At 73.9% G+C, this 114,154-nt stretch carries 103 protein-coding genes (2 of these 103 running past the window's edge); 64 read left to right on the plus strand and 39 right to left on the minus strand.

Features of this window, described 5'->3' with window-relative positions:
- The 3 genes from SM611_RS22975 to SM611_RS22985 form a co-directional block, all read left to right on the plus strand.
- Window positions 1-428 carry the 3' portion of a universal stress protein gene (locus SM611_RS22975; RefSeq protein WP_371951949.1) on the plus strand. It extends 427 nt beyond the left edge of the window, so the window shows 428 of its 855 coding nt (coding positions 428-855); its start codon lies off the left edge, out of view; it ends in the stop codon at window positions 426-428.
- Window positions 429-519: 91 nt separating this feature from the next.
- Window positions 520-771 carry a DUF1876 domain-containing protein gene (locus tag SM611_RS22980; protein ID WP_371951950.1) on the plus strand — a complete coding sequence of 84 codons (252 nt, stop codon included), beginning with the start codon at window positions 520-522 and terminating at the stop codon, window positions 769-771.
- Entirely contained in the window at window positions 768-1,037 is a 270-nt protein-coding gene (locus SM611_RS22985; RefSeq protein WP_371951951.1) for a hypothetical protein, read from the plus strand. The genes SM611_RS22980 and SM611_RS22985 overlap by 4 nt, the downstream gene beginning before the upstream one ends.
- A 67-nt stretch (window positions 1,038-1,104) precedes the next feature.
- On the opposite strand, the gene SM611_RS22990 is transcribed toward SM611_RS22985, so the two are convergent.
- From SM611_RS22990 to SM611_RS23000, 3 genes are read right to left on the minus strand one after another with little or no spacing between them, the layout of a single operon-like run.
- Entirely contained in the window at window positions 1,105-1,926 is an 822-nt protein-coding gene (locus SM611_RS22990) for an FAD:protein FMN transferase (protein ID WP_371951952.1), read from the minus strand.
- Window positions 1,919-2,344: an FMN-binding protein gene (locus tag SM611_RS22995; protein ID WP_371951953.1), complete on the minus strand. Its 426-nt coding sequence runs from the start codon at window positions 2,342-2,344 to the stop codon at window positions 1,919-1,921. Before SM611_RS22995 ends, SM611_RS22990 begins: the two co-directional genes overlap by 8 nt.
- Window positions 2,345-2,354: 10 nt before the next feature.
- Complete coding sequence (locus SM611_RS23000) at window positions 2,355-3,713, minus strand: ferredoxin reductase family protein (protein ID WP_371951954.1); 1,359 nt, start codon at window positions 3,711-3,713, stop codon at window positions 2,355-2,357.
- Between the two features lie 114 nt (window positions 3,714-3,827).
- Between SM611_RS23000 and SM611_RS23005 the strand changes: the two genes are divergently transcribed.
- The 4 genes from SM611_RS23005 to SM611_RS23020 all read left to right on the plus strand — a co-directional run bounded on the left by SM611_RS23005 (window position 3,828) and on the right by SM611_RS23020 (window position 11,458).
- Window positions 3,828-4,568, plus strand: coding sequence for a response regulator transcription factor (locus tag SM611_RS23005; RefSeq protein WP_371951955.1), 741 nt, complete (start codon window positions 3,828-3,830; stop codon window positions 4,566-4,568).
- Window positions 4,565-5,989: a sensor histidine kinase gene (locus SM611_RS23010; RefSeq protein WP_371951956.1), complete on the plus strand. Its 1,425-nt coding sequence runs from the start codon at window positions 4,565-4,567 to the stop codon at window positions 5,987-5,989. The genes SM611_RS23005 and SM611_RS23010 overlap by 4 nt, the downstream gene beginning before the upstream one ends.
- A gap of 132 nt (window positions 5,990-6,121) precedes the next feature.
- Window positions 6,122-8,764, plus strand: a complete 2,643-nt coding sequence (locus tag SM611_RS23015) for a bifunctional acetate--CoA ligase family protein/GNAT family N-acetyltransferase (protein WP_371951957.1) — start codon at window positions 6,122-6,124, stop codon at window positions 8,762-8,764.
- 3 nt (window positions 8,765-8,767) lie between these two features.
- Window positions 8,768-11,458 carry a cation-translocating P-type ATPase gene (locus tag SM611_RS23020; protein ID WP_371951958.1) on the plus strand — a complete coding sequence of 897 codons (2,691 nt, stop codon included), beginning with the start codon at window positions 8,768-8,770 and terminating at the stop codon, window positions 11,456-11,458.
- Window positions 11,459-11,476: 18 nt separating this feature from the next.
- Here the strand turns inward: SM611_RS23020 and SM611_RS23025 are convergent, their stop codons facing one another.
- On the minus strand, window positions 11,477-11,992 hold the full coding sequence (locus SM611_RS23025) for a flavodoxin domain-containing protein (RefSeq protein ID WP_371951959.1): 516 nt from the start codon (window positions 11,990-11,992) through the stop codon (window positions 11,477-11,479).
- Window positions 11,993-12,262: 270 nt separating this feature from the next.
- Between SM611_RS23025 and SM611_RS23030 the strand changes: the two genes are divergently transcribed.
- Complete coding sequence (locus tag SM611_RS23030) at window positions 12,263-13,150, plus strand: ABC transporter ATP-binding protein (protein WP_371951960.1); 888 nt, start codon at window positions 12,263-12,265, stop codon at window positions 13,148-13,150.
- A complete protein-coding gene (locus tag SM611_RS23035) occupies window positions 13,147-14,793 on the plus strand; it encodes an ABC transporter permease (RefSeq protein ID WP_371951961.1) in 1,647 nt (548 codons plus the stop codon). Before SM611_RS23030 ends, SM611_RS23035 begins: the two co-directional genes overlap by 4 nt.
- Here the strand turns inward: SM611_RS23035 and SM611_RS23040 are convergent.
- The 3 genes from SM611_RS23040 to SM611_RS23050 all read right to left on the minus strand — a co-directional run bounded on the left by SM611_RS23040 (window position 14,780) and on the right by SM611_RS23050 (window position 23,550).
- The gene (locus SM611_RS23040; RefSeq protein ID WP_371951962.1) at window positions 14,780-19,540 is read right to left on the minus strand and encodes a lysylphosphatidylglycerol synthase domain-containing protein; all 4,761 of its coding nucleotides are present in this window, start codon (window positions 19,538-19,540) and stop codon (window positions 14,780-14,782) included. The genes SM611_RS23035 and SM611_RS23040 overlap by 14 nt on opposite strands.
- 3 nt (window positions 19,541-19,543) lie before the next feature.
- On the minus strand, window positions 19,544-21,139 hold the full coding sequence (locus tag SM611_RS23045; protein WP_371951963.1) for a polysaccharide deacetylase family protein: 1,596 nt from the start codon (window positions 21,137-21,139) through the stop codon (window positions 19,544-19,546).
- A 98-nt stretch (window positions 21,140-21,237) separates the two neighbouring features.
- Window positions 21,238-23,550: a heavy metal translocating P-type ATPase gene (locus SM611_RS23050; protein ID WP_371951964.1), complete on the minus strand. Its 2,313-nt coding sequence runs from the start codon at window positions 23,548-23,550 to the stop codon at window positions 21,238-21,240.
- 188 nt (window positions 23,551-23,738) lie between these two features.
- On the opposite strand from SM611_RS23050, the gene SM611_RS23055 reads away from it, so the two are divergent.
- Both SM611_RS23055 and SM611_RS23060 read left to right on the plus strand, forming a co-directional pair.
- Entirely contained in the window at window positions 23,739-24,587 is an 849-nt protein-coding gene (locus SM611_RS23055) for a universal stress protein (RefSeq protein WP_371951965.1), read from the plus strand.
- Window positions 24,588-24,953: 366 nt separating this feature from the next.
- Complete coding sequence (locus SM611_RS23060) at window positions 24,954-25,328, plus strand: CBS domain-containing protein (protein WP_371951966.1); 375 nt, start codon at window positions 24,954-24,956, stop codon at window positions 25,326-25,328.
- 103 nt (window positions 25,329-25,431) lie between these two features.
- Here the strand turns inward: SM611_RS23060 and SM611_RS23065 are convergent, their stop codons facing one another.
- From SM611_RS23065 to SM611_RS23075, 3 genes are all read right to left on the minus strand, one after another.
- Window positions 25,432-25,791 (minus strand): site-2 protease family protein, encoded by a 360-nt coding sequence (locus tag SM611_RS23065; protein ID WP_371951967.1) that lies wholly within the window; start codon window positions 25,789-25,791, stop codon window positions 25,432-25,434.
- Between the two features lie 138 nt (window positions 25,792-25,929).
- The gene (locus SM611_RS23070) at window positions 25,930-30,180 is read right to left on the minus strand and encodes an nSTAND1 domain-containing NTPase (RefSeq protein ID WP_371951968.1); all 4,251 of its coding nucleotides are present in this window, start codon (window positions 30,178-30,180) and stop codon (window positions 25,930-25,932) included.
- A gap of 179 nt (window positions 30,181-30,359) precedes the next feature.
- The gene (locus SM611_RS23075; protein WP_371951969.1) at window positions 30,360-31,085 is read right to left on the minus strand and encodes an NUDIX hydrolase; all 726 of its coding nucleotides are present in this window, start codon (window positions 31,083-31,085) and stop codon (window positions 30,360-30,362) included.
- A gap of 101 nt (window positions 31,086-31,186) precedes the next feature.
- On the opposite strand from SM611_RS23075, the gene SM611_RS23080 reads away from it, so the two are divergent.
- The 12 genes from SM611_RS23080 (at window position 31,187) to SM611_RS23135 (ending at window position 43,796) form a co-directional block, all read left to right on the plus strand.
- Window positions 31,187-33,982: a helix-turn-helix transcriptional regulator gene (locus tag SM611_RS23080; protein ID WP_371951970.1), complete on the plus strand. Its 2,796-nt coding sequence runs from the start codon at window positions 31,187-31,189 to the stop codon at window positions 33,980-33,982.
- Between the two features lie 297 nt (window positions 33,983-34,279).
- Entirely contained in the window at window positions 34,280-35,041 is a 762-nt protein-coding gene (locus tag SM611_RS23085) for a helix-turn-helix domain-containing protein (protein ID WP_371951971.1), read from the plus strand.
- Between the two features lie 147 nt (window positions 35,042-35,188).
- Complete coding sequence (locus tag SM611_RS23090) at window positions 35,189-35,872, plus strand: response regulator transcription factor (protein WP_371951972.1); 684 nt, start codon at window positions 35,189-35,191, stop codon at window positions 35,870-35,872.
- A gap of 119 nt (window positions 35,873-35,991) precedes the next feature.
- On the plus strand, window positions 35,992-36,384 hold the full coding sequence (locus SM611_RS23095; RefSeq protein ID WP_371951973.1) for a peptidase inhibitor family I36 protein: 393 nt from the start codon (window positions 35,992-35,994) through the stop codon (window positions 36,382-36,384).
- A gap of 55 nt (window positions 36,385-36,439) precedes the next feature.
- Entirely contained in the window at window positions 36,440-37,315 is an 876-nt protein-coding gene (locus tag SM611_RS23100; RefSeq protein ID WP_371951974.1) for a hypothetical protein, read from the plus strand.
- Complete coding sequence (locus SM611_RS23105) at window positions 37,312-38,556, plus strand: efflux RND transporter periplasmic adaptor subunit (RefSeq protein WP_371951975.1); 1,245 nt, start codon at window positions 37,312-37,314, stop codon at window positions 38,554-38,556. The genes SM611_RS23100 and SM611_RS23105 overlap by 4 nt, the downstream gene beginning before the upstream one ends.
- Window positions 38,553-39,305 (plus strand): ABC transporter ATP-binding protein, encoded by a 753-nt coding sequence (locus SM611_RS23110; RefSeq protein WP_371951976.1) that lies wholly within the window; start codon window positions 38,553-38,555, stop codon window positions 39,303-39,305. Before SM611_RS23105 ends, SM611_RS23110 begins: the two co-directional genes overlap by 4 nt.
- Window positions 39,302-40,561 carry an ABC transporter permease gene (locus SM611_RS23115; protein ID WP_371951977.1) on the plus strand — a complete coding sequence of 420 codons (1,260 nt, stop codon included), beginning with the start codon at window positions 39,302-39,304 and terminating at the stop codon, window positions 40,559-40,561. Before SM611_RS23110 ends, SM611_RS23115 begins: the two co-directional genes overlap by 4 nt.
- A 113-nt stretch (window positions 40,562-40,674) precedes the next feature.
- Window positions 40,675-42,192, plus strand: a complete 1,518-nt coding sequence (locus tag SM611_RS23120) for an AMP-binding protein (protein ID WP_371951978.1) — start codon at window positions 40,675-40,677, stop codon at window positions 42,190-42,192.
- Window positions 42,193-42,213: 21 nt separating this feature from the next.
- A complete protein-coding gene (locus SM611_RS23125; protein WP_371951979.1) occupies window positions 42,214-42,459 on the plus strand; it encodes an acyl carrier protein in 246 nt (81 codons plus the stop codon).
- Window positions 42,456-43,124, plus strand: coding sequence for a GNAT family N-acetyltransferase (locus SM611_RS23130; protein WP_371951980.1), 669 nt, complete (start codon window positions 42,456-42,458; stop codon window positions 43,122-43,124). The genes SM611_RS23125 and SM611_RS23130 overlap by 4 nt, the downstream gene beginning before the upstream one ends.
- Before the next feature lie 78 nt (window positions 43,125-43,202).
- Window positions 43,203-43,796, plus strand: coding sequence for a hypothetical protein (locus SM611_RS23135; protein ID WP_371951981.1), 594 nt, complete (start codon window positions 43,203-43,205; stop codon window positions 43,794-43,796).
- A 119-nt stretch (window positions 43,797-43,915) separates the two neighbouring features.
- Here SM611_RS23135 and SM611_RS23140 read toward each other — a convergent pair whose 3' ends face one another.
- A complete protein-coding gene (locus tag SM611_RS23140) occupies window positions 43,916-45,496 on the minus strand; it encodes a serine/threonine-protein kinase (protein ID WP_371951982.1) in 1,581 nt (526 codons plus the stop codon).
- Window positions 45,497-45,827: 331 nt separating this feature from the next.
- Here SM611_RS23140 and SM611_RS23145 point away from each other — a divergent pair, with 331 nt between their 5' ends.
- Window positions 45,828-46,412, plus strand: a complete 585-nt coding sequence (locus SM611_RS23145) for a TMEM165/GDT1 family protein (protein WP_371951983.1) — start codon at window positions 45,828-45,830, stop codon at window positions 46,410-46,412.
- A 102-nt stretch (window positions 46,413-46,514) separates the two neighbouring features.
- On the opposite strand, the gene SM611_RS23150 is transcribed toward SM611_RS23145, so the two are convergent.
- From SM611_RS23150 to SM611_RS23165, 4 genes are all read right to left on the minus strand, one after another.
- Window positions 46,515-47,108, minus strand: a complete 594-nt coding sequence (locus SM611_RS23150; RefSeq protein ID WP_371951984.1) for a TetR/AcrR family transcriptional regulator — start codon at window positions 47,106-47,108, stop codon at window positions 46,515-46,517.
- Window positions 47,109-47,158: 50 nt separating this feature from the next.
- Window positions 47,159-47,818, minus strand: a complete 660-nt coding sequence (locus SM611_RS23155; RefSeq protein ID WP_371952160.1) for an ABC transporter ATP-binding protein — start codon at window positions 47,816-47,818, stop codon at window positions 47,159-47,161.
- Window positions 47,819-47,889: 71 nt separating this feature from the next.
- Complete coding sequence (locus tag SM611_RS23160) at window positions 47,890-49,020, minus strand: ABC transporter permease (RefSeq protein ID WP_371951985.1); 1,131 nt, start codon at window positions 49,018-49,020, stop codon at window positions 47,890-47,892.
- Between the two features lie 235 nt (window positions 49,021-49,255).
- On the minus strand, window positions 49,256-50,680 hold the full coding sequence (locus SM611_RS23165) for an aldehyde dehydrogenase family protein (protein ID WP_371951986.1): 1,425 nt from the start codon (window positions 50,678-50,680) through the stop codon (window positions 49,256-49,258).
- A gap of 193 nt (window positions 50,681-50,873) precedes the next feature.
- Here SM611_RS23165 and SM611_RS23170 point away from each other — a divergent pair, with 193 nt between their 5' ends.
- On the plus strand, window positions 50,874-51,266 hold the full coding sequence (locus SM611_RS23170) for a YkvA family protein (protein ID WP_371951987.1): 393 nt from the start codon (window positions 50,874-50,876) through the stop codon (window positions 51,264-51,266).
- Window positions 51,267-51,356: 90 nt separating this feature from the next.
- Here SM611_RS23170 and SM611_RS23175 read toward each other — a convergent pair whose 3' ends face one another.
- Genes SM611_RS23175 through SM611_RS23190 form a run of 4 tightly spaced genes read right to left on the minus strand, consistent with a single transcriptional unit; the run spans window position 51,357 to window position 55,001 of the window.
- Window positions 51,357-51,971, minus strand: a complete 615-nt coding sequence (locus tag SM611_RS23175) for a GTP-binding protein (protein WP_371951988.1) — start codon at window positions 51,969-51,971, stop codon at window positions 51,357-51,359.
- A complete protein-coding gene (locus SM611_RS23180; RefSeq protein ID WP_371951989.1) occupies window positions 51,949-52,320 on the minus strand; it encodes a DUF742 domain-containing protein in 372 nt (123 codons plus the stop codon). Before SM611_RS23180 ends, SM611_RS23175 begins: the two co-directional genes overlap by 23 nt.
- A 6-nt stretch (window positions 52,321-52,326) precedes the next feature.
- Entirely contained in the window at window positions 52,327-52,776 is a 450-nt protein-coding gene (locus SM611_RS23185; protein WP_371951990.1) for a roadblock/LC7 domain-containing protein, read from the minus strand.
- Window positions 52,773-55,001, minus strand: coding sequence for a sensor histidine kinase (locus SM611_RS23190; RefSeq protein ID WP_371951991.1), 2,229 nt, complete (start codon window positions 54,999-55,001; stop codon window positions 52,773-52,775). Before SM611_RS23190 ends, SM611_RS23185 begins: the two co-directional genes overlap by 4 nt.
- A gap of 676 nt (window positions 55,002-55,677) precedes the next feature.
- Here SM611_RS23190 and SM611_RS23195 point away from each other — a divergent pair.
- Together SM611_RS23195 and SM611_RS23200 are read left to right on the plus strand one after the other, a co-directional pair.
- Window positions 55,678-57,300: a GMC family oxidoreductase gene (locus SM611_RS23195; protein ID WP_371951992.1), complete on the plus strand. Its 1,623-nt coding sequence runs from the start codon at window positions 55,678-55,680 to the stop codon at window positions 57,298-57,300.
- On the plus strand, window positions 57,297-58,097 hold the full coding sequence (locus SM611_RS23200) for an enoyl-CoA hydratase/isomerase family protein (RefSeq protein ID WP_371951993.1): 801 nt from the start codon (window positions 57,297-57,299) through the stop codon (window positions 58,095-58,097). Before SM611_RS23195 ends, SM611_RS23200 begins: the two co-directional genes overlap by 4 nt.
- Here SM611_RS23200 and SM611_RS23205 read toward each other — a convergent pair.
- Window positions 58,072-58,911: a VOC family protein gene (locus SM611_RS23205; RefSeq protein ID WP_371951994.1), complete on the minus strand. Its 840-nt coding sequence runs from the start codon at window positions 58,909-58,911 to the stop codon at window positions 58,072-58,074. The two genes, SM611_RS23200 and SM611_RS23205, sit on opposite strands and share 26 nt — an antisense overlap.
- A gap of 72 nt (window positions 58,912-58,983) precedes the next feature.
- Window positions 58,984-60,240: a cytochrome P450 gene (locus tag SM611_RS23210; protein WP_371951995.1), complete on the minus strand. Its 1,257-nt coding sequence runs from the start codon at window positions 60,238-60,240 to the stop codon at window positions 58,984-58,986.
- A 227-nt stretch (window positions 60,241-60,467) separates the two neighbouring features.
- Here SM611_RS23210 and SM611_RS23215 point away from each other — a divergent pair, with 227 nt between their 5' ends.
- Together SM611_RS23215 and SM611_RS23220 are read left to right on the plus strand one after the other, a co-directional pair.
- Window positions 60,468-61,289 carry a YwaF family protein gene (locus tag SM611_RS23215; protein ID WP_371951996.1) on the plus strand — a complete coding sequence of 274 codons (822 nt, stop codon included), beginning with the start codon at window positions 60,468-60,470 and terminating at the stop codon, window positions 61,287-61,289.
- Between the two features lie 143 nt (window positions 61,290-61,432).
- Entirely contained in the window at window positions 61,433-62,503 is a 1,071-nt protein-coding gene (locus SM611_RS23220) for an L-type lectin family protein (RefSeq protein WP_371951997.1), read from the plus strand.
- Here the strand turns inward: SM611_RS23220 and SM611_RS23225 are convergent.
- Entirely contained in the window at window positions 62,457-63,413 is a 957-nt protein-coding gene (locus tag SM611_RS23225; RefSeq protein WP_371951998.1) for a helix-turn-helix domain-containing protein, read from the minus strand. The two genes, SM611_RS23220 and SM611_RS23225, sit on opposite strands and share 47 nt — an antisense overlap.
- A gap of 130 nt (window positions 63,414-63,543) precedes the next feature.
- Here SM611_RS23225 and SM611_RS23230 point away from each other — a divergent pair, with 130 nt between their 5' ends.
- From SM611_RS23230 to SM611_RS23245, 4 genes are all read left to right on the plus strand, one after another.
- Window positions 63,544-64,290, plus strand: coding sequence for a class I SAM-dependent methyltransferase (locus tag SM611_RS23230; RefSeq protein ID WP_371951999.1), 747 nt, complete (start codon window positions 63,544-63,546; stop codon window positions 64,288-64,290).
- 68 nt (window positions 64,291-64,358) lie between these two features.
- Entirely contained in the window at window positions 64,359-64,730 is a 372-nt protein-coding gene (locus SM611_RS23235; RefSeq protein ID WP_371952000.1) for a hypothetical protein, read from the plus strand.
- Window positions 64,727-64,996, plus strand: a complete 270-nt coding sequence (locus tag SM611_RS23240) for a hypothetical protein (protein ID WP_371952001.1) — start codon at window positions 64,727-64,729, stop codon at window positions 64,994-64,996. The genes SM611_RS23235 and SM611_RS23240 overlap by 4 nt, the downstream gene beginning before the upstream one ends.
- Window positions 64,997-65,081: 85 nt before the next feature.
- Window positions 65,082-66,146, plus strand: coding sequence for an enoyl-CoA hydratase/isomerase family protein (locus SM611_RS23245; protein WP_371952002.1), 1,065 nt, complete (start codon window positions 65,082-65,084; stop codon window positions 66,144-66,146).
- Between the two features lie 236 nt (window positions 66,147-66,382).
- Here SM611_RS23245 and SM611_RS23250 read toward each other — a convergent pair whose 3' ends face one another.
- Window positions 66,383-67,027 carry a DNA alkylation repair protein gene (locus tag SM611_RS23250; RefSeq protein WP_371952161.1) on the minus strand — a complete coding sequence of 215 codons (645 nt, stop codon included), beginning with the start codon at window positions 67,025-67,027 and terminating at the stop codon, window positions 66,383-66,385.
- 179 nt (window positions 67,028-67,206) lie between these two features.
- Here SM611_RS23250 and SM611_RS23255 point away from each other — a divergent pair, with 179 nt between their 5' ends.
- The 3 genes from SM611_RS23255 to SM611_RS23265 are packed head-to-tail and all read left to right on the plus strand — an operon-like array spanning window position 67,207 to window position 70,503.
- Window positions 67,207-68,724, plus strand: coding sequence for an FAD-dependent oxidoreductase (locus SM611_RS23255; protein ID WP_371952003.1), 1,518 nt, complete (start codon window positions 67,207-67,209; stop codon window positions 68,722-68,724).
- A 17-nt stretch (window positions 68,725-68,741) separates the two neighbouring features.
- Window positions 68,742-69,875 carry a hypothetical protein gene (locus SM611_RS23260; protein WP_371952004.1) on the plus strand — a complete coding sequence of 378 codons (1,134 nt, stop codon included), beginning with the start codon at window positions 68,742-68,744 and terminating at the stop codon, window positions 69,873-69,875.
- 4 nt (window positions 69,876-69,879) lie between these two features.
- Complete coding sequence (locus SM611_RS23265; protein ID WP_371952005.1) at window positions 69,880-70,503, plus strand: TetR/AcrR family transcriptional regulator; 624 nt, start codon at window positions 69,880-69,882, stop codon at window positions 70,501-70,503.
- On the opposite strand, the gene SM611_RS23270 is transcribed toward SM611_RS23265, so the two are convergent.
- On the minus strand, window positions 70,490-71,782 hold the full coding sequence (locus tag SM611_RS23270) for a hypothetical protein (protein ID WP_371952006.1): 1,293 nt from the start codon (window positions 71,780-71,782) through the stop codon (window positions 70,490-70,492). The two genes, SM611_RS23265 and SM611_RS23270, sit on opposite strands and share 14 nt — an antisense overlap.
- Window positions 71,783-71,890: 108 nt before the next feature.
- On the opposite strand from SM611_RS23270, the gene SM611_RS23275 reads away from it, so the two are divergent.
- The gene (locus SM611_RS23275; RefSeq protein WP_371952007.1) at window positions 71,891-72,976 is read left to right on the plus strand and encodes an NAD(P)H-dependent amine dehydrogenase family protein; all 1,086 of its coding nucleotides are present in this window, start codon (window positions 71,891-71,893) and stop codon (window positions 72,974-72,976) included.
- Window positions 72,977-73,003: 27 nt separating this feature from the next.
- Window positions 73,004-73,741: a glucose 1-dehydrogenase gene (locus SM611_RS23280; protein ID WP_371952008.1), complete on the plus strand. Its 738-nt coding sequence runs from the start codon at window positions 73,004-73,006 to the stop codon at window positions 73,739-73,741.
- 38 nt (window positions 73,742-73,779) lie between these two features.
- On the opposite strand, the gene SM611_RS23285 is transcribed toward SM611_RS23280, so the two are convergent.
- From SM611_RS23285 to mftA, 7 genes are all read right to left on the minus strand, one after another.
- Window positions 73,780-74,925, minus strand: a complete 1,146-nt coding sequence (locus SM611_RS23285) for a PP2C family protein-serine/threonine phosphatase (RefSeq protein ID WP_371952009.1) — start codon at window positions 74,923-74,925, stop codon at window positions 73,780-73,782.
- A gap of 44 nt (window positions 74,926-74,969) precedes the next feature.
- Window positions 74,970-76,442, minus strand: coding sequence for a mycofactocin biosynthesis glycosyltransferase MftF (gene mftF, locus SM611_RS23290; protein ID WP_371952010.1), 1,473 nt, complete (start codon window positions 76,440-76,442; stop codon window positions 74,970-74,972).
- Window positions 76,439-77,203: a mycofactocin biosynthesis peptidyl-dipeptidase MftE gene (gene mftE / locus SM611_RS23295; RefSeq protein WP_371952011.1), complete on the minus strand. Its 765-nt coding sequence runs from the start codon at window positions 77,201-77,203 to the stop codon at window positions 76,439-76,441. The genes mftF and mftE overlap by 4 nt, the downstream gene beginning before the upstream one ends.
- A 1-nt stretch (window position 77,204) precedes the next feature.
- Window positions 77,205-78,407 (minus strand): pre-mycofactocin synthase MftD, encoded by a 1,203-nt coding sequence (gene mftD / locus SM611_RS23300; RefSeq protein WP_371952012.1) that lies wholly within the window; start codon window positions 78,405-78,407, stop codon window positions 77,205-77,207.
- Between the two features lie 66 nt (window positions 78,408-78,473).
- Window positions 78,474-79,721, minus strand: a complete 1,248-nt coding sequence (gene mftC / locus SM611_RS23305) for a mycofactocin radical SAM maturase (protein ID WP_371952013.1) — start codon at window positions 79,719-79,721, stop codon at window positions 78,474-78,476.
- On the minus strand, window positions 79,718-79,993 hold the full coding sequence (gene mftB / locus SM611_RS23310) for a mycofactocin biosynthesis chaperone MftB (protein WP_371952014.1): 276 nt from the start codon (window positions 79,991-79,993) through the stop codon (window positions 79,718-79,720). The genes mftC and mftB overlap by 4 nt, the downstream gene beginning before the upstream one ends.
- Before the next feature lie 16 nt (window positions 79,994-80,009).
- Window positions 80,010-80,129: a mycofactocin precursor MftA gene (mftA, locus tag SM611_RS23315; RefSeq protein ID WP_371952015.1), complete on the minus strand. Its 120-nt coding sequence runs from the start codon at window positions 80,127-80,129 to the stop codon at window positions 80,010-80,012.
- A gap of 103 nt (window positions 80,130-80,232) precedes the next feature.
- On the opposite strand from mftA, the gene mftG reads away from it, so the two are divergent.
- A complete protein-coding gene (gene mftG, locus SM611_RS23320; protein ID WP_371952016.1) occupies window positions 80,233-81,795 on the plus strand; it encodes a mycofactocin dehydrogenase MftG in 1,563 nt (520 codons plus the stop codon).
- Between the two features lie 19 nt (window positions 81,796-81,814).
- Here mftG and mftR read toward each other — a convergent pair whose 3' ends face one another.
- Complete coding sequence (gene mftR / locus SM611_RS23325; RefSeq protein WP_371952017.1) at window positions 81,815-82,450, minus strand: mycofactocin system transcriptional regulator MftR; 636 nt, start codon at window positions 82,448-82,450, stop codon at window positions 81,815-81,817.
- Between the two features lie 43 nt (window positions 82,451-82,493).
- Between mftR and SM611_RS23330 the strand changes: the two genes are divergently transcribed.
- Complete coding sequence (locus SM611_RS23330; RefSeq protein ID WP_371952018.1) at window positions 82,494-83,720, plus strand: CoA transferase; 1,227 nt, start codon at window positions 82,494-82,496, stop codon at window positions 83,718-83,720.
- A complete protein-coding gene (locus tag SM611_RS23335; RefSeq protein ID WP_371952019.1) occupies window positions 83,717-85,108 on the plus strand; it encodes an amidohydrolase family protein in 1,392 nt (463 codons plus the stop codon). Before SM611_RS23330 ends, SM611_RS23335 begins: the two co-directional genes overlap by 4 nt.
- Before the next feature lie 87 nt (window positions 85,109-85,195).
- Here the strand turns inward: SM611_RS23335 and SM611_RS23340 are convergent, their stop codons facing one another.
- Window positions 85,196-86,671: an MFS transporter gene (locus SM611_RS23340; protein WP_371952020.1), complete on the minus strand. Its 1,476-nt coding sequence runs from the start codon at window positions 86,669-86,671 to the stop codon at window positions 85,196-85,198.
- A gap of 166 nt (window positions 86,672-86,837) precedes the next feature.
- Between SM611_RS23340 and SM611_RS23345 the strand changes: the two genes are divergently transcribed.
- Both SM611_RS23345 and SM611_RS23350 read left to right on the plus strand, forming a co-directional pair.
- Entirely contained in the window at window positions 86,838-87,995 is a 1,158-nt protein-coding gene (locus SM611_RS23345; RefSeq protein ID WP_371952021.1) for a sensor histidine kinase, read from the plus strand.
- The gene (locus tag SM611_RS23350) at window positions 87,992-88,651 is read left to right on the plus strand and encodes a response regulator (RefSeq protein WP_371952022.1); all 660 of its coding nucleotides are present in this window, start codon (window positions 87,992-87,994) and stop codon (window positions 88,649-88,651) included. The genes SM611_RS23345 and SM611_RS23350 overlap by 4 nt, the downstream gene beginning before the upstream one ends.
- Window positions 88,652-88,668: 17 nt before the next feature.
- Here the strand turns inward: SM611_RS23350 and SM611_RS23355 are convergent, their stop codons facing one another.
- The 3 genes from SM611_RS23355 to SM611_RS23365 are packed head-to-tail and all read right to left on the minus strand — an operon-like array spanning window position 88,669 to window position 90,926.
- Complete coding sequence (locus SM611_RS23355; protein WP_371952023.1) at window positions 88,669-89,085, minus strand: hypothetical protein; 417 nt, start codon at window positions 89,083-89,085, stop codon at window positions 88,669-88,671.
- Between the two features lie 60 nt (window positions 89,086-89,145).
- A complete protein-coding gene (locus tag SM611_RS23360; protein ID WP_371952024.1) occupies window positions 89,146-89,793 on the minus strand; it encodes an enoyl-CoA hydratase/isomerase family protein in 648 nt (215 codons plus the stop codon).
- Window positions 89,793-90,926 (minus strand): acyl-CoA dehydrogenase family protein, encoded by a 1,134-nt coding sequence (locus tag SM611_RS23365; protein ID WP_371952025.1) that lies wholly within the window; start codon window positions 90,924-90,926, stop codon window positions 89,793-89,795. Before SM611_RS23365 ends, SM611_RS23360 begins: the two co-directional genes overlap by 1 nt.
- A gap of 237 nt (window positions 90,927-91,163) precedes the next feature.
- Between SM611_RS23365 and SM611_RS23370 the strand changes: the two genes are divergently transcribed.
- From SM611_RS23370 to SM611_RS23395, 6 genes are all read left to right on the plus strand, one after another.
- Window positions 91,164-92,327 (plus strand): ABC transporter substrate-binding protein, encoded by a 1,164-nt coding sequence (locus tag SM611_RS23370; RefSeq protein ID WP_371952026.1) that lies wholly within the window; start codon window positions 91,164-91,166, stop codon window positions 92,325-92,327.
- Between the two features lie 90 nt (window positions 92,328-92,417).
- Entirely contained in the window at window positions 92,418-93,287 is an 870-nt protein-coding gene (locus SM611_RS23375) for a branched-chain amino acid ABC transporter permease (protein WP_371952027.1), read from the plus strand.
- The gene (locus tag SM611_RS23380; protein WP_371952028.1) at window positions 93,280-94,335 is read left to right on the plus strand and encodes a branched-chain amino acid ABC transporter permease; all 1,056 of its coding nucleotides are present in this window, start codon (window positions 93,280-93,282) and stop codon (window positions 94,333-94,335) included. Before SM611_RS23375 ends, SM611_RS23380 begins: the two co-directional genes overlap by 8 nt.
- Window positions 94,332-95,135, plus strand: a complete 804-nt coding sequence (locus SM611_RS23385; protein WP_371952029.1) for an ABC transporter ATP-binding protein — start codon at window positions 94,332-94,334, stop codon at window positions 95,133-95,135. Before SM611_RS23380 ends, SM611_RS23385 begins: the two co-directional genes overlap by 4 nt.
- Complete coding sequence (locus SM611_RS23390) at window positions 95,135-95,875, plus strand: ABC transporter ATP-binding protein (protein ID WP_371952030.1); 741 nt, start codon at window positions 95,135-95,137, stop codon at window positions 95,873-95,875. Before SM611_RS23385 ends, SM611_RS23390 begins: the two co-directional genes overlap by 1 nt.
- Window positions 95,875-97,311 carry an amidase gene (locus SM611_RS23395; protein ID WP_371952031.1) on the plus strand — a complete coding sequence of 479 codons (1,437 nt, stop codon included), beginning with the start codon at window positions 95,875-95,877 and terminating at the stop codon, window positions 97,309-97,311. The genes SM611_RS23390 and SM611_RS23395 overlap by 1 nt, the downstream gene beginning before the upstream one ends.
- Before the next feature lie 7 nt (window positions 97,312-97,318).
- Here SM611_RS23395 and SM611_RS23400 read toward each other — a convergent pair whose 3' ends face one another.
- Window positions 97,319-98,230, minus strand: a complete 912-nt coding sequence (locus SM611_RS23400; protein WP_371952032.1) for a VOC family protein — start codon at window positions 98,228-98,230, stop codon at window positions 97,319-97,321.
- Window positions 98,231-98,575: 345 nt separating this feature from the next.
- Between SM611_RS23400 and SM611_RS23405 the strand changes: the two genes are divergently transcribed.
- Window positions 98,576-99,331, plus strand: a complete 756-nt coding sequence (locus SM611_RS23405; protein ID WP_371952033.1) for a FadR/GntR family transcriptional regulator — start codon at window positions 98,576-98,578, stop codon at window positions 99,329-99,331.
- A gap of 30 nt (window positions 99,332-99,361) precedes the next feature.
- Here the strand turns inward: SM611_RS23405 and SM611_RS23410 are convergent, their stop codons facing one another.
- Window positions 99,362-100,150 carry an enoyl-CoA hydratase/isomerase family protein gene (locus SM611_RS23410; RefSeq protein ID WP_371952034.1) on the minus strand — a complete coding sequence of 263 codons (789 nt, stop codon included), beginning with the start codon at window positions 100,148-100,150 and terminating at the stop codon, window positions 99,362-99,364.
- A 243-nt stretch (window positions 100,151-100,393) separates the two neighbouring features.
- On the opposite strand from SM611_RS23410, the gene SM611_RS23415 reads away from it, so the two are divergent.
- From SM611_RS23415 to SM611_RS23480, 14 genes are all read left to right on the plus strand, one after another.
- Complete coding sequence (locus SM611_RS23415) at window positions 100,394-100,930, plus strand: MaoC family dehydratase (RefSeq protein ID WP_371952035.1); 537 nt, start codon at window positions 100,394-100,396, stop codon at window positions 100,928-100,930.
- Window positions 100,927-101,961, plus strand: coding sequence for an LLM class flavin-dependent oxidoreductase (locus SM611_RS23420; RefSeq protein WP_371952036.1), 1,035 nt, complete (start codon window positions 100,927-100,929; stop codon window positions 101,959-101,961). Before SM611_RS23415 ends, SM611_RS23420 begins: the two co-directional genes overlap by 4 nt.
- Window positions 101,958-103,262 carry a CaiB/BaiF CoA transferase family protein gene (locus SM611_RS23425; protein WP_371952037.1) on the plus strand — a complete coding sequence of 435 codons (1,305 nt, stop codon included), beginning with the start codon at window positions 101,958-101,960 and terminating at the stop codon, window positions 103,260-103,262. Before SM611_RS23420 ends, SM611_RS23425 begins: the two co-directional genes overlap by 4 nt.
- Window positions 103,259-104,644, plus strand: coding sequence for an MmgE/PrpD family protein (locus SM611_RS23430; RefSeq protein WP_371952038.1), 1,386 nt, complete (start codon window positions 103,259-103,261; stop codon window positions 104,642-104,644). The genes SM611_RS23425 and SM611_RS23430 overlap by 4 nt, the downstream gene beginning before the upstream one ends.
- A complete protein-coding gene (locus tag SM611_RS23435) occupies window positions 104,641-105,888 on the plus strand; it encodes a RidA family protein (protein ID WP_371952039.1) in 1,248 nt (415 codons plus the stop codon). The genes SM611_RS23430 and SM611_RS23435 overlap by 4 nt, the downstream gene beginning before the upstream one ends.
- On the plus strand, window positions 105,885-106,385 hold the full coding sequence (locus SM611_RS23440; protein ID WP_371952040.1) for an FAS1-like dehydratase domain-containing protein: 501 nt from the start codon (window positions 105,885-105,887) through the stop codon (window positions 106,383-106,385). Before SM611_RS23435 ends, SM611_RS23440 begins: the two co-directional genes overlap by 4 nt.
- On the plus strand, window positions 106,382-106,849 hold the full coding sequence (locus SM611_RS23445; RefSeq protein ID WP_371952041.1) for a MaoC family dehydratase: 468 nt from the start codon (window positions 106,382-106,384) through the stop codon (window positions 106,847-106,849). The genes SM611_RS23440 and SM611_RS23445 overlap by 4 nt, the downstream gene beginning before the upstream one ends.
- Window positions 106,846-107,994 (plus strand): acetyl-CoA acetyltransferase, encoded by a 1,149-nt coding sequence (locus SM611_RS23450; protein ID WP_371952042.1) that lies wholly within the window; start codon window positions 106,846-106,848, stop codon window positions 107,992-107,994. The genes SM611_RS23445 and SM611_RS23450 overlap by 4 nt, the downstream gene beginning before the upstream one ends.
- Window positions 107,991-108,452, plus strand: coding sequence for a Zn-ribbon domain-containing OB-fold protein (locus SM611_RS23455; RefSeq protein ID WP_371952043.1), 462 nt, complete (start codon window positions 107,991-107,993; stop codon window positions 108,450-108,452). The genes SM611_RS23450 and SM611_RS23455 overlap by 4 nt, the downstream gene beginning before the upstream one ends.
- Window positions 108,453-109,613 carry an acyl-CoA dehydrogenase family protein gene (locus tag SM611_RS23460; protein WP_371952044.1) on the plus strand — a complete coding sequence of 387 codons (1,161 nt, stop codon included), beginning with the start codon at window positions 108,453-108,455 and terminating at the stop codon, window positions 109,611-109,613.
- Window positions 109,610-110,482 carry an HpcH/HpaI aldolase/citrate lyase family protein gene (locus SM611_RS23465; protein ID WP_371952045.1) on the plus strand — a complete coding sequence of 291 codons (873 nt, stop codon included), beginning with the start codon at window positions 109,610-109,612 and terminating at the stop codon, window positions 110,480-110,482. Before SM611_RS23460 ends, SM611_RS23465 begins: the two co-directional genes overlap by 4 nt.
- A gap of 114 nt (window positions 110,483-110,596) precedes the next feature.
- Entirely contained in the window at window positions 110,597-112,114 is a 1,518-nt protein-coding gene (locus SM611_RS23470; RefSeq protein WP_371952046.1) for a class I adenylate-forming enzyme family protein, read from the plus strand.
- A gap of 4 nt (window positions 112,115-112,118) precedes the next feature.
- Window positions 112,119-112,886: an enoyl-CoA hydratase/isomerase family protein gene (locus SM611_RS23475; protein ID WP_371952047.1), complete on the plus strand. Its 768-nt coding sequence runs from the start codon at window positions 112,119-112,121 to the stop codon at window positions 112,884-112,886.
- Complete coding sequence (locus SM611_RS23480) at window positions 112,883-113,776, plus strand: TIGR03564 family F420-dependent LLM class oxidoreductase (protein WP_371952048.1); 894 nt, start codon at window positions 112,883-112,885, stop codon at window positions 113,774-113,776. The genes SM611_RS23475 and SM611_RS23480 overlap by 4 nt, the downstream gene beginning before the upstream one ends.
- Before the next feature lie 24 nt (window positions 113,777-113,800).
- On the opposite strand, the gene SM611_RS23485 is transcribed toward SM611_RS23480, so the two are convergent.
- On the minus strand, window positions 113,801-114,154 hold the 3' portion of the coding sequence (locus tag SM611_RS23485) for a cysteine hydrolase family protein (protein ID WP_371952049.1). The gene runs 252 nt beyond the window's last position; only the last 354 of its 606 coding nucleotides appear in the window; its start codon lies beyond the right edge, outside the window; its stop codon occupies window positions 113,801-113,803.

The following is a 114,154-nucleotide window of genomic DNA, read 5'->3' on the forward strand; positions in this document are numbered from 1 at the left end:
GCACTTCCCGCGGGGAGGTCGCCATGGGGTACGCCATGGAGGGCGAGGAGGGCGATGTGCTGGAGTACGCATTCGACGCCGCCGCCGTCCGCGGGGCACGGCTGCGCGTCGTGCACGCCTGGCAGATCTCGGCGAGCCTCGCCGAATCCGGATATCCCCTCGACGAGGACCGGATGAGTGACGAGCGGCGTGCGAGGATCATCGCCGCCTACGCCCCGCTGTACGAGCGGTATCCGCTGGTCGAGGTGGTGAACGAGGTGCTCGTCGGGCACCCGGTCTCCGCCCTGTCCGCGGCGTCGCGGGCGGCCGATCTGCTCGTCGTCGGCGCGAGCGGTCACCGGTGGGGCGTGCCGGGCCTCGGCTCCGTCGGACACGGCGTGGTCCATCACGCGGAATGCCCGGTCGCGGTCGTCGGCCGGTCCCGGTAGGCGGGCAGGCCGCAGGGGACTTCCGGCCCTGCCTCGCCGGCCGCCGCTTCTGAAGGATGGAGAGGGAAGCGGCCAGGCGAAGGAGGTCGTCATGGAGGCCAAGCAGTGGAGCGTGGAGCTCTACATCAGCGAGGACGGCACGGACACTCTCGCGCGCGCGGTCCTGTTCACCGGTGGCGAGAAGAAGCCGGTCGGGTACGGCCGGGCGCGCCGTAACCCGGTCGACCGCGAGGTCCCGGAGATCGGCGAGGAACTGGCCGCCAGCCGGGCCTTGGCGGACCTCGCCGATCGGCTGCACGGAGTGGCCGGCGAGGACATCGCGCAGTTCGCCGGTCCGGCATGAGGACCGGGGGCGGCGCCACGGCCGGGCCTCCGGGTCCGGCCGTATCGGCCAGGCGGGCCGGGCGGCGCCGGTATCTCGTGCTGTCCGCCTTCGGCGCGGCGGCCATGTCGGGCGCCATCTCGCTGGGCGCGCCCGCCGAGGTCGTGCTGTGGACCGCTGCCGGCTTCACCGGCGTCCTGCTGGCGACGGGGGTCCTGATCGGCCTGGACGCCTTCCGCCCCACGAAGCAGGCCAATTCCACGTCTCACCGGACTCCTGCGAAATAGCCGATGCGGGTGACGGGAAACCGAGGGCCCGGAGACCGATGGAGGGAATTCGCGCTGCTCTGCGGAATCATGAGTTCCCTGGACTTCGGTCGCCTTGGCTTCGGCCCGGGAGGCTCATGCCCTCGCGTGGAAGGAAGAGGGCGATGTCGTCGAAACCGGTCGTGCACCACGCGGAGCCGTCCGAAGCCACCGCCAGTGCCTCGACGCCGGGATACGCCTCGGTCCAGGCGCGTGCGGCGCCGCCCATGGCTAAGCCGGCGGTGGCGAGCGCGTCCACGTCGGCGAGGTGCCGTCCGACCAGAGTGATCGCGGCGAGACCTGCCGCGGGACGTCCGGTGCGGGGGTCGACGATGTGGGTCCCGCGTTCGGCGGTGCCGGAGGTGGCGACCGCGAGGTCGTGTCCGGTCACGGCGGCGATGAGCCGGTCGCGGCGGTGGGGATCGGTGAGGCCGATCCGCCAGGGGCGTCCCGGGCGGGACTCCCCGCGCGCCTGGATGTCACCGCCGCCGTTCACGCAGTGGTCGAGGGCGCCGGCGTCGTGAAGGATCGTGGAGGCCCGCTCGACCGCCCATCCCTTGACCAGGCCGCTGGGGTCGAGCCGTCCACCGGGCCGGCCGGTGAACGCCCCGTCGGTGAGGTGCTCCAGTTCCGCGCAGCGGCGCAGGACGCCCGCGACGTCGGGATCGCATTCGCCGACCGTGAGGCGGCCCTCGGCGAGGCCGGTCAGCTGGCTGCCGGGCCGGTACGGGGAGAACACGCGGTCGACGTGGTGCAGCCAGGCGACGGCCTCTTCCAGCGCCTTGGCGACGGCGGGGGAGGGGCCCGTGCGGATGTCGAAGGTGACCACCGTCCCCATCACGTGCTCGACGTGGCGGATCGCCTCAGGCATGGGCGCGGTCCAAGGCGCTCTGCAGGGACGTGATGTACCCCTCGCTGGTGTAGGTCGCCCCTGAGACCGCGTCGATGCGGGCGCTGCCGGCCGCGACGGCCTCCCGGGTGAGCCGGGGGACGGCCATGGCCGCGATCTCCCGGTCACGGCCGTTCTCCGAAGGGGCGCGCAGTACCCGGACGGCGGTGAGGCGGCCCTTGGACATCGTGATCTCGACCTGGACCGGCCCGTACTCGGTGTCGACGCTCTGGCCCCGGTAGGTCCCGTTCGCGGCGGCGGCCTTCGCGCCTCCGCCGGACGGGGACGGTTCCGGGGCGGGCGGGCGCGTCACCGGGACCGCCTGGTGGTGCGGTTTCAGCGCCAGCAGCAGGACGACGCCCGCGATGGTCGTCCCGGTGGCGATCGTGGCTCGGTGCATGCTCGGCCTCTCAGAACTCGAACGACTCGGTGCGGATGTGGCGGCGCCGCACGCCTGCCTGGCGGAGGGCCCGCAGCGCGGCGGCGGTCATGCCGGGCGGCCCGCACAGGTAGACGTCCCGGTGCCGCACATCGGGCACGATCGATCGCAGTGCGCGTCCGGTCAGCGGGAGCGAGTACTCCGACGGCTCGTCCACGAAGTAGTGCACGCGGGCGCCGCGGGCGGCGGCGACGGCGTCCAGTTCGCGGCGCAGGGCCAGGTCCTCCGGGCGGCGGGCGAGGTAGACGAGGGTGACGTCGCCGGGGAGGGTCTCGAACAGGGTCCGCAGCGGGGTGACGCCGACGCCGCCGGCGAGCAGCAGCGCCCGGTCGTGGTGGGGCCGCGTGCCGGTGAAGCCGCCGTAGGGGCCTTCCGCCCACACCCGCGTGCCGGGGCGGAGCCCGGCGAGAGCGCGGCTGTGGTCCCCGGTCTCCTTGACGGTGATCCGGAGCCGGTGCCCGCGCGGCGGCTCCGAGAGCGAGTACGGGTTGGCGGCCCACCACAGGCCGGGCGCGAGGAACCGCCAGCGGAAGAACTGCCCCGGCTCGGCCCGCAGCCTGCCCAGGTCGCGTCCGGTCATGTAGACGGAGACGACCCCGGGCGCCTCGGCGTGGACGGCGGCGACCCGCAGTCCGTGCCGGAACCCGCCGATGACCGGTGTGAGGAAGCGGAACCACACGAGGAGCAGGGCGACCCCGATGTACAGCGTGTACCAGGCGGCCCGCGCCCAGGCGTTGCCGACGAACTGGGCGCCGTTGGCGAGCTGGTGGGAGAAGGCCAGGAAGATCGCCAGGTAGGTCGCGAAGTGCAGGTAGTGCCATGTCTCGTACCGCAGCCTGCGCCGCGCCGCCCGCGCCGAGGTGATCCCGACGCCCAGGAGCAGGGCGAACCCGGCGGTCCCCTTGAGCATCTCGGGATAGTCGAGGACCACGGACACGGTCTGGTGGACGACGTCCGTACGGGAGGTCACCGCGTATCCCCAGATGATCAGCAGGACGTGCGCCAGGGCGAGCCAGACGGTGTACCGGCCGCCCATCGCGTGCCAGCGCGCCAGCCGGTCGGTGCCGACGCCGCGTTCCAGTGCCGGCACCCGCGCCATCAGGGCGAGCAGGACGGCGCATCCGTAGCCCGCGAGGAGGCCGGTGACGCGCCCCGCCTCGGTCAGCCAGCCGTCCAGCCCGGCGACGGAGCCGGTGCTCCGCCACCACAGCGCCAGCACCAGCACGGCCCCGGCGTAGATGAGGACCTGCGGCCATGAGGACGGGACGCGCCGCGCGGGACGCGGCGGCCGGGTGATGGGCCGCGGGATGTCGGGTCTGGTCGTGGTCATGCCGGCCACCCTGCCAACGCAGTTTCTGAGTTCCTTCTGACACCATGGGGAAGACGCCCCTTCAGCGGCTTTTCAGAGGAAACTCAGAGGTCGGAGAGGGAAGCTGGCCGCACCATGACGAGTGACGAACCCGGGTCCGCGGGCCTTCGGCGAGCGGACGGCACACCCGTCCGGGTCCTGGTCGTCGACGACGAACCGGACCTGGCCGAGGTGCTGACGCGCGTGCTGGCCTCCGAAGGCTGGGCCGTCCGGGCCGCCGGCGACGGTGCCGGGGCGGTCGCCGCGGCCCGCGAATTCCGCCCCGACGCGGTCGTGCTGGACGTGATGCTTCCCGACATCGACGGCCTTCAGGTGCTGCGCCGCCTCCGCGCCGAGGCCCCGGACGTGTGCGTGCTCTTCCTGACCGCGCGCGACGCCGTCGAGGACCGCATCGCCGGGATCACCGCGGGCGGCGATGACTACGTGACCAAGCCGTTCAGCCTGGAGGAGGTCCTGGCGCGGCTGCGCGGGCTGCTGCGGCGGGCCGGCATGACCCGGCAGACGGAGGCCGCGCGGCTGCTCACCGTCGGCGGGCTGTCCATGGACGAGGACGCCCGCGAGGTGACCCGCGACGGGCGGATGATCGAGCTGACCCCGACCGAGTTCGAGCTGCTGCGGTTCCTGATGCGCAACCCGCGCCGGGTGCTGTCCAAGGCGCAGATTCTCGATCGCGTCTGGGACTACGACTTCGGCGGCCAGGCCCACGTCGTCGAGCTGTACATCAGCTATCTGCGCAAGAAGATCGACGCGGGCCGGGCGCCGATGATCCACACCGTGCGCGGTGTCGGGTACGTCCTGAAACCGGAGGCTCCGTGAGGGGCCCCCGGACGCTGCGGGCCCGGCTCACCGCCGGGCTGGTCGTCCTGCTCGCGCTGAGCTGCCTCGCCGTCGGCATCGCCACCACGGCGGCGCTCGACCGCTTCCTCGTCGGCCGGCTGGACGAGCAGCTGGCCGCGTCCGGGGGCCGGTTCCCGGCGAGCCTGGAGCACGAGCGGCGCCGCGACGCCGACAACGCCCCGGACACCCGCGGGCAGGCGTCGGGAACGTTCGGCGCCCGGCTGTTCGGCGGTTCGGTGACGGAGGCCGTGGTCGTCCGCGGCGGCGACGTCGAGCCCGTGGCGCTGACCGCCGCCGATCGGCGCGCCCTGGCCGCCGTGCCGCCCGGCCGCGGTGCCCGGTCGCTGTCGCTGTCGGCGCTCGACGACTACCGGATGGCGGCGGTGCGCGGCGACGACGGCGACGTGCTGATCACCGGGCTGCCGCTGCATCCCGCCGAGGAGACCGTGCACCGCCTGATCCTGGTGGAGGCGGTCGTCTTCGCCGCGGTGCTCGCCGCCGCCGGGATCGCGGCGGCGGCCTGGGTGCGGCTGACGCTGCGCCCGCTGCGCCGGGTCGCGGCCACGGCGTCCCGGGTGACGGAGCTGCCGCTGGCCAGCGGGGAGGTGGCGATGCCGGAGCGGGCCCCCGACACCGACCCGCACACCGAGGTCGGCCAGGTCGGCGCGGCCCTGAACCGGATGCTCGGCCACGTCGAGAACGCGCTCGCCCGCCGGCACGCCGGCGAGGAGCGGCTGCGCCGGTTCGCCGCCGACGCCAGCCACGAACTCCGCACTCCCGTCGCCGCCATCCGCGGGCACGCCGAACTCGCGCTGCGCACGTCCGAGCCCGTCCCGGCGGAGGTGCGGCACGCGCTCGGACGCATCGAGGCCGAGTCGGTCCGCATGTCCGAACTGGTCGACGACCTGCTCCTCCTCGCGCGCCTGGACGCCGGCCGCCCGCTCGACCACCGCCCGGTCGACCTCACCCGCCTCGTCCTGGACGCCACCGCCGACGCCCGCGCCGCCGGTCCGGGGCACCGCTGGGAGATGGTGCTCCCGGAGGAGCCCGTGACCGTCACCGGTGACGCCCGGCGCCTGCACCAGCTGATCGCGAACCTGCTCGCCAACGCCCGCACCCACACTCCGCCCGGCACCCACGTCACGGTCGAGCTCGCGGTGCGCGGCGGCACCGTCGTCCTCGACGTGGAGGATGACGGGCCCGGCATCCCGACCGGTCTGCGGGAGGAGATCTTCGACCGGTTCGTCCGTGCCGACCAGGGCCGCTCCCGCAACGCCGGAGGCACGGGACTCGGGCTGGCGATCGTCCGAGCGGTGGCCGCCGCGCACGGCGGACGCGCCGAACTCATCGCCGGCGACCGCACGACCTTCCGTGTCACGCTCCCGCTCTCAGGCTCATGAGCCGCGCCCTTCCGAACCCGCGACCTCGGTCCCTGCCGTCCTGGTGGCCGGACCAGGGGCGAGGACCATGGTCCCGGCCGCCGGTGACCTTGGGATGCTGATCGGCGCACTGTCCTGCCGGACGCTGGAGGCATGACGGAGCAGCTTTCCGGCGCGCGGGCGTTCGCGCTGTTGACCGATGGGGTGCAGGTCGAGATCGGCCGGCTCGGCGCGGCGGACGTGGACGCGGTGCGCGAGCTGCACGAGGGCCTGTGCGAGGAGAGCCTGTATCTGCGGTTCTTCGGGCTCAACCGTGCGATGGCGGGCGAGGTGGCCCGCCGGGTCTGCCGGGTCGACGGCGCCGATCACGCGGCGCTCGGCGCCTGGCTGCACGGAGATCTGATCGGCGTCGCCGAATACGAGCCGACCGGTGTGCCGGGGGAGGCCGAGGTCGCGATGGCGGTCGCGGACCGGATGCACCATCGGGGTGTGGGGACGCTGCTGCTGGAGCACCTGGGGTCGCTGGCGCGCGCCGGCGGGCTGGTGGCCTTCCGGGCCGACACGCTGCCGGAGAACAGTGCGATGCTGCGGGTGTTCGCGGACGCCGGGATGGCCGTCCGGCAGCGGACGTCCGGTGGCGTGGTCGAGCTGACGGTCCCGCTGGTCTGTGACGAGGGATATCTGGACGCGGTCGCCGAGCGGGAGCGGCAGGCGGACGTGGCGAGTCTGGAGCCGCTGCTGCGGCCCCGGTCCATCGTCGTCGTCGGGGCGTCCCGTGAACGCGGGACGGTCGGCGCCGAGCTGCTGTGCAACATCGTCTCCGGTGGTTACCGGGGTGCCGTGTACGCGGTGAACCCGCACCGTGCCGGGGCGGAACTGCACGGCGTTCCGTGCGTGGCGACGATCGCCGATCTGCCCGAGGCGCCTGATCTGGCGGTGATCGCGGTGCCGGCGCCGTCGGTGCCCGGTGTGGCGGCGGCGTGCGGGCGGTTCGGTGTCTGCGCGCTGGTGGTGATCAGCTCTGGGCTGTCGGCCGAGCAGGGGCGTGGTCTGCTGGCCGCCTGCCGGGAGTACGGCATGCGGCTGGTCGGCCCGAACTGCCTGGGCATCGCCAATACCGGGATCCGGCTCGACGCGACGTTCGGCGCCCGCCGGGCCGCGCCCGGGAGCGCGGGTGTGGCGGTCCAGTCCGGCGGTGTCGGCATCGCTTTGGTCGAGGAGCTGTCCCGGCTGGGTATCGGGGTCTCGACGTTGGTGTCGGTGGGCGACAAGTACGACGTCAGCGTCAACGACATGCTCATGTGGTGGGAGTCGGAGGAGACGACCCGGCTCGGCGTCCTGCACGTGGAGTCGTTCGGCAACCCCCGCAAGTTCGCCCGGACGGCCCGCCGCGTCGCCGCGAAGGTGCCGCTGCTGACCGTCCTGGCGGGACGGTCGGCGCCCGGCACCCGGGCGGCGGCCTCGCACACCGCGGCGGCGGCGACCCCGGAGCTGACCCGCCGGGCGCTGTTCGAGCAGGCCGGCATCGTGGCCACCGACGACCTCGGCGGACTGGTCGACGCCGCCGCGCTGCTGGCGACCCAGCCGCTGCCGGCCGGGCCGCGGGTGGCGGTGGTGTCCAACGCGGGCGGCGCCGGGGTGCTGGCCGCGGACGCCTGCGCCGACGCCGGGCTGACCGTCCCGGTGCTGGACGAGGCCACCCGCCGCGTCGTCGCCCGCGTCCTGCCGTCCTGCGCGGCGGCCGGCAACCCCGTCGACACCACGGCCGCCGTCTCCGCCGAAGCGTTCCGCGAGGCCATCGACCTGGTCGCCGCCGACGACGCCGTGGACGCCGTGCTGGCGCTGGTGGTCCCGACCGCGCTGGGCGACCTGCGGGGTGCGCTGCGCGAGTGCGGCAAGCCGATGGCGGCGGTGGTGCTGGGGCAGGCCGAGACGGTCACGATCAACGACGGCGCGGTCCCGTGCTACGCCTATCCGGAGAACGCCGCCCGAGCGCTCGCCCACGCCTGGAGGTACGCGCGCGGGCGAGACCTCCCGCATGAGCCGCCGCCCACGCTGCCCGGCCTGCGTCCGGACGAGGCGGCCGGCATCATCGGCGGCTTCCTGGCCGGCGAGCCGGACGGCGGCTGGCTGCCGCCCGCCCAGACGTACCGCCTGTTGGAGTCCTACGGGCTGCCGGTGGCCCCATGGCGCTGGGCCCCGACCGCGGACGAGGCGGTCGCCGCCGCCCGCGACCTGGGCGTCCCGGTGGCGCTGAAAGCGCACGTGCCGGGCGTGGTGCACAAGTCCGCGGCGGGCGCGCTGGAGCTGGGCCTGGACGGGGAAGAGGCCGTCCGTGCCGCGTCCCGCCGGCTGTCGGAGCGGTTCGGTGCGGGTCTGGAGGGCATGCTCGTCCAGGTCATGGCAGGTCAGGGCGTCGAGGTGCTGTGCGGCGCCGTCCAGGACGAGGTGTTCGCGGCAGTGGTGATCTTCGGGGCCGGGGGTGTCGACGCCGACGCCCTGGCCGACCGCGCCGCCCGGCTGGCGCCGCTGACGGCCCGCGACGCCGACGAGCTGATCCACGCTCCCCGGTCGTCGGCCCTGCTGCGGGGACACCCGGCCCGCCCGGCCGGTGACGTCGACCGGCTGCGCGAAGTGCTGCTGCGGCTGTCCAGGCTGGCGGCCGACCATCCGGAGATCACCGAACTCGACCTCAACCCCACGATCGTCCGCCCGGACGGGGTGGTGGTCGTGGACGCCCGCGTCCGGCTGGCGCCCCGCCGCGGCTGGGATCCCTACCTGCGCCGGTTGCGCTGAGCCATGCCCGCCAAACGGCATCACGCGGACACCGGGACCGGCCCGGCCGAGCCAGGCGCCGATCCGCGAGAACCGCTGCCGCTGCTCCGCAAAGAACTCGGCACCGACGACCGGGGCCTGTCCGCGCGGGAGGCGGCCCGGCGGCTGGCGGTGTACGGGCCCAACCAGGTGCGGCGGCGGGAGAAGCGGTCGCTGGTGCGGCTGCTGTCGGGCCAGCTGGCCCATCCGCTGGCGTTGCTGCTGTGGGGCGCGGGCGCGCTGGCGTTCATCGCCGGGATGGGGGTGCTGGGCTGGGCGATCCTCGCGGTGATCCTGATCAACGCCCTGTTCGCGCTGCTGCAGGAGCATCAGGCCGAACGGGCGGTGGAGGCGCTGGCCGCCTACCTGCCCGAGCAGGCCCACGTCGTCCGGGACGGGCAGAGGCAGGCGGTGGAGGCGGTCGGGCTGGTGCCGGGCGATCTGATCGTGCTGGCGGAGGGCGACAAGATCCCCGCCGACGCCCGGCTGACCGACGGGGCGCTGGAGGTCGACCTGTCGATGCTGACCGGCGAGTCGGCGCCGGTGGAACGGGTCGCGGCCCCCGCCCAGGAGGGCGTCCCGCTGCTGCGGGAGCCGAACCTGGTGTTCTCCGGGACGACCTGCACCGGCGGCGAGGCGCGGGCGATCGTGTACGCGACCGGCGGGCACACCGAACTGGGGCGCATCGCCGCGCTCAGCCAGCGCGCGCCGCGCCGCGACAGTCCGCTGGAGGTGCAGGTCAAGAAGGTCGCCTGGCTGATCGCGGCGGTCGCGGTCGGCATGGGCGCGGTGTTCCTGCTGATCGGCGCGCTCGTCGGGCTGCCGCTGCGGGACGCCCTGATGTTCGCGATCGGGCTGCTGGTCGCCAACGTCCCCGAGGGCCTCCTGCCGACCATCACCCTGGCCCTCGCGGTCGGCGTGCGCGTCCTCGCGAAACAGGGCGCGGTCGTCAAGCGGCTCAGCGCGGTCGAGACGCTCGGCTCCACCAACGTCATCTGCACCGACAAGACCGGCACCCTGACCCAGAACCGGATGCGCCTCCAGGCCCACTGGACCCCGGACACCGGAACCGTCACCGGCGAGGCGCCGCCCGCCGAACTCGCGCGGGCGATGACCGAATGCACGACCGTCTCCTACGGCGAGGACGGCGAACTCCAGGGCGACCCGACCGAGATCGCCCTGGTCGAGGGGGCGGGGCCGGACGCCGCCGCGCGGCTGGCCGCCCGCGACGAGCGGCGCCGCGCGATCTTCCGGTTCGACGCGCGGCTGCGGCTGATGTCCACGGCCGGGCAGCGCGGCGACCATCTCACCGTCTACGCCAAGGGCGCGCCCGAGGCCGTCCTGGCCCGCACCACCGGCGCTGACCGCGCCGCGGTGATGGAGGTCGTCGAGGACCTCGCGCGCCGAGGGCTGCGGGTGCTGGCGGTGGCCGCCCGGGACCTGCCGCCCGGTGCCGAGGCGCCCGAGCGCCGGGAGGACGCCGAGACCGGGCTCCGCCTCCTCGGCCTGGTCGGGCTCTACGACCCGCCGCGCCCGCAGGTCGCCGACGCGGTGCGCCGCTGCCATGACGCGGGGCTGCGCGTCCACATCGTGACCGGCGACAACGGCGCCACCGCGGCCGCCGTCGCGGCGGAGGTGGGCATCGGCGCCCCCCGCCTGCACGTGGTCGCCGAGTCCGAGCAGATCCACGACCACGAGCTGGACGAGCTGCTGACCGGCGACGCCGAGATCGTCTTCGCCCGCTCGTCCCCGGAGACCAAGCTGAAGGTCGCCGACGCGCTGCGCGCGCACGGGCAGATCGTGGCGATGACCGGGGACGGCGCCAACGACGCGCCCGCCCTGCACCAGGCCCACATCGGCGTGGCGATGGGACGCTCGGGCACCGACGTGGCCCGCGAGGCGTCCACCATGGTGCTGACCGACGACAACTTCGCCACCATCGTCACCGCGATCGAATCCGGGCGCCGCGTCTACGACAACGTCCGCAAGTTCATCCTGTACATCTTCGCGCACGCCGTCCCGGAGATCGTCCCGTTCCTGGTGTTCGCGCTCAGCGGCGGCCTGGTACCCCTCCCGCTGACCGTGCTGCAGATCCTCGCGATCGACCTGGGCACCGAGACCCTGCCCGCGCTCGCGCTCGGCCGCGAACCCGCCGAGCCGGGCATCATGAACCGCCCGCCGCGCCGGTCCTCCCAAGGCGTCATCTCCCGCGACATGCTGATACGCGCCTGGGGCTACCTGGGCCTGGTCTCCGCCGCCCTGGTCATGCTGGCCTTCTTCTACGTCCTGTGGCGCGCCGGCTGGCACCCCGGCGACCCCACCGGCGCGGGCACCGCCCTGCACCACGCCTACCTGACCGCCACCACCGCCACCTTCGCGGGCCTGGTCACCTGCCAGATCGGCACCGCCATGGCCGCCCGCACCGACCATGCCTCACTCCGCGAGGTGGGGCTGGCCACCAATCCGCTGCTGCTGGCCGGCATCGCCTTCGAGCTGCTGTTCGCCGCCGCCCTGATCTACCTTCCGCCGCTGCAGCACCTGTTCGGCACCGCCGCCCTGCCCTGGGACGTCCTGGCCATCATCGCCGCGTTCCCGCTCATCGTCTGGGGCGCCGACGAACTCCGCCGCTGGGGCCGCCGCCGCGCCCGCCCCCAGGGCTCTGTCGCCGGGGCGTGAGAGCGGCTCCGGCGCGGGTCACGGCTGGGGCGGCTTCAGTCCACCCGCGATCTCCGCCGCCCAGGCGTCGATCCCCGGCCAGTCGCGGTAGTCGCCGTACCGGATCCCGAGCAGCCCGCAGATCAGGCGTCCGGCGATGGGGATGTGCTCGCGCCGGAAGACGCCGGAGAAGAGCCGGTGCTCGCGGGCGTCGAGCATCCGCCGCAGGCCGTCCGCCAGCAGCGCCTCCTCCTTGGGGCCGAAGCCGCGCCAGCGGCCGCGCAGCGCGGCCGGCATCCCGACGCTGAACAGCCACACCGGCCGCCCGGCGAGGACGTCGTGTTCCCGCTCCAGGAAGCCGGTCGCCTCGGCCAGCCAGGCGCGGCTGTGGACTGCGCTGCCGAGCACGAAGGCGGTGTACGCGCCGGCGTCGCCCACGCCGGACATGGCGCGAACATCGACCTGCTCGCCGTGCTCGGCCAGTACCGCCCCGATCCGTTCGGCGATGCTCCGCGTGGACCCGTGCGCACTCGCATACGCCACAAGGACGGTCATGTCCTCACCTCCAGCCGCGTTGTGCGGACTCCGGAGACCGTCACCCCCGTCAGGCGAACCTGACTGCTTCATCAGGGTCTGTCGCCGTCCCCCGCGCTGCCAGGGACCAACGTCCCGATGACACCCGGGGCGGAGCCGCCGGTCCGATACCGGGTTCGCGGTCGCCCTCCGGCAGGTGCCGTAAAGCGGGCGGTGAAAGGGACCTTCGGCCGCTGCCTGACACCGATCACACCTCTAGCCTCGGAAGCGGGATCATGGAGGAGGTGCGCGATGGCCGCGTCGGCGATACGGACCAAGGGCCTGACCAAGCGTTTCGGGCGGGTGGTCGCGGTGGACGGGCTCGACCTGGACGTCGGGCGCGGGGAGATCTTCGGATTCCTGGGGCCGAACGGCGCAGGGAAATCGACGACGATCCGGCTGCTGCTCGGCCTCGCCCGGCCGACGGCCGGCAAAGCGTGGATCATGGACATCCCGGTCGGCGACGTCGAGCGCGCCCACCGGCATGTCGGCTACGTCGCGGGGGACGTGGCGGTCTGGCCGCAGCTGACCGGCCTGGAGACGCTCACCTACCTCGGGAACCTGCACGGCGGGGTGGACGTTCCGTTCCGGGACGAGCTCGTCGAGCGCCTGCGGTTCGATCCGGGCATGCGGGCCCGCTCCTACTCCAAGGGCAACCGGCAGAAGCTCGCGCTGATCGCGGCGCTGATGACCCGGCCGGACGTGCTGCTGCTGGACGAGCCGACGTCCGGCCTGGACCCGCTCATGGAGGCCGAGTTCCAGGCGCTGGTGCGGGAGGCCGCCGGGCGCGGGCAGACGGTCTTCCTCTCCTCCCACATCCTGGACCAGGTCCAGGACGTCTGCCACCGCGTGGCGATCCTGCGCGACGGCCGGCTGGTCGAGGTCGCCGCGCTGGAGGACCTGCGCGCCCTCGGCGGGACGGTGCTGGAGGCGGTCATCGACGGCCCGGTCCCCGACCTCGCCGGCGTCCCCGGCGTGACCGGAGTGGAGCCCATCGACGGGGGCGTGCGGGTGTCGGTCGGCGGATCACCGGCGGCGGTGCTGGCACGGCTCAGCACGTCCTCGCTGGTCCGGCTGCGCAGCCATGAACCGACCCTGGAAGAGATCTTCCTGAGCTACTACGAGGCGGCGGAACGATGAGCAGGGCCATCCCGGTGCGCCGGACCGCCATACGCCCCGGCCTGGAGAGGGGCCGTTCGGCGCCGATGCGGGTCGCGCGGCTGACCGTCCGCCTGATCCGCCGCGGCATCGGCTGGCTGGTGCCGGTCGTCGCGTTCTACGTCGCGGTCGAGGTCTTCTCCTACGAGCGGACCTATCCCGACGCGGCCTCCCGGCAGAAGCTCGCGGCGCTCTCGGACGATCCCGCGGTGCGGATGCTCCAGGGCATCCCGCACGCGGTCGACACGCCGGGCGGCTTCGTCGCCTGGGACGCCGGCTGGATGCTGGCCGCGATCGCCGGCATCTGGGCGCTGCTCGCCGCGGGACGGCTCCTGCGCGGCGAGGAGGAGTCCGGCCGCGCCGAACTCGTCCTGGCCGGGCCGATCCGCCCTGCCCGCGTCGTCCTGGTGCAGGAGGCGGTCCTCGCGGGCGCGGCGCTGGCCGCCGGCGCCTCCGCCGCCGTCACCCTCGCGCTGATGGGCGCGGGAACGGCCGGTTCGGTGGTGTTCGGTCTCGGGCTCGCCGGGTTCGCCGCGACCTTCGCGGGACTCGCGGCGGTGCTCGCCCAGCTCTTCCAGGTGCGGCGGCGCGTGACCGCCGTCTCGGCCGCGCTCTTCGGGCTGTCCTTCCTGCTGCGGATGGCCGCCAACAGTGCCGATTCGCGCGGGTGGCTGCGCTGGTTCACGCCCTTCGGCTGGCTGGACGAACTGCACGCCTACCGCGATCCGGGCTGGGCGGCGCTCACCGTGCTGCTGGCGGCTCCCGCCGTCCTCGGCTGCGCCGCCGTGGCGCTGCGGACCCGCCGGGACACCGCCGGGGCGCTCATCACCGAGCAGGACCGCGCCCGTTCCCGGCTCCGCGGGCTCGGCGGCCCGGCGGCCTTCGCCTGGCGCGGCACCCGCGGGATGCTGGCCGGATGGATGCTCGGCATCGCCGGGTACGCGTTCGTCTCGGGCGCGCTGATCGTCACCGCCGTCGACTTCATGGCCGACGACCCGAACTACCGGCGGGCCCTGGAGGCGATCGGGTGGGACGCCGCGGACGTCGCCGAGGGGTTCGCCGGAGTCATGGGCATCCTCATCGGCCTGCTCATCGCTCTGTACGCGTGCTGGCGCGTCGGCGCGGCGCGCGCCGAGGAGGCCGCGGGCCGGCTCGACCACGTCCTCGCCCGCCCCGTCGCCCGCCGCCGGTGGCTCGGCGGCCATGTCGCCCTGACCCTGGCCTCGGCGCTGCTGCTGGCGCTGGCCGCCGCGACCGCGATGTGGGCCGGCGCCGCCGCCACCGGAGCGGGCGTCGGATTCGCCGACATGCTGGCCGCGAACCTCAACCCGCTGCCGGTCGCCGTCCTGGCCACGGGCCTCGCGGTGCTCCTCTTCGGGACCCGCCCCCGGCTGACCGTCCCCGGCTCGGCCGCGGCCGTCGCGATCGCCTACCTGGTCGAGATGATCGGCCCCGCGCTGGACTGGCCGGACCCGATCGTCGCCGTCTCCCCGTTCCACCACCTGGCGAGCGTCCCGGCGGAACCGTTCCAACCCGTCTCCTCCGCCGTGATGATCGCGATCGGCGTGCTGCTCGTCGCGGCCGGCCATGTGCTCTTCGAGCGCCGTGACCTCACCGGCGACTGAGCGTGCGGAACGCCAGCGCGGCGGGCGCGATCGGGAGCCAGAAGCTGAGGACCCGGTAGATCAGCACGGTCAGGACGGCTTCGGTCGGCCCCGTCCCGAGGGCGACCAAGGCCAGGACGAGCGAGGGTTCGACGATGCCGAGGCCGCCGGGCAGGGGGCCGAGGAGGCGCAGGGGGAGCAGCAGAAGATAGACCGCGGCCAGGACGACGGGGGAGAGCGGAAGGTGCACGGCGTGGCCGACCGCCAGGAACGCCAGCACGGAGCAGCTCGTGACCGCGGAGTTGCCGGCCAGGAGTGCGATCATGCGCCGGGGCCGGCGCAGCCGCCGGGGCAGGCCGGCCGCGGCCGCCTTCAGCGGCAGGACGATCTCTGCCCGGCGGCGCCACGCCAGGACCGTCCCCAGGGCCGCGAAGGCCGAGACGGCCAGGATCAGCGGTCCCGACCAGGCCGGTGAGCGGATCGCCTCCCAGCCCTGCGCGGTCGCGGCGGCCAGAGCGAGGGCCAGGGCCGCCAGGTGGACGAACGCGCCCGTCAGCCTGGCGAGGGCGACGGTCTCCACGGCTTCGTGCGGTCCGGCTCCGTGGTCGCGCAGGTACGCGCCGAGGACGGCGGCGCCGCCCCGGCCGGTCGGGTGCTGGCGCGACGCGTAGGTCGCGGCGACGTGCCGCATGCAGGTGCGTCCGAAGGCGAGGTCGCGCGTGGAGGCGCCCATCAAGGAGAGCGCGCCTGCCGCGTAGGAGGCCGCCACCAGCAGCGCGGCGACGAAGAGCCAGCGCAGGCCGGCGTCCGAGAGGACGGTCATGGGGGAGCGCATGCCCGCGATGCCGATGAGGGCGTGGTAGGTGACGTATCCGGCGAAGACGAGCAGCAGCAGGAACCACGGCCGGGACGGGATCCGTGAAAGGGGCCGGGGAAGAGCGCGGGTGGCGCCCGCACCCGCCAACGCGGTGCGCAGTTCGTCCAGGAGAGCGGGGGCGTCCCGCAGCTTCATCCGCGTGGACCGCGCCAGCGCCAGCGGCTGCAGGTAGGGGGCGGCGGCCTCGACCGCGGACGGCCCGAGGACGTCCACGGCCGCCTGGACGGACCGCCGCGGGCCCGCCACGAGTGCCGTGGACACGAGCAGTTCCGCCACGTCCTGGGCCAGCCGCCCGTCGCCGGCCGCGTCCTCGGCGAAACCGAAGTCGACGATGACCGGGTCGCCGCCGGTGTCGATGAGCACGTTCGCCAGGCGCAGGTCGCGGTGCGCGATCCGGGCCGCGTGGAGCTTGGCGACCTCGCCCCACAGATGGCGCAGGCCGGTGTCGTCCAGCGAGGTCAGGGGCCGGCCGTCCGTCTCGACGGTCTCCTCCGCGAGGATCCACGTGCCCGCACCGGCGGGAGCGACGCCGATGACGGCGGGGACGCGCGCGCCCGCGGACGCGGCGCGCATCAGCATGTACGCCTCGTGCTCCACCTGCCTCTTCGGGCTCGCCATCGGCGTCTCGTCCTCGACCTCGCGGTAGAGGAGGAAGCGGGCCGCCTTGAACAGCAGATCGGCGTCGCGCTGATCGCGGCCGAGGGCCTTGACGAAGGCGGTGCGTCCGTCGGCGGCGACGGCGGTGAAGGGAACCGACCCGCGGGCGTCCGCGCCGACCGGCTTGACGACCGGCTCGGCCAGGCCGCAGCGGGCAAGCCCGGCGGCGACCTGCGCCGGCGTCGGGACGTGGTCGGGCGTCCCGCGCGCCAGGTGCACGGCGCCGCCGACCGCCCAGCCGAGCGCCGCTCCGGCGACGACGTCGAGCGGGAAGTGGGCGCCCACGTAGACGCGGCTCACCGGCACGGCGACGGCGACGGCCCACAGGGCCCACCGGACCGGGCGGCGCACGTGCGCGGCGGCCACGGTGGCGAGCGCGGCGGCCACGGCCGCGTGGCCGGAGACGAAGCCGAGCCCGCCCTCGTGCGCACCGCGCAGCACCACCTCCGACAGCAGCGCGCCCGGACGTCCGCGGTCGGCGAAGTCCTTGACCAGCTTGGCGAGCAGCCAGGCCAGGGAGCCCGCGAGGGCCAGGTCGACGGCGAGCCGGACCCGGCGGACGGCGAGGGCCGCCGCCGCGGTCGCCCCGGCGGCGCCGAGCGCGCCGGTCTGCATCACGACGTTGACGGGCCGGAACAACCAGCCGGGCAGATCGTTGATGACCCGGAAGGCGTCGGCCTCGGGGCTCAGCAGGAACCCGTCCGCGGCGAAGGCGGCGAGGGAGAGGCATACGGCCAGCCCGGCGACGAGGCGGATCACGTCGCCGGGATGGCGCGCGGTGGCGGGCGCGCCCGGCGGGAACGGACTGGACAGGGCGTACGCCCAGCGGCGCACCGGCCGTCGCGGGCCGAGCACGGGTGGAGCCGTCACCTCGCGGTGCCCGCTCCCGCCGGCCGCGAGGCCCGCCGACACGGCCGTGCCCAGGGCGTTCCGGGCGGCGGCCATCGTCCGGTCGCGCGTGCTGACGGCGGCGGTCATCGCGATCAGCCTGGCCGCGTCCTCGTCGAGCAGTTCCGGTGCCGTGTCGGTCTCCGCTCGTCCCCAGCCGACGATCCACGGGCGCCCCCGCCGGTCGATCAGGACGTTGTCCGGCCGGAGGTCGCGGTGGGCGATGCGGTCGCGCCGCAGCGCCGCGAACTGCCGCCACAGGTCCTCCAGCGCCTCCTGGGGGAGGGCGCCCGCCGCAGGGAGGGGGCGTCCCTCGATGTGGTCCATGACCAGGGCCCAACCGCCCGGTTCGGCCGCCGCCACGAACCGGACGGCCGGTACCCGCGCCCCTGCCCGGCGGGCGCGCATGAGGAGGTATCCCTCGTGCTCGGCCAGGTGCTTGGCGGTGGCGAACGGCGGCTCGCCGGGCCTGCGCCGCCACAGCCGGCCGAGCCGGTGCAGGACGTCGGCGTCGCGCTGGTCGCGTCCGACGACCTTCACGAAGAGCCGGCCGGCCGGGACCGTCGCGGCGTAGGGGGCGGCGTGCCGCAGGTCGCCGGGCAGCGCCCGCACGTCCGTGGCCGTGAACCCGCGGCGGGTGAGCGTCTCGCGTATCGCCGCGAGCCGGGGAAGGTGCGCGGGCGTTCCGATGACGAGGAGCGCCGCCGCGCCCACGGCCCAGCCCAGGGCGGCGCCTCCGAGCGCGTCCACCGGGAAGTGCGCCCCCACGTACACCCGGGCCGTGCCGACGGCGGCGACCATGAGCCAGAGGACCCGCCGGTACGGGCGGGGAAGGTATGCGCCGGCCACCGTGACCAAGGCGGCGGCGACCGCGGTGTGACCGGCGACGAAGCCGGTGCCGAACGGTGACGCGTCGGATCGGAGGGCGACGTTCTCCAGCAGCGCGGCCGGCCGGGGGCGTCCGGAGACGTCCTTGACCACCTTGGCGACCACCCACGCGAGCGTCCCGCCCGTGGCGAGCGTGAGGGCGAACCGGAATCTGCGGAAGGCCGCGGCGGCCAGCGCCGTGACGGCGACCGCGCCGACCCAGCCGGCCTGCATCAGCAGCCACATCGGCAGTTCGATGGCGTCCGGAAGGTCGTTGATCAGACGGAAGAGATCGGTGTCCCAGCCCGGCACGCCCCTGCTCACCGCGACCAGCACCATCAGCGCGCCGGCGGCGAGCGCCAGCCGTACGGCGTCCATCGGGTGGCGGAACGCGGCCTCGTGCGGCCGGGCGGCGACCCTCGGGCGCCGCCACCGCCACCACGCCCACGCCGCGCCGCCGGCCGGGAGGTAGAGCAGGTAGGTGAAGAAGCGGAACAGCAGGACGCCGGCGGTGGCGGCGGGCAGGTCCGCGCCGGTGAGGTCGAGTCCGCCGATCAGCGCGAGTTCGAGGACGCCCGCGCTGCCGGGGGTGAGGGGGACGGCGGTCACCTGGCGGGCCACCGTGTAGACGGTGAAGGCCTCCAGCACACCGACGCGGGACACGCCCGCCGCCTGCAGCGACACGTACAGCACCGCGAACACGCAGACGTGGTAGCCGACGGCGGAGAGCGTCAGCGCCGCCCACCGGTCGCGGATCAGGTCGCGGGCCTCGGCCTGGAACCGCCCGACCTGGCCGGTGCGGTCGGTGATCCGGCGGTGCAGCAACCGCGCGACCGGGCGCGCCGCCCGGGAGACGCCGGCCACGATCGCGGATGCCGCGCGGTCGCTCCACAGCATGACCACGGTCAGCACGATGAGGACGGCGGCCAGGACCAGGCCGATGGCGCCTGCCCCGCGCACTCCGGGAGGGACGTCCGACGCCATGGCGAGCATCCCGAGCGCGAGCAGTGGCAGCGTCAACCGGGTGACGAGGTTCCAGATCCCCGTCACCAGCATCTGCAACGCGATGGGGCCCGCCCGGAAGCCGAGGTCCCGGCACATCGTGACGTTCAGCGCCGCGCCGGCCGCGCCCCCGCCGGGCAGGGCGTAGGAGACGGCGGTGGTCACCACGTTGACGGCGGACGCCGGTGCGAGCCGGAGCCCCGGCAGCGCGGCGCTCAGGCCGATGGCCGACAGCACCACCGACAACGCCGTGAACGCCGACAGCAGCATCAGGTCCAGGGCGGTCACGCGCGTCCGCAGGATGTCGGCGACCTCCCCCACGTCGACGAGGTCGGGCAGCACCTTGCCGAAGATCGCGGCGACGACGAGCAGCCCGAGGACGCGGCCGAACCAGGCCCGGCCGCGTCCCCGTGTCGCCGCGGGCCCCCCGGCGGGCGGTGGGCCGCCGGGGCCGGCCTCGATGGTCTGCGCGCTCACCGGTCAGGGGATGAGCGCGTCGAGGGTGGTGAAGGAGTAGCCGGCGCCGCGGAGCCCGGTGATGATCGCGGGGAGCGCGTCGGCGTCCAGCGTGGTGCCGTCGTCGGGGTTGGCGCCGACGTGCATCAGCACGATCATCCCGGGTGTCCTGGCGGCCAGGACGCGCGCGATGACCTTGTCGGCGGTCTGCCCGCCGGAGGTGCCCTGCCAGCCGAGCGAGTCGACCGTCCAGCCGACCGGGACGTAGCCCAGGCCGTTGAGCAGGGTCACGTCCGAGGCGGTGTAGGCGCCGTAGGGGAAGCGGAACAGCGGCACGGCCTGCGCGCCGTTGGCATTGAAGATCGCGGTGCGTGCGGTGGTGACCTGGGTCTTGGCCGTCGCGTCGCTGATCTTGGTGAAGTCGGGGTGGGTGTTGCTGTGGTTCCCGATCCGGAACCCCGACCCGGCCAGCAGGTTGCTGTAGACGGGGAACCCGCGGGCGAAGTCGCCGACCAGGAAGAACGTCGCCGGGACGTTCTCGCGCTGCAGGGTGGCGCGGATGGAGGATACGCCGGAGGCGTCCCACGCCGAGTCGAACGTCAGCGCGGCGACCTTGGACGTGGTGGGGATCTTGGTGACGTTCTTGCCGCGCAGCGCGGACGGCACGCCGGGGGGAGGCCCGGGCGCCCACGCCTTGAGGTCGGTCGTCCACGTGGTGCCGGTGATGGTGCGGCTCCAGAGGGCTCCGTCGCGGCCGCGCCCGACCGACACGGTTTTGCCGCCGGCGAAGGCGGCGCCGGGCCCGTCGACGTACAGTCCGCCCATGATCTGCCAGTCGCCCCACGACCCGGTGTAGGCGCGGACGCGCAGCCGGTGGGTGCCGGCGTTGCGGACGAACACCCAGACGTTCCCGGTCGCGGTGTCGGCGGCGATGCCGGGAGTGCTGTAGGTGCTCTCGCCGAGGGACGTCCAGTCCGACCAGGTGGTTCCGGTGCGGGTCCGGGTCCAGACCGCGTGGTCGCGGCCGGTGACGACGACGCGGACGGCGTCGTCGCCGGTGGCGGCGACGGCGGGCGCCGAGTCGGCCGTCATGTCCAGGGCCGTCCAGGCGCTCCAGCCGGTGCCGGGGGTGTGAGTCTTGGTCTGCAGCTTGTCGGCGGCGTCGCGGACGAAGATCTCGACGCGCCCGTCGGGGTGCCCGGCGGCCGCGGGGGAGGTGCTGATGGGCAGGTCGTCGACCTTCGTCCAGGGCTGCCAGGCGCCGTCGACGCGGATGCGCTCCCACAACCGGCCGTCGACGCCGCGCCCGTAGACGTGGGGGTCGCCGCCGGCGAAGGTGACGGCGGGTCCGCCGATCAGTCGTCCGGCCACGTTGAGCGGGGCGGACCAGGCGCCGTCGACGAACCGGCGGTACAGCACGTTGGTGGTCGAGGCACGGTAGGCGACGTCGAAGCCCTTGCCGCTGGGCCAGCCGGCGACGCCGGGGGTGTAGGTGGGGACGTCCTCGGTCGCCGCCGCACGGGCCATGGGGGAGGAGGCCGCCAGGGCGGGCAGCGCGGGTGCGGTCACCAGGGTCGCCGGGAGCAGCACCGCCGTCGAGAACGCTGTGAGGCGTCGCATCGGAATTCACCGTCCTTCGGTGGGGATTCCAGCGTCCGCCTCTCCGCCCCGGCTGGGGAGTGACGAAGGTCCCGCCCTGCGCGCCGGACGTCGGTGAATCAGGGCGTGTCGGTCTCGCGCACGTCGGCGAGGACGAAGTAGTTCTCCTCCTCCTGCGCGAAGTGCAACCGCAGGACAGCGTACAGCTCCTGGACGGTCCGGCGCAGATCGCTCACGGGCTGCGGAGCGTCGGGCGCGGCCCGCAGCTCGGAGATGAGCGCGCCGATGCGGCGCGTGAGCTCGGCGATCTCGGTGTGGCCGCGGCTCATCGCCCCGGTGGGATCGGCGCCGCCGAGAGCCTGCGCGACCGCCGGGTAGAGCAGCCGCTCGTCCTTGCGCTCGTGTTCGGCGAGGTCGGTCAGGAAGCCCGTCAGCGCGTCCACGGCGACGTCCCGTTCCCGGCCGCCGGAAGCCGCGATCGTGTCCGCCAGGACGGGCAGCCGGTCGATCCGCGGCCACAGGGCACGGTGCTCCTCGTCCAGCCCCCGGACGAGCTCGGCGGCGTCGCCGCGCAGCCGCGGCTCCCGGTCGCGGCCCGGGCCGAGAGCACGCAGCGCGGCGAGGATCGCGGCGACGTCGATGCCCTCCTGCAGCAGGGCGCCCGCCGCCGGGGCCAGCAGCCCGTACGCCGCGACGACCATCGCGATCAGTGACAGCCCCATGCCGGCGACCACGCTCTGCCGCGCGATCGACCGGGTGCGCCGCGCGATGGCGAGGGTCTCGGCCAGCCGCTCCAGCCGGTCCACCGTGATCACCACGTCGGCCGCCTCCGACGACGCCGTCGCGCCCCGGGCGCCGAGTGCGACGCCGACACCGGCCGCGGCCAGCGCGGGCGCGTCGTTGACACCGTCGCCGACCATCACGGTCGCCGCCCGCTCGCTCTCCGCGTGGGCGACCTCCACCTTCTCCGCCGGGCTGAGCCCCGACCGGACGGCGTCCGCGCCGACCAGCCCGCCGATCGAGTTCGCCACGTCCGCGCGATCACCGGTCACCATCACGGTCCGCTCGATGCCGGCCCGGCGCAGCAGCCGGAACGTGCGCGGCGCGTCCGGGCGGATCCGGTCGCGCAGCAGCAGGACGGCCGCGACCCGCCCGTCCACCCCGACGAACACGGTGATCGCGCCGCGCGCCGCGGCCCGGCGGCGCACCCGCTCCAGCCAGGCCGGGTCGGCTTCGCCGGCCCAGCTCGCCTTACCGACGCTCACCTCATGGCCGTCCACCATGCCGCGCACGCCCTGCCCGGCGGTCTCGGTGACGTCCGACGGCGCGGTGAGCGGCAGCCCGCGCTCACGGGCGCCGCGCACGATCGCCGAGGCCAGCACGTGCGGCGACACCTGGTCCAGCGAAGCCGCCAGAAGCAGCGGATCACCGGCGGGCACCGGGCCGGCGGGGACGGTCTCGGCGAGCGATGGACGCCCGGTGGTGACGGTGCCGGTCTTGTCGAACAGCAGCACCCGCGCCTCGGCGAGCCGCTCCAGGGCGCTCCCGCCCTTCACCACCACGCCCCGCCGCGCGCATCGCGACAGGCCGGACACGAACGCGATCGGTGCGGCCAGGATCAGCGGGCACGGCGTCGCCACGACCAGCACCGCCACGGCCCGCACCGGATCACCGCTGGCCAGCCACGCCACCCCCGCCAGCGCGAGCGTCACCGGGATGAACAGGGCCGAGTACCGGTCGGCGAGCCGCACGAACGGCGCGCTCTCGGCGGCGGCCTCCTCGGTCAGCCGGACGATCCCCGCGTAGGTGCTGGAAGCGGCGTCGTTGGTCGCGCGCAGGTCGAAGGGCCGCCCCGAATTGACCGCGCCGCTGCGCACCGCGCCGCCCGCCGGATGCTCCACCGGCAGCGCCTCACCGGTGAGCGTGGCCTCGTCCAGGACGGCCGTCCCGGACTCCACCAGCCCGTCGACCGGCACCACCTCGCCCGAGCGGACCAGCAGCAGGTCTCCCGGACGCACGTCGGCGACACCGATCGTGTCCAGGCCGCCGCCTTCCGTCCGGCGGTGCGCGACACGGGGCGCAAGCGACAGCAGCGCGCCCAGGTCGCGGCGCGCCCGCCGGCCCGCGCGCTCCTCCAGCAGCCGCCCGCCGGTCAGCATCACCGCGATCACCGCGCCGGCGAGAGCCTCGCCGACCGCGATCGTCCCCGCCAGCGCGAGAACGGCGATCACGTCGCTGCCGAACCTGCGGTGCAGCAGCCCGTCCACGACCCAGCGGACCGCCGGGACGAGTGCGAGCACCGTCACCAGCAACCAGACCAGGTCACCGGCCTCCGCCCCGGCCGCCCAGCGGACGGCGGCACCCGCCGCCAGCCCGCCGCCGGACAGGGCGAACAGCACCTCGGGGCCACGTCGCGCGATCTCAGCCCGCATGTCCACCTCGCCGTTCCATCGAAGCCCGGAACCTCCAGGCTTCCCGCCCAAGGCGGAAAAACCCAGGGGCGGCGGACTCCCCGGCACCGGGCACAAAGACCGCCCTGACAGGGACTTTCGCCCCTAGGGCCGTGCGCGATCCGGAGAACAGCCTGGAAGCAGGGAATCGACAACCGGAGGAGAACACGATGTCTGAACCGATCGTCGTCGGCATCGACGGCTCCGAGGAGTCGGACCACGCCCTGCAGTGGGCCGCCGCCGAAGCCGCCCTGCGCGAACGTCCCCTGCACATCGTCCACACGCTGGAGAGCTGGCCCTACAAGGCGCCGCTGTTCAAGCCGGCCGAGAGCACCGAGCGGATGACCCGCGCCGGGCACCGGCTGCTGACCGCCGCCCGCGAACGCGTCCTGGAAAGGCGCCCCGCCCTGGAGGTCACGACCGCCCTGGTCGCCGAGGAGACCTCGCAGGCCCTGCGCGACCAGTCGGACAAGGCGTTCGAGCTGGTGCTGGGCAGCCGAGGGCGCGGCGGGTTCGCCGGCATGCTGCTGGGCTCCACGAGCCTGCGCATGGCCGCGCGCCCCACCGTCCCCGTCGTGATCGTGCGCGGTGACACCGGAGACCGCGGCGAGATCGTCGTCGGCATCGACCTGCTTCGAGACTCCGGGGCCGTCCTGGACTACGCCCTCGAGGCCGCCGCGCTGCACGACGCCCGGCTGCGCGTCGTGCACGCCTGGCAGACGTTCGGCACCCTCATCGAGGCCGGCTACGCCGTCGACGCCGAACAGATCGAACTGGACCTGCGCGCCCAGACCATCGACGCCTACAAGCCGCTGCGCACCGAATACCCGCGCGTGGACGTGGTGGACGAGATCATCATGGAACACCCGGTGACGGCGCTGTCCAACGCGTCGCGCAACGCGCGCCTGCTCGTGGTCGGCGCCCACCAGCGCCACTGGAGCGCACCCCGGCTCGGCTCGATCGCCCACGGCGCGATCCACCACGCCCGCTGCCCGGTCGCCGTCATCCCCTCCACCTGATCCGCCTCATCGGGCACGCTGCGTTGCCCGATGGCCGTCGCCCGGGACCGAAGCACGGCGGAAGGGATCCGCGAGGCCGCTGTCACGGTCGGCCAGGAACGGCCGGCCGTGCACGCAATGGCATTGTTAAGAAAGGTCCATGTCGCCTTTTGCCCAGTTCCCGCTTCCAGGTGGGACTTGGCAAAAGTTCGTGGCTGGAACCATCGGACGTTGTGATTTCGTTGCTCGCAAGGTCACGGACCAGTGCGGGGACACTTGCATAACGGGTGGATTGCCCAGGCTGGCGGGTACAGGGCGTACGCGCCTCGTGAAGCATGGGCACGCGAGCGGGAGAGCCACCATTCATCAGATGAACGCGGGGAGAAAATGCTGATCAGCAATGTTTACCGTCCGCTGGTCTACGGCTGCCGAGCCGATGAGCGGCTGGTCGAGGTGGCGCAGTGGATGCGAGACAACGAGATCGGGGCCCTGGCGGTGCTCGACGGTGAAGAAGTGCTCGGAATCATCACCGAGCGCGACCTGGTAGGAGCGCTCGCGACCTCGGCCGAACCGGCCTCGCAGCCGGCCGCCGCCTACGCGTCGACGCAGATCGAGACCGCTGGGCTGGAGGAGGACGTGCGCGACGTGGCCCGCCGAATGCTGGATGCGGGAATCCGTCACCTGCCGGTCCAGGATCAGGGCCGCGTGGTCGGCATGGTGTCGATGCGCGACCTGCTCGCTCAAGAGATCTGGGCGACGTGACGTCTGGACACCACACGGTGATACCGGCGATCCCGATCAGGGCCTCGACCGGCTGAGAATTCCTGCACGTGGGGCGAACGGGCAGGCCGCGCGAGCGTTGCGTTCAGGCCCGAAGATCCGTCGAGCGCTCCTCGGCACGTGCCGAAGTGAGAATGAACCATCCGACCAGCGCCAGCCACAGCCCGCTGAACCAGTTCACCAGCAGCGACATCAGCAGACCGGCGCCGATCATCGCGCGGCCGAGTGCCAGCCCCGCATGCTGGGCGGTGCGCGTCGCGCTCACCCGGTCGCCCCGCCGGCGCCACAGCAGCGCGCGCAGTATGCGCCCGCCGTCGAGCGGCGCTCCTGGAAGGAGGTTGAACAGCGCGATGAGAGCGTTGGTGGCGGCGAGCCAGCTCAGCGAGGCGGCGACGACGACCGGGGCATCGAGTGCGCTTCCGGCCGTCCAGGCCCCGGCGAACACCGCGGCGGCGGCCGCGACGTCCCGAAGTCAGGGCCGGAGTGCCCTCTTCACCGGGCCGTTGAGCCCGGCCGCCCTCCGCGGCCCGCGCGCCCTCCGCGCACCCCCGCTCCTAGGAGGCCCTGGTGGGAGGCTCGTCTGCTATGCGTCCGGGCAGATGTTCTCGGTCTCGCTCCCCGGGGGCAGTGTCCTCCGTTCGGCGGCGGTGAGGTCGCGGCCCACGATCTTGCACAGGTGGTCCGCCCAGCGCTCCGGATCCAAGGGGATCCGGGCCAGGCCCTGAGCCTGCCAGAGGTAGAGGGTGCCGCGATCGCGGGAAAGGGCCCGGACGTTCGAGGAGGAGCCGACGGCGAGGTCGGCGGTCGGGGCGCGGCGGCCCAGGTCCCAGATCTGAACGCGCTCGGACATGCTGATGATGCCCTGGTCGCCGTCGATGAAGAGGACGCTTCCGCCGAGGGCGTCGTTCGGGCTCAGCGCCTTCAACGGCCTCTGGACGGGGCGCCGCTCATCGACGTTCCAGAGGTGCAGCGATCCGTCGGTCGACAGAATCGCGAGCAGCCGTCCGTCCGGGCTGAACCGCAGGCTCCGGATCCGGCCGGTGGCGTTGACCGGCAGGCCCCCCACCTGGTCGCCGCGCTCAAGGTCCCAGATCTCGACGTCGCCGCCGACATCGAAGGCCATCTGGCCGCTCCGCGGCCGGGGCGCGCAGACGCCGGTGTCGGCGAGCCTGCGCAGGTGCGACGCGTCTCGGTAGAGCTTCGTCGGCTTCCCGAGCGCGCCGGTGCGGAGGTCGATTCGGCTGATGGAGCCGTTGTACATCAGCGCGGTCGTGTCGGGGACGGATGTGTCGGCCACGCAGCCGCGGAAGAACGGCTCGTCCGGGTGCGGGGCCTCCGGTGCCGGGGTGAGCGGCACCCGGGAAAGGATGCGCAGCGACGATGTCTCACGCAGGTACAGCCGCCTGGCCGTGTCGCTCAGGGTGAGGAGTCGTCGGCCGTCTGCACTGAACCGGAGCGGCTCCTCGTCGTCGGGGTTCGCGGCATGCGCGATCTCCTGGTTGCGCGCGGTGTCCCACACCCGCAGGCGCGACGTCCACGCGGCGACCGCGAAGCGCAGATCCCCGCTGAGGACCCGGTCGTAGGCCGCGAGCCAGTCTTCGATGCTCGGCGCGAAACGGGACGCGCCGACGTCCGCCACGGCAAGTGTCGAGCCCAGATTGGCGATAAGCCGGGCGCCCTGCCCGAGGCCGGTGCCGTCCCTGCTCGCCGAGACGTTGGGGACGAGGGGAGTCGCGGTCTTGCCCGTGTCCATGTCCAGGAGCGAAGCCCGGGTGTTCGGTGGTGCCCCTGACGTCTCGGTGAGAATGATCTGGCCGGCGTGATCGATGACTTCGGGCCGGCAAGCCCCGTGGGGAGGGGCGGGATGCCGGTCGCGTTCGCGCATGGTCGTCAGGTCCCAGCGGAGGAACATGTCGTCCTTGCAGGTGACCGCCGTGCGCCCGTCGCCCGAGACGGTCATGAAGGCAGGCCCCCCTGGGAACTTCGCGCGCGTCGTCTCGCCCGTGCCGATGTCCACCCGGGCGAGCTCACCGTCCGTGGCCACGATCAAGGTGTCGTCCGGGCCGAACCACACGGCGCTGAGGTCTCGGCGGTTCGCGCTCCGGGGGAACGGGACGGTCGTCCCGCGTCCGACGTCCCACAGCCGGGAACCGGTCGACCGGTGCGCCAGCAGCCGTTCGCCGGTCGCGTCGAAGCGAAGCCTTCCCGCACCGACCCGCGCGAGGCCGCGTTCGAGTTCCACGGTGCCGCCGTCCGGTCGCCAGAGGAGCAGCCGCGAGGTGGCGGTGTCCAGGGCGGCGAGGAACCGCCCGTCCGGGCTGAGCGCCGCGGAGCGCAGATCGCCGTCGATGTACCGGATGGCGGGTCGCGCGCCCGGGCGCCAGATCGCGGTCCTGGCGCTGCCGCTCATGGCCACGGTACGGCCGTCGGCGCTGACGGCGATCCGGTTGATCGGGCCGATGCGCGGATTGATCAGATGGCCGGTGTCCTGGTAGAGCATGTACTGCTCGGAGAGGTTGGCCAGGACCTCCGGGCGGGGGCTGGTCCGGTACGCGGCCACCGACAGAAGCGCCGCGGTGTCCACGTCCGTGCCGGAGGCGCCGGACGCCTTGCGCGCCTCGCCGACGAGCAGCTGCGCGGCGTTGTCCCGCAGTCGCTCGTCGAGCTCGCCGGTGCGTTGCCGCAGGAGGACGGCGAACGTACTGGCGAGGAGGAGCAGGGTCACGACGGTGGCGAGGACGGCTCGCACGGCGTTGGTCCGCCATCGGGCGCGGCGCCGGCTGACCGCGATGAACTCCCGTTCGGGGCCGGAGATGTCGCCTGGGTGGTCGCGCGTCCATCGGATGGCGTCCGCGAGGCGCGGGCCGCGCAGGGGGTCGGCCCGTTCCATGGTCTGGCGCAGGTCCTCCTGCCAGGCGCGGAAGTCGCCTTCCTCGCTCAGCCAATCGCGTAGCCGTTCCCAGTGGGTGGCGAGGGCGGCGTGCGCGAGGTCGTAGGTCGGCCGCCCGTCGGCGTCCGCTCCGGTGACCACCAGCCGGGTCGCGGCGAGCCGCCGCGCGACCGGCAGCACGTCCGGTTCGAGGTCGGCCGTGCGGGCGGTACGGCGGATCGCCTCGCCCTGATCGCCGGGCCGCACCATCTGTATGAGCAGCCTGCGCGCAAGGGCGCGTTCGGTGTCGTCGAGCTCGTGGCTCCAGACGCGCTCGGCGTAGCGGGCCAGGGCGCCCTCGACTCCACCGAACTCGTCGTACGCGGCGTGCGTGAGGGACCAGCCGTCGTGTGCCTCCCACAGCAGCGTCAAGGCGAACTGCATCAGCGGGAGTGCGGCGGGAGCGGCCGCGGTGGAGGCGAGAACGCGGTCGGCGAGACCGCGTTCGAAGACCACCCCGGTTGATTCCACGGGGCCTTCGATGGCGGCGCGCAGTTGTCCGGTCCCCAGCGGCGGAAGCAGGATGACCGAGTGGTCGGCGGGTTCTCCGAAGCCGAGGTGGTGGACCGCGACGTCCAGCGTCTCGGTCCGCAGCGTCACCACCACGTGGACGGGGAGCGGACTCTTCGCCAGACCGGTCAGCAGGCTCGCCAGGTGGCGGGCGGCCGGAGCGTTCCTGGCCAGGAACTCGTCGAACTGGTCCACGCAGACGGCGAGTCGCGTCGACCCGGTCTGGGCGAGCACGTCCGCGACGAGCTCCTCCAGCCGGCCCTCGGCGATCGCGTCCGCCAGCGCCGCGCGGCGTCCGAGCGTCTCCACCTGGCCGAGCTCCGGCTCCAGTAACGGGAGGAGGGCGCCGGCCAGTGAGATCGCGGCGGGAACGTCGGGCAGCGGACGCAACGCGGCCACGCCCCACTCACGGCCGCGGAGGCGGGGCACCAGCCCGGCATGGAGAAAGGAGGACTTCCCGATGCCCGACCGGCCGGCGAGGATGGTGAGTCTGCGGTGTCGCAGGAGTCCGGTCAGCTCGTCGGCCATCTCGTCCCGGCCGAAGAAGATCTCGGCGTCCCGTTCCCGGAACTCCGCCAACCCCCGGTAGGGGCACGGCAGGCGGTTCACCGGGGCCGCGGGGGAGGGCCCTTGGCCGATCCGGGCGGCGAGGGCGGCCGCGAAGGCCGCCGCCCGTCCGGCCGCCATGGTCTGGTGGCCGGCGGCGTCGGTCTGCCGCTTGTGGCCGCTCGCCGTGTCGCTGATCGCGCGGACGGTCACCGCACGGTGGAAGTCCTTGCGGTGCGCGGCCTCGGCGACCCCGGCGCTCTCCATGTCTATCGCCACCGCGTCGCCGTAGTGCCTGGCGAGCAGATCGGCGATGGGCGACGTGCGGGAGTCCAGCACCACCTCACCGGACACCACCGGTTTGACGTGCACCCTGGGTGCCGGTTGGTCGTCCGCGTCGTCCACGGCCTTGATCCAGGCGCCTTCCCGGGCCACCTCCCGGGCGAGCTGCTCCAGGCCGTGCGGCAGCGGCCAGCTGCGCGGACGCGGGTGGAATCCGCCGCTGTCCTCGCGGCCACCGTGGTAGGCGTGGATCTGGCTCGCCACCACGACGTCGCCTATCGCGGCCTCGTCGGTCAACCCTCCGGCGATTCCGACGCACAGCAGTGCCTTGGGGTGGAACTCCTCGATCGCGCGGCCGGCCAGCGTGGCCGCGCTCAGGTTGCCCATCCCGATCAACGCCAGCGCCACCGGGCATCCCGTGCCGCGCAGGACACCGATGCTGTAGCGGGTGCCGTCGGCGTTCCGATGGTCGCGGACACGCGTCAGCCGTTCGATGAACGCCTGGTACTCGACGTCGATCGCGGTGAGTACCACGATGTCGGCGCCGACGTCCGGTGACCGTGTCATGCCCGCCCCTGATCGCTCTAGCACCCGGCCGGTGACCGCGCCCGCAATCGCCAGCGATGACGCCCGGCATAACGTCGATGTGGCGACACCACCGTACAAGTCAGGATCAGTTCCGCCAGAGGCGTGGCCGGGGCGGGTCAGACCCCGGTCGGGACGGAGGACGGCTCCTTCGCCGGACCTCAGCGGAGGTCGCCGTCGATGCCCGCTCGCAGTACCGGGGGATACAGCGTCTTCGCCGGTCCCCCCCTGTAGAGGGTCGCGGGACGGCCCGTCTCCGGCCGCCTCTTGGCGCCCGTGGGGACCACGAAGCCTTCGGTCCTCCTGATCTTCCGGCTGAAGTTGCGCTCGTCGAGCGACCTCCCCCAGACGACCTCGTACACCTGCCGGAGCTCGGAGATGGTGAACTCGTCCGCACAGAACGCGGTGGCCAGCGTGGTGTATTCGAGCTTGCTCCGTGCCCGTTCGACCGCGTCCGCGATGATCTGCGCGTGGTCGAACGCCAGCGCGTCCGGCGCCGAGGTCACCTGTTCGAGCGGCGTCCAGCGGGCCCGGCGGGCGTCCGAACCGGCGACCGGTTCCGACAGGCTCGGTGCGATCGCCAGATAGGCGACGGAGATGACATGCCCGCGCGGGTCACGGTCGGGCCGGCTGTATGCGTGGACCTGTTCGAGATGCAGGCGGGAGCCGTTCAGGCCGGTTTCCTCGTGCAGCTCCCGGCGCGCCGCGTCGTCCAGCTTCTCGTGTCCTCGCAGGAATCCGCCGGGCAGCGCGGGCCTGCCCAGATACGGCTGCTTGCCGCGCTCGATCAGCAACAACTGCAGGCGCGATTCCCGGACGGTGAGGATTACCAGGTCGACCGCCACGCGGGGCGCGGCGTGCGGAGGCCTGGTGCCGGTGGTGCTCACAGCCCTGAAGCCTAGCTTAATGTCTTGTTGACAGAAACCCTGGGCCATCCTACTGTCCGAAGGACATAAACAAATCGCCGTGTCGATCCCGGGGTGATCGTATGCCTGTCCATGGCCCGCATCACATCGACGACGACGAAGCCCGGGGGACGCCGTTCGTCGGCCGGGAGCGCGAACTGGCCCGCCTGCGGGCAGGGCTGGAGCGGGTCCGTGCGGGTGAACCGCGGCTGGTGTCGATCGACGGACCGGGGGGCATGGGCAAGACGGCGCTGGCGCGTCGCTTCCTCGCGGAGGCCGGGGATGTGCTCCCCCTCCGCGCCGGCGGGGAGGAGGGCGAGTCGCTGCTGCCGTACGGCATCGTGACTCAGCTCGCCCCGCAGCTCGCCGCGCTGCGCGATGGCGCGGCACCCGATCCGCCGGTGGTGGGATCCGCCCTGCTGGACGTCCTTCAGGGCCTTCAGGACGACCGCGCCGTCGTGGTCGTCGTCGACAACGCCCACTGGGCGGACCTGCCCTCGCTCGACGCGCTCGTCTTCGTCTGCAGGCGGCTGCGCACCGCTCGTGTCCTCATGGTCGTCATCACCACCGACGCCGCCGACTCCCGGTTACCGACAGGCCTGCGCCGGATGCTGGCCGACGACGAGACGGTGCGGATATCGCTCACCGGACTCGGCACGGCGGAACTGCGCGAGCTGAGCGGCCGGCTGGGCCACCGGGTGCTCACCCCGCGCTCCGCCGTCCGGGTGCACGAGCACACCGACGGAAACCCCTCGCACGCCCGCGCGCTGCTGGAGCGGGTCCCGGCCGAAGCGCTCGACGACCCGTACGCTCGGCTGCCCGCTCCGCGCTCCTATGAGTCGCTGGTCCTCGAACGGATCGAAGGGTGCCCGCCGGAGGGGCGCGTTCTCATCGAGGCGGCATCCGTTCTGGGCCGGTCCTGCACCCTGCATGAGGCCGCGACGCTGAGCGAGGCCGAGGATCCGCTGCACGCGGCCGAGCAGGCGGTGAGGACCGGCCTCCTGGCGGAGAGTCCCACGGCGGGCGGCCTCGGCCTCAGGTTCCCGCACCCGCTGATTCAGGCGGCCGTCTACCAGCAACTCGGACTCGCCCGGCGGGTTCGCCTGCATTTGCGGGCGGCCGAGGTGGTCGCCGACGGGCCGGCCGTGCTGGGCCACCGGCTCCGGGCGGCCGGGCGGCCGGATGGCCGCCTGGCCGCCGAGTTCGCCGGCGTGGCCCGGCGTGCCGCCGCCCGGGGGCGCTGGACGGAGGCCGCGGGCCACATGAACTCGGCGGCACGGCTGTCCACCGGCGGCGCACGGAGCCGGCGCACGGCGGAGGCCGTGGGGATGCTGCTGGACGACGGGCAGGTGGAAGCGGCGAGGACGCTCGCGGGCGAGCTGGGCGAGGACGCCGATCCGGCGGCGCTCGGGTACGCGCGTGGAGCGCTCGCCGCCGTCCGCGGCCGCCCGCGCGAGGCGGACGCCTGGCTCACCGACGCGTGGGCGCACTGCGATCCGCGGGGCGAACCGGAACTGGCCGCTCGCGTCGCCGAACAATCGGCCCTCACCTGGTTCATGCTGGGCAGGTGTGCCGACAGCGCCGCCTGGGCTGAACGCGCCGCGGTCCTGGCACCGCACTCTCCGGACGCCGGCCTCGTCCGATCCCTCCGCCTTCCCGGCCTCGACGCGTCCGGCGGGCTCGACGAGGGGCCCGCCGCATGCCCGACCGGCGCGACCCCGGCGACCATCACCGGGCAGGACGCGGCGCTCGGCAGGGGACTGTTCTCCGCCCGCTCGGGGGACCTCGAACGGGCCGTCGTCGAACTCGCCGCGGAGGTGGACGCCTCCCCTCGCCGGCCGGTCCGGCACCGGCTGGCGGCCTTGACGGCCCTCGGCTGGGTCGAGTTCCAGTCCGGAGACTGGGACGGCGCCACCGATCACGCGAACGCGGCGGTGCGGGCCGCCCTCGACGCGGAACAGAAATGGTTCGAGCCGATGGCGCGTGCCCTCGCCGTCCTCGTGGCGGCCGCCCGGGGTGAGTGGGAGGACGCCACGGCGCACGTCCAGGCCGCGGCCAAGGTCGCCGGGCGCGCCGGAGGGGTCGGCGCCCTGGCCGTCACGACCGCACGGGCACACCTCTGCCTGGCACGCGGGGACCGCAGGCCGCCGCTGACCGCCCTAAGGCCGATGACCTGGGCGGGCTCGCCTTGGCATGAGTACGTCGTCGAAGTGCTCCTCGCCGAGGGCCGCATCCGGCAGGCCGAGGACGCCCTCGTCACGTACGAGAGGTTCGGAGCCGCTCACGACAGCCATTCCATCCTCGCCTCGGCGGCGCGCCTTCGCGGCAATCTCCTCGCGTCTCAGGGCGATGCCCCGGGGCACCGCGCGGAGTGCCTCTCCCCGGACCAGGCCCAGGGCGCCGGCGGGGGCGCCGAGGCGGCCTACCGGAGCGGGTTGGGGCATGCCGCGCTGGTGCCCGTCCCGTTCGTTCAGGCGCGCTTGGAGTTGGACTATGGCAGGTTCTTGCGGCGCACCGGCAAGAGCGGCGCCGCCGTAGAGCACGTCGAGACCGCGCGCACCATCTTCGAACGACTCGGCGCACGGCCCTACGTGCAACGCTGCGAGAGGGAGGCAGGCCGGCGTGGCCACTGGCCGGCGCGGCTCACGGCACCGCGCGCGGCGCGGCTCACCCCGCAGGAACAGGCCGTCGCCCAGCTGGCCGCCACCGGGCTGACCAACCGTCAGGTCGCCGGCGAACTGGTCCTCAGCGTCAAGACGATCGAATACCACCTCAGCAACGCCTACTCGAAGCTGGGCGTCGCCGGACGCGCCGGCCTCGCCGCGCTGCTCGCCGAGCATTCCACCCCGGGGAGCCCAGGGGCCCAAGGGAGGTGGTGAGGTCCCCGATCGGAGAAAACTCCCGGAGACCCTGGGGACCCACCCCCGATGCCCCACGCCATCCGTTCTCCTACGGTCGATATCAGCAAACACTGGCATGGTTGAGATCCATGGGCATCTCCCCGGCGCTGCAAGGAGTCGTGCATGCGGGTCCGGCATTTCGACTTTCCCTCCGCGAAGTGGAAGAGCGTGCTTTCGTGGCCGCATCCACGGTTGCGGACAGAGGTATTCGCATATCTCGGCTTCCGGTGTGAAACGGGATCGGCATTGCCCTGGCGGGAGCTCCCCGGCGGAGCGGTGACCCTTCTGATCGGGCTCGATCGACGACATCCGCTGTGGTGCCGCAGGCTGGACGACGCCACCACGCGAACGCCCTACTCGTCATTCGTCTCGGGGTTGAGAACCCGGTCCTCCTGGGTCGTCGAGCCGGCCGGCGGCGCCCACTGCGTCGCGGTGGTCATGGCGCCGTGGGCCGCTTTCGCGATCTTCGGCACGGCGATGAACGAGCTGACCGGGGAGATCGTCGCGCCGGCCGACCTGCCGGGCGACCGCGTCGGCCGGCTCGCCGACGCGCTGATGGCGCGACCCGGCTGGGAGCAGCGGTTCCGGCTGCTCGACGAGGTTCTGGGGAGATGGGTCGGCGGGACCGGCGCCTGGTCTCCCCAGGTGGTGCGGGCGCACGACGCACTGACCCGCACGGTCGGCATGGGAGGCGCCCTCCCCGTTCAGCGGCTGGCAGAGGAGGCAGGATGGAAATCGCGCCAACTGGAATACCGCTTCAAGGAACAAATCGGTGTGTCACCCAAAGCCATGGCACGCATAGTGCGTTTCCGCCGCGCCGCGCTCATGCTCGCCGACGGACTGCGGCCCGTGACCACGTCCGCGAACTGCGGCTTCAGCGATCAGGCGCATCTGACGCGGGAGTTCAAGGCCATGGCGGGCTGCACCCCGGAGCGGTTCCGCAGGGAGGCGCATCTCGCCGCGGCCGTGTCACCCGTGTATGCCACGTCGTACGCGGCCGCACCGCGGACGAAGACCCTCATGCTGCCCGTGGCCTGACCGAGACCGGGCAGGCGCCGTGCTACGCCCCCGCGCATTCCCGCAGGACGTCCTCAACCGCTGCCGGCGGATCGGCGCGGACGGCCCGCACCCGTCTTGGACGGGACGCGACACCACCGTTTCAGAGTGACACCGGCGGGGATTAGCATGCGGATCTTGCTGGCCGGCGCCGATGGCGCGAATGGCGAGTCCCTGGCGACCGGACTCAAGCAGCACGGACACGACGTCGACCTGGTCCGCACGGGCAACGATGTGCTGTCACGGCTCGACGAGACCGAATTCGTCCTCTTCGACCTGCTGCTTCCAGATCTTGAAGGATGCGAACTGTGCCGGCGCGTCCGAGCCCGATCGGCCGTACCGATGATCGCGTTCGGTGAGGCGGACGCTCATCTCGACAGGGTGCTCGTCCTGCGCGCCGGAGCGGACGACTGCGTCGCCAAACCCGTCTGGCTCCACGAACTGGCCGCACGCATCGAAGCCGTGAGACGGCGAACCGAAGCGGCTCGCAGCGGAAGCGGGCCCTACCGCCTGGGGACGCTCACCGTCGATGTGCTGCGGCGCTGGGTGACGATCGACGGCGCCCAGGTCCGGCTCACCCGCAAGGAGTTCGAGCTGCTCGCGCTCCTGGCCGAAGCCGGAGGGGCGGTGGTCACCAGGGACTCGATTCTCGCCCAGGTCTGGGGTGACAACTGGTACGGGTCCACGCGCACACTCGACGTTCATGTCGGCGCGCTCCGCACAAAGCTCGGTGACAAACGGTGGATCGAAACCATACGCGGAGTGGGGTTTCGCCTCGCCGCACCGCAAGATAAATGTAAAGAGACCGTGTAGGCAAACTTGCCAATGTGCTTGAAGAGCCCTGCTTCTCCGTACCGTGCCGATATGTCAGATTGTCAATTGTCATAGCAGGTCGTCCCGAAGGGATCGCAATGCACCTCAGAAGGCTGGGCATGGCTTCCGGCGCCGCGGTCGGCATCACCGTCGCGCTCGGAATCAAGACCTCGACCGCGCACGCCGCTCCGAACTACGACTGCGAGACCGGCGAAGTCTGCCTCTTCGAGAACAACAACTACAACGAGAACAACACCAACCACGTCTACCAGTGGACCGGAAACGACGACATCTACTCGAACAACGTCTGGTACAACAGCACCGACGGCCTCGACAACGAGGCGAGTTCCGTCAAGAACAACGGTTCCGGCAGCTACAACGTCACCCTCTACCAGCACAACAGCGGCGGCGGCGCCCACTCGACCTTCGCCCCCGGGACGTCGGACCCCTCCCTGGCGAACAACAGCATCGGCGACAACAGGGCCAGCTCTCACTACTGGACTCATGTCTAGGACGAGCGAGCCGCGGGGCCGCAGGCACGCGCTGCCTGCGGCCCTCCTGCCGACTGTGCTGGCGGCGCTCATGCTCCTCGGGGGCTGCGCGGCCGGGGGCGGCCCCGGTGAGAGCGGTGGCGAGCCCGCCATCGGCTCGCCTCCGGTCATCCGGGACGGAACGCAGATCAAGCTTCCGCTGGACGCCTACATGCCCGAGGAAGGAGTTCTCGGGAAAGCGAACGATCTTCTGCTGCAGGACTGCGTACGGCGGTACGGCTTCTCGCTCGGAGCCGCCGCCGCGCCGAGGCCGCGCCCCCGGAACGAACGGCGTTTCGGAATCGTCGACGCGGAGGTCGCGGCTCGGCACGGCTATGGCCTTCCTCCGGAAGCGAAGGCGGGCGCGACGGGCCAGCAGCGGCAACTCGCCGTCCCGAACCCGCCTCCCACCGAAGTCCTCTACGGCCGTGCGAGCGATTCCTCTCGGCAGACGGTCCAGAACTACGCGGGGAAGCCCGTTCCGGCCGGCGGGTGCATCGGCGAGGTGCGGGCACGGCTCTCCTCCGGAGCTCCCGCCCGCGCCGACATCAGGCTCGGAGAGCGGCTCGCCAACCAGGCCCACGCCCAGGCCGAGCACGACAGCCGGGTGACCAGCGCATGGGCCCTGTGGAGCCGTTGCATGGCCAAGCTGGGCTATACGTACAAGACACCGTGGGACGCGCACGACGATCCGCAGTGGCAGCGGAGGGAATCGGCCGGTTCCCGGGAGATCCGCACCGCCCGGGCGGACATCGCCTGCCGGAACGAGACCAATATGGTCGGCATCTGGCTGGCCGTGGAGTCGGCCTACCAGCGCCGGCTCGTCGAGAAGAACTCGCTGGCTCTCGCGGAGACCAAGAAACTCCTCGACGCGTTGCAGCGCAACGTGGCCGACGTCATGGCGGGCCGATGACGGCGGCCCCCGATCCCGCGCGCCGGCGTCCCGCGCTCGCCGCGCTGGTCGCCGCCGCGGTGGTGGTGGCGCTTGCGGGGTCGGGCGCCTCCACGATGGTGAAGTCGCCGCAACAGGTGGCGGCGGAGGCGGAGCCGCCGGTCGCCTCGGTGATCTCCGCACCCGTGGAACGTCGGGTGCTGCGTGAGACGGTCGTCCTGCGCGGCACCGTCGCTCCCGGCAAGACGATCAAAGTGGCCGCGCCCGAGGTCGGTGCGGGCAGGGCCGTGATCACGCGAGCCGCGGTGCGGAAGGGGCAGCGGATCGGCGCGGGCAGCGTGGTGGCCGAGGTCTCGGGGCGGCCGGTCATCGCGCTGCCGGGCCGGATCCCCGCGTACCGCGACGTCAAGCAGGGCGCCAAGGGGCCGGACGTCCGGCAGCTGCGGGCGGCGCTCGGCGGCCTCGGCTACCGGGTCGGTGACTCGTCCGAAGCCTTCGGGGCGTCGGCCGCGGCGGCGGTGAGGCGGCTCTACTCCGACCGGGGTTACGACGCGCCCACCGAAGAGATGGCGCCGGCGGACGCTCCTTCCGCCCGGTCCGGGGACGGCGCCGGCGGCGGGGACCGGGGACGAGCGCCCAAGCCGGAGAGGCGGGCGTACCTGAGCTCGGGCGAAGTGCTGTTCGTCCCGAGGTTTCCGGCCCGCGTGGTGGACGTGAAGGCGCGCCTGGGGGACCCGGCCAAGGGGACGATCCTCGAACTGTCGGCCGAGGACCTCGTGGCGCGGGGCTCGCTGTCCGCCGCCGACCGTGAGCTGGTCGACGTGGGGATGCGAGTGACGATCTTCGCGGACGAGACCGGTCTGGAGGCGGCGGGCCGGGTGGCGTCGATCGGCGAGTTCGCCGGCAGCGGGGGCGCCGGCGACGAAGCCGCGGGCACCGGGGAGGACGGCGCCGGACGGGAGGCCGAGCCGGGGCACCCGATCAAGGTCAAGGGACTCAAGCCGCTCTCGCGGCGGTTCACGGGCCGCGACGTCCGGTTGACGATCGAGACGGCGTCGACCGGCGGACCGGTGCTGGTGGTGCCCGCATCGGCGATCTTCGCGAGCGCGGACGAGTCGACGCAGGTGATCAAACTGCTGGCCGGCGGACGGCGGCAGCGGATCCCGGTGCGCACCGGGGCCACCGGGAACGGGTTCGTGGAGGTGGCGCCGACCGGATCCGCCCGGCTCGCGCCGGGCGATCGCGTGGTGGTCGGCGCATGACCCCGGCCGAGCTTCTGGAGAGCACCGGACCGTCCTCCGTCATCGAGTTCGCGGGGGTGGCGAAGCGTTATCCGGGCCCGCCGCCGGTAACCGCGCTGCATCCCGCGGACCTGGTGATCCGGCGGGGCGACCACACGGCGGTCCTCGGGCCGTCGGGGGCGGGAAAGTCGACGTTCCTGAACATCACCGGCCTGCTGGCCCGGCCGAGCGAGGGCGTCTACAGGCTGGACGGGATCGACACGGCCGACCTGTGCGAACGCGACCGCACGGCGCTGCGCGGGCGGCGCATCGGGTTCGTCTTCCAGTCCTTCCATCTGCTTCCGCATCGCTCGGCGCTGGAGAACGTGATGCTGTCGATGCTCTACACCGGCGTGCCGCGCGGCAAGAGGCGCGCGCGGGCCGCCGCGACGCTGGACCGGGTGGGCCTGGCGCGCCGGGCACAGGCGCCGGCCGGCGTGTTGTCGGGCGGGGAACGCCAGCGGGTGGCGATCGCGCGGGCGCTGGTCAACCGGCCGAGCCTGCTGCTGTGCGACGAGCCGACCGGCAACCTCGACACCGCCACGGCGGCGACGGTGCTGGAACTGATCCGCGAACTGCGCGCGGACGGCTTCACGGTGGTGGTGGTCACGCACGATCCGAGTGTGGCCGCGGGCGCCGAGCGGGCGGTGGTGATCCGGGACGGCGTGCTCACCGAGGCCGAGCCGCGGAGCCTCGCCTCGGGCGTCGCGCAGGTGGGTGAGGAGGGATGAGGCCGCGGAACCGGCGCCGGGACGCGGTGCGGCCGACCCGGCTGTCGGTCCGGGACGCCGCGGACGAGGCGGTGGCCGCGATCGTGGCCCGTCCGGCGCGGGCCGCGTTGACGGTGCTGGGGACGCTGCTGGGAGTGGCGGCGTTCGTCGCGGTGCTCGGGCTGACGGCGACCACGTCCGGGCAGATCTCGCAGCGCTTCACCGCCCTGGCGGCCACCGAGGTGGTCGTGGAGGACGCTCCGGCCGACCCGGCGCTGGCCGGTCCCGCGTTCCCGCCCGATATCGAGGCGCGGCTGACCGGCCTGAACGGTGTCGAGGCGGCGGGTGTCCACTGGCAGGCCACGCTCGGCTCCGACGGGTCGAAGACGGAGATCAGCGCGCGTCCGCCCTCGGTCCGGCGCGAACCCGGCGAATCCCTCACCGTGGTCGCCGCTTCGCCCGGCTATCTGGACGCGATCCATGCGACCGTCGGTACCGGACGCCTGTACGACGCGTTCCACCAGAAGGAGCGGCAGCGTGTCGCCCTCTTGGGGAAGGCCGCCGCGCGGCGGCTGGGGATCGTCCGGCTGGACCACCAACCCGCGATCTTCGTCGGCGACACGGGCCTGACCGTGATCGGCATCGTCGACGACGTCCGGCGCCGGCCCGAGACCCTCCTGTCGGTGCTCGTGCCGTCCTCGACGGCGACGGCGTTGTGGGGTGAGCCGGGGAGCCGGGAAGGGCAGCCGCCCAAGGTGCTCATCGAGACCCGGCTGGGCGCGGCCCAGCTGATCGGCGGCCAGGCCGCCCTGGCCATCCGGCCCGATCAGCCGGAACGGTTCAAGGTGACCGTCCCGCCCGACCCGAGGCAGCTCCGGGAGCAGGTCGACACCGACCTCGGCGCCCTCTTTCTCGCGCTGGCCGGAATCTGCCTCGTCATCGGAGCGGTCGGCATCGCCAACACCACCCTGGTGGCCGTTCTCGAACGAACGGCCGAAATCGGGTTACGCCGATCCCTCGGCGCTCGCGGACGACATGTCGCGGCCCAGTTCCTGTCCGAGTCGGCCGCCCTCGGACTGCTCGGCGGGCTCATCGGGACGAGCGCCGGAGTCTGCACCGTCGTGGCGGTGGCCATCGCCCGGCACTGGACCCCCGTCCTGGAGCCGCTGACCGTCCTTCCCGCCCCGTTCGTCGGGGCGGTCACGGGCCTTCTCGCGGGGCTCTACCCGGCTTGGCGCGCCTCCCGGATCGAGCCGGCGGAAGCGCTCCGCCGCTGAAGGCGAACAATTGTTTCCATCCTGCGCATTTATTCAATACGGCACCCGGTTCTCCCGGCAGAATGACTGACGGCGACGTTCGCAATCTAATTTCGTGATCCTGGGAGGTTGAGATGACGGTGACTTTTCTGTCCCCTCAGGGGCAGGTCGCGTGGAGCCGCGAACAGATCGAAGAAATGTCTTCCGAGCTGGCATCGCGCCTGATGGCGTGCCATGGCGAAGGCGGCTGCCGCATCGCGGTCATCGGGGACACTTCGTCGGCGAGTGCGCTCCTGGCGCGAGCGGCGCTCGTCGCCGGATTCCAGATCACCTTTCTCGGCATGGTCGGCCGAGCACCGGCGATGATGGCCTCGCTGCGCGAACGACTGGACCAGCTCCGGCCGGACATCGTCGTCGGCCCGGGTCTGGAGATACGCGATCTCGCCACCGGAGCGCAGCGGGTGGCCATCGAGGACCTGCTCGATCCGCCGCTGCGGAGGCGTTCACGCCGAGGGGCGTGCGACGGTTTCGAGCCGGCACGGTTCAGGCTGGTGCAGTTCACGAGCGGAACGACCGGCGAGCCGCGGCCCGTCACGATCTCCCGCGACGCTCTCGAAAGCAATCTGGAGTCGCTGCGCCGCCGGTTCCGGGCATCGGCCGACGACTCGATCTTCTCCTGGCTTCCGCTCAACCACGACATGGGGCTCGTCGGCACCGTCCTGCTCTCCGACCACCTCTCGTGCCGCCTCACCCTCTGCTCGCCGAGGACGTTCCTGGCGCACCCCGGCATGTGGGAGCGGTGGATCACGGCGGCGCGGCCGACCTCCATTCCCGCGCCCAACAGCGGGTGGTCGCTCCTCTCCCACCGGGCGGGCGGACGGGACCGGTCGGCGGTGCGGCACGCCCTGGAATCGCTGCGGGTGGCCATCATCGGCGCGGAGCCGATCGATCCGGTCCTCTGCGAGCGCCTGGTGACCGGGCCGGCGCGGCTGCTGCCCCCCGGCAGCCTCGTCCCGGCGTACGGGCTGGCGGAGGCGACCCTGGCGGTGAGCGCCGAGCCTCCCGGCAACCCGCCCGTCATCGTGGACGCCGCCGGAACGGATGAATCGGGCGGGGACGCCCGGGTGGTCTCGACGGGCATGCCCCTGGACGGCCTGTCGGTGAGCATCCGCGACGGCGATCGAGAACTCGGAGACCGCGAGATCGGCGAGATAACCGTCCACGGCTCGTCCCTGGCGGACGAGTACAGGGATGAGCCCGGAGGTCTCGCGACCGGGGACGAGGGTTTCACGGTGGGGTCCCGCCTGTTCGTCACAGGCCGGCGAAAGGATCTCATCAAGGTGCACGGCCGCCGGGTCTTCCCCCACGAGATCGAGCGCCTCGCCGAGTCGTCCGGCCTGGTCCGGCGCGGTCGGACGGTCGCCTTCTCGCTCTCGTCCCCGCCGCCGGAGCGGTCGGTCCTCCTCATCGAGCCCGCCAAGGGCACGCGATCACAGCACCGGGAGATGGAGGATCACCTGAGGCGCCTCGTGCTGGAGAGCCTGGGCGTCCGACTCGACATCATCAGCGTGGTCGAGCCCGGCTCCATTCCGAAGACGACATCCGGAAAGCTGAAGCGGAACGATGCTCGATCGATATTCCTGTCCGCCTGAGAAGAAGTCTGCGAGGTCCCGATGCTGACCCGAGTCCGCCTCATAGAGGTTATCTCCGAGCTCATCGACCGCCCTCTCGACAGCGAGAGCCGAACCCAGTCCTGGGCGGAACTCGGTGTCGATTCAGTGAAAGCCACGGAGCTCCTCATCCACCTGGAGGAGGTACTTCCCGCGATGGATGCGCGAGGAATCGAAACGGCGCTCTATCTGTCCAGTACCCCGCACGAGCTGGTGGCTCGCCTGACCGAGTTGAGCAGGACCAGATGACACGGGACCTTTCGCGATCGGGAATGCTGGCCCGGCAGATCACCCTGCACGGGAAAAGGGTGGTCCTCCGCCCTGTCGAGCCGACCGACTACGACTTCATTCTGCAATTGTCGACGAGCTCCCACATCACCTACCGGTGGCGTACGCGCGGCACCACGCCGAGCCCTCCGGACTTCCAGGCGATGCTGTGGCGCGGGGTGCTGTGCCAGTTCCTGATCGAGCGGTCGAGTGACGGAGAGCCACTCGGACTCATCAGCGCCTACAACGCCGACTTCCGCAACCAGACGGCCTACCTCGCGATACTCATGCGCGACCACCGCGGCGGGGCGATCTGGACCTTCGACGGCATGGCGCTCTTCCTCAACTACCTCTTCGCGAACTTCAACCTCCGGAAGATCTACGCCGAGACGTCCGAGCTGAGCTCCTGGACTTTCGCGAGCGGTGCCGGGCGCTACTTCGAGGTCGAAGGCACCCTGCGCGAGCACGAGTACTACGGCGGCCGCTACTGGGACACGTACGTCCTCGCCTTCTGGCGCCACGACTGCGAGTCCTTCCTCGAAAAGCTGCTGCCGACCATCACAGAGGAACCCCCAACGGACGGCCGCCCGGCAACCGCACCCGCCCGGCCTCCCAACGACCCGGAACCCTTCACGGACCCGACCTAGGCAGTGGCCGATCGGGTCCGGCCCGCAGTACGCGAGCTTCTGGTTCAAGGCGGTGCCGGCGAACGGGAGACTGGGGCAATGTCAGACTCGTGGGTACACGTCGGTCGGCTCTGGACCAACGGCGAACCGTTTCTCGCACTCGACGCCGCGCTTCGTGAGGCATGGCACGGCTCCAGCGACGACGAGTTCGACCGGATCCTCGGACTCGGTCCGGAGGACACCGGCATCCTCGTCGGCACCGAACGAGCGGCCCTCGTCGGCGGCGACGGGGTCGTCCGCGACGACAGTTGGATCGAGGTCTTCGAGGCGGCGAGCGGCCACATCGCCATCGTTCAGGCCAGCGGTGCAGACTATCCGGCGGCACTGGCCAGAGCGCTTCACTACCCGACCGCAGAGGACGAAGACGGGGACACGCTGAACGTGCGCAGTGGCACGCTTGCCATCTTCAGCGCCGCGGTCGACGGCACCGGCCCGCATTCCGTGCCCCTGCTGGCGGCCCGGCCCGGACCAGTGCCGCCCGTCCACGGCCCGCCCTCTCCCGGTGTGGACCCGGGCCTCCTGTTGGCGACCGCGCACACCGCCTACAGGCTCAAGGTCCGCTGGTACACCGAACTCGAGGAGGACGACTGCTTCGCCCGATGGCTCCTCGTTCCAGTAGAGGCCAAGGACTGAGTTCGGGGGTGGTTCTTGGGCTGGGGGCGTCGTGAGGTCAGTTGAGGCGGAAGGCCAGTAGTGCGTTGCCGTGTGCGGCGGCGTGGCTTCCCCCGGCCGGTCGTTCCGGGGGCTATGCGTCATTGCCGCCGCAGCCCTCTTACTTCGCGCGACCAGATGAACGGCTGCACACCGAACCAGATCACGCCGAGGAACAGGAATGAGAGGAAGAGGGAGTTGTCCAAGTTGTCATTGAAGGAGCCGCCGTCCAGGACCTTCAGGCCCGATCCCGCCAGCTTGTAGGCGGCCACCGGCCAGAGCAGGGCCACGATGCCCTGGACGAGCACGACCGTGATGATCAGGGCTTGGCGGGCGGGCGGGGCCGTCACCCGTCCGGCGAGCGAGGGGTTCACCGCGGCGGAGGCCAGCAGCAACGCGAGCGCGCCCAGGAGCCAGGCGAGCTGGAGTGTGTCGTTGGGGTCGACGGCCTCCGCGATCCGGTTGTTCTGGTAGGCGTAGACGGCGAGGGCTTCCAGATGAAGGCCGTTGAGGATGGCGAAGAGCAGGCTGAGGACGAGCCCCGGCCGGTGCGGCTGGAACCACATGACGCAAAGCAGGACGGACGCCGTGATCCACGGCAGCGGCAGGATGATCAGCGTCTCCGGTGAATAGACCCGCAGGGTGCGCGTGATGCCGGGCCCGGACCACGGCCCGACCAGGTAGACCAGCATGGACAGCGCGGTGCACACGACCGCCGCCCTGACGAGGAGGCGTTGGCCGCGCCGGAGCGGGACGTCGCCGGGGGAGGCGCGGAGGAGCGCGGTGCGGAGCGGCCCGTGCGGGATGCGCGGCCCGACCTCGGGCGCGGTCGCGTCGACGCCGCCGGCATCCGACTCGGCGGTGCGGACGAGGACGGCGTTGAACAGGTCGCGCACCTGGGCGGGGTGGAGCCGTTCGTCGGGGTCCTTGCGGAGCAGCCCATCGATGGCCTGCGCGAGTGGGCCGCCGCACCGGGGGGCGGGCGGTCGCCGGGTGGCGATCGCGACGAAGACGGCGCCGTGGCCGGGGCCGTCGAAGGGGCGGCGGCCCTCGACCGCCGCGTACAGGGTGGCGGCCAGGGACCACAGGTCCGAGGCCGGGGTGACCGGGCCGCCCTCCACCTGTTCGGGGGACATGTAGGCGGGCGTGCCCAGCACCATGCCCGAACGGGTGATCGTGGCATCGCCCTCCAGCGCGGCGATGCCGAAGTCGGTCAGCAGCACCCGGTCGCCTTCCAGTAGCACGTTGGCGGGCTTGACGTCCCGGTGGACCACGCCCTGGGCGTGCGCGGCCGACAGCGCGTCCAGCATCGCCAGCCCGATTTCCGCGACCTGACGCGGCGGCAGCGCCCCCCGCTCGCGCAGGACGTCCCCGAGGGACCGGCCTTGGACGAGTTCCATGACGATCCAGGGACGGCCGTCCTCGCCCGTCACCCGGTCGTGGACGGTGACGATGCCGGGATGCCGCAGCCGCGCGGCGGCGCGGGCCTCGCGCTCCATCCGCGCGTACCAGTCACGCCGTTGTTGATCGGTGACCTGTTCGGGGACCAGAAGCTCCTTGACGGCGACCGTGCGGTCCAGGTCCATGTCGTGTGCCCGCCACACCGACCCCATCCCGCCCTGGCCGATCCGGTCGAGCCTGCGGTACCGGCCCGCCAGGACCCCGTCGCCATCCCAACTCATGATCAGAACCTATCGGGGCGTAGTGGCGGCGGGCGGTGGAGCGGCGGATGCCGTCCCCGGCGGCCCGGTGTGCGGGGATCGGCTACACTCGGGCTCGGCGAAGGGGAGTAGCCCTGTAAAACCGCTGGTCGACATGCTGGACGTCCCAGGACGTCCCGGCCACCGGGCCCGCCGCGTCAGCGCGGAGGGCGGGCGAGACCTTCGGCCACGGCATGATCCGGCCTGCGCGACCGTGCGGGCCGGTACGTCCTGCCGGGCCGAGTGGTCCCCTGGCGCCCATCCCGGGCGCCGGCCCGAGCACGAGGCCCGGCGCCGGCAGAAGGCTTCGTTCATGACCCTGGACCCTCTGGCGTTCCTCACCGCATTCGGGTTGATCTTCCTCGCCGAGCTTCCCGACAAGACGATGTTCGCCTCGCTGGCGATGGGTACGCGGATGCGTCCGCTGTACGTGTGGTTCGGCACGTCCACGGCGTTCATCGTGCACGTCGCGATCGCGGTGGGCGCCGGCAGCCTGCTCAGCCTCCTGCCGGGCATGGCGGTCAAGCTGGTGTCGGCCGCCCTGTTCGCCTTCGGCGCGGTCATGCTGCTGCGCGGCGGCGGGGACGAGGACGACGACGATCAGGGCGGGCAGGCGATCACCCGGTTCTGGCCGTCCTACGCCGCCGCCTTCACGGCCGTGTTCATCAGTGAGTGGGGCGATCTGACCCAGATCACCACCGCCAACCTGGCCGCCACCAACGGGTGGCTCCCGACGGCGATCGGCTCGGCCGCCGCGCTGATGTCGGTGTCGGCCCTGGCCCTGCTGGCGGGCCGGTTCATCGCCAAGAAGGTCCCGCTGAAGGTCGTGCAGCGCATCGGCGGTGCGTGCATGGCCGGCCTGGCCGTCTGGACGCTCATCGAGGCGTTCACCGGCTGAGGCCGCCCTTGTGGAGCGTCGTCACCGGCGAGGCCGGCCGGCGGACCGCGGTCCCTCATCGGCGATCGTCGAGCTGGCCATCGCCTGGCGTCGGGACGGACGTCACTCCGACTGCGGCGTCGCGGGGAGGAGGTACGGCGCGAGCAGTTCGCGGGCGAGGCGGCGGGCGGCGCGTTCGGCCAGGCCGTCCTCGATCATGCGGGTCAGGGCGTAGACGATCGACTGGATGAGTTCGGCCGTCCTCGCGGGGTCGGGCGCGCCGTGCTCGGCGAGGGCCTCGCGGAGGGGCGTCTGGAGCTGGTCGTGGAGGAGCCGGCTGGAGTTGGCCAGTGCGTCGGTGCGGCCGGTGGCCGCGAGGGCGCGGGCCAGCGCGTGGTCCCCGCGGGCGACGAGGCGGAGGTTGGCGTTGACGTAGGCCAGCACCCGGTCGCCGGGGGACCCGGCCTTCCCCATCCGCGCCTGGACGTAGGCGGACCAGCGGGGGAAGGTGTCGACGATGAGGGCGTCGAGCAGGTCGTCGCGTGACGTGAAGTAGGCGTACACGCTGGAGCGGGCGAGCCCGGCCCGGCGGGCGACGTCCGCCAGGCTGGGGGCTCGCTCGGCCTCCTCGGACAGCAGGGTGCGGGCCGCGTCGAGCAGGGCGGCCCGCTGCGCGGCGCGATGCTCCGCGATGGTCGGCGCCTGGATCTTCGGCATGCGACCCCCTTCCCACCCGCCCGCCGTGCCCGCCGTGCTCCGTCGGCACGTCAGGCGTGCGCGGTGAGGCGCCCGTCGATCATCTCGTACACGGTGTCACAGTGTTCGAGCACATCGTGGTCGTGGGTCACCATGATGGCCGCCACGCCATGGTGCTGCGCCTCGCGGGCGAGCAGGCGGACGATCTCGTGGCTGCGCGCCCGGTCCAGTGCGGCGGTGGGCTCGTCGACGAGCAGCACGCTCGGCTCGGTCACCAGGGCCCGGGCGATGCCGACGCGTTGCCGTTCCCCGCCGGACAGCTGGTGCGGGTACCGGTCGGCCTTGTCGGCCATCCCCACGTCCTCCAGCAGCGCGAGCGGGTCGCGGCCGGAGCGCCGGCGGCGCGGCCGGAACCGCAGCGGCAGCCGGAGCTGGTCGCGGGCGGTGAGCGCCGGGACCAGGTTGCCGGACTGGAACACGAACCCGATGTGCTCGCGCCGCAGTTTCGCCTTGGCCCGCGCGCCCGCCGCCGTGATGTCGAGCCCCGCGACCGTGACCGTGCCCCGGTCCGGGCGGGCGAGCCCGCCGGCGACCGCGAGCAGGCTCGACTTCCCGGAGCCGGACGGGCCGACGATGGCGGCCAGCTCCCCGGGTCGCACCAGGAGGTCGACGTTGTCGAGGGCCTGCACGGTCTCGGTGCCGTCGCCGTGCTGGAGGCAGACGCCCTCCATGACCAGTCCCGGGCGGCCGGGCGCGGGAGCGTCGTCCTCCCTCGGCCCGGCGGTCGGCGTGGTCTGGCCGGTCATCGGTTTCCTCCAAGGGCGGTGGCCGGGTCGATGGACGCGATGCGGACGACGGCGGCACCGGCGCCGACGAGTCCGAGCAGGACGATCCCCGCGGCGGCGGTCGTGATGCTGGGCGCGCTGAGCGCGAACGGCGCCCCGCCGCCGGTGACGAGCGAGCCGAGGCCGACTCCGATTCCCGCGCCGATCGCGACGGCGACCAGCAGCAGGATGAACGCCTGGCTGAGCGCGTCGCGCAGCAGCCAGCCCCTCGACGCGCCCATGGCGCGCAGGACGGCGACCTCGTGCTTGCGCTGGATCGCCCAGACGGCGAAGAACGCCCCGACGACCAGCGCGGAGATGGCGTACAGGAATCCCTGGATGAGCTGCAGCGTGGACGTCTCGGCGGTGTAGCCGGGCGAGGCGCCGTAGGACTTCTCCAGGGTGAGGCTCTCGGTGCCGGCGGCGGCGTCCCCTGCGGTGAGATCCACCGAGGCGCCGGGTTCCGCGCGCACCGCCACCGCGGTGATGTCCCGGGCGGCGTGCGGGGGCACCGGTTCGCCCGGCCGCGCCCCGGCCTTGATCAGCTGCCAGGTCTCCAGGGGCACGTAGGCGACGTCGACATGTCCGAAGGTGTCCTGCCGCGCGGTGGTTCCGATGACCCGCAGCTTCGTCCCGAGGCGGTCGACGGTGATCGTGTCGCCGATGCGCAGGCCGGCGTCCAGTGCCGTGCCGCTGACGACGATGCCGTCCGGGCCGTTCAGCCGCGAGCCCTCGCTGGCCTTGGGCGAGAGGAACGAGTCCGGCGCCACCCCGAACAGGGCGAGGTCGATGTCCACGCCCCGGTCGCTCTTGGCGTTCACGAGCGTGTTGCCGAAGGGGGCCGCCTCGGCCACGCCCGGCCGGCTCCGCCACGCGTCCACGGCGGACGTCTCCACCACGCTCCGGGAGAAGGCGGAGTCGTGCTGGACGCCGCGCTCGAACGCGAAGGAGGTGACCGGCAGGTTCTGCAGCCCGGACACCCCGTCCTTGACCAGCCCCACCGACAACCCGGACAACATGACCATGAGGATCGCGATCAACCCCACCACGGCGCCCATCAGCCCGAACCGGACCTTGGCGAACCGCAGCTCGCGAAGTGCGAGGAACATCAGCCCCACACCCGCCTTCTTGTCGACATCATGTCGATAACATACCAACACGTTGTCGCTAACCGTCCCCGGGGTCGCCCGCGGCGCCCGCGTACGGGCGGCGGCGAAGGGCGGGCGCCTTCCGGGAGGTGAGAAACCCGACCCGCCGCGGGCCACGGCTCCTACGAAGGGCCTCGGGACGCCGGAGCCGGCCTCGCGCGCTCGGGAGTCGCGGGCGAGACCGGCTCGGGGCGGTTCAGGAGTTGTGGCCCATGATGGCCTTGGTCTCCAGGAACTCCTCGAACCCGTACTCGCCCCATTCGCGGCCGTTGCCCGACTGGCGGTAGCCGCCGAACGGCGCGTTGAAGTCGAGTCCGGCGCCGTTGAGGTGGACGTTGCCGGTGCGGATGCGGCGGGCCATCGCGCGGGCGCGGTCGGGGTCGCCGGAGATGTAGCCCGACAGGCCGTACTGGGTGTCGTTGGCGATGCGCACGGCGTCGTCGTCGTCCTCGTAGCCGATCAGCACCAGCACCGGCCCGAAGATCTCCTCGCGCGCGATCGTCATGTCATTGGTGACGTGGGAGAACACTGTCGGGCGCACGTAGTACCCGGTCTCCAGGCCCTCGGGCCTGCCGGGACCGCCGACCTCCACCTTGGCGCCCTCGCCGATGCCCTTCTCGATGAGCTGCTGGATCCGGCTGTACTGGGTGGCCGAGACGACCGGGCCGATCGTGGTGGTCTCGTCGCGCGGGTCGCCGACCGTGATGTTCCGGGACGCCTCCGCGGCGATCGCGGCGGCCTCGTCCATGCGGGAGGCCGGGACGAGCATCCGCGTCGGGGCGTTGCAGGACTGCCCGGAGTTGGTGCACATGCCCGCCACGTCCCGGGAGATGACGGCCTGGAGGTCGGCGTCGTCCAGGATGATGTTGGCCGACTTGCCGCCGAGCTCCTGGGCGACGCGCTTGACGGTCGGGGCGGCCGAGCGGGCGACCTCGATGCCGGCGCGGGTCGAGCCGGTGAAGGACACCATGTCGACGTCCGGGTGCGCCGAGAGCGGCGCGCCGACGCCGAGTCCGTCGCCGTTGACGAGGTTGAAGACGCCCGCGGGCACCCCCGCCTCGTCCAGGATCTCGGCGAACAGGACGGCGTTCAGCGGCGCGACCTCCGACGGCTTGAGCACCATCGTGCAGCCCGCGGCCAGGGCCGGCCCGACCTTGCAGGTGATCTGGTTGAGCGGCCAGTTCCACGGGGTGATGAGCCCGCAGACCCCCGCCGGCTCCCGGACGACGACGGTGGAGCCCAGCTCCCGCTCGAACTCGTAGCCGGCCAGCACGGCCCGCGCGGTGGCGAGGTGTCCGAGGCCGGCGGGCGCCTGCGCCGCCCGCGCGAGCGACAGCGGCGCGCCCATCTCCTGGCTGATGACGTCGGCCAGGTCCTCCAGCCGGCGGCCGTAGACGGAGATGACGCTGTCGAGCAGGTCGAGGCGCTCCTGCTTGGTGGTCAGCGAGTACGACTCGAACGCGTCCTTGGCCGCGGCGACGGCGGCGTCCACGTCGTCCGCGCCGCCCATGGCGATGGACGTGATGGGCTGTTCTGTGGCCGGGTTGATGACCTCGATCGTCCTGTCGGTGCGCGGCGCGACCCACTGGCCGCCGATGTAGAACTGCTGGACGTGGTCCACGGATTTCCTCCCTAAGGCACGGCGCGCTCGGGGCCGCCGACAGCCAATCCGAACCGGGTTCTACTGGCTCCCGGGGCCTCAGCATAGGCCGCTCACCGGGGTTGGGACCATGCCGCGACATGTCGTCGGTCCTCGGCCGAGTGAAACCGGCTCGGACGGCAATACCGGAGAACACGTCCCCCCGGAGGTTCGCATGGTGTGGCTCGGAGTCGTCCTCGTCGTCGCGGGTGCCGTTCCGGTGCTCACCGTGGACGGTGACCTGGGAGGCGTCGACGCCACCGTCGCGGGGGCCGTCGTGCTGGCCGCCGGTGCGATCCTGCTGGTCGCGGGCATCCTGAGGCTGCGCGGGCGCCGCCGTGGCGGGGCGCCGGGCACGGCCGCGCGGGCCTACTACCGGACCCCGACCGGCAAGGTCGTCGCGATGGTGATCGCGGTGGTCTACATCGTCTCCCCGATCGACCTGATCCCGGACGTCTTCCTGCCGTTCGGGATCGTCGACGACGCCACCGCCCTCACCTGGCTGCTCTTCGCGCTCGGCCAGGAGTACACCCGACGCTCCCGCGCCGATCGCCGCACCCCCTCCTGACGCCCCTCGCCCGGGGGGTCCACGAGCGCCGCTGGGTGAGCCTCCAGCCGGGGGAGCGGCACTACCCCCGATCTGAGAACGCCGGGCGGGTCAGTTCCGGGTCGTGGCTCCGGTGGCGAGCCCTTCCTGCTCGTAGCGCCGGATGGCGTGCTCGACCAGGGCGACGAGCGGTTCCTTGGCCGACGCGCGGTGGCGGGCGTCGCACAGCAGCACCGGGACCTGCGGGCCGATGTCCAGGGCCGTGCGGATCTCCTCCTCGGTGTAGGGGTGGGCGTCGTCGAAGCAGTTGACCGCGATCACGAACGGGGCGCCGCGCTGCTCGAAGTAGTCGATCGCGCCGAAGCTGGCGGTGATCCGGCGGGTGTCGACCAGCACCACCGCGCCCAGGGCACCGCGCGAGAGCTCCTGCCACATGAACCAGAAGCGCTCCTGGCCCGGCGTCCCGAACAGGTACAGCACGACGCCCTGGCTGAGGGTGATCCGGCCGAAGTCCATCGCGAGCGTGGTGGTGCTCTTGCGGGCTATGCCCCGCATGTCGTCGACGCCCGCGCTCATCTCGGTCATGTACTCCTCGGTGCGCAGCGGCCGGATCTCGCTGACGGCCCCGACGAGCGTCGTCTTGCCGGCGCCGAACCCGCCGGCGACGAGGATCTTGAACGCCAGGCGCGGGCCGTCCTCGGTCTCAGAGGGCGCGTAGCTCGTCACGGATTCTCCTCAGGATGTCCAGGTCGGGCCGTTCGTTGGCGGTGTCGCGCACGATGGTCAGCAGGCCGAGCTCGATCAGGTCGCCGACCAGGACCGCGACGACGCCGAACGGCAGGCCCAGATCCGAGGCCAGGTCGGCCGGCGTGCGCGAACGCCGGCACAGGGCGAGGATCCGCTCCTGCTCGTAGGGCAGGCGGCCCGCCTCGGGGACGGGGCGTCCCGTCGCGGCCAGGATGCTGACGATGTCGAGGCGCTCGCCCCGCGGCCGGGTGCGGCCGCGGGTGATGGCGTACGGGCGGACGAGCGGGCCGGCGTCCGCGTCGACCCAGCGTTCCCGATGGCTGTCCACGGCCGCTCACCCCGGGCTGATCGGCGGCGCGCCCGTCCGCGGCGGTGCCGCCAGGTGCCGTCCGACCCGTTTGACCAGCGTGGTCATCTCGTAGGCGATCAGCCCGGCGTTGGAGCCGGCCTCGCTCAGCAGCGCGAGGCAGCTGCCCTGCCCCGCCGGAACCACGAAGAACAGCCCGGCCTCCAGCTCGATGACGGCCTGCCGGACGTGGCCGGCGTCCAGATGGGGCTGGGCGCCGTTCGCGACGCTGTAGAGGCCCGCGGCCAGCGCCGCCAGGTACTCCGCCTCGTCCCTGCCCATGCTGCCGCACGCGCTGATCACCAGCCCGTCGCGGGACAGCACGAGCACCTTGCGGATCTGCCCGACCCGGGCGACGAGGTCGTCGAGCATCCAGCCGAGCTGCCCGGTGTCCTCGGGCAGTGCGGTCGGCCCCTCCCACGTGCCGCGCCCCGTCATGCGTTCTCCCCTCTGTCGTCGCGTCCGCGGCTCCAGCCGTCCTGGAGCGAGTCCCAGAGGTCGCGCGCGCCCTCGGCCGGCCGGTCGGGCGGATCCGCCGGGGGTCGCCCGCCCGCGGCGGACGGCGCCGGCCCGCTCTCGGCGGGGCCGCTCACGGTCTCGCGCAGCTGGGGGGCGAGGTTGGCGAGCTTCTCCCGGCGCGGCAGGACGGGACGGGGCGCGTGCGGCGTCGCCATGTCGCGCGGCCCGGCGGCCTCGGCGGGGCTCTGGGCGATCCACGGTGCCGGCTGCGCGGCCGCCGCGGGCGCCGCCGGCTGGGGCGCCGCCTCCTGCGGGACCTCGTTCCACGCGCTCGGGGCCGGTCCCGCGAGCGCGCCCACGACGAGCCCTCGGGGCAGCACCACGACGGCGGTCGTGCCGGTGTAGGCCGATTCCTGGAGGACGACCCGGGCGCCCTGGCGGGCGGCGAGGCGGGACACGACGAAGAGGCCGAGCCGCTCGGTGTCGGCGAGGTCGAACTCCGGGGGCCTCGACAGCAGGTCGTTGAGCCGGGCGCGCTCGGCCGCGTCGATCCCGATGCCGCGGTCGATGATCTCCACGGCGAACCCGTTGCCGACGGTCCCGCCGCGCACGACGATCTCGGTGTTGGGCGGGGAGAACGCCGCGGCGTTCTCGATGAGCTCGGCGAGCATGTGGACGACGTCGGCGACCGCGTCCCCGACCAGGGCGGCCTCCTCGTTGATCGCCACCTCGACCCGCTCGTAGTCCTCCACCTCCGAGATCGCGGCGCGCAGGACGTCCTCCATCCGGGCCGGTCTGCTCCAGGCCCGGCCCGGCGACGCGCCGGAGAGGATGACCAGGCCCTCGGCGTGCCGCCGCATGCGGGTGGTGAGGTGGTCGAGCCGGAACAGGTCCTGCAGGACCTCGGGGTCGGTCGCCCGGCGCTCCATCTCGTCGAGCATGCGCAACTGCCGGTGGAGCAGCGACTGGCTCCGCCACGCCAGGTTGAGGAAGACGCGGTTGATCCCGCGCCGCAGCATCGACTCGCCGACCGCGCTCTGCACCGCCACGCGCTGCGCCTGGGTGAAGGCCTCGGCGACCCTGCCGATCTCCGTCGTGCGGCCCGCCGCCAGCGCGGGCGCTTCGGCGTCCATATCGACGCGCTCGCCCCGCCGCAGCCGGGTGACCAGGCGCGGCAGGCGCTCCTCCGCCATCATGCGGGCGGCCCCCTGCAGGTCCCGGAGCTCGCGGGCGAGCCTCCGGCCGAACAGGAACGACAGCAGGATCGAGGCGATCACGGCGAGCAGCCCCACGCCGCCCGCCACGACGAGCCGGGTCACGATGCGCTCGCCGATCGGCTCGGCCTGCTCGATCAGGATGGCGCCGGCCGCGAGCACCGCCTGCCCGAGCGCCTGGACGACCCTCGGGCCGACCTCGTTGAACCCGCCGGTGGTCCGCGCGGGGAGCCGGGACCCGGCGTCCGCGAGGACGGCCTGCTCCAGCTGCCGGTACCGGGCGAAGTCGGGGGACTCGGTGACCTGCCGCAGCCGGTCCAGCATGGCGCCGGACATCCCGCCGATGCCGGTGTCGAAGTACTGGCGTGACGCGCCGGTCCACCGCGCGAACGCCGACCGCTCCTCGGCGCTCAACCGCCCGCGGCTGATGCTCGCGGCGCCGACCAGCGAGATCTGGCGCTGCGTGAACTCCACCGCCCAGCTGACGTTGGTCAGCGCGCGGCTGGACTGGTAGACGCCCAGGTCGTTGATCACGACGAGGCTGTCGAACAGCTCGTAGGCCGAGGAGATCACGGCGCCGTAGCCGTCGACGACCTCCAGCCGGGTGAGCGTCTGCCGGTCCACCGAGGCGCGCAGCGCGTCCAGCCGGTCGAGCTGGGCCACCAGTTCGGCCAGCCGCCGCTTCACCAGCCGCGCGAAGTCGCCCTCGATCCTCGTGCCCAGGGCCGAGCGGCGGAACGCGGCCTCGGCCGCGTCGGTCCTGGCCCGCTGGGCGGTCAGCGCGCCGCCGTTGCGGCCCCCCGTCCCGACATAGACGACGGCCTGGGCCCGCTCCAGCTGCAACTGGGTCGACAGGGTGCTGCCCGGCAGGCCGATGAGGTCGTTGGCCTGCGAGATGGTCCGCTTGCTGACCGCGGGCCCGAGCGTCACGCTCGCCGCGAAGCTCCACAGCCCGACGAGCGACACCAGCGGCACGACGAGCAGGATCACCAGCTGTGTCCGGATCGTGCGCCTCCGCCGCGGCCTGCGAGGTGTCGGGGGCGGATCCTCGTCCGCTCGGTGAGACTCGTCGTGTTTCAGGCGTCGCATCGTCACTCTCCCCGGAACTGCACTGATCCTGTATCGCTACGGACGGGGCATATTGGGAGGAACTCCCCGCTTTGGCTGCAAGCCCCTCCACAGGGAGCACTCCGGCAGAACATCTCCAATGCCGGGATCTCGGACGTCACATCACACCATTGCAACCCGTGGGTGACAAGGATTCCGGCATTGAATACGGAATCCGGACGAGAAAAGGAGGCTGTCAGCGAACCGCGCCCGAACCCTCCCCGCGTTCCGGGCCGGAATTGACGGCCGGTGCGCCTCCGGAAGCGAATTGATCATGAGCGGTAAGGAATGACCACCCCGGTAGGTCCCTGACTTCCTACAGCCCCCATTTCCGCTCGGCCCGTTCCGCCGCGTCCGGGAGGAATGCGGTGACGTCGGGCCGCTTCCACCTCGCCGGCGACGGCGTCGAGCGGGCTCGGCCGCGCGATCCCGGGCGGCCCTGCCGGGTCGGGCGCCGCCGCCGGACGGCGGGCAGTGCCGGGCGGCCGTGGTAGAACGTGTTCTAGATTTCTGGAATAGTGACTGGACACGTGTCCGACGAAAGCGCCTGGAGGTGCTCGTGGTCCGAGCCGATTACGTCGTCGTGGGCGCGGGCAGCGCCGGCTGCGCGGTGGCGCGCCGCCTCGCCGAGAGCGGGGCGAGCGTCGCGGTGCTGGAGGCCGGGGGCCGGGACACCGCCCGCGGGGTGAAGAACCTGCTGGAGATCCCCGGAGCGGTCGCGGTCATGCTCTCCACGCCGCAGCTGAAGAAGCTCGTCGACTGGGGCTACAAGTCGGTGCCGCAGACCTCCGCGTGGGGGCGGGTGATCCCGCAGACCCGCGGCAGGGTCCTCGGCGGCTCCAGCTCGGTCAACGGCATGCTGTTCGTGCGCGGGAACCGGCAGAACTTCGACGACTGGGCCGCGGACGGCGCCACGGGATGGTCGTACGACGACGTGCTGCCGGCCTTCAAGCGCATGGAGGACTGGGAGGACGGCGCGGGCGAGGTGCGGGGCGCCGGCGGCCCGGTCAGGGTACGCCGCCAGAAGGACCTCACCGACGCCTCGCGCAGCTTCATCGACGCCGCGACCGACAGGCTCGCGGTCCCCTTCCTGGACGACTACAACGGCCCCGAGCAGGAGGGCGTCGGCGTCTTCCAGCTCAGCGCCGACCGGGGCGTGCGCTACTCCGCCTCCCGCGCCTACCTGCGCACCGACCCGCCGGACAACCTCCTGGTGCTGACCGGCGCCACGGCGTCCCGGATCGTGGTGAGCGGCGGCCGGGCCACCGGCGTCGAGGTCACCGGCGCCGACGGCGACCGGCAGGTGATCGCCGCCGACCGGGAGGTGATCGTCTCCGCCGGGGTGTTCGGCTCGCCCAAGCTGCTGCAGCTGTCCGGGATCGGGCCGGCGGCGCTCCTGCGGCGGCACGGCATCGAGGTGGTCAGCGACCTGCCGGTGGGCGAGAACCTGCACGACCACCTGTTCGTCCCGATCTCCTTCCGGATGGACTCGGCGCTGCGGCGGCCGACGCCCGCGTACTTCATGCGCGGGCTCGCGCAGGCCCGGCTGCGCCGATCCGGCTGGGCCAGCGGCTCGCAGTTCGAGGCCACCGGCTTCGTCCGCAGCTCGCTGTCCGGCGCGATCCCCGACCTGCAGCTGCACGCGCTCTACTGGGTCTACCCGTTCCCCAACCAGGACGGCGACAAGGCGGTGCGCCCGCCCACGAACAAGCCCGGCCTCAGCGTCTTCCCGACGCTGATCTACCCGGAGAGCCGCGGGACGGTCCGGATCGCCGGCCCCGACCCGTCCCTCCCGCCGCTGATCGACCCCGCCTACCTCACCGCCGGCAAGGACGCCGAAGTGCTCCTCGAAGGGATCTCGCTCGTCCGCCAGGTGATGGCGGGAACCGGCGACAACGAAGGCGAGATCCGGCCGGGGCCCGACTACACCGACCCCGGCGAACTGCGCAGGCTCCTGCCCAACATCGTCCATTCGGTCTACCACCCGGTCGGCACCTGCCGGATCGGATCGGACGAGCGCGCCGTCGTCGACCCGCGGTTGCGGGTCCTGGGCGTGGAGGGCCTGCGGGTCGCCGACGCGTCGGTCATGCCGTCGGTGACCGGCGGCAACACCAACGCGCCGTCGATCATGATCGGTGAGCGCTGCGCGGACCTCGTGCTGGGGACGGAGGGGGAGCGGTGAACACGGACGCCCCGATCCTGCTGGCCGAGGACGCCGACCGCGTCCGGACGATCACGCTCAACCGGCCCGCCGCGCTCAACGCGTTCAACGAGGCCCTCTACGACGCGCTCACGGACGCGCTCCTCGAAGCGGCCGAGGACCCCGCGGTCGCGGTGGTGCTGCTGACCGGCAGCGGACGCGCGTTCAGCGCGGGCACCGACCTCGTGGAGATGGGCGAGCGCATCGCCGACCCCGGCTTCACGCCCGGCCGGCACGGGTTCATCGGCCTCATCGACGCGCTCGCGGAGTTCGACAAGCCGCTGATCCTGGCGATCAACGGGCTGGGGCTGGGCATCGGGCTGACCGTCATCGGGTTCGCCGACCTCGTCCTGATGTCGGACGAGGCGCGGCTCAAGACCCCGTTCACCAGCCTGGGCGTCGCGCCCGAGGCCGCGTCGAGCTACCTGCTGCCCCGCCTGGTCGGGCGGCAGAACGCCGCCTGGATCCTGCTGTCCGCGGAGTGGATCTCGGCGGCCGAGGCCAAGGAGATGGGACTGGTCTGGCGGGTCTGCGAGCCCGCCGCCCTGATGGCGGAGGCGCGGCGCGCCGCGGTCACGCTGGCGGGCCGCCCGATCTCCAGCCTGCGGGAGGTCAAGCGCGACATGACCGCGCCGCTGCGGGAGGAGATCAGGAAGGCGCGGGAGCGGGAGAACGACGGCTTCGTCCGGCTCATGGGCGGCCCCGCCAACGCCGAGGCGCTGGCGGCGTTCGCCGAGGGCCGCGACCCCGACTTCACCTCCCTGCCGCCGGGCTGGTGAGGCCCGCGGAGCCCGCCGGCGGCTTCGGGGCGATGACGCCGAACCGGACGCCGACCGGGTCGGTCATCAGGGAGATCGTGCCCTCGGCGATCGTGGTCGGGGGCAGCCGGACCCGCGCGCCCATCGCGGTGGCCTCGGCGGTCGCCGCCGCACAGTCGGGGGCCTCGAAATAGGGCGTCCAGTGGCTCGGGTGGCCGGCGGGCCACTGGCCGCCCATGGGGACCACGCCGGCCACCAGTACCCGCCCGGCGCTCCAGCGGGTGTAGGTGAAGCGCGGGTCGTCCAGCTTCTCGGCCGACCAGCCGAAGACGGCCCCGTAGAAGCGCTCGGCCCGGTCGACGTCCCGGCAGGCCAGCTCGACCCAGCGCGCGGCCGAGCGGTCGCCGATCACCGTCGTGTCCCCGGACGCCCCCGGCTGCCAGACGGCGAACTCCGCCCCCTGGTCGTCGGCGAACAGCGCGATGCGCGCGATGTGCGCGACGTCGACGGGGTCGACGCGCAGGTGGCCGCCCGCGGCGAGGACGGTCCCCACGCTCGCGTCGACGTCGTCGACCCGGAAGTAGCAGGTCCAGGACGGGGGCTGGGTGTCGTCCGTGAGGACCTGGAGGCCGGCGACCCCGCTCTCCCGCTCGCCGTCGGTGAAGACCTCGTAGTCGCCCAGGGCGTCCGCGTTCAGCGTGTAGGAGCCCCAGCCGAAGAGGCCGCTGTAGAACTCCTTCGACGCCCGAGGATCGGGGCTCGCCAGATCGGCCCACGACGGCATTCCATGGAGGTCGACGTAAGCGCGTCGATACCACCCGGTCGCTTCGCCCATATCTCCCAGGCTAGGGCGGACACCCCATGGGAACGGAAGCCGCGGTCCTGAGCGGAGCCAAGAATCCCGAGGTCAGGTGCGTGCCCGGCGCGGCTCCAGCCGCATCGGCAGGTGCCGGATCCCGGTGTGCTTGTTGGACCTGACGCGCTCCACGGGCCCGGTGACGGCGAACTCCCCGACCCGGTCCAGCAGCGCTTCGAAGACGACCCGCATCTCCATCCGCGCCAGGCCGGCGCCCAGGCAGAAGTGCGGTCCCCGGCCGAAGGCGAGGTGCTGGTTGGGGGAGCGGCGGACGTCGAAGGAGTCGGGATCGGTGAAGACGGCGGGATCGCGGTTGGCCGACGCCCACCACAATGTGACCTTCTCCCCGGCGCGGACGGCGGTGCCGGAGATCTCGGTGGCGGCCGTGGCCGTGCGGCGGTTGTAGGGGGTCGGGGACGTCCACCGCAGGATCTCCTCGATCGCGGGGCCGAGCAGGGCGCGGTCGCGGGCGAGCTCCCGCCACGTCCCCGGCCGTTCGGCCAGCGCGAGCATGCCGCCGGCGACGGCGTTGCGGGTGGTCTCGCTGCCCGCCGCGATGAGCAGGCTGAACACCATCTGCTGCTCCATGGGGGTCAGCGGCTCGCCGTCGATCGTCGCGGTCGCGGCCACCGACAGCAGGTCGTCCCCGGGGTCGGCGCGCTTGCGTTCGAGGAGCTCGCTCCCGTACGCGTACATCTCCGCCGCGGCGCGCTCGCTGATCTCGCTCATCTGCCCGAGGTCGCGGTCGGCGTAGTCGAGCGTCGCGTTGGCCCAGCCCATGAGCCGGTGCCGGTCCTCCTGCGGGACGCCCAGGAGCTGCGCGACCGCCTGCAGCGGCAGCTCCGCGGCGACGTCGACCAGGAAGTCGCACTCGCCCCGCTCGACCGCGGCGCCGACGATCTCCGCGGCCCGGTCGGCGAGGTCGCCGGCGATCGCGGCGAGCGCCCGGGGCGCGACGCTCCCCTGGAAGAGCCGGCGGAACTTGGCGTGCCGCGGCGGATCGGTCATGTTCAGCAGCGTCCCCGGTGCGAGGCCGGGCGGCAGGTCCTCCAGCAGGGTGCCGCCGCCGTCGCGCACGGCGGTGCCGTCGGAGGAGAAGGCCGCGGTGTCCGCGGCGGCGGCGAGGACGTCGCGGTAGCGGCTCACCACCCAGAACCCCTCGCCGCCCGGCGTGTGCCCGGTCGGCGGATGCCACCAGACGGGCGCCTCCCGGCGCAGCCTGGCGAACACCTCGTAGGGGAAGCCGTCCACGAACCGGTTGAGGTCGGTCAGGTCGATGTCCGGAGGCGATGCGGTGTTCACGGCCATGGCCGGCTCCCCCGGGCGTCGGTGGACCACGCTGGAATACTAGAACGTGTTTCAGTCATGGTCACCCCGTCCGGCGCCGTCGTCCAGCGCGTCCGACCGTGGAGCGGGCGGCATGTCGATGCCGACCCGTCCCTTCTTCGAGGTGAGCCGGGTCCGCGCCGCCCGGGCCGTCTGCCGGACGGCGCGTGCACGCGGCCGGTGCCGGGGCGGCGGGTTAGCATCACCGGATGTCGCGCACTGGGGCCGGTGAATTCGTCGCGTACGGGCCGTCGCATTGGGCGGCGCTCGGCCTCTTCGCGTTCGGATGCGCCGGGCTGGTGCTGCTCGGCCGGGCGCAGCGGACCGGGCCGGACGGCGGTCCCACCGAGCGGGCGAGGGGCTTCGGCCAGGCGTACGCGCTGGCGATCGTGTACGTGATGATCGGCACCCAGGTGCACGCGCTGCTGCCCGGGCAGTGGCGCATCGGCGGGTCGCTGCCGCTGCAGCTGTGCGACCTGGCATGGCCGACCGCCGTCGGCGCGCTGTGGACGCTCGGACGGCGCTGGTTCGCGCTGACCTACTACTGGGGGCTCACGCTCTCCGTGCAGGGCCTGCTCACCCCGGCGCTGAACGGCGCGGACTACCCCGGCATCGACTACCTGGGCTTCTTCGGGATGCACCTGATGATCGTGTGGGCCGCGGTGTACCTCACCTGGGGCCTCGGGATGCACCCGGACTGGCGCGACTACCGGTTCGCGGTCGCCGCCACCGTCGTCTGGGCCGTGGCCACGGCGGTCTTCAACGCGATCGCCGGCACCAACTACGGGTACCTCAACCGCAAGCCCGGAACCGCCTCGGTGCTCGACCTGCTGGGACCGTGGCCGTGGTACGTCCTGGTCGAGGCGGTGCTCATCCTGGTCGGCTGGGCTCTGATCACCTGGCCGTGGACCCGCACGGGCGGGACGCGCCGGCCCGGCGACCGGCCCGGCGGCCGACCCGGCGGCCGACCCGGCGGCAGGACGCCCCCGCTTGCCGAATCATGGCGACGGCATCGCCGGTCGAAAAGGTGACACGCTTTTCGGTGATGATCTGATGTGAATGCCGCCATGAGAGCGGCAACTCGGCGAGTCCGCCCGGAATCCGTGTTCCCATTGGTTCGCACGATGGACGGTTTTCGAACTCGCGAAGAAAGAGTCGACATATGAGACGTGGGGTGAGCCGCGCCGTAGCGGCGCTCGGAGTGGTCGCGGTGGTCGCGCCCGCCGGATACACGGCGGCGGCGGAACGGCGTCCCGGCACGGTACTGGTCGGCGAGCCGTTCACCGGAGCCACCGCGGACTCGCGCTTCGTGGGGTACGGCGCCGCCTGCCTGACGGGTGCGCGCCGCGGCGGGGCGGTCGCGGAGGGGACGAACCACCCGCTGGGCGGCTGCCACCCGCGTCCGGCCGGGCCCGTCCCGCCGACCGGTGCCGCGCCGCGCGGCTATCTCCAGCTCACCGACGCCCACGTCGAGGAGACGGGCGCCGTGCTGTTCGACTCGCCGGTCCGGGCGCGGGACGGCCTGGAGGTGACCTTCGAGCAGTGGCAGTACGGCAACACCACGCGCGAGCCGGCGGACGGAATCTCCTTCTTCCTCACCGACGGCGCCGTCCGGCTCACCACGCCGGGCGCTTTCGGCGGAAGCCTCGGTTACGCCCAGAAACTGCCGGACGGGAGGCCGGGCAACGATTTCGTCCCCGGTGTCGACGGCGGCTATCTCGGTATAGGGCTCGACGTCCTGGGCGACTACTTCGGGGACGGGGAGAAGCGCGGGAACGGCTGCGAGCGGCGTTCCCCGGCCGGGACCGCGTTCCGGCCGCCCCCTCCAGGCCCCAACATCGTGACCGCCCGCGGCCCCGGGAACGGCGTCGACGGATACTGCGTCCTCGACGCCACGATGGGCAACAGGACGGCCCGCGGGCCCTGGCCGTCGACGCTGCCCGGACAGCTCCACGGCGCGCTGAGGACCATGCCCGCCGGCGTCACGCCGGCGCGGGCCGAGAAACTCCTGGAGCCGGTCAAGCGGACCGTCCGCGTCACGGTGACGCCCGGACCGGACCCGGTGGCGTCGGTCGACATCGACTTCGAGGACGGTGACGGCTTCCAGCGGGTGCTGCGCTTCCCCGCCCCCAAGCCCGTTCCGAGGACCGTCAAGTTCGGATTCGCCTCGTCCACGGGACCTCTCACCGACGTGCACCTCATCCGCCGCGTCGTCGTGCGCTCCGCGCCGACCCCGGACCGCTGAGCTCGGCGCGGCGCCACCGCTCCGGGGTGATGCCGTAGCGGCTCCGGAACCGGCGGACGAGGTAGGCGGCGTCGCGCAGGCCGGTCCGGGCGGCGACGGCGTCGAGCGGCAGGTCGGTCTCGCGCAGCAGGCGCCGGACCTCGATCATGCGCCGTTCGGTGATCCATTCGAGCAGGGGGCGGCCGGTGCGCCGGCGGAGCACGGTGGTGAGATGCCCGGGGGTGTAGCCGAGCGCGCGGGCGACGTCCGCGGCGGAGACCGGTTCGCGGAAGGTCGCCTCGATCTCGGCGAAGACCCGCTCGGTGAGCGGGTCCGGCCCGCCCGGAGCGGACGGCGCCAGCCGCGCGGCAGCGACCAGGAGCCGGGTGAGCGCGGCTTCGGCGGCCTCGCGGGCGCCGAGACGGCCCGGGTCGTCGAGCTCCCCGGCCAGGTCCGCCAGCAGCGCCGACCAGGCCGGCCGGTCGGGTCCGGCGACCCGTCCGTTCCCCGCGCCGGGCGCGAACAGGGCGAGGAGGGGGTGGTGCGCCCAGGCCAGCGGGGAGACCGGGGCCAGGGCGGGGACGGCGTCCGGCGTGAACGCGACCGACCACGCGCGGCCGCGGGCGAGCGCGGCGACGGTCGTGACGTCGACGGCCTGCCCGGGTGACACGGCGTGGACCTCGCCGGCGCGCAGCCGCCGTTCGGCGCCGTCGATGGCCACCGAGCCCGAGCCCTCCTCGACGTACACCAGGACGAGGAAGTCGTGGGCGTGCCGGTGGTCCGGAGGGAGGCCGGCGTGGGCGTCCGCGGCGTCGAAGCGGATCACCGAGACGGGAGGCAGGCCGGGGCGCTGCCGGTAGCGGTAGACGGGCGTCCCGTCGAGCCGTACCGTGCGCAGGCCCGCCCGGACGCCCTGCGAAGGGGCGACCAAAGAATGTCCTACGGCGTCCAACGTATGTCCTGCTCCATGTCCGTGAAATGTCCAAGACTGGGAAGTGACGACACCGAGTCTGCCACGGCCATCGCGGGCGGGCTCGCCATCGAATCCGCAAGGGGGACCCATGGCGGCTTCCGGCCACGTGCGCATCATCGACCAGCGGACCCCGGAGGAGCGGGACCGTCCGTTCCTGCCGGGCGCGGGCAGGACCTGGCTCCTGCCGTTCTACGACGTCCTCACCCGGTTGGGCGGCGTCCGCGCCCTGCACGAGCGCGCGGTCCGGATCGCCGGCGTCGAGCCCGGCCAGGCGGTGGCCGACGTCGGCTGCGGCACCGGCAACCTGTCGTTCGCCGTGCTCGCGGCCCGGCCGGACGCGCGGGTGACCGGCCTCGACCCCGACGGAGACGCCCTGCGCAGGGCGGCGCGCAAGGCGCGACGCCGCGGCGTCGACCTGACCCTCGTGCGGGGATACGCCGACCGGATCCCCGCCGAGGACGCCTCGCTCGACCATGTGGTCTCGGCGCTGGCCCTGCACCACCTCGACGACGACGGCCGGAGCGCCTTCGCGCGCGACGCCCTGCGCGCCCTCCGGCCCGGAGGGAGGATCACCATCGCCGACTTCGGCGGGGCGTCGTCCGATACGGGGGACGAAGGCGACACCGCGCACGAGCACGGCCCGGCCCACGCCCTCCGGCACCTGCCCCGCCCGAGGCGTTTCCGGGCGGCGCTCGCCCCGGTCGCCCGCGACCGTGACGACGGCATCGTCGCGCTGCTCACCGAGGCCGGGTTCGGTGACGCCCGGGAGGTCGCGCACGCCGACCACAGGTTCGGCCGCGTCGCCTTCGTGCAGGCGACCCGCCCCACGACCTGAGACGCTCGCGGCGCCGACGGCATCAATGCTTGATTGACAACGGATCGTTGATGCCGTGGGATGGCGGCATGCCTTTCGACGAACAGGAGCATGCCGCGCAGCTCGCGGCGCACCGGCGGACACTCGAACAGGAGGGTGGAGCGGGCCTGGCAGCGCGGCCGTGGCAGCGGGAGGGGCAGCCCGCGAGCGACGCCGACCTCGTTCGCCTGGCCGCGTGGAAGGCCGCCCGGCCGGACGTGAGCCCGCAGGTCGTGGCGGCGGGCCTCGGGCTGCTGTCCTCGGCGCGGGCCGAACTCGACCAGGCCGAGGCGGGCCTCCTGTTCGCCGCGCGCGCGGCGGGCATGACGTTCCAGCAGATCGGGGCGGCGCTCGGGCTCGGGTCGGGGCAGGCCGCCCAGCAGCGCATGGCCCGGGTCCTGGCGCGCCTGGAGCAGCCGTGACCGTCCCGCTGCGGGAGGCGGGCGCCTCGTGCGGGGCCAAGGCGGCGACCCTCGGCAGGCTCTCCGCCGCCGGGCTGGCGGCGGTCAAGGAGCGCCTGTCCATGCGCCTGGCCAGGTTCACCGGCTACCACGCCCGCTTCACCGCCGCCGTGGCCCGTGCGCGGGACGACCCGTCCTGGGTGACCGCCACGGACCGGGACTCCGCCCATCGCGTCTGGTTCGAGCTGCACGAGGACCTCCTGGCCACGCTCGGCAGGCCCCGCTGACCTCGACCGGCGCCGACGAGGCGCCCCCCGCGTCGCGGCGTATACACTCCGGCCTCGCGGAGCACGATCAGCGAGGAGGCGGGCGATGAGCGGACCACCGCGCGTCCCACTGGCCGGACTCGCCGACGGGGACGTCGTGCGCGTCCCGCTCCTCGGCGAGGACGGTGCGGTACGCGATCCGCTCGTCGTCGTGGACCTGGACGACGAGCCGGGCGCCGAAGCCGTGGAGCGAGCGGTGCGCCACGCCCGTGAAGCCGACCGGCTGCTGATCGGCGTGCTCCCCGCGGACTCCCCGGGGAGCACGCCGCACCGCGATCTGCTGGACGCCCTCGACCTGACGCTCACCGCCGCCGACCGCGACGCCGGCCGGCCGTCGGTCGCCGTCCCCGACCCCGAGCAGGCGCTCCGCGACCTCTCGGCGGCGGTGGCCCGCAACCCCCAGGCCGCGCTGGTCCTGCGGGACGTGCTCAGGACGACCCCGCTGCTGCCCGTCGAGACCGCGCTCGACGTCGAGTCCTACGCCTACTCGACCCTGCTCGGCGGTCCGGAGTTCGCGCGCTGGCTCGCGGCGCGCGGGCCCCGCCCGCCGCCGCCCGGCGCCGGCGATCCGGTCCTCGTCGAGCGGACCCCGGACGCCGGGCTGCGCATCACCCTGAACCGGCCGGAACGGCGCAACGCCTACGGGCGCCAGGTGCGGGACGCCCTGGTGGACGCGCTCCAGATCGCCGTCCTCGACGGGGGAGTGACCCGCGTGCTGCTCGAAGGCGCCGGCCCCGCGTTCTGCGCCGGCGGCGATCTCGACGAGTTCGGGACCACGCCCGACCTCGTCACGGCCCACCACGTCCGGACGCGCGGCGGCGCCGGGCGGCTGGTGCACCGGCTGCGCGACCGGATCGAGGCCCGCGTGCACGGCGCCTGCGTCGGCGCCGGCATCGAGATACCCGCGTTCGCCGGGACGCTGGTCGCCCGTCCGGACGCCGTGTTCCGGCTCCCGGAGGTCTCGATGGGACTGATCCCCGGAGCGGGCGGCACGGTGAGCGTCCCGCGCCGGATCGGTCGCTGGCGCACGCTCTACCTCGCCGTGACCGGTACCGCCATCGACGCGTCCACGGCGGGCGAATGGAACCTGACCGACGGCTGCACGGCATGACCACAAGCGGCGGCGAGGGTCGACAGGACCCCGCGCCGGCTGGGATGAACCAGACCCGGATCGCCGTCGACGTAATGGTGGCATCACGGCGACGCCGTACGAGCACGCGGGCGGACACGAGGGCCTTCGCAGGTTCATCGACGTCCACCGCCAAACCGCACCCGCTGCGCGAGGTCCCCCGCTGGGACTGGCCGGCCCCGGCGGTCGAACCGGGTTCGCGGTAAGGGCGCCGACCCCTATTCGGCGTGCTGCCGGCGGACCATCTCGTTGATCCAGGTGGGCGCGAACGGAGACGTGCAGTTCGGGGGAGTGGGGTAGTCCTTGAGCACTTCCAGGCGCTCGCCGATCTCGATGGCGCGAGCGCGGTGCCCGGGGTGGTCGATGCCGATCTGGGCCAGGCAGTGGTTCATCGCCCACTGCAGGCGCTCCGGGGCGTCCTTCATCTCCGCCTCGATGACGTCGAGGAGACCCGGGAGGTCGAGGCCGCCGGGCTTCTTCGCCACGCGTTCGGTGGTCAGCGCCCAGCCGGCGCTCGCGACCACCGGGTCCGGGTCGGCGAGCCAGGACAGGCGCAGCTCTTCCGCGTGCGGGCTCTTCTTCACCACGTAGTTCACGAGCCAGTCGTGCACCTTGGGCGTGCGCGCCTCGCGCAGCATGGCGTCCAGGTCGTCGCGCGTGAACGCCTTCGGGCGGCAGATCAGGAGTGCCAGCAGCCTCGCCGCGGTGTCACCGGTCTCCCACAGCCGGCCCGCGAGTTCCTGCTGGGTCTTCAGCCGCTTGGCCACCGCGCGGAGCCTGCCGAGGTTCACGCCGTGGTCGTCGCCGTGCCGCTCGTTCACCGCGCGCGCCTTCGGGTCCTCCAGTCCGGCGAGCTCGGCCATCACCTCGGCCACCGTCGTCTCGGCCACCTCAGCCTCCCGTCCGCCACGCGTGCCGGACCCAGCCTATGACGGGGGCGGGGGTTCCGCCGGGCGTCCGGCGGACGCTGTGCGGCGGACGGTTGACGCGCCCTCGCCTCAATCATACATTCATCCATCATCTGTATGAATGGAGATCGCGGATGCGGGCTGGGACGGCCGTGGTACTCGGCGGCAGCGTGGCGGGACTGTGCGCGGCGGGAGTGCTCGCGAAGCACTTCGGCACGGTGATCGTGCTGGAGCGGGACCGCCTCCCGCCGGACGCCGAGCACCGCCGCGGCGTTCCGCAGAGCAAGCACCCGCACTTCCTCCTCAACTCCGGCCGCCGGGCGATCGGCGAGATCTTCCCCGGCTTCGAGGAGGCGCTGATCGCCGCCGGCGGCATGCACCTGATGCCGTCGATGGACGCGGCCTACTGCGAGAACGACGGCTGGGCGCCGCGCAAGTCCGGGACGATGACGATGGTGTACAGCTCCCGGGTGCTCATCGAGCGGGTCCTGCGCGACAAGGTCCGCGAGCTGCCGGCCATCGAGATCCGCGAGGGCGTGACCGTCACCGGGCTCCGGTCCAGCGGAGGCGGCACCCCGCACGGGCGCGTGGAGGGCGTCGAGTACCGCACCTCCGACGGCGCGGGCCACCTGGCCGCCGACCTGGTCGTGGACGCCCTCGGCCGCGGGTCGTCGGTCGTCGACTGGCTCGGCGCGGACGGCTGGTCCGCGCCGCCGGAGAAGACCCTCGACGCCAAGGTCACCTACACCTCGCGGTGGTACGACCTGCCGCCCGCCGGCCGGCGCCCGGAGTCGTGGTGGTGGAAGCACCTGGTCGTCACGCCGACCCAGGACACCGGCGACCACCCCGAGGAGCACGAGTTCCTCAGCAACTTCTTCCCGATCGAAGGGGACCGCGCCATCGTGTGCATGGGGTCGTGGGGGATCCGGATGCCGCGCGAGGCCGGCGCGTTCGAGGAGGCGGTGGACCGGGTGCGGGCCGCCGCGTTCGGCCGGGCGGCCCGCGCCTGCACGCCGACCTCCGAGGTGCACCTGACCCGTTCGACCGGCAACAAGTGGCGCCGCTTCGACCTGCTGGACGTCCCCCCGGTCGGGCTGGTCTGCGTCGGCGACTCGATCTGCGCCTTCAACCCCTTCTACGCCCAGGGGATGAGCTCGGCCGCCCGGTCCGCGCTCATCCTCGGCGAGCTGCTGCGCGACCGCGACGCCGTCGGCCTCGCCTTCACCCGCGAGTTCCTCGCCCGGCAGAAGAAGTCCCTCGACGTGCCCTGGATGCTCGCGATGGCCCGCGACCAGGCCTACGACTTCGCGACCGGGACCGAGGTGGCCGCCCCCTGGCGGCGCCGGCTGGCCGCCCGGTTCAGCTGGCCGATCTTCAACGCCATCAACGCCGCGAGCCGCGAGGACGCCTACGTCGAGCAGACGTTCGCGCAGGTGTTCAACCTCGACAAGTCGCTCCGGGAGATGGCCGCCGACCCGCGGTTCTGGTTCGGGATCGTCCGGTACCGGGTGCGCGAGAAGCTCGGCCGGACGGTCGTGCCCGGCGGCTTCGACGACCGGGAGGACCCGCCCGGCACCGACTACACCGGCTACACCGGCCCCGGGCGCGCGCCGTCCGCGGGACCCGACCGCGGCGACCTCGTCGGCGCCTGAGCAGCGAGGAGCCAGGAATGGACCACTCGTGCGACCCGGTGGCCGAGCGCGTCGCCGAGGGACTCGGCTTCTCCTGCCGGGACGCCGATCCGCTGGTGACCGTCCGCGACCCGTTCGGCCTGGAGAACGGCACCATGCCGGTCCTCGAACTGCTCATCGTCGGCGGCGCCGTGTTCGCCCTCGTCCACGCCTGGCGGCGGTGGCGGCGCGACGGCGACCCGGTCAACATCTCGCTGTGGTTCGCCTCGGTCGTCTACCTGGCCGTGATCGAGCCGCCGCTCTACTTCCCGGGCTGGTTCGGCCTTGAGGAGCACGTGGGGTTCATCTTCTCCCACAACGTGTTCACCGTGCAGTTCATGTACGACCGGCTGCCGCTCTACATCGTGGCGTTCTATCCCGCGCTGTCGCAGCTCGCGTACGAGCTGGTCCGGGCCCTGGGCGTCTTCGCGCGGCGCGGGCCGCTGGCCGGCTCGGTCGCGGTCGCGTTCGCCTGCCAGGTCTTCTACGAGATCTTCGACCAGCTCGGGCCCCAGCTGAAGTGGTGGGCGTGGAACCCCGCCAACACGATGATCAACGAGCCGGCGCTCGCCTCGGTGCCGATGAACAGCATGCTCCTGTTCGCCTCGGTCTCCTTCGGCGCGATGACCTACCTGGTGGTCCGCCTGGTCGGGCCGGGGGACGGCCGCGCCGCGCTCCCCGGCCGGCAGGTCGCCTGGCGCACCGTCCTCGCGGGCGCCGCGACCCCGCTCGCGATGATCATCGTGAGCGCGCCCAGCGGCGCCTTCCGCGGTGAGGACCGGCTCGGGATCCAGCGCGCCGTCCTCGGCGCCGAACTCGCCGTGGTCTGGATCGCCGGGCTCTGCCTGCTCGCGGACGCCTGGCGGGCACGGCGCGCCGATCCGGCGCCGCCCCCGGCCGCGTCACCGCTGTTCGTGCGCACCTATCCGGCGCTCTACCTCGGCGTCCATGTCGTCCTGTGGCTGGTCGCCCTGCCCGCCTACCTCGCGTCCACCGACGGCGTCACCGAGCAGGGCACGCCGATCGGCAGCCTGTGGTACTCCGCCCTGTGCGCCCTGGCCGCGACCGGGGTCCTGCTGGCCGCACTGCGCGCGACGGCCGCGCGAGCGGCCGCCGAGCCTGTGCCATCCTGAGATCATGGCGCACCACGGCTGGGGAGGCCGGCCCCCCGCATCGGACGCCGAGGCCCGTCAGCGCATCGTCGACGCGACCGCCCGCTGCGTCGACAGGCACGGCGCCGCGAAGACGACCCTGACCGACGTCGCCAACGAGCTCGGCGTCACCCGGCAGACCGTCTACCGCCACTTCGACCGGATCACCGACATCATCGGCGAGGTGGCGGCCCAGGGCGCGGAGTCGTTCGTCGACCGGCTGATCGCCCACCTGCGGGGCATCGGCGACCCGGCCGAGGCCGTGGTCGAGGGCATGGTCTTCTGCGTGCGGACGATCCCGACCGAGCCGCGGCTGAGCCTGCTGCTGCAGCTCACCGACTCCGACGCCTTCGGCCGCGGGGCCACGACCGCGGACGTCATCGCCTACGGCGCCCAGATGCTGCGGCGCTACCCCGTCGACTGGGAGGCCGCCGGGGTCGGCGCCGACGACCTGCACGGCCTCGCCGAGATCATCATGCGGCTGCTGACGTCGCTGCTCCAGCATCCGGCGGACCCGCCCCGGGACGAGGCCCGGCTCCGCGCCCTCCTCACCCGCTGGCTGGCCCCCGCGCTGTCGGCGGGCCCCGGGCGGGCCGTCAGACCGGGGTGATGGGCAGCGACCGCCGGGGTTCGAAGGTGAAGCCGGCGCCGGTGCTGAAGCGCACGACGGCGACCTCGCCGGCCTCGGGGGCCGGCTCGTCGCGGCGGACGACGGTCAGCCGCCATTCGCCGCCGGAGCCCGTCGCGGCGGCCTCGACGGCGAGGTGCGGGTCGACGGCGCGGACGATCGCCTGCAGCGGCGCCGTCCAGCCGGGGCCGCACAACGAGATCCAGGCGCCGTCCTCGTGGGCCGGGGACGGCCGGACGGCGATGCCGTCGGTGCCCGCGTCGGCGTCGACGTAGGCCGCGGGGTTCAGGATCGGGTGCAGCGCCAGGAGGCGGGCCGCGCCCTCCGCGCCGTCCGGCAGGTCCAGGACGCGGGCGAGCCGTTCCGCGGCGATGCCCGCGATGCCGACGAGCTGCTTGCGGCGGATCCGGAGCAGTTCGCCCGCGTCGGCGGCGCGTTCGGCCACGGCGAGGGTGAAGGCCCGGTTGAGCAGGTGCATCTGCAGGCAGACCTCGTCGGCGATCCGGGCCAGCGCGGAGTGCGAGAAGGCGGCGAAGTCCAGGTCGGAGAGCAGGGGGCCGGAGTAGTCGGCGAGGCCGTCGTCGGCCGGGTCGATCGGCGCCAGCTCCAGGGTCGCGGCGCGGGAGCGCTCGTTGTCGGCGAGCAGCGGGATGCCCCGCGCCTCCGGGTGGGACTCGTCGATGACCACGGTCCACGCGCAGTGGGGGTGCCGGTCGGCGGGCGTGCGCGGCGGGCGGTGGATCGGCCGCACCTGCGCCTTCGGGTTGGTCGCGACCGCGGTCGCGTCGAAGGTGGGGTCCTCGATGTCGTGGCACATGGAGCGGACGTAGTCGTCGCCCATCGGCTCGACGTCCATCAGGGCGCCGCAGTGGTCGAGGTGGAACTCGCCGTGCCACCGGTCGTGGACGGTGTAGCGGAAGTCCATGAACTGCGGGGGAGCGCCGATGTCGAGTTGCAGGCCCTTGAAGATGGTGGGGACGTCGCCCTTCCCGGGGACCTCGGGGGCGTAGCCGAGGGCCCGCTGCATCCGCCTGGTGTAGATCGGGCTCGCGGCCGCCCACTCCTCGATGGCGATCTGCGCCATCCGCTCCCGGCCGAACGCGGAGATGCACCACGCCATCCCGGAGCGGTCGATGAGCTGCCCGATCAGGAGCAGCTCGGGGACGACGGCCGCGAGCCGCTCCCGGGAGAGGGCGGCGTAGCGGCCGGCGGGCGCCGCCGGCAGGTCGGGGTCGTGCGTCAGCCCGGTTCCGTTGCGCATGGCGCCATGCTAGAACGTGTTCTACAGTTTTTGGAATACTGACTAGACAGCTGTCCAGCTCAATGGCCGGCGACCGGGCCGGCGCCGTCCCACCCCCGGAGGAGCAGCATGGCCATCCGCGTCCTGCACGTGGCGACCGGCAACGTCGGCCGCATCGCCCTGGGGCAGCTGATCGAGGACCCGCGCTTCGAGCTGGCCGGGCTGGTCGTGTCGGACCCGGGGAAGGTCGGCCGGGACGCCGGTGAGCTCGCCGGCCTCGGCACGGTCACGGGCGTGCGGGCCACGGACGACCTGGACGCGGCGCTGGCCGTCCGGCCGGAGTGCACGGTCTACTGCGCGATCGGCGAGACCCGGCTGTTCGAGGCGCTCGACGACGTGCGGAGGATCCTCGCCTCGGGCAGCAACGTCGCCGCCTCGTCGCCGGTGCCGCTGATCTACCCCTGGGGCCTGCTCCCGGACCGCATGATCGACCCCATCGAGGACGCCTGCCGGACCGGCGGGACGAGCGTCTTCGCCACCGGGGTCGACCCCGGTTGGATCAACGACCTGCTGCCCTTCGCGATCGCCGGCACCTGCCAGCGGGTGGAGCAGGTGCGCTGCTCGGAGATCGCCGACTACGCGTCCTACGACGGCGGTCCCGTCCTGTTCGACTTCATGGGCTTCGGCCGGCCGGTCGGCGACCTGCCGAGGATGTTCAAGCCGGGCATCCTGGCGGCGTCCTGGGGCGTCAGCCTCCGGATGCTGGCCCGCGGGTTCGGCTTCGAGCTCGACGACATCACCGAGTGGTTCGAGCAGGAGCCGGCGCCCGAGGCGTTCGACGTCGCCGCCGGGCACATCCCCGCGGGCGGGGTGGCCGCCATGCGGTTCCAGATCCGCGGCGTCGCCGGCGGCAAGGAGGTCCTCGTCATCGACCACACGACCCGGCTGCGCGGCGACCTGCGCCCCGACTGGCCGCAGCCGGCGCAGGACGGCGGCTCCTACCGGGTCGAGATCGTCGGCGAGCCGTCCTACCGCGTCGACGTCTGCCCGACCAGCGCCCGCGGCGACCACAACTACGCGGCGATCGCCTCCGGCGCCGGGCGCCTCGTCAACGCGATCCCCGACGTCGTGGCGGCTCCGCCGGGCCTGCGGACCCCGCTCGACCTGCCGTTCAACACCGCCCGCGGCGTGTTCGCGGCGGCACTGGCCGGCTAGCACCCCGACGACAGAGAGGACCCGGCGATGGGACGTGTGGACGGGAAGGTCGCCCTGATCAGCGGCGGCGCGCGCGGCATCGGCGCCGCGAGCGCGCGGGCGCTGGCGGCCGAGGGCGCCAGGGTCGTGATCGGGGACATCCTCGACGACGACGGCCGGAAGGTCGCGGACGAGCTGGGCGACGCGGCCCGCTACGTGCACCTGGACGTGACGGACCCCGGCGACTGGAGCGCCGCCGTCGAGACCACCGTCGCCGAGTTCGGCCGCCTGAACGTGCTGTTCAACAACGCGGGGATCGCCAACGGCGCCGCCATCCAGCGGTTCACGCTGGAGAAGTGGCAGCGGATCATCGACATCAACCTCACCGGCCCGTTCCTCGGCATCCGCGCGGCCACCGACGCGCTGATCGCGGCGGGCGGCGGCTCGATCATCAACAACTCCTCCATCGAGGGCCTGCGCGGCACCTCGTGGGCGCACGGCTACGTGGCCTCGAAGTGGGGGCTGCGCGGCCTGACCAAGTCGGTCGCCATCGAGCTGGCCCCGCACGGCGTCCGGGTCAACTCGCTGCATCCGGGCCTGATCCGCACCCCGATCACCGAGGGCATCCCCGACGACATGGTCCCGATCCCGCTCGGGCGCCCCGGCCAGCCCGAGGACGTCGCGTCCTTCGTGGTCTTCCTGGCCAGTGACGAGTCCTCCTACGCCACCGGGTCCGAGTTCGTCATCGACGGTGGCACCGTCAACCAGATCCCGCACAAGGGCTGACCGCGGCCGGGCGACCCGGCCCGCCACCCGGTAGCGCGTCACCCGTCCTCGGCGGGCGGGTGGAGGGACCTCCTGCGGAGGGCGAGGAGGGCCGTGTCGTCCGCCAGCCGCCCGCGGGTGTGCTCCTGCAACTCACGGTGGACGGTCGGCGCGATGTCGCCCGGCGGGAGGTCGCTCCAGGCGGCGGCGCGCTCGTCCAGGGGGAAGAAGGCGCCGGACGGGTCCCGCGCCTCGGTGACCCCGTCGGTGCACAGCAGCAGCGTGGTCCCGTAAGGGAAGTCGAACCATGTGACGGCGCGCGGACCGGGGGCGAGGGAGGCAAGCCCCAGCGGGAGCGACGCCTCGCCGAGAGGGACCCGCCCGGGCTGCTCGCGGTCCAGCAGGACGGGCGGGACGTGCCCGCAGTCGATCGCCTGCACCTTCGTCTCGGAGCCGATGCCCAGCACGAGCGCGGTGACGAACCGCTCCGCCCCGCCCGCCTGCGCGGCGAACGAGTTGTGGCGCAGCACCGTGTTCTCGAGGGCGTCGACGACGGCGGTGAGGGTGCGCTCCGCCAGGGCCGCCTGGCGGAAGGAGTTGAGCACGGCGAAGGCCGTGCCGATCGCGGGCAGGCCCTTTCCCTGGACGTCGGCGATGAAGACCCGGCTGCCGTACGGTGTCGCCACGACCTCGTAGATGTCGCCCCCGACCAGGCTGTCCTCCTCCAGGGGCTCGTACAGGCCGTGGACGATGAGCTCGTCGGTGGTGAGGGGGAACGGGCGCAGGATCTGGCGCTGCAGGGCGGCCGCCGCGGACCGCAGCCGGATGATCTCCCCCTCGTGCCGGACGCGCTGCGCCGACTGCGCGACGCTCAGGCCGTTCAGCGCGACGGCGAAGAGGATCACGCTCACGTTGTCCGCCACCGAGTCCAGGGGGCTGCGGATCAGCGAGCCGGCGATGACGAGGGTCGCCCACACCGACGCGACCGCGGTCTGCCGGACCGTCCCGCGCCCGGAGATCAGGGTGGGCAGGAAGACGAGGAACGGGGCCAGCCCGGTCTCACGGCGGAGGACGACGCCGGTCACCGCGAGCACGGCCGTGATCACCAGGAGCCACGAGATCACGACCGTCCACGACAGCGGTGCGGCGCGCCCGCCCCGCCTGGTGGCGGTGTCCGGGCCGCCCGGCTCGTTCGAGGTGCGCACGCTGGCCCCGGCCCTCCCCGCAGGTGGTCGACAGGGCCATCATTCTAGTGACCGTCCGGTCGCCGGCCGTGACGGCGGGGCCTCGGCGCGTCCGGGAGCCGGACGTCCGGGAGCAGGGGAGCGGCGGAGCGGGCGCGGAACGCGGCGGCCGTCACCCCCGACCCGTAGGCGGCGTCCTCGGCGAGCCGCAGGACGGTGTAGCGGACGGGGTCGACCGCGGGGCGCTCCCGCAGCCACTCCACCGCGATCGGGGCGAGCATGGCCAGGGTCGCGGCGCGGGCCACCCGGCTGCGCGGGGCGGCGGCCGCGGCGGCCAGGCCGGCGGGCCACCATTCGCGGCGGAGCGCGTGCCCGAGCGCGGCGGCGTCGGCGACGGCTCCCTTGGCGACGATGGCGACGGCCAGGCTCCAGTCGGCGGGCAGCCGGGACAGCCGCCGGGCGAGCAGCGCCGCGGCGGCGCCCGCGCAGGCCGCGGCGGGCGCCGGGCGGCCCGCCGCGAGCAGGCCGAGGGCCGCGAGGTTCCAGACCGAGGGGCGGGCGGGGGCCAGCCGGCCGGGATGGCGGCGGGCCAGGTCGGCGGCGGAGGTGCCGTACTCGTGGCGCCGCCGCGCCCAGTCGACCGGGTGCAGCCTCGGCGTGTGCCGGACCTCGGCCGCGGGCTCGTACCGGACGTTCCACCCCTGGTCCGCGAGGCGCCAGACCAGGTCGACGTCCTCGCCCAGCCGGAGCCGCTCGTCGAAGGGGGAGCCGCCCAGGGCCGCCACGCGGACGAGCAGCGTCGCCGTCGGGACGAAGCCGGGCCTGCCTCCCGGCCTGACCAGCGCGGGCGTGCGCCCCATGTCGAGCGCGGACCGGGCGTCCTCGTACCGGGCCAGGAGCCGGGGGTCGCCCGGCCGCGGCACCACCCGGGGGGCGACGGCCGCGACGCGGGGGTCGTCGAAGTGCGGCATGAGGACGTCGAGCCAGCAGGGCTCGGGGCGGCAGTCGGAGTCGACGAACGCGGCGAACTCCGTCTCCACGAGCCGCAGCCCGGTGTTGCGCGCGGCGGCGGGCCCGCGGTTGCGGTCGTGGCGGACCAGCCGCGCGCCGTGCGCGCCGGCGGCGCGGGCCAGCGGCCCGGGGTCGGGGGACCCGTCGTCCACGACGACGGCGGGCACGCCCTTGACCGCCGCGAGCGCCGCGTCGAGCTCCTCGGCCCGCCCGTAGGCCGGGATCACGACGGTCACGTCGTGCGGGCCGGGGCGCGGCGCCGGGAGCGGCCGGGCCAGGCCGTGGTCGAGGAGCCGGCGGGCGAGCGCCCGCCCGACGGCGGAGTCGTCGGCGAGGCCGCGCGGGCCCGCCCGGTGCAGCGCCGCGAGGTGGGGCAGGGCGGCGTCGCCGAAGCGGACGACCTTCCAGGGCACCCCGCCGGTGGCGACCCGCCCGCCCGACCGGAGCGACGTCCGCCGGTCCAGCGCGACGGCGAAGCCCGCCGGGAGCGCGAAGGAGCGCCGGCCCGCCCCGCCGGGGCCGCTCACGGCCGCGGTCCCGGTGCGGGGACGGCGGGGTCGAGGAGGCGGCCGCGGGCGTCCGCCCGCCCGCCGCCGATCCGCCGGGCCGCCGACACCGCCATCGACGCCAGGATCTCGCGGCCCCGTTCGGCGGACGCCCCGGCGGGGTCGCCGAGGACGCCGGACGGGGAGACGGCGCGGACGCCCCGCGCGATCAGGTCGGGCATCAGCTCCGCCAGCGGGCGGGCGTCGCCGGCGACCGCGTCGAACGGCCGGACGAGGTGCGGCGCCAGGTGCAGCATGACGGACGTCTCGGTGAACCCGGCGTGGGCGTCGCCGCCCGGGGCCTCGCAGCCGGTCCAGGCGACGTCGTGGCCCTCGCCGCGCATCGCCTCCACGGCGCCGTCGAGGGTGGGGACGTTGCCGCCGTGCCCGTTGACGAAGACGATCCGCCCGGCCCACAGCGACAGCGAGCGGACGGTCTCCACCAGCACCGCGCGCAGCGCCTCGTGCCCGAGGGAGACCGTCCCGGGGAAGCCGGCGTGCTCGCCGCTCGCGCCGTACGGGATCGGCGGCGCGACGAGCACCGGCCGCGCCGGCCGAGACCGCCGCGCCGCCAGGGCGGCGGCGGCGCGCTCGGCGACGGCCTGCGCGATCACGGTGTCGGTGGACAGCGGGAGGTGCGGCCCGTGCTGCTCGGTCGACCCGGCCGGCACGAGGACCAGCGGCTCCGCCCCGATGCCCGGCCAGGCGGAGTCCGCCAGCGCGCGGCCCGCGCCCTCGGACACCTCAGCCCGCCGGGGCGCCGGGCGCCTCGCCGCCGAGCGTCAGGGCGAAGCCGGGCGGGACGACCAGGTCGTCCGGGCGCAGGTCGGCGACGCCCGCGCGGCCGAGGCCGAGGACGGCGGAGTCGAGGCCGCCGCGCATGATGTCCAGGACGTTCTCCACCCCGGCCTGCCCGTTGGCGGCCAGGCCCCACAGGTAGGCGCGGCCGATGAGCACGGCGCGGGCGCCGAGCGCGAGCGCCTTGGCGACGTCGCCGCCGCGCCGGACGCCGCCGTCCAGCAGCACCTCGACCTGGTCGCCGACCGCCGCGGCGATGGAGGGCAGGACCCGGATCGTGGCGGGCGTGGTGTCGAGGTTGTTGCCGCCGTGGTTGGAGACCGACAGGGCGGTGACCCCGGCGTCCACGGCCTTCCTGGCGTCGTCGACGCGGGTGACGCCCTTGAGCATGAACGGGCCGCCCCACTCCTTGCGGAGCCACGCCACGTCCTCCCAGGTGGGGGGCGGGGTCTGCATCCATTCGCCGTAGGCGCCGAAGAAGGTGGGGGCCGGGCCGTCCGCGGGCTTGAGGTTGGGGGTGGTGAGGTCGGGGATGCGCCGGGTCCGGGCGAACCGCCACAGCCAGCCGGGGTGCGGCAGGACGCCGGGCGCCAGCTTCACCGCGGTCCTGAAGTCGATCTTCTCGGGGATGGTGGGGCTGCCCCAGTCGCGGCCGTTGGAGAACGACCAGTCGAGCGTGGCGATGAGCCCCTTGGCCCCGGCCCGCCTGGCGCGGTCCATGCGCTCGACCATGGTGTCGCGGTCGCCGCTCCAGTACATCTGGAAGAACACGTTCGGGTTGGCGGCGGCGACCTCCTCGACGGGCTTGCTGGCGAACGAGCTGAGCCCCATGATGACGCCCCGGTTGGCGGCGGCGCGGGCCACCGCGACCTCGCCCTCGGGGTCGACGGCCTGGACGCCGGTGGGGGAGATCAGCACCGGCATCGAGGTCTCGACGCCCATCACCGTGGTCGACAGGTCCCGGTCGGCGTGGTGTCCGGCGACGCGGGGCGCGAAGCCCAGCTCGCCGAACGCGCCGGTGTTGCCGTCGACCGTCCGGCCCCGCTCGGACCCGGCGACGAGCGCCCCGTACACCATGCGGGGCAGCCTCTTCTCGGCCCTGCGCTGCGCCTCGGCGACGGTCTCGAACCAGGGGTTCTTCAAGGGCATCGGTGTGTCTCCAAGCCAGGGGTCGGCGGGGGCCGCGGCCCCCGCCGGGTAGGGATCGGACGTGGGTCAGCTGAGCCGCAGCCCCGCGAGGGGGTCTTCGGCGCAGTCGCTCACCGGGGGACGGTCGAGGTCCGGGCGGCGGGTGAGCCGCACCGGCACGGGTCCGCGACGGCGGGGCGCGGTGCGGCGCGAGTGGTCGGCGGACGGCTTGGGGATGCCCGCCCGGTCCTCCGGCCGCTGGGCCAGCAGCGCCTCGCCGTGGCCCTGGACGCATTCGGGGTCGGGGCCGTCCAGCGGCAGGCCGGTGAAGAACTTGGCGGCCATGCATCCGCCCTTGCAGGTGTCGTAGAACGCGCAGGACGTGCAGGCCCCGCCGTTCTGCGGCTCGCGCAGGCTCTGGAACAGCTCGGACTCGCGCCACACCCCGGCGAACCCGCCGGGCCGCCGGACGTTGCCCGCGAGGAACTCCTCGTGGATGGCGAACGGGCAGGCGTACACGTCGCCGACCGGGTCGATCAGGCAGACGACCCGTCCGGCGCCGCACAGGTTCAGGCCGGGGAGGGCCTGCCCGTAGGCGGACAGGTGGAAGAACGAGTCGCCGGTCAGGACGTCCTCGCCGTGGGCGACGAGCCAGTCGTACAGTTCGCGCTGCTGCTCGGGGAGGGGGTGCAGCTCGTCCCAGACGTCGGCGCCGCGGCCGGACGGGCGCAGCCGGGTCAGCCGCAGCTGCGCGCCGTACTCGTCGGCGATGGCCTTGAACTCGTCCATCTGCGGGATGTTGTGCCGGGTGCACACGACCGACAGCTTGAAGTTCTTCATGCCGGCGTCGCGCAGGTTGCGCATCGCGCGCATCGCGGTGTCGTAGGAGCCGGGGCCGCGGACCGCGTCGTTGACGCCGGGGGTCGCGCCGTCCAGGGAGATCTGCACGTCGACGTAGTCGTTGGCGGCCAGCCGCCGCGCCGCGTCCGGGGTGACGCGGACGCCGTTGGTGGAGAACTTCACGCCCACGTGGTGGGACGTGGCGTAGTCCAGCAGCTCCCAGAAGTCGGACCGGACGGTCGGCTCGCCGCCGCCGATGTTGACGTAGAAGACCTGCATGGCCTCCAGCTCGTCGATGACGGCCTTGGCCTCGGCGGTGCTCAGCTCGCGCGGGTCGCGCCGCCCGGAGCTGGACAGGCAGTGCGCGCAGGCGAGGTTGCACGCGTAGGTGAGTTCCCAGGTCAGGCAGATCGGCGCGTCGAGCCCGTGCTCGAACAGGTCGACCAGGCGGGTCCCGGGCGCGGGTTCGGCGGGCGCGGATCGGGTGGTGGTCATGGCGTCCTTTCGACGACCATCCGCGACCGGACCAGGGCGGCCAGCGCCGCGGTGTAGCGGGCCAGGTCGGAGGAGGGGACCCCGGCCGCCGTGCAGGCGGCGCGGGCGGTGGGCGCGTCCCCGAGGGTCTGGACGACCTCCAGCAGGCGGCGGTCCTTCAGGAAGGACAGCTTGCGGGTGCCGAAGTGGTAGAGGAGCGCGCCGAAGGGTTCGGGCCGCACCGAGACCTGCGGGTGCAGGTCCCAGGCGCGGTCGAGGTCGATCCCGGGCATGAGATCGCCGCGCGGCCTAGTAGACGCCGCACATGCCGTCGATCGAGACCTCCTCGATCAGCGACTCCGCCGCGGCGAGCTCGTCCGCGGTGTCGTCGGCCCGGCTCTCGGCCTCACGGTCGGGGGCGTTGTCCATGGATCCTCCTTAGCCGTCGCGCGCCATCGGCCGCACCGGACGGGGTGCGGTCGTGCCGCTTGTCCGCGATACTAAATGCATCGAGTGTCAAAAGGAAGACGGGGTGGGCGACGTGGTGGGACGCGGCGCGCGCCGTCCTGACGTGATCGTCGTCGGCGCGGGCGGCGGCGGCGCCGTCCTGGCCGCCCGCCTCAGCGAGGACCCGGGACGCGAGGTCCTGCTGCTGGAGGCCGGGCCCGCGCCCGCCGCGCGGTCCGCGTTCCCGCCGGAACTGCTGGACGCGCTGGGCGTGCCGGGCGCGCGGCGCGGGAGCGCGGCCGTCCGCTTCCACCCCGCCCGCCTGGCGCCGGACCTGCCCTACGAGGCGGCCAGGGGCCGGTACCTCGGCGGCTCGACCACCGTCAACGGCGGCTACTTCGTCCGGGCCCGGCGAGAGGACTTCGACCGCTGGGCGGCGGACGCGGGCGACGGCCTCTGGTCCTACGAGCGGGTGCTCCCCTTCATGCGGGCCCTGGAGACGGACCTCGACCACGGCGCGACCCCGCTGCACGGCGGCCGGGGGCCGGTTCCCGTCTCCCGCACCCGGCTGCGGCACCCCGCCGCCGCCGCGTTCCAGGCCGCCGCCCGCGAACTGGGCCATCCGGATGAACCCGACAAGAACGCGCAGGAGCCGCCCGGATTCGGGCCGCTGCCGACCAACACCGCGGACGGCCGGCGGATCAACACCGGGATCGCCTACCTGCTCGGCGCCGCGGCCGGCCGGCCGAACCTCACGGTCGTCGGCGACCGCCCGGTGCGGTCGGTCGTCGTGAAGCGGGGCCGGGCGACCGGCGTCCTGGCCGGGAGCGCCCTGGTGGAGGCGCCGGAGATCGTGCTGTGCGCGGGCGCCTTCGCGTCCGCGCACCTCCTGCACCTGTCGGGCATCGGCCCGGCCGGCGACCTGGCCCGGATCGGCGTCCCCGTCGTCCACGACCTGCCGGCCGTCGGGGCCGCGCTCAGCGACCATCCGCAGGCGGTCGTGGAGTGGACGCCCTGGCGGCCGATGGACGAGCCGTCGGGCTCCTGGCTCGGCGGCGCCCTCCACCTGCGCTCGTCCGGCGGGAACGCGGCCGGCGACCTGGAGGTCCTCCAGTCGCTCGTGCCGTTGGACGGGCTGCTCGGCGGGACGGCCTCGGCGCCCGGCGCGCCGCTGCCGTTCCTCGTGTCCGTCCAGACGCCCCGGCGCACCGGCGGGCTGCGCACCGTCTCGGCCGACCCCGGCGTTCCGCCCCGGATCGACTACGGCTACCTCGGCGCCGAGGCCGACCGGCGCCGGATGCGCGAGGCGGTACGGGCGGCGGCGAACGTGGTGGCCGCCGCGGCCTTCGGCGCGGTGTCCCGGGGGCTGGTGGAGCCCGGCCCGGCCACGCTGGACGACGACCGGCTGCTCGACCGCTGGATCCGGACCCGCCTCGGCACGGCCCAGCACACCTGCGGCACCGTCCCGATGGGGCCCGCCGGCGCCCCGTCCGCCGCCGTCGACTCCCACGGCAGGGTGCACGGCGTGGCGGGGCTCCGCGTCGCCGACACGTCCGTCCTGCCGACCGCCCCGCTGCGCGGGCCCGCCGCGACGGCGGTCCTCATCGGCGAGGTGATCGCCCACGTCATCCGCCGCGAGCTCGGCTGAGCCGCGTCCGCGGGGCCCGCTAGGCGGACGCGTCCTCGTCCAGCATGCTCGCCAGACCCGCCCCCACGTGCCTGATCGCCTCGTCCAGCAGGTCCGAGAGCGGCGGCGGCGTCTCGCTCGACAGCCACTGCTCGTAGGCGGACACGGCGGCGGCGAGGACGACGTAGCCGGTGAGCCGGGGCGGCGGCGCCGACGCGGGCAGGCCGGTGCGCCCGGCCACGAAGCCGCTGACGACCCCCCGCCACGCGGCGTACCGGAGGGTGGCGTCGGCCTGCAGCGTCGGCACGCCCAGGATCAGCTCCATGCGCTGCCGGTGCCAGGGGACGTCCACGGGGTCGAAATGGTTGAACTCGACCACGGCGGCGCGGACCGCGTCCATCATCGGGATGCCCGGGTCGGCCTCGTCCAGCAGCCTGCGCAGCCTCTGCAGGTGCCCCTCGAAGTCGCCCCACACCAGATCGTTCTTGGAGGAGAAGTAGCGGAAGAAGGTGCGCCGCGCGATCCCTGCGGCGCGGGCGATGTCGTCGACCGTGGTCTCCTCGAAGCCCTGCCGGGCGAACAGCTCGAAGGCCATCCGCTCCAGGGCGGCGCGCGAGGTCACGCGCGGCCTGCCCAGGGCCGGGGGAAGCGTCGCCTTGCCGCCGTCCGAACTCACACGTACCAGGTTCCCACCCTTTCGCCCTGAGTAGGGTCGGATCATGCGTGCCGGAGTCGACGCGGCGGCGGCCTGGGCCGAGAGCGGCGCGGCCGCCCTGTCCGGCCGTCCGGACGGCCCGCCCCTGCTGCCGCCCGGGCGGGGCGCGGCGGCCGCCCGCGACCTGGCCGCGCGGTTCGCCGCGCTGACGGGCGCGCCCCGTCTCGACGGCGCGCGCCTGCTGTCCGAGCGCGCCGCGTTCACCGGGCACGGCCGGCGGGGGACGGTGTCCGCGGGCGGCGCCTGCCGCCTCCTGCCCACGGCGGACGGCTGGGCCGCCGTGTCCTGCGCACGGCCCGACGACCCGGCCCTGCTGGGCGCCCTCGTCTGCGAAGAGGTGGGGGACGACCCGTGGCCGGCGGTCGAGGCGTGGCTCCGTGACCGCACCGGCGCGGAACTGGCCGAGCGCGCCGCCCTGCTCGGCGTCGCCGCCGCGCCCGTCCGGCCGCCGGCGGCGCCGGTCGCCCCGCCGGAGCCGCTCGCTCCCCGCCCGGTCGAGGGCGCGCTGGTCGCCGACTTCAGCGCGCTGTGGGCCGGGCCGCTGTGCGCCCACCTCCTCGGCCTGGCGGGTGCGCGCGTCGTGAAGGTCGAGACGCCGAGCCGTCCGGACGGCGCCCGCCGGGGCGACCGCGGGTTCTACGACCTCCTGCACGCCGGACACCGCTCCGTCGTCCTCGACCCGGCCGCGGCGGACGGGCGGCGGGCGCTGGCGGCGCTGGTGGACGCGGCCGACATCGTCATCGAGGCGTCCCGCTCCCGCGCGCTCGCCGGCTTCGGCCTGGACGCCGAGGCGGCCGTCGCCGCCGGGACGCGGTGGATCTCGATCACCGCGTGCGGCCGGGCGTCCGAGCGCGTCGGGTTCGGCGACGACGTCGCCGCCGGGGCGGGGCTCGTGTGCCGCGGCGCGGGCCTGTCCCCGCTCTTCTGCGGGGACGCCATCGCCGACCCGCTGACCGGCCTCACGGCCGCCGTCCTCGCCGCCACCGCGCCCCCCGGCGGCGGCGTCCTCTGGGACGTCTCGATGACGGACGTGGTGGCGTCGACGCTCACGCCCGGACCGCCGTCCCCGAGCACGGTGGCCTTCCCGCACCGCGACGGCTGGGCGTTCGAGACGGAGTCCGGCCCCGTCCCGGTGGCGCGGCCGATGGCTCGGACGCCGAGCGGCACCGCACCCGCCCCCGGGGCCGACACCTCGGCCGTCTTGCGCGAGTTGGGGCTCGCCGCCCGATGAGCGGGATCCTGTTCCGGGACGCCGAGGTCGCCGGGCTCGGCCGGACTGACGTCCGCGTCATCGGCGCCGTCATCGCCGAAACCGGCCGCGATCTCGCGCGCGGGCGCGGCGAGCAGGTCGTCGACTGCGGTGGGGCGGCGTTGATCCCGGGGCTGTGGGACCACCATCTCCACCTTCACGCGCTCTGGGCGTGGCGCCGCTCGGCCCTGTGCGGGCCGCCCGCGGTCAGCGGTCCGTCCGGCCTCGCGGCGGCCCTGCGCGGCGCGCCGCCCGATGAGAGCGGCTGGGTCCGGGGCGTCGGATACGTCGAACGCGTCGCCGGTGACCTGGACGCCGCCGCCCTCGACGCGTTGCGCGCCGACGTCCCGGTGCGGGTCCAGCACCGCAGCGGGGCCCTGTGGACGCTCAACACCGCCGCCGTCCTCAGGGCCGGGCTCGCCTCGGGAGACCATCCGGGGATCGAGCGCGACGCGCGCGGGCACCCGACGGGGCGGCTCTGGAGAGCGGACGCCTGGCTGCGCGACCGGATACCGGCCGGACGCCCCGCCGACCTGAGCGCCATCGGACGCGAACTCGCGCGGTTCGGCATCACCGGCGTCACCGACGCCACGCCCGGCCTCGCCCCCGAGGCGGTCGCCTCGATCGAGGCCGGAGAGCTCCCCCAGCGCGTCCACCTGCTGGGGAGCCCGCTGGAGCCCCGGCAGAGCCGGAACCCGCGGGTGACCGCCGGCCCGTACAAGATCGTCCTGGCCGACTCGGGGCTGCCCGGCCTGGACGCGCTGGCGGAGCGCGTCCGGGCGGCGCACGAGTGCGGCCGGGCGGTCGCCGTCCACTGCGTGACCCGCGAAGCGCTGCTGCTGTTGCTGGCGGCGTTCGCCGAGGCCGGGGTGCGGGACGGGGACAGGATCGAGCACGCCGCCCTCGTCCCGCCCGAGGTCATCGACCGGCTGGCCGAGCTCCGGCTGCGGGTCGTGACGCAGCCGGGGTTCATCGCCGACCGGGGCGACGACTACCTGAGCGACGTCCCCGCCGCCGACCGCGGCGACCTCTACCGCTGCCGCCGCCTGCTGGACGCCGGCGTCCGGGTCGCGCTGTCGAGCGACGCGCCCTACGGGCCCCTCGACCCCTGGCTGGTCATGGACGCCGCGGTACGGCGGCGCGCGAGGTCCGGCGCGGTCGTGGGGGCGGGCGAGTCGATCCCGGCGTCCACCGCGCTCGGCGCGTACCTGGCGGCGGCCGACGATCCGGGCGGCCCGCCGCGGCGCGTCCGCCCGGGCGCCGCCGCCGACCTGGTCCTGCTCCGCACGCCGCTCGGCGAGGCGCTGCGCTCCCCCGGCGCGGGAGCCGTCCGGTGCACCGTGATCGCCGGGCGGATCGCCTTCACCTGAGCCCGCCGGCACGGAGACGTCCCAGTGGCCGGCGTAGCGGCGGCCACGGCGGACGACGCGGCCGTGAACAGTCGATCGGTGCGGCGGTCATGCCGGGACGTCCTGCCTGCGGTGGCCGGCCTGGCCGGCCTGGGCCGGCGGGCCCGTCCCGGGCAGGACGGTGAGGGCGATGAGGACGGCGGCCAGCAGGAGTCCGGCGCCGAGGGTCAGGCCGAGCGCGTACCCGTCGTTGAGGGCGGCAGGGGAGGCGCTCCCGCCGGTGCGGCCGTGCGCGGCGGTGCCGAGGGCCGCCAGCCCGAGCGAGGCGCCGATCTGGCGGGAGCTGTTGAGCAGGGCCGAGGCCGTGCCGGTCTCGCCGGGCGCGACGCCGGTGGTGGCGGTGGAGACGACCGGGGCGAGGCAGAGCCCGATGCCGACGCTGGCGACGACCGCGGGGCCGAGGACGTCGGCGGCGTAGCCGCCGTCCGGGCTGATCATGCCGAACCAGGCGAATCCGGCCGAGGTCAGCAGCCCGCCCATGACCAGGAGCGTGCGCGGCGCGAACCGGTAGCCGAGCTTCACGGCGAGGACGGAACCGGCGACCACGCCGAGGGCGAACGGCAGGAACTCGGCCCCGGCCAGCGCCGGGCCCGCCCCGAGCACCCGCTGCAGGTACAGGGACACGAAGTAGAAGGCGGCGGCCATGGCCGCGCCGACCAGGAGGTTGAAGGCGTTGGCGCCGGCGACCGAGCGGTTGGCGAACAGGCCGAGCCGGACGAGCGGCTCACGGGCGGTGGTCCGCTCGACGAGCAGGAACGCGGCCAGCAGCGCGGCGGCGACCGCCAGGGTCGTCAGGGTGACGGGCGAGGCCCACGCGTGGCGGTCGGTGCGGACGACGCCGAACACCAGCAGCGTCATGCCCGCCGTGGCCAGGACGGCGCCGAGGACGTCCGGGCGGCCGCCGCGGGCCGCGGGCGCCTCGGCGGCCACGCCCCGCCGGGCCAGCGCCAGCGCGGCGGCGGCCATCGGGACGTTCACGAACATCACCCACCGCCAGCCCGCGTACTCGGTGAGCAGCCCGCCAATCAGGACGCCGAGGGCGCCCCCGGCGGCGTTCACCGCGCTCCACACGCCGAAGGCCCGGACCCGGGCCCTGCCCGCCGGGAACGCCGTGGCCAGCAGCGCCAGCGCGGCCGGGGCCAGCGCGGCGGCGCCGACGCCCTGGGCGGCGCGGGCGGCGACGAGGTGGCCGGGCTCCTGGGCGAGACCGCCGGCGAGCGAGGCCAGCCCGAACAGGCCCAGCCCCGCCAGCAGGACGCGCTTGCGCCCGTACCGGTCGGCGGCCTTCCCGCCGAGCAGGAGCAGCCCGCCGAACGTGAGCGCGTAGGCGTGGATCACCCAGGTGACGCCCACCGCGCCGAACCCGAGCCCGGCGGCGATCCGGGGGAGCCCGACGTTCACGACCGACAAATCCAGCGACACCATGAACTGCACGACGGCCACCACGGCGAGCGTGACCCCGGGCCGGCGGCTCTCCGGGCCGGCGTCGCGCGGCGGCCCGTTCTTGACTCGGATCGTTTGCATGCCGGACATCGTCATGTTCGCGCCGGCCGCCGGTCGTCGTGCCCGGGAAGACTCTTGCGCGCGGCACCCGGGGAGCAGGATCGGCCCGGCTACTCCGCCGGGAGTAGCCGCCGATTGCGACGTGCGGCGGAGGTCCGGGGCCGCAAAGGCGTCCTAATCTACGCAGATGAGCTTCATCGACCGGCTGCGGCCGCTCGCCCGGGACCTCCTGCGCGTCGTGGTGGTGGCCGTCCTGCCGCTGGTCTTCGTCCTCGCCGCGCCGGGCTCCGGCGCGGTGGACCTCGTGCTCGTCCTCGCCGGCTCGTCCGCGCTCATCCTCCGCGAGCGGGCGCCGCTGGCGACGCTGATCGTCAGCACGGCGTGCATGCTCGCGGTGAGCGTGCGCGTCGAGCCGGGCCCGTCGGCGGTCTTCCCGGTGCTGGTGGCGGTGTTCATCGCGGTCCAGGCCGGCCACCGGCTGGCCCCGGCGCTGGCGGCCGCGGCCTTCCTCGGCGCCGACCTGGCGGTGAACCTGCCCGGCTCCGGCGGGGCGCTGGAGGACCTGGAGAACACCTCGCTGCTGCTCGGCTGGTTCGTGGCGGCCTCGGTGGCGGCGACGGTGACGCGGCACCGGCAGGCGTATCTGGAGGAGGCCGAGCGGCGGGCCGCCGAGGCCGAACGCACCCGCGAGGAGGCGGCCCGGCGCCGCGCGGGCGAGGAGCGGCTGCGCATCGCCCGGGAGCTGCACGACTCGCTCACCCACAGCATCTCGATCATCAAGGTCCAGGCCGGGGTGGCCGTGCATGTGGCGCGCAAGCGCGGCGAGGACGTGCCGCCCGCGCTGCTGGCCATCCAGGAGGCCAGCGGCGACGCCATCCGCGAGCTGCGCGCCACCCTGGAGGTGCTGCGCGATTCCGGCGCCGACTCCGGCGGCGAGGCGAACGGCGCGGACGGGCCCAGCGGGCTCGACCGGCTCGGCGACCTGGTGGAGCGGGCCCGCTCGACGGGGCTGCCGGCCACCGTCACGGTCTCCGGCATGCGGCGTGACCTGCCCGCCGAGGTGGACCGGGCCGCGTACCGGATCGTCCAGGAGGCGCTCACCAACGTGTCCAGGCACTCCGGCGGCGCGGCGGCGGCGGTGCGCGTCGACTACGCGGACGCGGAACTGGTCGTGCAGGTCGACGACGACGGCAAGGCCGACCCGGACGCGCCGCCCGTACCCGGCACGGGCCTGCTCGGCATGCGCGAGCGCGTCGCGGCGCTCGGCGGCCGGCTGCGCGCCGAGCCCCGCGCCGAGGGCGGCTTCACCGTCCGCGCCGAGCTGCCCCTGGGGGAGCCGTCGTGATCCGCGTCGTGCTGGTGGACGACCAGGCGCTCATCCGCGGCGGCTTCCGCGCGCTGCTGGAGATCGAGGACGACATCGAGGTGGTCGCCGAGGCCGCGGACGGCGAGCAGGGCGTCGCGCGCGTCCGCGAGCACCGGCCGGACGTCGCCCTCGTCGACATCCAGATGCCGGTGATGGACGGCATCGAGGCGACCCGGCTGATCGCCGCCGACGAGCGGCTGGGCGGCGTCCACGTCGTGATCCTCACCAACTACGGCCTCGACGAGTACGTCTTCAACGCGCTGCGCGCCGGCGCCTGCGGCTTCATGGTCAAGGACACCGAGCCCGCCGACCTGCTGCGGGGCGTCCGGGTCGCGGCCCGGGGCGACGCGCTGCTGTCTCCCGCGATCACCCGCCGCCTGATCGGCGAGTACGTCGCGCGCCGCCCCGGGCCCGCGCCCGACGCACTCGACGTGCTGACCAACCGCGAGCGCGAGGTCACCGCACTGGTGGCCCGCGGCCTGTCCAACGACGAGATCGCCGCCCACATGGTGATCAGCCCGACCACCGCGAAGACGCATGTCAGCCGGTCGATGATCAAGCTGCGGGCACGGGACCGGGCCCAGCTCGTGGTGTTCGCCTACGAGTCGGGCCTCGTCACCCCGCGCCGCGGCTGAAGCGGCCGTCCCCGCCGCTACCGCGTGGCGGCCGACAGCCGCCGCAGGCGGTCGGCGACCGCGGCCGGGTCGGCGACGGTGAGGGTCAGCCCCGGGTGGCGCAGCACGCCGGTCGGCTCGATGCCCCGGACCGGCCGGTGGAAGCGGACGCAGACGCCCCGCCTGGCGTTGGTGCCGAAGGTCAGCCCCCGGTCGGCGAGCGACACGCGGGCGCCGATGGCCTTCCAGACGCTGTACGGCCCGCTGGTCTCGGCGCCGGCGACGTTGTCCAGGGGCGTCCGCACCCGCCAGGGGCCGTAGCGGGCCTCCAGCCCGGACGGGGAGAGCGTGAGGTGGCAGGTGTCCGGCCGGATCCCCAGCAGTGCCAGCGGACGGGCCAGCCGGGGATCGAAGGCGAACTCGAAGCGTTCGGCGGTGGATTCTGAGGTCGTCATCCCATGGCGCTACCCGCGCCCGGTGGCGGCACTCGCCGCCGAACGGGGGCCATGACCGGCTCAGACGTCCCGCGGGCGGCTCTGGAACGCGGCGAGTTCGGCCTCGTAGGCGGTCGCGGCCCGTTCCCGCTCCCCCCAGGTGCGGCGGGCCAGGGAGACCAGGGCGGGGGACTTGCGGAGGACGGCCGCCGCCGCGTCCGCCGCGGCCCCGGCCACGTCCTCCGGCGGGCGGACGACCGCGGCGGCGAGCTGCGCGGCCGGGATGCGCTCGGACGTCAGGAACGCGCGGCTGGCCATGGCGGGCGGCAGGAGGCGGCGGAGGACGGCCTGCCCGACCGTGACCCCCACGTCGAGTTCGGGCACGCTCACCCAGGCGTCGGACGCGATGATCGGGACGTCGGCGGCGGCCAGGAGCAGGGCCCCGGCGCCGATCGCCGGGCCCTGGGCGGCGACGACCACGGGCGCCCGGCAGCGCAGGACGGCGGCCAGCGCGGCGACCCCGGTGGCGAGGGTCTCGCCGGCGGGGGGCTCGCGGCGGTCGTGCCCGGCGCTGAAGACGTGCCCGGTGGCGTCGATCAGCAGGCACTCGTCCGAGCGCATCGCCGCGCAGGTCTCGGTGAGCCACCGGTAGGCCGCCGAGTCCAGCGCGTTCACCGGCGGCCGCGACAGCGTCGCCCTCACCAGGGGGCCTTCGCGCCGGACGCGCATCAGTAGGACCTGGGCAGCGACAGGCGCTTGTGCGCGACGTGGTTCAGCAGCATCTCGGAGCTGACCGGGGCGATCCGGAAGAGGCGGACCAGGCCGTGCAGGGTGGCGAGGCCGTATTCGCGGGACATGCCGTTCCCGCCGAGGGTCTGCATGGCGGCGTCCAGGGCGGCGGAGGCGGCCTCGGAGGCGGTGAGCTTCGCCATCGCCGCCTCCACGCCGCCGGTCTCGCCCCGGTCGAAGGCGCGGGCGGCGGACTCGGTGAGCAGCCGGGACGCGGTGAGGGCCGTCTCCGCGCGCGCGAGCGGGTGCGAGACCGCCTGGTGCGCCCCGATCGGAACGCTCCACACGGTGCGCTCGCGCGCGTAGGCCGCGGCGATGTCGATCGCGTAGCGCGCGATGCCGTTCAGGAGCGCGGCGCTGACGATGCGCTCGGGGTTGAGGCCCGCGTACAGGACGGCCATCCCCGCGTCCGCGCCCACCACGGCGGACGAGTCCAGGCGCACGTCGTCGTAGAAGACGCTGTACTGGCGCTCCGGTGACAGGATCTCGACCGCGATGGGCTGACCGGTGAGGCCGGGCGCGCCGGTGGGGACGATGAAGACCTTCAGCCCGTCCTCGGCGCGCGCGACGGTGAGGAGCGCGTCGGCGTTGTCCACGTGCGAGACGTAGTACTTCTGGCCGGACAGCACCCAGGAGCCGCCGTCGCGGCGGGCGCGCATGCGGATGTTGTGGGTGTTGGAGCCGGCGTCGGGCTCGGTGATGGCGAAGCCGAGGACGCGGGAGCCGTCCGCGAGGCCCGGCAGCCACTCCGCCTTCTGGGCGGGCGAGCCGAAGCCGTCGATCATGGTCGCGCAGACGGCGGGGGAGAGCGCGATGAGCATCAGCGGCAGGCCGGCCCGGGCGATCGACTCGGCCACCGCGGCGAGCGCCTCGACGCCCGCGCCGGCCCCGCCGTACTCCGCGGAGATGCCGGCTCCGAGGGCGCCGACGCCGCCGAGGGCGCGCCACAGGCCGCGCGCGTTGTCGCCGGCGTCGGACGCGCGGACGTAGTACTCGTGCCCGAAGTCGCGGCAGGTCCGCAGGACGGACTCGCGCAGCTCCTCCAGCTCCGCCGCCGAGGGTGTCGGACGCACGCTGGCCTCCCGTGATGGGTCCGGCCCGATGCCGGACGCGTTACTTGGATGTAAAAGCCTGATGTATTGAACCCTAGGTCACCGCCCGGCCCCCGGTCGACCCCTTTCCAGCAGGAAGAAAGCCCGTGAAGGACTTGTCTTGGCCGGACTCCGTCCTGCAAACTCTGACGTATTCATCCCCGGCTCCGGCGGGGGGTGTCCCGTTCGCCCGACCGAGGCGATCATCAAGGAGACACCATGAGAGCAGCCATGCGCGGCCGTGCGATCGTCGTCGCCGGCCTCACCGCTCTGGCCCTGACCGCGACCGCCTGCGGGTCGTCCGATTCGGATACGTCAGATGCTTCAAGCGGAGACACCTACACGATCGGCGTCCTCAACTCGACCACCGGTGCTCTCGGCGCGGTCGGGCAGCAGGAGGCCAAGGGCATGCGGCTGGCCGTCGAGGAGATCAACGCGGCCGGCGGCGTGAAGGGACGCAAGCTCAAGCTGGAGGAGGTGGACGACCAGGGCTCGGTGAACCTGACCACCGCCGGGTTCAAGAAGCTCGCCACCGACACCAAGGTGCCGATCGTGATCGGGCCCGGCATCTCCGCGAACGCCAAGGCCGTGGCGCCGCTCGCCGACCAGTACGGCGTCACGCAGATCCTGCTCGTCGCGCAGCCGGACGTCGCGAACGGCACCAAGCACGTCTTCGAGACGCCGCTGCCGGGCAAGGCGAACTCCGAGGCCATGGTCGAGTACGCCAAGACGAAGGGCGTCAAGACCGCGGCGATCATCTGGGCGAACAACCCGTACGGCCAGGCGGGCAACTCCGACGTCTCGAACGCCGCAAAGGCCGCCGGGATCTCGATCGTCAATTCCGAGGGCTTCGACCCCGGCAAGTTCGACTTCACCGCGCAGGCGGGCAAGGCGGCGGGCAAGAAGCCCGACGCGATCTTCCTGTACGGCGCCGGCGGCTCCAGCGACGCCCTCGTACTGAAGAACGTCGGGGCGACCGGCTACGGCGGCCAGATCATCGGCGACCTCACCTACTCCGCCGACTTCATCCCGGAGACCGCGGGCCCCGCGGCGAACAAGGTCGTCTCGCTGACCGCGGTCAACTACGGCGCCCCCGAGCCCGACACGAAGAAGTTCCTCGACGAGTACCGGGCCAAGTTCGGCGACGAGGCCACCGTTCTCGGCGCGTACGCCTACGTGGCGGTGAAGCTCGCGGCCGCGGGCATCGAGAAGGCCGCGTCCTACAAGGGCGACGACATCTCCAAGGCGATCGAGTCGCTGAACTACAAGAGCATCATCGGCACGCTCGCCTACACCGACAAGTACCACGGCGGTCCCAGCGCCGACGCCTTCAAGCCGGTCACGTTCAAGGACGGCAAGTACGCGGCCCCGGACGCGGGCTGACCCCGTCCGCGGCAGCCGACGTCCCGCAGCAGACGACGGCGGCCGGGCCCGCGGCGGCCCGGCCACCGTCCGCCCCTAAGGAACCCGCCCGTGCGCATCATCGACCTTCTCGTCTCCGGTCTCACGCTCGGCGCCATCTACGCGCTCGTCGCCCTGGGCTTCCACCTCGTCTTCAAGATGACGGGGGTCATCGACTTCGCCCAGGGCGACAAGGTGATCATCGGCGGCCTGATCGGCCTCACCCTGGTGAACCGGGGGCTGTCCACGATCCTGCTGGTCGCGCTGATCGTGCTGGCCGCCGGGATCGTCCTCGGCATCGCCTACGACGCGATCGTGATCCTGCCGACCCGGGGCAACGGCCCGATCGCCGCGATCGCGGCGACCGTCGGGATCACGCTGGTGTTCGCCAACGGGGGCCAGATCGTCTGGGGCCCGGACGGCAAGCCGTTCCCGCCCGTGCACGGCGGCGCCGTCGAACTCGGCGACGTGCGGATCGGCTACCAGGACCTGCTGATCTGGGCGGTGGTCCTCGCCGTCGGGATCGGGCTGGCGACGCTGCTCGGACGGTCCAGGACCGGCCGCGGCATGGTCGCCGCGGCGACCGACCCGCTGGCCGCCACGGCGGTCGGCATCAACGTCTCGCGGATGCGCGCCATCGCGTTCGCGCTCGCGTTCGGGCTGGCCGCGCTCGCCGGCGTGCTGGTCGCGCCGATCACCCTCGCGGGCGGGACGCTCGGCACGGCGCTGACGCTGAAGGGCTTCACCGGCGCGGTGCTCGGCGGCCTCGCCAGCACCCGGGGCGTCCTCGTCGGCGCGGTGCTGCTCGGCGTGCTGGAGAGCGAGCTGGCCGCGGTGATCCCCAACAGCTACGTCGACCCGATCGTGCTGCTCGCCCTGATCGTCATCCTGCTAGTGATGCCGAACGGCCTGTTCGGCCTGAGGAGGCAGCGCCTTGCCTGACACAGCCTCGCCCGACACGGCCCCGCCCGGCCGGTTGCCGCCGTACCGGGCCCTCACCGGCCGGGCCGGACGGCACCTCGGCCCGACCGTCGTGGCGGCCGTGCTCCTGATCGGCTTCGCGTTCACGAACCCGGGCGCGACCGACCTGGCCCTCGGCGTGAACATCGGCGTCGCCGCCATCGCCTCGGTCGGGCTGACCATGACGATCGGCGGCGCGGGGCAGCTCGCGCTCGGCCAGGCCGGGTTCATGGCCGTCGGCGCCTACGGCACCGCCTACCTGATGCTGGACCGGGAGATGGCGTTCCTGCCCGCGCTGGTCCTCGGCGTCCTGCTGGCGCTGGTCATCGGGGTCCTGGTCGGCTACATCGCGCTGCGGCTGCGCGGCCACTACCTCGCGATGGCGACCCTCGCGGTCGGCACCGCGATCCACGCGTTCCTGATGCTGCCGGGCCCGCTCGGCGGCGCCAACGGGTACGCCCCGATCCCGTTCCCGGAGATCTTCGGGCACCGGCTGCTGGACCCGCGCGACCAGTACCTGCTCGTCGCGGTCACGCTGATCCTGGTGCTGCTCGGATCGCGGTGGCTGCTGTCCGCCCGGATGGGCCGGGAGCTGGCCGCGCTCCGCGACGACGAGGTCGCCGCCCGCGCCGCCGGGGTGAACATCACCGCCCGCAAGGTGCAGGTGTTCGCGATCTCCGCCGGGATCGGCGCGCTGGCCGGCGGCGTCAACGCCCCGCTGCAGACCGCCATCGACCCGTCGCTGTTCTCCACGGCCGTCTCGCTGCAGCTGTTCGTCATGGTGATCCTCGGCGGCCTCGGCAACATCTACGGCGCGGTGCTGGGCGCGGCCCTGGTCACCTGGCTGATCTCGGAGGTGCCCGGCGGCGGCTCGTGGGCGCTGACCGTCCTCGGGATGGTCGTCATCGCGTTCATGGCGCTGCTGCCCGACGGGCTCGCCGGGCTGGGCAGGCTCGCCCGCACCGCGCGGTCCCGGTGGGTCCGCCGCCGGCCGGGGGCCGGTGCGGTGATCACGGAGGTGCCGGAATGAGGACGCCGGGGACGAGGACGCCGGGAACCCGGACGCCGGGCACCGCGGAGGCGCGCGGGATCACCCGCCGCTTCGGCGGGCTGACGGCCGTGTCGGACGTGAGCTTCTCCGTCGCCAAGGGCGAGATCCACGGGATCATCGGCCCGAACGGCGCGGGGAAGACGACGCTGCTGAACGTCCTGAGCGGGCTGCAGCGCCCGTCGAGCGGGGCGGTGCTGATCGGCGGCGAGGACGTCACCCGCTGGCCGAGCCACCGGCTGGTCAAGCGGGCGCGGCTGGTGCGGACGTTCCAGACCGTCCGGCTGTTCTCCAGCATGTCGGTCCGGCAGAACCTGGCGATCGCGGCGCGGACGACGACCGGGCCCGCGCACGCCAGGGAGCGGGTCGAGGACGTCCTCGCCCGGCTGTCGCTGGACGCGCTCGCGGACGAGCCCGCCACGGCGCTGTCGTACGGGCTGCAGCGCCGGGTCGAGCTCGCCCGGGTGCTGGTGGCCGACCCCGCGGTCGTCCTGCTGGACGAGCCCGCCGCCGGGCTCAGCCCGCAGGAGCGCCACGAGCTCGCGGACATGCTGCGGGAGATGCGCGACTCGGGGACCACGGTGATCCTCGTCGAGCACCACATGGACCTCGTGCACGCGGTCTGCGAGACCTGCACGGTGCTCGACTTCGGGAAGGTGATCGCGCGCGGCACCCCGGCGGAGGTCACCGAGGACCCGGCGGTCCTGGAGGCCTATCTGGGCGGCAGGCACCACCGGGCGGCGGACGTCGAGATTCCCGTTCCCACGGGCGAGGAGGACTGATGGCGCAGGCCAAGCCGCAGGAGCGGGACCGGCCGCTGCTAGAGGCGCGCGGCGTCGTCTACCGGTACGGGGCGATCAGCGCGCTGCGGGGCGTGGACCTGCACGTCGACCGGGGCGAGGCGGTCTGCGTCATCGGGCCGAACGGCGCGGGCAAGACGACGCTCGCGCGCGTCGCCGGCGGGCTGTACCGCCCGGCGGAGGGCGCGCTGCTGGTGGACGGCGAGCCGCTGTCCAGGCGACCGCACGAGGCCGTCGCGCGCGGCGTCGGCAGCGTCCTGGAGGGACGGCACCTGTTCGTGGAGCAGACCGTCCGGACGAACCTGGAACTCGGCTGCTACCACGGGAAGGTGCCGAAGGCGGTCGTGGCGGAGCGGCTGGAGAAGGTCATGGAGCTGTTCCCGGTGCTGCGCAAGCGCGCCGGCCAGCAGACGTCCACGATGTCCGGCGGCGAGCAGCAGATGGTGGCGGTGGGCCGCGCGCTGATGGCCGAGCCGGAGGTGCTCATCCTGGACGAGCCGTCCATGGGCCTCTCCCCGAAGATCACCGGCGAGGTGTTCGACGCGCTCGCGGCGCTGCGCGCGGGCGGGCTGTCGATCCTGCTCATCGAGCAGAACGCGCCGCTGGCCTTCGAACTGGCCGACCGCGGCTACCTGCTGCGGCAGGGCTCGGTCGTGGTCGAGGGGAGCATCGAGGAGCTGACCGGCGACGACGTCGTCCGGTCGGCCTACCTGGGGGCGTGATGGACGCGGCGACGGGGGCGCCCCTCACCGGCGGCCCCCTGCGCGCCGACCTGGAGCGGCTCTACCGCATCCCGCTGGAGGAGGCGGGCCTGCCCGGCGCGCTCTTCCAGGCCGACCCTCCCGCCGGGACCGCGCTGCCCGTCCCGTCCGGCGGAGGGCCAGGGCGGGACGACCTGGTGGAGCGGGCGCTGGAGCGGATCGCCGCCACCGACGGCGAGATCCGGGCCTGGACCCTGGTGGACGCCGACGGGGCCCGAGCCCAGGCCGGGCGCGTGCCGGACGGACGGCCGCTGCGGGGCGTCCCGGTCGGCGTGAAGGACCTCATCGACGTGGCCGGGCTCCCGACCGGCGGCGGTTCCCGGCAGCTCTCCGGGCCCGGCCGCGAGCGCGTCCCGGCGGCCGACGCGGGATGCGTGGCGCGCCTCCGGCGGGCCGGCGCCGTGATCGTCGGCAAGACCACGACGCACGAGTACGCGTTCGGCGGCACCACGCCCCCGACCCGCAACCCGCACGACACCGCGCGGATCCCGGGCGGCTCGTCGGGCGGCTCGGCGGCGGCCGTCGCCGCCGGGCACGTGCCGCTCGCCCTCGGCAGCGACACCGCCGGTTCGGTGCGGATCCCGTCCGCCTACTGCGGGACGGCCGGCCTCGTCCCGTCGCCCGGCCGGCTGCCCGGCGACGGCGTGCTGCCGCTCGCGTGGTCGCTGGACCGGGTCGGCCTCATCGCCGCCACGCCCGGCGGCCTCGCCGACGCGGCGGCCGCCCTCGGCGTCGTCGCCCCCGCGGACGGGGGCGCCCGGCCCGCCGGGTTCGCGGGCCTGCGGGTCGGCGTGCCGCGCGGCACGCTGGACGAGCCCATCGATCCCGACGTCGGCGCGGCGGCCGAGCGCGCCTTCGCCGCCGTCCGCGACCTGGGCGGCGAGGTCGTGGAGGTCGAGATCCCGCACGGCTGGGCGGCCGTCGCCGCGGGCATGACGATCATCCTCGCGGAGTGCCTCGACTACCACCGGGAACGGCGCGCGTCGGGCGGGGACGCGCTGTTCGGGGCGGACGTGCGCGCCATGCTCGACCTCGCCGACGAGATGCCCGCCGGGGCGTACGTGCGCGCGCAGCGGGTGCGGCACGTCCTGCGCGGCGAGGCCCTCGCCGCGCTGTCCGGAGTCGACCTGCTCGCGATGCCGACGATGCCGTGCGTCGCGCCCCGCGCCGACGCCGTCGCGGACGGGATGGTCCCGGTCGGCGGAACGGAGGTCGCGATGGCGGAGGCGCACCTGCGCTACAACGTCCTGGCGAATCTGGCCGCGCTCCCGTGCGGCACCCAGCCGCTCGGCGTCGACGGCCGGGGCCTGCCGATGGGCCTGCAGTGGGTCGCCGCGCCCGGCCGGGACGGCGCGCTGGTCAGCGCCATGACCACTTTCGCGGCCCATGGCCGCTAGCGGGCGGTCAGCGCCGCCAGAACTCGAAGCCGGCGCCGTAGGTGGAGCGCAGGCCGAGCCGGGGGCCGTCCGCGGTCTCGACGATCCCGGTGGACCGGCCGTGCCCGCCGCCGGCGAGGCGGGCGGCGAGGGCGTCGAGATCGTCCACCGCGCAGCCCGCGACGACCCTCGGGTAGGAGTGCGGCGGCCGGGGCGCCGCGGGCGCGATGTGCTCGATGAACTCCAGGCGGGCGTTGCGGGACGCCGGTCCGCGGGCGATGGCGGCGTCGAAGCCCGCCCCCGCGGGGAGGCCGAGCAGCCGCTCGACCGCGGGGCCGTCGAACCGGCCGGAGAAGTAGACGCGGCCGCCGAGGACGTCCGTCACGAACGCCCGCGCGCCGGGAAGGTCGCCGGTGGCGAACACGACGGCGTTGACCTCGCTGACGTCCTCCTCGGGCCGCTCGCCGAGGACGCACCGCGTCCGGCCCTCCCGGTACTGGACGAACGCGTGCCGCAGCCCCGAGCGGGTCTGGTCGAGCATGCGCTCCCTGACCGGGTGGTCGGTGCCGGGGAGGAGGTAGTCGACGGGGCCGGCGACGAACGTCCACCCGCGCCCCTCGAGCGCCTCCTCGGCGGCGGCGGGGTCGCGCAGGTAGAAGTCCAGCGCGTAGGCGCCGGGACGGTCGGGGACGCCGGCGGGGTCGGGGGCCGGCAGGCCGGGCACGCCGACCAGCCGGATCCACCCGCCCCTGCTTCCGGGCTTGCCCAGCAGGACCGACTCGGCGGGCGGCAGGGGCAGGTCCCACAGGCGGGCCCGGACGTCCGCGTCCCGGACGGGTCCGTCCTCGACGACCTCGAAGCCCATCAGGTCCACGTACAGCTCGCGCAGCGGTCCGGTGTCGGCCACCGGGAGGACCACGATGTCGATGCCGTCGAACACTTACCCGACCTCCGTCACCGTCACGGGACCACCGAGACCGTAAAGTCTGATGTATTGCGGATTCGATGGATAAGCGTACAGGAGCGGGTGACACGGGGCGAGTCCACCGGCGTCACCGCCCTGGTGGGAACCACCGTCCCGCAGTGTCGGACGTATAATCCGGCCCACCTCGCAAAGGCTGCGAGGATGCCGGGGCGCCGTCCGCGCGCACGAGCGCCGCCGAGGGCGGCGCGACCGGTCACGCATGATGTCTGATGTATGCTCGACCATGCTGTGAGTCCCGGTGGCGCGGAGTTCCCGACTCGATATCCAGCAGCACGAAGGCCCGACCAGGGGGACGACGACGTGTCCAGCACCAAAGGCAGCACCTCCGGCCGCTCCGGCGCCGCGACGACGAGCGCGCTGCCGGTCAGCCGGCTGCGCCCGGCCTACCAGCAGGTCGCCGACCAGCTGCGGGAGCTGATCCTGGACGGCTCGCTCGCCCCGGGCGACCGCCTCCCGCCGGAGGGCGAGATCGGCGGCAACTTCGGGGTCAGCCGCAGCACGGTCCGCGAGGCGCTGCGCGTGCTGGCCTCCCAGGGCCTGGTCCGGACGGTGCGCGGCACCACCGGCGGCACGTTCGTCTCGCACATCGAGCCGGGCCAGATCAGCGACTTCCTGGAGGCCGGGATCGGGCTGATGTCCGGCTCGGACGCCCTGCCGCTCGCCGCCATCCTGGAGGCCCGCGAGATGCTGGAGGTCCCCGCCACCGCCGTCGCGGCGGAGCGGCGCGAGCAGCGGCACATCGACGGGCTGCACGCCGCGATGGAGCGCGAGAAGCGCTCCCGGGGCCGGAGCATGAAGTTCCAGGAGCACCGGCACTTCCACGGGATCATCATGGAGGCGACCGGCAACGGGCTGCTCACGATGATGACCCAGCCGGTCTTCCACGTCCTGCGGACGCGGTTCCTGAACACCGAGTCGCCCGCCGAGTTCTGGGCGCAGGTCGACGAGCAGCACGAGCGGATCACCGAGCTGCTGGAGGCGGGCGACGGCGAGGCCGCGAGCGCGGCGATGCGCGACCACCTGCGGCACATCCGCGGGGCCTACCGCGAGGCCTGACCGGCCGGGCGGGCCCGGCCGGCCGGGCCGTCAGGCCCAGCGGGGCGGACGGTTCTCGCGGTAGGCGCGGAAGCCCTCCTGCCCGTCGGAGTCCGGCGGCGTGACGTAGGCGACGAACTCCTCGATCTCCGGCACGACCGCCTCCGCGGCGGAGAGCCCCTCGGCCGCGGCGAGCTGCCGCTTCATCGCGGCCATGCAGTCGCGGGACCGGCCGGCGAGCGCGGCGGCCAGCTCGTCCGCTGCGGCGGCCAGCTCCCCGGCGGGGACGGCCCGCAGCGCGATGCCGAGCTCGACCGCCTCGGCGGCGGGGATCCACCGGCCGGTCAGGAAGATCTCCCTGGCCCGCTGGCGGCCGACGATCCGGGGCAGCCGCGCCGTGGAGCCGCCCGCCGGGACGACGCCGAACTCGGCGTGCGCGTCGGCGATCCGCGCCGAGTCCGCGATCAGCACCAGGTCGCAGGCGAGCAGCAGCTCGAAGCCGCCGGCCCGGGCCAGCCCGTTGACCGCGGCGATCACCGGCACCGGCAGCCGCTCCAGCCGCAGGGTGAGCGCGGCGAGCCGGTTCGCGACCCGCTCCCAGACGGCCGCGTCGGCGAACGCCTCGTCCAGGAGTGCGAGGTCGAGCCCCACGCTGAAGGCGCGGCCCGTCCCGCCGATGATCAGGACGCGGACCTCCGGGTCGGCCTCCACCGCGTCGAGCGCGGCCTCCAGGTCGTCGAGCGCCCGGTGGGTCAGGCTGTTCAGGGAGTCGGGGCGGGTGAAGGCGACGCGCGCCACCCGGCCCGCCACCTCCAGGGTCATGGTCTCCAGCGCCGGCACGTCCGTCCTCCCCATCCCGGCGGCCACCGGGCCGCACCGCTATATATCTGATGTTTCGGCACCGCAGCGTACCCGGAGCCGGACCGCCGCCGTAAGGTGCACGACGGAAATGGGGATAAGTGCAGATACGACACCTGACGTGCGCCGATTCCGACGGCCGCGGGGCTTGGACAAGCGGCCCCGCCGTGCCCTAGAATCGAAATGTCTGACTTTAACCGATCGGTGCTATGCGAGAGGACGGCCATGACGCTCAAGGACGGGTGGAAGGGACGGTTCTACGAGGACTTCCAGGTAGGCGACGTCTACCGGCATCCCCTCGGGCGCACGGTCACCGAGAGCGACAACACGTGGTTCACGCTGCTGACGATGAACACGAACCAGATGCACTTCAACGGCGAGTACGCCGCGAAGTCGGAGTTCGGCCGGCCGCTGGTCGTCTCCACGCTCACCGTCGCGATCGCGGTCGGGCAGAGCGTCGTCGACACCACCCAGAACGCCTTCGCCAACCTCGGCTGGGAGGACATCCGGCTGCCCCACCCCGTCTTCGCCGGGGACACGCTGTACAGCGAGTCGATCGTGCTGGACAAGCGCGAGTCGTCCAGCCGCCCGCACGCCGGCATCGTCACCATCCGCACCCGCACCCTCAACCAGGACGGCGACGAGGTCTGCACCTTCCGCCGCACCTTCTACGCCTACAAGCAGGGCGCCGAGCCGCTGAACGACCTGTTCCCCGAGGCGAAGACGCCGCTGACCCTCGACGCCGAGGAACAGCGCGCATGAGGATCACCTTCGCCCCCTGGGGCGAGACCCTCGCGGAGCTGGCCGACGCGGCCCGCCGCGCGGAGGCCGCGGGCGCGGAGATGGTCTGGGTTCCCGAGCTGCACCGCAGCGCCACGGTCGCCGCCGCCGCGCTTGCCGCCGCGACCGAGCGGGCCCGGATCGGCACCGGCATCGCGCTCGCGTTCACCCGCAGCCCCATGACCACGGCGCTGGAGGCCCTCGACCTGGACGAGATGTCCGGCGGCCGGCTCGTCCTCGGCCTCGGCACGGGCGTCCGGCGGCTCAACGAGGACTGGCACAACGTTCCGTTCGGCAAGCCCGTCCGGCACATGCGGGAGACCGTCCGCAACGTTCGCCGGTTCTGGGAGTCCTGCACGACGGGCGAGCCGATCGACCTCCCGGGCGAGGAGGAGCCGATGCGGATCCGCGGCTACCAGCGGCCCTTCGGCGTCCACCGGACGGACATCCCCGTCTACCTCGCCGCGATGGGCCCGGCCATGACGCGCCTCGCCGGGACGATCGGCGACGGCTGGATCAGCCACGAGCTGTGCTCGCCCCGGTACCTCGCCGAGCGGATCCTGCCCGAGCTGGAGGCGGGGATCGCCCGCGCCGAGGGCAAGAAGCGCGCGGACCTCGACGTCGTCGTGTCCGCCTGCTGCTCGGTCTCCGACGACCGGGCCACCGCGCGGCGGCGCGTGTCCGGGCTCGTCGGCTTCTACGCCAGCGTCCGCACCTACGCCGACTTCTTCGCCTTCCACGGGCTGGCCGAGCAGCAGCAGGCCGTCGTCGCCGCGTTCCGCGACGGAACCGGCGCCGAGCACCTCGCCGAGACGGTCTCCGCCGACATGATCGACGCGCTCACGATGGCCGGCGGGCGCGACGAGGTCGCCGCGCGCATCGCCGGCTACGCGGGACTCGCCGACTCGGTGAAGCTCAGCCCGCCCACCCACGGCCTCACCGCCGCCGAGACCCGCGCGGCCCAGGACGAGCTCCTGGCGCTGCTGCCCCACCTCACCGGAGGCGCTTCGTGAAACCCCTGGAAGACGTCCGGATCATCGCCGTCGAGCAGTACGGCGCCGGCCCGTTCGGCAGCGTGCACCTCGCCGACCTGGGCGCCGAGGTCATCAAGATCGAGGAGCCGCGGTCGGGCGGCGACGTCGGCCGCTACGTCCCCCCGTACGGCGAGGGCGAGGACTCGCTGTTCTTCGAGACGTTCAACCGCAACAAGCGCAGCCTCTCGCTCGACCTGTCCACCGACGCGGGCCGGCGGGTGTTCGAGGACCTGGTGAAGGTCTCCGACGTGGTGTACTCCAACCTCCGCGGCGACGTCCCGAAGAAGATCCGCATCACCTACGACGACCTCAAGCACCTGAACCCCGCCATCGTGTGCTGCTCGCTCACCGGGTTCGGCATGACGGGCCCGCGCAGCAAGGAGCCGGGGTACGACTACGTCCTGCAGGGCCTCGCCGGATGGATGGACCTGACCGGCGAGCCGGACGGCCCGCCCACCAAGTCGGGCCTGTCGCTGGTCGACTACTCCGGCGGGTTCGTCGCGGCGATCTCGCTGCTGGCCGGGCTGCACGCGGCGCGCCGCGACGGCGTCGGCATGGACTGCGACGTCAGCCTCTACGACACGGCGATCGGGCTGCTGACGTACCCGGCGACCTGGCACCTGAACGCCGGTTTCGAGCCGGTGCGCACCAGCCACTCGGCGCACCCGTCGCTGGTGCCGTTCCAGGCGTTCGAGGCGAGCGACGGCTGGTTCATCGTCGGCTGCGCCAAGGAGAAGTTCTGGACGCGGCTCGCCTCCGTCGTGGGCCATCCCGAGTGGGCCGAGCCCGGCTCCGGTTACGGGTCGTTCGCCGACCGGGCCCGCAACAAGGACACGCTGATCCCGCTCCTGGAGGACGTCTTCCGGCAGCGCACCGTGGACGCCTGGCTGGGGGAGCTGTACGCGGCGTCCATCCCCTGCGGTCCGATCAACGACGTCGAGCAGGCGATGCGGGAGGAGCACACCAAGGCGCGCGGGCTGCGGGTGACGACCGAGCACCCCCGCTTCGGGACCGTCGAGCAGCTCGCCTCGCCCGTCCGGGTCGGCGCGCGGCCGGCCGAGTACCGGCGGGCGCCGTTCCGCAACGAGGACTTCGACCTGGTGGTGCGCGAGATCGCCGGGTACGACGACGCCACGGTGGAGCGGCTGCGGGCGGGGGGCGCGTTCGGTGACGCGGCCGTGCCCCCTGTGCCCCCTGTGCCCCCCGTGCCCCCCGGGTCCGCCGAGCCCGCCGAGTCCGCCAGGGCCGAGGCGGGCGAGGCGGAGGCGGCGTCGCGATGATCGCACGGGAGCTGGCCGGCTGGGCGCTCGGCCTGCGGGACGTGCCGGAGGACGTGGCCGCGGCCGCGACCCGGCACCTGCTGGACGGCTTCGGCACCGCGCTCGGCGCCCTGCGCACCGGTGCGGCCGGTCCCGCGATCGAGGTGGCCCGCGGCCTCGGCGGCCCGCCCGAGGCGGCGGTGCTCGGCACCGGCGACCTGCTGTCCGCGCCCGCCGCCGCGCTCGCGAACGGCACCCTCGTGCACGCCCTCGACTTCGACGACACCCACGCCGGCGGGCTGGTGCACGCGACGGCGGTCGTGCTGCCCGCCGCGTTCGCCGTCGGTCAGCAGACCGGCGCGTCCGGGCGGGAGGTCCTCACCGCGGCGGTCGCCGGGTACGAGACGGCCTGCCGGGTCGCCGCCGCCGCGCCGCACGGCTTCCACGCGCGCGGCCTGCACGCCACGATGGTCGCGGGGGTCTTTTCCTCCGCCCTGATCGCCGCGCGGCTCCTCGGCCTGGACGCCGGCCGGGCCGTGAACGCGCTCGGCATCGCGGGCAGCCAGGCGGGCGGGCTGCTGGCGTTCCTCGGCACCGGCGCGTCGACCAAGCAGCTGCACCCGGGGTTCGCCTCCCAGTCCGGGATCGTCGCGGCCCGGCTGGCGGCGGCGGGCGCGACCGGGCCGGAGACCGTCTTCGACGGCCCGCACGGCGTGTTCGACGCCCTCTCCGCGCACGAGGCGGACCCCGCGTCCATCGTCGCGGGCCTGGGCGAGCGGTGGGAGACCACCCGGATCGGGATCAAGCCGTACGCGGCGTGCCAGCTCTCGCACGCCACGATCGGCGCGGTCCTGGACGCCATGGCCCGCGAGCGGTTCGGCCCCGGCGACGTCGCCTCGGTGCACGCCCGCGTCCACCCGGACTCGGCGCCCGTCGTCTGCGACGTTTCCCGCGACCTGACCCGTCCCGCGAGCCCGTACGCGGCGAAGTTCTCGCTGCCCTGGACGGTCGCGGCGCTCATCGCCGACGGGGGGCTGGCCCTGGAGACCTTCGAGCCGGAGTCGATCGCCCGCCCCGAGGTGGCCCGGCTGGCCGCCCGGGTGCGCTGGGACGTCGCCGGCGGCCCCGGCGTCGTCGCCGCCGACGCGCCCGGCCACGTCACGATCACGCTCACCGGCGGACGCGAGGTGACCGGTTCGGTGCCGCGCAGCGAGGGCGGCGGAGACTTCCCGCTCAGCCGCGCGTCGCTGCTCGCCAAGTTCACCGGCAACGCCGGCGTCCCGGCGGCGGACGCGGAGGAGTTCGCCCGCGCCGTCGAGGCGCTCGGCGAGCAGCCGGACGCCGCCGCCGTCATGCGGGCCGCCGCCCGGCTCGCCCAGCTCACCCAGCAGGAGAACGGATGACACTGCAAGCGATCAAGCCCGCCGAGTTCCCGTGGTTCCCCTACGAGGGGTTCACGTTCTGCCTCGGCCTGTCCGAGGACGGCGGCGCGTGGTCGTCCGGGCACACCTCCGCCGCGCACGACGAGGCGGTCGGCAAGATGACCGTCTCGGGGACGATGGCGGAGCAGGCGCGCACCGCCTACCGGAAGGTCATGACGATCATCGAGGCCGCCGGGTACGGGCCCGGTGACGTGGTGCACGTGACGGAGAACGTCACGGTCGCCGGGCTCGCCGACTACGAGGCCGCCGCGGCGGCCCGCAGGGAGGTCTTCGGCGCGCACGACCCCGTGGTGACGACGGTCGTCGTGGAGCGCCTCGTCCGCTCCGCCGCGCTGCTGGAGGTCGAGGCGCACGCCGTCCGGGACGGCGGCGCCGAGTTGCTCGCGGCGAGCGAGCGGCGCGAGGCCGGGACCTGGGCGCCGTCGCCCGTCCGGGAGGGCTTCGACGGCACCGTGCACCTCCCGACCGTGGTGCCGGTGGACGAGGCGGGCGACGTCGTCAGCCCGGGCGACTTCGTCGGGCAGTACGCCTACTGCCTCGACCGGGCCGACGCGCTGCTCCGCAAGGCGGGCCTCTCGCTCGACGACGCGGTGACGACCTACGACTACTCGACGCCCGCGAGCCGGGAGGTCTACCGCAAGAGCCACCGCGTCCGGAAGGAGCGGCTCGGCGGCGCGGGCGTGTACCCGGGCGCGGGCGGCATCCTGATGAGCCGGCTGCACCATCCCGAGGCGCTCGTCGCGATCGACGTCACCGCGTCCCGGCACCCCCTCGAACTCGTCAACCCCGGCTGGTCCCGCTACGACACGCTGACCTACGCGCCGGGCGTGCGGGCGGGCCGGACGCTGTTCATGTCGGGGTTCGCCGCGCTCGACATGGAGACGCAGGAGGCGCTGCACCCGGGCGACATCGGGGCGCAGGCAGAGGCGACGTACGGGGCCGTCCTGCACCTGCTGGAGTACGCGGGCCTCGGCCCGGCGGACCTGCTGTCGACCATCGAGTTCTGCGTCGAGGCGGCGCTGCGCGACTACCGCGCGGTCGCGCCCGTCCGGGAGCGGCTGCTGTCGCCGCCCTGGCCCGCGTCGACTGGGGCGATCTGCAAGGCGCTGCTGCGGCCCGAGTTCCTGCTGGAAGTGTTCCCGACCGCCCTGTACCCCGAGGGCGCCGCGACCGTGCGGGCCACCACCGTGAAGGACGCCTCATGACGCTGCTCACCGACGAGATCCGCGCGCTCGTCGGCCGGACGAAGGTCTACACCGCGCCCGAGCCGATGGGCGCCGCCGCCGGCCGCTACTTCGGCCTGGCGATCGGCGACCACAACCCGCTCTACTCCGACCCGGAGTACGCGCGGGCGCAGGGACTGGCCGACGTGACCGCGCCGCCCACCCTGATCTGCGAGACCAACCAGTACGCGAACCTGCCGATCGGGCCGGACGGCGACGGCGGCCACAACTGGGGCATCGAGATCCCCGGCACCCGCAAGGTGCGCGGCGGCAACCGCTACGTCTTCCACCGGCGCATCCTGCCGTCCGACATCGTCACCGCCACCTGGGAGATCACCGACGTGGCCGGCAAGACGAACCGGGCGGGCGCGGAGATGCTGATCATCACCTCGCGGGCCACCTACACGCGCCAGGACGGCGCGACGCTCGCGGAGAACGAGGAGACCGTCATTTTCGTATCGCTGGAGGCGGGGGCATGACCGCCGCCGGGGCAACGCACGAGGCCGGGGAGGCCGTTCCGCCGCTGGAGCGCCGGATCGGGCTCCCGGACATGATCGCCTACGCCGGGGCGACCTGGGACTGGTACCGGCTGCACTACGACACCGATTTCGTGAAGGCGTCCAAACTGCCCGGCCCGGTCGTCGACGGCCAGGTGTTCGGCGCGCTGCTCGTCGAGCAGATCCAGGACTGGCTCGGCCCGCTGTGCTTCGTCCGCGAGCTGGAGTTCGGCTTCAAGGCGCTGGTGTTCGCCGAGGAGACCGTCCGCTGCGAGGGGACGGTCGCCGAGGCCGGCGACGGCTTCCTGGACCTGGACCTGCGGGTGGTCGTGGTCGGCGACGACGGCGCGGCCGAACGCGTCGCCGTGGCGCCGGCCCGCGCCCGCGTCCTGCTCGGCACGGCGGACGGGCCCGGCGCCGCGGCCGGGCGCGCGGGGGAGCGATGAGCACGGGCGTCGCGATCGCCGGCGCCGCCGAGTGCGACCTCGGGGTGACGAACCGGTCGGTCCTCGGCCTCCAGGCGCAGGCCGTCAAGCGGGCGCTGGACGACGCGGGACTCACCCTGCGCGACGTGGACGGCATCGCCACCACGGGGGTGTCGCGGTTCTCGGCGACCCAGCTCGCCGACTACTTCGGCATCGAGCCGCGCTGGACGGACTCGACGTACGCGGGCGGCTCCGCGTTCGAGATGTTCGTCGCCCGCGCCGCCCAGGCCATCCAGGCGGGGCAGGCCGAGACGGTCGTGATCAGCTTCGCGTCCAACCAGCGGTCGGCCCGGTCCCGCTCGCTCGGCGGGGTGGTGGAGGACCACACGCCCGAGGCGCAGTTCGAGACGCCGTACGGGCCGCTGTACCCGCTGTCGTACTACGCGATGGCGGCGCAGCGGTACCTGCACGCCTACGGCGGCTCGCGCGAGCAGCTCGCCGAGATCGCGGTGGCGGCGCGCGAATGGGCGCTGCTGAACCCGGCCGCGTTCCGCTACGGCAAGGGCCCGCTCACCGCCGCGGACGTGCTCGGCTCCGCGATGATCTCCAGCCCGCTCACCGCGCTGGACTGCTGCCTGGTCACCGACGGCGGCGGCGCGATCGTGCTGACGTCCCTGGAGCGGGCCCGCGACCTGCGCCGCACACCGGTGGAGGTGCTCGGGTACGGGGAGCGGACGACCAACACGTCGATGACCGCCGTCCCCGACCTGACCGTCACCGGCGCCGTCGGCTCCGGCGCCGACGCGTTCCGGCGTGCCGGGGTCGCCCCGGCCGACATCGACGTCGTCCAGGTCTACGACTCGTTCACGATCACGGTCGCGCTGACGCTGGAGGCGCTCGGCTTCTGCGGGCGGGGCGAGGCGCTCGACTGGATCGGCGGCGGCCGGATCCGCCCCGGCGGCGCCTTCCCGCTCAACACCTCGGGCGGCGGCCTCTCCTACTGCCATCCCGGACAGTTCGGCATCCTCCTGCTGATCGAGGCCGTGGCGCAGCTGCGCGGCGACGCGGGGGACCGGCAGGTCCCGGACGCGCGGCTCGCGGTCGCCCACGGCACGGGCGGCATCCTGTCGACGCACGCCACGGTGGTCCTGGGGGTGGACCGATGACCGGTTCCGCTGGTTTCGCGCCCGACGTCCCGGCGCCCGACGAGGTCACGGCCCCCTGGTGGGAGGCCACGAGGGAGCACCGGCTCCTCCTGCAGACGTGCGCCCGCTGCGCCCGGGTGCAGCATCCGCCGCGCGCCCTCTGCGTCCACTGCGGGTCGGACGAACCGGACTGGTCCGCGTCCGGCGGCCGGGGCGCCGTCGACTCCTTCACCGTCGTGCACCGCGCGCCGCGGCCGGACCTCGCCGTCCCCTACGTCATCGCCCGCGTCCGCCTGGCCGAGGGGGCCGTCCTCCTCACCCGCCTCCAGGAACGGGAGCCGGACGCCTGGCGCATCGGCGACCCGGTCCGGGTCGCCTGGGCCGACCTCGCCGACGGGCGCGCCCTCCCCGTGTTCGTCCCGGACGCGGCCCCCGCCCCGGCCGCGCGCCCGCCCCACGACACCGAGAAAGGCAGCTAAGTGGATTTCCAGCTCAATGAGGACCAGCGCGAGTTCCGCGCCGTGCTGCGCGACTTCGTGGACCGGGAGATCATCCCGGTGGCGCGGGACTGGGAGCAGTCCGGCCGCTATCCCACCGAGATCGTCACGGGCATGCGGGACATGGGGCTGTTCGGGATCACCGTTCCGGAGGAGTACGGCGGCCTCGACCTGGACCCCGTCTCGTTCGCGCTGGTCTTCGAGGAGATCGCGCGCGGCTGGATGGGCATCGCCGGCATCCTCGGCAGCCACTCGCTCGCGTGCCGCATGATCGCGATGCGCGGCACCGAGGAGCAGAAGCGCAGGTACCTGCCCGACCTCGCGACGGGCGCGCGGCGGACCGGCATCGGCCTCACCGAGCCGGACGCGGGCACCGACCTGCAGGGCATCCGCACCACGGCCCGGCTGGAGGGCGACCACTACGTCGTCAACGGCACCAAGATGTGGATCACCAACGCGCGGCACGCCGACCCGCTGCCCGTGCTGGTGAAGACCGACCCGTCCGCGTCCCCGGCGCACAAGGGCATGAGCGTCCTGCTCGTGGACGCCGGCTCGCCCGGCTACGAGATCACCAAGGACATCCCGAAGCTCGGCTACAAGGGCACCGAGTCCTGCGAGATCGTCCTCGACGACGTGCGGGTGCCGCGGGAGAACCTGCTCGGCGGCGTCGAGGGCAAGGGCATGCAGCACGCGCTGTCCGCGCTGGAGTGGGGCCGGGTCAACATCGCCGCGCGGTCGGTCGGCATCGCCCAGCGCGCCCACGACGAGGCGCTCGCCTACGCCGGGCAGCGCAAGGCGTTCGGCCGGCCGATCGGCGAGTTCCAGGCCGTCCAGCTCCAGCTCGCGACCGTCGCGACCCAGCTGCAGGCGGCGCGGCTCATGGCCTACTTCGCGGCGGACGCGGTCCGCCGCGGCCGCGCCGACGGCCAGACCGGCATGGCGAAGATCTTCTGCTCGGAGGTCGCGCTGCAGGCCGCGATCGACGCCATGAAGGTCCACGGCGGCTACGGCTACTCCACCGAGTACGAGGTCGAGCGGCTCTACCGCGACGCGATCCTGATGAGCATCGGGGAGGGCACCAACGACGTCCTGCGCACGGTGGTCGCCAAGTCCCTGCTGCGCGGCGAGACGGTCGTGCGGTGACGACCGCGGACCGGCTGCCGCGCAGCTACCTCTACGTCCCGGGGAACGCCCCCGGCAAGCTCGGCAAGGCGCTGGCGCGCGGCGCCGAGGCACTGATCGTCGACCTGGAGGACGCGGTCCCGCCGGACGGCAAGGACGCGGCGCGCCGCGCGGTCGCCGGCTGGCTGCGCTCGCGCCCCGCCGCCGGCGACACGGAGCTGTGGGTCCGGGTCAACGGCGGCGCGGCGGGCGACGCGGACGTGCGGGCGCTCGCCGGGCTGCCCGCGCTGACCGGGCTGGTCCTCGCCAAGGCCGAGGACGCCGCGCACGTCGCCGCGGTCGCCGGGCTGCTGGCCGCCCTCGGCGACGCGACGACCCTGCTGATGCCGCTGCTGGAGACCGCGGGGGCGATCCTGGACGTCCGGGAGATCGCCCGCGCGCCCCGGGTCCACCGGCTCCAGATCGGCGAGGTCGACCTCGCCGCCGACACCGGCATCGACCCGGGCCCGGAGGAGGCGGAGCTGGCGTTCGCGCGGAGCGTGACCGTGCTGGCCAGCGCCGCCGCCGGCCTCCACCCGCCGGTCGGGCCGGTGTCGCGGATCACCGCCGATCCCGCGGCGCTCGCGGAGTCCACCGAGCGGGTCCGGCGGCAGGGCTTCGTGGGGCGGGCGTGCGTCCACCCCGCGCAGATCCCGGTCGTCCACGCGGCGTTCACGCCGTCCGCGCAGGACGTCGCGCGGGCCGAGGACGTCCTGGCCCGGTTCGAGGCGGCCGGGTCGGGAGTCGTGCTGGACGCCGGCGGGCGGCTGATCGACGCGGCCGTGATCCGGCTGGCCCGCCGCACGCTGGCCACCGCCAGCCGGACGCCACGAAATAAATCTGACATATAGAGGATCTAGCCTGCCGGGGCCGGGCAGAGCAAGAATAAACGCGACTGACCACTGCCGGGACATAGATCAGACGACGGCCCGAGGTCGGCACTGGCAAGGAAGAGACGGGCAGCCATGGCACAGATGAACATCGCCAGTGGAATCCGCGAGTTCGCGCGCAGTACTCCGAACGCCACCGCGCTGATCGACGGGGACCGGCGGCTCACGTTCGCCGAACTGGACGACCGCAGCAACCGCGTCGCCGGCCTGCTGATGGACGCCGGGTTCGGCGCCGGCGACCGCGTCGCCGTCCTGCTCGGGAACCAGCTGGAGTACGTGGAGGTCGCGGCGGGCGCCGCGAAGGCGGGCGTCGCCATGGTCCCGCTCAATCCGCGCGGCACCGCCGCCGAGCACGGCTCGCTGGTGACCCGGTCCGGCGCGTCCGGCCTGATCGCCGACGCGGCGTTCGAGGCGAACGTCCCCGGCCTCGTCGAGGACCTGCCGCTCGCCCTCTCCCTCGGGTCCCAGGACTGGGGGCGTCCCTACGAGAAGGCGCTCGCCGGGGCCCGCGCGGTGGACCCGCGCGTCCCGGTCGGCGAGACCGACCCGTTCTGCGTGCAGTACACCTCCGGCACCACCGGGCAGCCGAAGGGCGCGCTGCTCACCCACCGGTCACGGGTGCTCACCATGTTCGGCTGCGCGGTCGACTACGGCCTCGGCCCCGGCAAGCGCACCGCCGCGGTCGCGCCGATGGCGCTCGGCGCCGGGTTCTGCTTCGCCTACGCGGGCCCGTTCATGGGCGGCCGGACCTCCATGCTGCCGCGCTGGGACCCCGAGCGGCTGCTCGACATGATCGAGCGCGACCGGCTGCAGACGATCTTCCTGGTGCCGACGCACGCGCTCACGCTGCGCCAGGTCATGGAGGGGTCGCCGCGCAGGTGGGACCTGTCCAGCCTGGAGACCCTCTACTTCAACGCCGCCGCGCTGCCGGTCCCGCTGAAGGAGTGGGTCGTCGAGGCGTTCCCCCACGTCGGCGTGCACGAGCTGTACGGGTCCACCGAGGCGGGCATCGTGACGGACCTGCGTCCCGCCGAAGCGCTGCGCAAGGCCGGGTCGGTCGGGCACCCCTGGTTCATGACGGATGTGAAGCTGCTCGACGACGACGGCGACGAGGTCGGGCCGGGCGTGCCGGGCGAGCTGTTCGGCCACTCGCCGTACAACATGATCGGCTACCTGGACGACCCCGAGTCCACCGCCGCCGCGATCAGGCCGGACGGCTACCTGTCGTCCGGGGACGTCGCCGTCCGCGACGAGGAGGGCTTCATCACCATCGTCGACCGCAAGAAGGACATGATCATCTCCGGTGCGGCGAACATCTACCCCCGGGAGATCGAGAGCGTCCTGATCGCCTGCGACGGCGTCGCCGAGGTCGCCGTCGTCGGGCTGCCGGACGACAGGTGGGGCGAGGCGGTCGGCGCGTTCGTCGTCCCGCGCCCCGGCCGCGACCTCGACTTCGCCGCCCTGGAGTCCGCCGTCCGCGAGCGGCTCGCCGGCTACAAGGCGCCGAAGGTGTGGGAGCGGGTCGACGAGCTGCCGAAGAACAGCAACGGCAAGATCCTCAAGCGGGTGCTCCGCGACGGCTACGGGAAGTGACCGGGTGGCCTACGCGACCCTCGACGTGTCCCGCGACGGGCCCGTCCTCCTCGTGGTCATGAACCGGCCCGAGGTGCTCAACGCCTACGACCGCCGCATGGTGCGGGAGCTGCGGGAGGTCTGGCGGGCGTTCCGGGACGACGACGGCCTGCGCGCGGCGGTGCTGACCGGCGCGGGGGACCGGAGCTTCTCCACCGGCCTCGACGTGGACGACGCCCTCGCCGGCGACGTCGCCAGCCCCTCCCTGGACGAGGACGGGCGGGTCGCGATCACCTCCCGGGACCTGCGCGTCTTCAAGCCGGTCGTGGTCGCCGTCAACGGGTACTGCTGCGCGGGCGGGTGGCATTTCGTCAACGACGGCGACATCATCCTCTGCTCGGACGGCGCGACGTTCTTCGACACCCACATCGACGTCGGGCTGGCCAATCCCGTGGAGGCGGTCGGGCTGCTGAGCCGGCTGCCGCTCACCGAGGTGCTGCGCATGGTCAGCAGCGGGCGCGCCTACCGGCTGGGCGCCGAGCGCGCCCGCGAGCTCGGGCTGGTCACCGAGGTCGTCTCGCGGGACGGCCTCGTCCCGCGCGCGCTGGAGATCGCGCACGTGGTCGCCCGGCACCGTTCCGACCTGCTGGCCGACAGCCTGGAGACGGTCTGGACGGCCGTGCAGGAGCAGCGCGCCCGCGCCGAGGCCCTCGGCCTGGCGCTGCTCATGCGCGCGCCCGACCGCGACCTGCTCGCCTTCCGGGACGCCCCGCCCGGAGGAGCCGTCCCGTGAGGATCGGGATCTTCGACCGGGTCGGCGACGTCGAGCGGACCGCCAGCGACCTGCGGGCGGCGGCGCGCGACGGCGTCGACAGCTACTGGCTGACGCAGGCGTTCGGGACCGACACCCTGACCGTGCTCGGCGCGGTCGCCCGCGACCTGCCCGGACTGCGGGTCGGCACGGCCGTCGTGCCCGTCCAGCCCCGGCACCCGATGGCCCTCGCGCAGCAGGCGCTCACCGCCAACCTGCTCGTGGGCGGACGGCTCGCGCTCGGCGTCGGCCCGTCCCACCCGTCCGTCGTGGAGCCGTGCTGGGGCGTGCCCTACGACCGGCCGGTCCGCTACATGCGCGAGTACCTGGAGGCCCTGAACGGCGCGCTCACCCAGCGCGTCCGGTTCCGGGGCGAGGTGCTGACCGCGCGCGGCGACCTGGACATCCCCGGCGCGCCCGTGCCGCCGGTGCTGGTCGCCGCGCTCGGCCCGCGGATGCTGGAGCTCACCGGCGCCCTCGCCGACGGCACGATCACCTGGATGGTCGGCCCGCGCACCCTCCGCGAGCTGACCGTCCCGGCGCTCCGCCGCGCGGCCGCCCGCGCCGGCCGCCCCGATCCGGAGATCGTCGCCGCGCTCCCGGTGTGCGTGACGGACGACGTCCCGGCGGCGCGCGCCGCGGCGGAGGCGGAGCTGGAGTGGTACGGGACGCTCCCGTCCTACCGGGCGATGCTCGACCGCGAGGGCTGCGAGACGCCGGGGCGGCTGGCGCTGATCGGGAGCGCCGACCGGGTGGCCGCGCGGATCGGGGCGCTGGCCGGCCTCGGCGTGACCACCTTCGCCGCCAAGATCCTCGGCACCCGGGCCGAGCGCGCCGCCGGCCGCGCCCTGGTCGCCGACCTCGCCCGCTGACGGATCGCGGCCGCCCGCGAGGGGTCAGGCCGCCCAGGCGGCGCGGACGTCGTCCAGCGTGTTGACCCAGCCGAAGAGGAAGCCGATGCCGGTCAGCGCGTGCTCGTGCCGGGCCTTGTCGAACTCGGCGGTCGCGTCGCCGATCACGTGCACGAAGTAGTCGCGCTGGCCCGCGTCCCGCGCCGTCGTCTCGACGCAGATGTTCGTCGTCACCCCGCAGATGACCAGCGAGCGGACGCCGAGGCCGGTGAGCACCGGCTCCAGCCGGGTGCCGTAGAACGAGCTGGGGCGCGACTTGTCGATGACGATCTCGCCCTCGGCCGGCGCGAGCTCGTCGATGATCTCCGCGTCCCAGCTGCCGGCGGCGAGGGAGCCGAC

The organism is Actinomadura monticuli (assembly GCF_041463655.1).
GTDB classification, from domain to species: Bacteria; Actinomycetota; Actinomycetes; order Streptosporangiales; family Streptosporangiaceae; genus Spirillospora; species Spirillospora monticuli.

Bases quoted from the DNA above. Each gene is read 5' to 3' on its own strand.
- SM611_RS23150 (WP_371951984.1), bottom strand. From the start codon at position 47,108: ATGCCGAAGATCCAGGCGCCGACCATCGCGGAGCATCGCGCCGCGCAG.
- SM611_RS23445 (WP_371952041.1), top strand. From the start codon at position 106,382: ATGACCGCCGCCGGGGCAACGCACGAGGCCGGGGAGGCCGTTCCGCCG.
- SM611_RS23430 (WP_371952038.1), top strand. From the start codon at position 103,259: ATGATCGCACGGGAGCTGGCCGGCTGGGCGCTCGGCCTGCGGGACGTG.
- SM611_RS23080 (WP_371951970.1), top strand. From the start codon at position 31,187: ATGCCTGTCCATGGCCCGCATCACATCGACGACGACGAAGCCCGGGGG.
- SM611_RS22985 (WP_371951951.1), top strand. From the start codon at position 768: ATGAGGACCGGGGGCGGCGCCACGGCCGGGCCTCCGGGTCCGGCCGTA.
- SM611_RS23270 (WP_371952006.1), bottom strand. From the start codon at position 71,782: ATGCGCAACGGAACCGGGCTGACGCACGACCCCGACCTGCCGGCGGCG.
- SM611_RS23095 (WP_371951973.1), top strand. From the start codon at position 35,992: ATGGCTTCCGGCGCCGCGGTCGGCATCACCGTCGCGCTCGGAATCAAG.
- SM611_RS23115 (WP_371951977.1), top strand. From the start codon at position 39,302: ATGAGGCCGCGGAACCGGCGCCGGGACGCGGTGCGGCCGACCCGGCTG.
- SM611_RS23210 (WP_371951995.1), bottom strand. From the start codon at position 60,240: ATGGCCGTGAACACCGCATCGCCTCCGGACATCGACCTGACCGACCTC.
- SM611_RS23250 (WP_371952161.1), bottom strand. From the start codon at position 67,027: ATGGCCGAGCTCGCCGGACTGGAGGACCCGAAGGCGCGCGCGGTGAAC.
- SM611_RS23370 (WP_371952026.1), top strand. From the start codon at position 91,164: ATGAGAGCAGCCATGCGCGGCCGTGCGATCGTCGTCGCCGGCCTCACC.
- SM611_RS23415 (WP_371952035.1), top strand. From the start codon at position 100,394: ATGACGCTCAAGGACGGGTGGAAGGGACGGTTCTACGAGGACTTCCAG.
- SM611_RS23055 (WP_371951965.1), top strand. From the start codon at position 23,739: ATGTCTGAACCGATCGTCGTCGGCATCGACGGCTCCGAGGAGTCGGAC.
- SM611_RS23255 (WP_371952003.1), top strand. From the start codon at position 67,207: ATGCGGGCTGGGACGGCCGTGGTACTCGGCGGCAGCGTGGCGGGACTG.
- SM611_RS23450 (WP_371952042.1), top strand. From the start codon at position 106,846: ATGAGCACGGGCGTCGCGATCGCCGGCGCCGCCGAGTGCGACCTCGGG.
- SM611_RS23090 (WP_371951972.1), top strand. From the start codon at position 35,189: ATGCGGATCTTGCTGGCCGGCGCCGATGGCGCGAATGGCGAGTCCCTG.
- mftD (WP_371952012.1), bottom strand. From the start codon at position 78,407: ATGCCCTTGAAGAACCCCTGGTTCGAGACCGTCGCCGAGGCGCAGCGC.
- SM611_RS23340 (WP_371952020.1), bottom strand. From the start codon at position 86,671: ATGCAAACGATCCGAGTCAAGAACGGGCCGCCGCGCGACGCCGGCCCG.
- SM611_RS23000 (WP_371951954.1), bottom strand. From the start codon at position 3,713: ATGACCACGACCAGACCCGACATCCCGCGGCCCATCACCCGGCCGCCG.
- SM611_RS23420 (WP_371952036.1), top strand. From the start codon at position 100,927: ATGAGGATCACCTTCGCCCCCTGGGGCGAGACCCTCGCGGAGCTGGCC.
- SM611_RS23130 (WP_371951980.1), top strand. From the start codon at position 42,456: ATGACACGGGACCTTTCGCGATCGGGAATGCTGGCCCGGCAGATCACC.
- SM611_RS23215 (WP_371951996.1), top strand. From the start codon at position 60,468: ATGTCGCGCACTGGGGCCGGTGAATTCGTCGCGTACGGGCCGTCGCAT.
- SM611_RS23160 (WP_371951985.1), bottom strand. From the start codon at position 49,020: ATGTTCCTCGCACTTCGCGAGCTGCGGTTCGCCAAGGTCCGGTTCGGG.
- mftA (WP_371952015.1), bottom strand. From the start codon at position 80,129: ATGGACAACGCCCCCGACCGTGAGGCCGAGAGCCGGGCCGACGACACC.
- SM611_RS23060 (WP_371951966.1), top strand. From the start codon at position 24,954: ATGCTGATCAGCAATGTTTACCGTCCGCTGGTCTACGGCTGCCGAGCC.
- SM611_RS23385 (WP_371952029.1), top strand. From the start codon at position 94,332: ATGAGGACGCCGGGGACGAGGACGCCGGGAACCCGGACGCCGGGCACC.
- SM611_RS23135 (WP_371951981.1), top strand. From the start codon at position 43,203: ATGTCAGACTCGTGGGTACACGTCGGTCGGCTCTGGACCAACGGCGAA.
- SM611_RS23125 (WP_371951979.1), top strand. From the start codon at position 42,214: ATGCTGACCCGAGTCCGCCTCATAGAGGTTATCTCCGAGCTCATCGAC.
- SM611_RS23245 (WP_371952002.1), top strand. From the start codon at position 65,082: ATGAGCGGACCACCGCGCGTCCCACTGGCCGGACTCGCCGACGGGGAC.
- SM611_RS23170 (WP_371951987.1), top strand. From the start codon at position 50,874: ATGGTGTGGCTCGGAGTCGTCCTCGTCGTCGCGGGTGCCGTTCCGGTG.
- SM611_RS23020 (WP_371951958.1), top strand. From the start codon at position 8,768: ATGCCCGCCAAACGGCATCACGCGGACACCGGGACCGGCCCGGCCGAG.
- SM611_RS23265 (WP_371952005.1), top strand. From the start codon at position 69,880: ATGGCGCACCACGGCTGGGGAGGCCGGCCCCCCGCATCGGACGCCGAG.
- SM611_RS23105 (WP_371951975.1), top strand. From the start codon at position 37,312: ATGACGGCGGCCCCCGATCCCGCGCGCCGGCGTCCCGCGCTCGCCGCG.
- SM611_RS23140 (WP_371951982.1), bottom strand. From the start codon at position 45,496: ATGAGTTGGGATGGCGACGGGGTCCTGGCGGGCCGGTACCGCAGGCTC.
- SM611_RS23275 (WP_371952007.1), top strand. From the start codon at position 71,891: ATGGCCATCCGCGTCCTGCACGTGGCGACCGGCAACGTCGGCCGCATC.
- SM611_RS23280 (WP_371952008.1), top strand. From the start codon at position 73,004: ATGGGACGTGTGGACGGGAAGGTCGCCCTGATCAGCGGCGGCGCGCGC.
- SM611_RS23470 (WP_371952046.1), top strand. From the start codon at position 110,597: ATGGCACAGATGAACATCGCCAGTGGAATCCGCGAGTTCGCGCGCAGT.
- SM611_RS23440 (WP_371952040.1), top strand. From the start codon at position 105,885: ATGACGCTGCTCACCGACGAGATCCGCGCGCTCGTCGGCCGGACGAAG.
- SM611_RS23330 (WP_371952018.1), top strand. From the start codon at position 82,494: ATGCGTGCCGGAGTCGACGCGGCGGCGGCCTGGGCCGAGAGCGGCGCG.
- SM611_RS23185 (WP_371951990.1), bottom strand. From the start codon at position 52,776: ATGACGGGGCGCGGCACGTGGGAGGGGCCGACCGCACTGCCCGAGGAC.
- SM611_RS23155 (WP_371952160.1), bottom strand. From the start codon at position 47,818: ATGGAGGGCGTCTGCCTCCAGCACGGCGACGGCACCGAGACCGTGCAG.
- SM611_RS23355 (WP_371952023.1), bottom strand. From the start codon at position 89,085: ATGACGACCTCAGAATCCACCGCCGAACGCTTCGAGTTCGCCTTCGAT.
- SM611_RS23145 (WP_371951983.1), top strand. From the start codon at position 45,828: ATGACCCTGGACCCTCTGGCGTTCCTCACCGCATTCGGGTTGATCTTC.
- mftC (WP_371952013.1), bottom strand. From the start codon at position 79,721: ATGACCACCACCCGATCCGCGCCCGCCGAACCCGCGCCCGGGACCCGC.
- SM611_RS23015 (WP_371951957.1), top strand. From the start codon at position 6,122: ATGACGGAGCAGCTTTCCGGCGCGCGGGCGTTCGCGCTGTTGACCGAT.
- SM611_RS23070 (WP_371951968.1), bottom strand. From the start codon at position 30,180: ATGACACGGTCACCGGACGTCGGCGCCGACATCGTGGTACTCACCGCG.
- SM611_RS23395 (WP_371952031.1), top strand. From the start codon at position 95,875: ATGGACGCGGCGACGGGGGCGCCCCTCACCGGCGGCCCCCTGCGCGCC.
- SM611_RS22980 (WP_371951950.1), top strand. From the start codon at position 520: ATGGAGGCCAAGCAGTGGAGCGTGGAGCTCTACATCAGCGAGGACGGC.
- SM611_RS22990 (WP_371951952.1), bottom strand. From the start codon at position 1,926: ATGCCTGAGGCGATCCGCCACGTCGAGCACGTGATGGGGACGGTGGTC.
- SM611_RS23335 (WP_371952019.1), top strand. From the start codon at position 83,717: ATGAGCGGGATCCTGTTCCGGGACGCCGAGGTCGCCGGGCTCGGCCGG.
- SM611_RS23435 (WP_371952039.1), top strand. From the start codon at position 104,641: ATGACACTGCAAGCGATCAAGCCCGCCGAGTTCCCGTGGTTCCCCTAC.
- SM611_RS23110 (WP_371951976.1), top strand. From the start codon at position 38,553: ATGACCCCGGCCGAGCTTCTGGAGAGCACCGGACCGTCCTCCGTCATC.
- SM611_RS23260 (WP_371952004.1), top strand. From the start codon at position 68,742: ATGGACCACTCGTGCGACCCGGTGGCCGAGCGCGTCGCCGAGGGACTC.
- SM611_RS23455 (WP_371952043.1), top strand. From the start codon at position 107,991: ATGACCGGTTCCGCTGGTTTCGCGCCCGACGTCCCGGCGCCCGACGAG.
- SM611_RS23050 (WP_371951964.1), bottom strand. From the start codon at position 23,550: ATGCGGGCTGAGATCGCGCGACGTGGCCCCGAGGTGCTGTTCGCCCTG.
- SM611_RS23025 (WP_371951959.1), bottom strand. From the start codon at position 11,992: ATGACCGTCCTTGTGGCGTATGCGAGTGCGCACGGGTCCACGCGGAGC.
- SM611_RS23205 (WP_371951994.1), bottom strand. From the start codon at position 58,911: ATGGGCGAAGCGACCGGGTGGTATCGACGCGCTTACGTCGACCTCCAT.
- SM611_RS23390 (WP_371952030.1), top strand. From the start codon at position 95,135: ATGGCGCAGGCCAAGCCGCAGGAGCGGGACCGGCCGCTGCTAGAGGCG.
- SM611_RS23045 (WP_371951963.1), bottom strand. From the start codon at position 21,139: ATGCGACGCCTCACAGCGTTCTCGACGGCGGTGCTGCTCCCGGCGACC.
- SM611_RS23235 (WP_371952000.1), top strand. From the start codon at position 64,359: ATGCCTTTCGACGAACAGGAGCATGCCGCGCAGCTCGCGGCGCACCGG.
- SM611_RS23030 (WP_371951960.1), top strand. From the start codon at position 12,263: ATGGCCGCGTCGGCGATACGGACCAAGGGCCTGACCAAGCGTTTCGGG.
- mftB (WP_371952014.1), bottom strand. From the start codon at position 79,993: ATGCCCGGGATCGACCTCGACCGCGCCTGGGACCTGCACCCGCAGGTC.
- SM611_RS23120 (WP_371951978.1), top strand. From the start codon at position 40,675: ATGACGGTGACTTTTCTGTCCCCTCAGGGGCAGGTCGCGTGGAGCCGC.
- SM611_RS23230 (WP_371951999.1), top strand. From the start codon at position 63,544: ATGGCGGCTTCCGGCCACGTGCGCATCATCGACCAGCGGACCCCGGAG.
- SM611_RS23345 (WP_371952021.1), top strand. From the start codon at position 86,838: ATGAGCTTCATCGACCGGCTGCGGCCGCTCGCCCGGGACCTCCTGCGC.
- SM611_RS23360 (WP_371952024.1), bottom strand. From the start codon at position 89,793: ATGCGCGTCCGGCGCGAAGGCCCCCTGGTGAGGGCGACGCTGTCGCGG.
- SM611_RS23035 (WP_371951961.1), top strand. From the start codon at position 13,147: ATGAGCAGGGCCATCCCGGTGCGCCGGACCGCCATACGCCCCGGCCTG.
- SM611_RS23005 (WP_371951955.1), top strand. From the start codon at position 3,828: ATGACGAGTGACGAACCCGGGTCCGCGGGCCTTCGGCGAGCGGACGGC.
- SM611_RS22995 (WP_371951953.1), bottom strand. From the start codon at position 2,344: ATGCACCGAGCCACGATCGCCACCGGGACGACCATCGCGGGCGTCGTC.